Raw genomic sequence first — 113,281 nt, 5'->3', positions numbered from 1 at the left:
GCCACCCGCAAACGCAGACAGGCGGGGCCGCCCCCGTTGCGCATGCTCTGCTTGACGTCCTTGACCACCACGTCGCTGATCGGGTTGTAGCCTGCCAGCAGCAGATCCTGTATCACCCGCCAGACACGCTCGTGCTCCTGACACTCGCCCGGTACCACCAACGTCATGCTGCCATCGGGATTGGTCAGCAGCTGCGAGTTGAAGAGATAGGTCGAAACGACATCTTCGAGCGGAATCGCCTCGACCGGCACCCGTACCGGAATCAGCGGCGTCGCCATTTTTCGGCGCAGCTCGTCGAGCGTCGCCTGCTCGTCCAGAAACGCCATCTCGTGATAGAGCAGCACCGGACCGTTGCCCACCGCGATCACGTCGTTGTGGAAGACGCCGGCATCGATGGCGTCAGGGTGCTGCTGAGCGAAGACGGTCTGTGACTCACTCAGGCCGTGCTGACGCGCCACCGCCTGACTCGCTTCCCGCGTCTGACGCGCCGGATAGCGCCGAGGCGCGCGCTCGCCGCCGAAGGCCTGGCGACCGTACACGTAAAGATGCACGCCGCTATCACCGTGCTCGGCCGCAAGCCGGGTATGGTTGGCCGCGCCCTCGTCGGAGAAGGCCGGCGTCGCCGGCAACACCGGATGATGCGCAAAGTGGCGTTCATCACGGAAGATCGCCTGCAGCACGCGGCCGGTGGTGTCGGGTTCCAGGTAGCGATGGAAGCTCGATTGCAGATTGGCCGGCGTGATATGCACGCGACCGTCCGGTGCATCGACGCTCGGTGTCACCGTGGCGGCATTCGCGGTCCACATGCTCGAGGCCGAGCAGACGGCGCGCAGGATCTGCGGCGCCTCTGTGGCGGCCTTCGTCAGTACCTCGCCGTTGCTGCCGCTGAAGCCGAGTGCGCGCAGCGCGCCGAGATCCGGGCGCTGCTGCGGCGGCAATACCCCTTGCGCATAGCCGGCATCCATCAGCGACTTCATCTTGGCCAGACCCTGCAACGCGGCCTCGCGCGGGTTGGATGCCAGCCCGCCGTGGCGCATCGACGCCACGTTGCCATGCGCTAGCCCGGCGTAGTTGTGCGTCGGGCCAACCAGCCCGTCGAAATTGACCTCGAGCACATCGTCTGACACATCGTTGCTCGTGACGTCGCCACTCATAAGTTCACCCCCGGCGGCAGCTCGGCCGGCATCGCCAGCGTATCGGCCTCCATCGACGCGACCGGATAGGCGCAGTTGTCGGCGGCGGTCTGATAGACAGTAGGCGCTGGCAGCGCCCACGCTGCCGTCATATGCGAACTCATAACGTCACCCCCGGTGGCAGCTCGGCCGGCATCGCCAGCGTATCGGCCTCCATTGACGCGACCGGATAGGCGCAGTAATCAGCAGCGTAGTAGGCGCTCGGACGGTGGTTGCCGCTGTCGCCGATGCCACCAAAGGGCGCATCGCCCGAGGCCCCGGTAGTCTGGCGGTTCCAGTTGACGATGCCGGCGCGGATGCGCAGCAGGAAATCGTCCCAGTCGGACTGATCGCCGCCGATCAGCCCGGCGGACAGGCCATAGCGGGTGTCGTTGGCCAGCGCGATGGCATCATCCCAGTTCGCATAGCGGTACACCTTGAGCAGCGGCCCGAAGTGTTCCTCGTCTGGAATCTCGCAGCCGGTGACATCGATCAGTCCCGGCGAGAGGAGGCTGGTGCCGGGTTCCAGCGAGCGCATTCTCACCAGCACGCGACCGCCACGCGTTTCCAGATCGCGCTGCGCCTCGAGCAGCCCTTCCGCGGCCTGCGGGCTGACGAGCCCCGCGTAGAACGGCGCCGGCTCAGCGAACGGTTCGGCCACGTGCAGTCTATCCATGGCCGTCGCCAGCTGTTGGAGCAGGCGGTCGCCGGATTCGCCCTCGGGGACGATCAAGCGACGCGCACAAGTACAGCGCTGCCCGCCGGAGAGAAAGGCCGACTGCAGAATGGTCAGCACGGCCGCATCGGCATCGCGCACGTCCTTCACCACCAACGGGTTGTTGCCGCCCAGTTCCAGCGCGAGGATCTTGTCCAGCTGGCCGCCGAACTGGCGATGCAGCAGACCGCCGACCCGCGCGCTGCCGGTGAAGAGCAGGCCATCGATATCGGCATCGCTGGAGAGCGCCTGTCCGACCGCCGCCGCCCCCTGAACGAGATTGATCACGCCATCGGGCAGGCCCGCCTGACGCCAACACTGCAGTGTCAGGTCTGCCGTCATCGGTGTCTGCTCGCTGGGCTTGAAGACCACGCAGTTGCCAGCCAACAGTGCCGGCACCATGTGTCCGTTAGGCAGATGACCGGGGAAATTGTACGGTCCGAACACGGCCAGCACGCCGTGAGGGCGATGGCGCAGCACTGCCCGCGTACCGCTGGCGTCACGCGCGCGCTCGCCGGTGCGCTCATGATAGGCGGTCAGGGAAATCGCGACCTTGCCGATCATCGCCCCCACTTCGGTGCGTGCCTCCCAGATCGGCTTGCCCGTCTCGCGCGCGATGCTCTCGGCCAGCGGCTCGCGATTGGCTTCCAACTCATCGCGAAAGCGCTCCACCAGCGCCTGGCGCTCGGCGAAGGGCCGTTTCGCCCAGCCAGGAAAAGCCCGCCGTGCCGCCGCGACCGCTTCGCCGACCTGCTCGGCGGAAGCCGCTCGCGCCTGCCACAGTCGTTGGCCGGTGACCGGATCTAGCTTGTCGAACGTCTCGGCGGCGCCGTCGAGCCAGTGGCCGTCGATCAGCAGTTGTTGCGTGGCGTGCATGCGTCTCTCCTGTTGTCTTCCGCGCCGAGCCGGTTCAGGTCTCGAGCACGCGTAGCGTATCGCCGCTGACAACCTCGAGACGTTCGGCCTCGAGCGGTGTCAGCGCGATCACATCGGCCTCATCGGGGCCACGGCCAATCCAGCTGCAGCGAAAATCGGCCATACCGGTGGTCGCTGCCAGCCAGCCGTGCCGTTCGGCGTGCGCCAGGTCGGCCTCGCCGATTTCGACCCTGACACAGCGCGAATGACGAATCGCGCGCACGTCGTCGATATAGGCCTCTACCGTCGGCCCACCATCGAAGATGTCGATGTAACCTTCCCAGCGCAGGCCCTCTTTCTTGAGCATCTCCAGCGCCGGCCGGGTGTGTTCATGGACCTGACCGATGCAGGCGCGCGCGGCTTCGGGCAGAAACGGCGTGTAGATCGGATACTTGGGCATCAACTCGCCAATGAAGCTTTTCTGACCGAGACCGGTGAGCTGATCGGCCTGACGAAACTCCATGGGGAAGAAATGGCTACCGAGACTCTCCCAGAACGGGCTGACGCCGTCTTTCGTGAACGAACCGCGCATCTCCGCCAGCACCTTGGCCGGGAAATTCTCACGGAACTCGGCCATGAACAGCCAGCGCGCCTTGGAGAGCAGCGTGCCGTTGCGGTCGCGACGATAGGCGGGCCGCAGAAACAGCGAAGCCACCTCGGCATCACCGGTATGGTCGGAGCTCAGGAATAACGTATCGACGGTGCGGTGCAGATCGAGCTGCACCGACGAGTGGGCAAGCTTGCCGACGCGATAGTGATAGAACGGCGCCTCGCGCCCGACTTCCGCCTCGATGGCGCAGCAGCCGGCCAGCTCGCCGCTCTCCTCGTCCTCGAGCACGAAGAAATAGAGCCGTTCTTCCGGCGGCAGTCGCCCTTCGAACGCCGCCACGGCCTTGTCGATCTTGCTGACCAGGAAGTCACGGTTGTCCGGGAGTGAGGTGAAGCCGACGCCGGTCTCGCGCGCCAGCGCCTGAAGCTCCTCGATATCGCCATGGGCGATAGGTCTCAAGCGCATTACAGGTCTCCCTCATCCAGCGCATCTTCGACGTCCGGCAGCGCCAGCGGTGCGACGAGCACCGCGCGCCCCTCCTCGACGCCGAGCAGCTCGGCCTGCGCTTCTGACAGCAGCAGCTGCCCCGTGGGTGTCAGCGCGTAGCGCGCGAGCGTACAGCGATAGTCCGCCAGCTGCTGGTTGGCGACCAGTGCCGGCTCGGCATCGGGCAGCGAGGCGTGCGGCCGGATGCGCACCGGATGCCAGCCGCAGCCGAACAGCGTGCGCAGACTGGCGCGCTCGCCGCGCAGCACCGGCCCCGCATCGAAGATATCGACGTGGCGCGAGCGTACGAAGCCCTCGGCAAGCATCTCCTGCAGCGGCGCCTCATGCGCGGGGTGCTCACGGCCGATGGCCGCCCGCGCCTGGGGTGTCAGCAGCGGCAGGTAAAGCGGAAACTGTGGCATCACCTCGGCGATGAAGCTCTTCGAGCGCACGCTGGCCACCTGGTTGATCTCCTGGTAGCTCTGGCGGAAGAAGTGACGTCCGACACTGGACCAGAACGGCGATTCGCCGCTGTCGTCCAGGTAGCCCGGAAAGGCGACACCGAGGATCTCGGCGAAGCGTTCCGGATACTGGGCAATGAACATCAGGCGCGCGCGGCGCAGCAGCCTCGCCGCGCTGGTGCCACGATAGCGGGCATCCAGCGACAGCGCGCAGAGCAGCGTGATTTCCGACATCTCATGAGAGAGCGACAACGTCTGCACCTCGTGACGCAGATCGAGCTGCTGCGAGGCGTGGATCAGCGTCTCCTGCCGATAGGTGTAGTAGACGTCCTGCGCGCCCGCCTGGGCGCGGATGCTCGCCGTGCCGACGACCTCGCCCAGGCTGCGGTCTTCCAGTACGAAGGTGTAGATCTCGTCGCCGGGAAAATCGACGTTGTGCGACAGCGCGCGCGTCGAGCGGGCGATACGCTCCTCGAGGCGATCGCGATGCGCGGGCAGGTTGGTCAGCCTGGGGGCGGCACTGCCGGCAAGCCGCTCGATGGCCACGAGATCGGCCACGGTGGCGGGGCGCACCAGCAGCTGCCCCGCCTCCGGCATCTCTCGCGCGGTCATTTCGCGCGCCGTCTCCGCGAGCCTGGCAGCACCGGTCCCTCTCATGACTGACCGACGAGCTGCTCGACGGCGAGCTCGAGGCGCGCCATGCCTTCCTGAATATCCGCCTCGGGGACCACCAGCGACGGCGCCATGCGCAGCACGTTGGGGCCAGCGACCAGGATCATCAGGCCCTGTTCCAGCGCCAGCGGCAGCAGCTCGCGCGCCTTGCCTTCGAACGCCTCGCTCATCTCGGCACCGATCAGCAGCCCCATGCCACGGATCTCCTTGAACAGGCCGTACTTGCGGTTGATCACCTCGAGATGTTCGCGGAACAGCTCGTGGCGGCGCGCCACGCCGTCGAGCACTTCCGGCGTATCGATGGTGGTCAGCGCGGCATGGCCCACGGCACAGGCGAGCGGGTTGCCGCCGTATGTGGAGCCGTGCGTGCCGACTGCCAGCGACGGGGCCACGCGATCGGTCGTCAGCATGCCACCGATGGGAAAGCCGCCGCCCAGCGCCTTGGCGGTGGTCAGGATGTCGGGCGTCACGCCGTAGTGCATATAGGTGTAGAGCTTGCCGCTGCGGCCGACGCCGGACTGCACTTCGTCGAAGACCAACAGGGCCAGGTGCTGATCGCAGAGTTCGCGCAGTCCCTCGATGAAATCCTGGGTCGCCGGCGTCACGCCGCCCTCGCCCTGAATCGGCTCGACCACCACGGCACAGGTGTCGTCGTCGATCAGTTCACGCACGCTGTCGAGATTGTTGAATTCCGCGTGCACGATGCCGCCGGGCACCGGTCCGAAGCCTTCCGAGTACTTGGGCTGACCGCCAACGCTGACGGTAAACAGCGTGCGCCCGTGGAACGCCTGCTTGAACGAGATGATCTTGTGCTTCTTCTCGCCGAAGTGGTCGTAGGCCCAGCGTCGCGCCAGCTTGAACGCCGCTTCGTTCGCCTCGCCGCCGGAGGAGCAAAAGTAGGCCTTGTCGGCGAAGGTCCGCTCGACCAGTTCGCGGGCCAGCTTCAGCGCTGGCTCGTTGGTAAAGACGTTGGAGAGGTGCCAGACCTGGTTGGCTTGCGCGGTCAGCGCCTTGACCAGTGCCGGATGGCAGTGGCCCAGCGCATTGACCGCGATCCCGCCGGCGAAATCGATGTACTCGCGCCCCTCCTGATCCCACAGTCGGCTACCTTCGCCGCGCACCGGAATCGCCTGCTGCGGCGAGTAGTTGGGGGTCATGTAGTGGTCGAAATCGTCACGTGTGGGGCTTGCGGCCATGGTTCTCTCCCGAATGGGTCAGGCATCTGATGAATCGAGTATAGGGAGGCGTTAACGCCTCGGCTTTCAGCGATGGGACGGCGAATTGCGAAAAGCGTCCCGCCCGACCATCGCCAGGGGGTTGTTGTCGCGGATCGCTGCCCCGATGTGAAAGTGTACCCCTGCGACTTTCGTCGAGGCCATGAAACATCCTCTGTCATCCGCACCCAGGAGCGAGAATCATGAAGATCGATCTGTCAGGCAAGACGGCCATTGTCACCGGTTCCACCGCTGGCATCGGGCTCGCCATCGCCAAGGGACTGGCCAACGCGGGCGCCGCGGTGACCGTGACCGGACGCACCCAGCCGCGCGTCGACGACGCGATCGCCGCCCTGCGGCAGGACGCCCCCGAGGCGACGATCGATGGAGTCGCCGCTGACCTTGGCACCGCCGAGGGCTGCCAAAGCCTGATCGCGGCAAAACCCGACTGCGACATCCTGATCAACAACGTCGGCATCTTCGGGCCGAAGGACTTCTTTGAGATCCCGGACGAGGAGTGGCAACAGTTCTTCGATGTCAACGTGATGAGCGCCGTGCGGCTCTCTCGCCACTACGCCCAGGGTATGAAAGCGCGTGACTGGGGGCGGATTCAGTTCCTGTCGAGCGAGTCGGCGCTCAACATCCCCTCGGAAATGGTTCACTACGGCATGACCAAGAGCGCGGTGCAGTCAATCTCGCGAGGCCTGGCCAAGGTGCTCGCCGGCACCCGCGTGACCGTCAACGCCGTGCTGCCGGGGCCGACCAAATCTGAAGGTGTGGGCAACATGATTGCCGGTATCGCCCGCGAACAAGGCATCAGCGAAGCCGAGGCGGAGGCCAACTTCGTCAAGGAGAATCGCCCCTCTTCGATCATTCAGCGCGTGGCCGAAGTCGACGAGGTGGCCAACCTGAGCGTCTATCTCGCCTCCGAACAGGCCAGCGCCACGACCGGTGCAGCGATGCGGGTCGAGGGCGGCATCGTCGATACGATGGCTTGATCTGCCAGGGGCGCTGGAAGTCTAAAGCGGTAAGTTAGAAGGAAAAGCCAAACCGAACCCCATTGAATTTTGGGGATCTCGGTTTGGCTTTTTGTATTTCGATCGTCGTCTACGCCACTCTGAAACGATGGCGAGCGCAGCCCGTTTTCAGCCTTCGTAACGCTTGAAGATCACGCTCGCGTTGACCCCGCCGAAGCCAAAGCCGTTGCAGATCGCATGTTCGATCGCCATCGGGCGGGACTCGCCGTGAACCACGTCGAGGTCGGCCGCCAACGGGTCGGGATCGAGGTAGTTGCGCGTCAACGGCGCCACTTGGTCGCGCAGCGCCAGCAGCGTAAAGATCGCTTCGACGCCGCCGGCGGCCCCGAGCAGGTGGCCGGTGGTCGCCTTGGTCGCGCTGATCGCCGGCGAACGGCTGCCGAACAGCTGATGCATCGCCGCCAGCTCGCCGCGGTCGCCGACCGGCGTCGAGGTCGCGTGAGCGTTCAGATGCTGGATCTCGCTCGCCTCGAGCCCGGCCTGGCGCAGAGCCAGTCGCATCGCCCGCGCCGCGCCGTCGCCGTCTTCCGGCCCGGCGGTCACGTGATATGCATCCGACGTGGTGCCGTAGCCAACCAGCTCGGCGATCGGTGTCGCGCCCCGCGCCTGAGCGTGCTCGAGCGTCTCAATCACCAGCAGGCCGGCGCCCTCGCCCATGACGAAGCCATCTCGCGCCTGATCGAACGGCCGCGACGCCTGCTCCGGCGTGTCGTTGAAGTGGCTGGAGAGTGCCTTGGCGGCCGCAAATCCGCCCAGGCTGACGCGATCGATGCAGGCCTCGCTGCCACCGCACAGGGCGATATCGGCTTCACCGCTGTGGATCAACCGCGCGGCATCGCCGATCGCCTGCAACCCCGCGGCACAGGCCGTGACCGGTGCCCCCAGGGGCCCCTTGAATCCGTGGCGTATCGAGACGTGGCCGCAGGCCAGGTTGGCGAGGAACGACGGAATGGTGAACGGCGACAGGCGTCGCGGCCCACGACTGTCGACCGTACGCACGGCGTCGGCGATCGCCGGAAATCCGCCGATCCCCGAGCCGATCAGCGTCGCGGTGCGCTCTTTCTCGGCGTCGCTGGTCGGGTACCAGTTGGCCTGAGCCAACGCCTCTTCCGCCGCGGCGACCGCCAACTGGATGAAGCGGTCCATCTTGCGCCGCTCCTTCGGGTCCATGGTGGCATCGGGATCGAAGCCGGCCGTGGTGTCCTCGTCGATACCCGGTACCGGGCCGCCGACGCCGGCGGCCAGACCCTCGACGGTTTCCGGTGGCAGCCGGCGCAGTCCGGAAGCCCCTGACAGCAGACGCTGCCAGACCGCATCGACGCCACACCCCAGCGGCGAGAGAATACCCATTCCGGTTACCACGATACGTCGCATGACGTTGTCCTTATCGGTGATTGATCTAGCAGTCTTCGCCCTCGCGGTCACCGCTGGCGACCTCGCAAGAGGCCTCCTCGGCGGTGTCGACCGTCGGGCTATCGGGTGAGGTCGACGCGAGCGTCCGCGCCGCGCGCAAGCGCTCGGCGCGGGCATGAATGGCCGGCGTCGCGTCAGGGCCCGGTTCGAGTTCGATCCGTTCCAGCGCCAGCGGGGCCTGCCGGCCACGGTCAAAGAGTACCGGCGCGATGGGCTGACGGGAGTCACGATCCACCAGACGCAGGCCGCAGGCCGCGATCGGCAGATGATCCTCGCCCCATTGGTAGAGCGTGATGAGCACCGGACCGAGATCCCGCCCCTTCTCGGTCAAGCGATATTCGAAGCGCGGTGGACGCGCCTGATAGCGCTGTCGCTGCAGCAGGCCATTGGCCGTCATGCGCTCGAGCCGGCGCGTCAACATGCTGGAGGCGATACCGAGATCGCGCTGAAACTGATCGAAACGGGTAGCGCCCTGCAGCGCCTCCCGCAGGATCAGCAGCGTCCAGCTGTCACCGACGCAGGCCAGCGCGCGGCTGATCGGGCAAAGGGCAGTCTCGTCCGGGGTCACTTTCATAATGAGAGCGACTGTAGACGATCTGGATACGGAAAAGAAGCGTCAAGCGGACCTAATCGTTGGTCGTGCAGTCGTTGGTCGCGCCATCGGCGAAATCGAAGATCATGCCCACCCGCGCCAGGCGCTGCCCCTGGCGTTCGACCCAGGTCTCGGACACCGTCTGCCAGCCCCGCGCCCGCAGCCCGGGCGCCAGCACCAGACTGGCATCGATCGACACACGCCGGTGGCCGGCTTCTCCCAACGCCGCGAGCGCCAGCGTCAAGAGTCGCGACCCGACCCCCTGGCGCATGACCGATGGCCAGACATAGAGCGTTTCGATATCGCCGCGTGCCGCATCTCGCTCACAGAAGCCGACACAGTGTCCGTCGCACTCGGCGACCAAGGTGGGATAGAGCGCCTGACGCGCCATCCAAGCCTCTGCCGTACGCGGCAACGCGGCGGCCCAGGCCTCGCGCTCCGCGAGCGTGTACTGGCCGGCCGCCCCGTCCATGACGGCATGATGGAACACCTCCGCCTGGTCGGCAGCATCTTTCGGCAGCGCTTCACGAAACCGGGTGCGTTCTAGCATGGCAGTCTCTCTGTCGGGCAGTCGCGCCATCCAAGCATACCCGGGCGCGCGTGGAAACTCGGGATACCTCTAGCCTGGCCCGCCTGAAACGCGTCGCATCAGGCGGCCGCGCCGTCGACCAGACGCTCGAAACGCGGAAAGCGCGAGGCGATGTCGCTGGCCGTCTCAAGCGGCGGCGATACCACGCCACGGCTCAGACTCAGGGTCACGAAGTCCGGCTGCGGGCCCATGTCGAACCAGTGCGGCATCTTTGCCGGCACCGAAATCAGATCGCCGCGCTCGCAGCCGATCACATAGACCCGCCCGCCGAGATGCAGATAGAAGATCGCCTGACCGTGCAGAAACAGATGCCAGACGTCGTCGGCACCGCGCGACTCGCTGAACAGAAGCTCTCGCCGCAGCTCTCCATCCGGAAAGACAGGACTCATGCCCCGCAACTCGACCCGCTGACAGCCGCTAAGACGACTGACCTCGTCGATCAGTCCGGCATGGCGATCGAGCACCTGATCGGCCGCGGCACTCGGCAGCAGCGGCGCCAGATCATAACGCTGGAAATGGATCCCTTCCGCGGCCAGTTCCAGTCCGATTCGCTCGGGATCACGCGTCGTGAGCAACGGCTGCTCGCCGTCGGCCTCGTGATAGACATTCAAGAAACTCATGGCCAACCTCTCCCTGGTCATCGCGGCGCCGATGCTCGGCATCGCCTGTCGAACCCTTTGACATCGGCGTGAGCCGCTACCCGTCCCTTGGTATGCTGCCGACGTCGAGGCAGCGGCATGCGCCGCCGCCGATTCTTGCAGTATGGCACCAATACGGAATTTCTCCTGCCGATGAACGCTCCTCACGACGCCCCGCTCGACAGCGCCGGTGAATTCTCGCTGACACCGATCGGGCGCCTGGCCAGCGACTACCCGGACAAGTTCGGCATCCCGCGCCAGCCAGGGCTGGCACCGAGCGCTCGCGCGATTCTCTATCTCGAGGGTGCATGCGACGACCCGCACAGTGTCGAGGGCCTCGAGGCCTTTAGTCACCTCTGGCTGCATTTCATCTTCGACCGCAGCCCGACACGCTGGTCGGCTCGGGTCAGGCCGCCACGGCTCGGCGGCAATCGCCGCGTCGGTGTCTTCGCCAGCCGCAGCACCCATCGCCCCAATCGTCTCGGGCTGTCGCTGGTCGAGCTGTGCGAGATCGAATGCACCACCACGCCGACACCTTCGCGAATGCCGGTCGTCGGCTCGGCGTTGGCCGACCGCAAGAGCCGGGTCAAGCTGCATCTGCGCGGTCATGACCTGACCGACGCCACGCCAATTGTCGATATTCGGCCGTATCTGCCGTGGGTCGAGGCACAGCCACAGGCCCGCGCCGGCTTCGCTCCCGAGCCACCCGTTCAGCGTTCGGTGGTCTTCACGCCAGCGGCACGGGCCGCTCTCGCCGCGCATCCCGATGGCCAATCCCTCTCGCGGCTGATCGAGGAAGTGCTGGCACAGGACCCCCGGCCAGCCTATCGCGGCGAGACCGAAGACGAGCGTGGCTACGGCGTCTTCCTGCGCGACGTGAACGTGCGTTTCCGCGCGTCGTCGGTGTCGGGGAATGGCGTGATTCGGGTCGAGGCGATCGAACCGCGTTAGCGCGGTGGCCCAAGGAGACTGGTCAAGGGAGACGCCGCCGGCTAGGCTGGCGCCCCTGCCGCCGAATCGTGTCGCGGCCTCTGCTGTCCTTCAGGAGTTTTGATCGATGCTGAAACGCTTGCTCTCCGCCTGCCTGCTGACCGTACCGCTGGTCGCGGCACCCGCGCTCGCCTGCGCCGACGACGACGCGCCGCATGTACGTCTCGAAACCAGCGAGGGCAATATCGAACTCGCCCTCGACGCCGAGGCCGCGCCGCAGACGGTGGAAAACTTCCTGCGCTACGTCGAGGAAGATTTCTACGCGGGCACGGTGTTTCACCGCGTGATTCCCGACTTCATGATTCAGGGCGGCGGCATGGATGCCGAGCTGTCGCCCCGCGACACCCATGCGCCGATCGCGCTCGAAAAGAGCGGACTCGAGAACCGCCGCGGCACCGTCGCCATGGCGCGCACTGCGAATCCGGATTCCGCGACCAGCCAGTTCTTCATCAACCTGGTCGACAACGACGCGCTGAACTACCGCGACCTCTACAACCCCGGCTATACGGTCTTTGGTCACGTCGTATCGGGCATGGACGTTGTCGAGACAATCGCCGCGACGCCTACCGGCCGACAGGGGCCGCACGCCGATGTGCCGCGCGAGCCGATCACGATTCTGGCGGTCGAACGTCTCGACTAAGCACCCGGAACGCAAGCGCCCCGGAACGCAAACGCCCCGACCGCTTCGCGGCCGGGGCGTGGAACCTGCGCTGCCTTGGCAGCGACGGCAAGGGGCTCAGTCGAATGACATGCCGATACGCCGCCCCACTTCCTCGTAGGCCTCGATAACACCACCGAGGCCCTGACGGAAACGATCCTTGTCCATTTTCTCGCGCGTCTTGGCATCCCACAGGCGGCAACCGTCGGGCGAGAACTCGTCGCCGAGCACGATTTCACCGTCGAAGACGCCGAACTCGAGCTTGTAGTCGACCAGCAGCATGCCGCCGTCGAGGAAGAGCTGCTTGAGCACCTCGTTGACGCGGAAGGTCAGCGACTTCATGGTCGCGAGCTGCTCGGGCGTCGCCCAGCCGAAGGTCTCGGCGAGCGACTCGTTGATCATCGGATCGCCCTTCTCATCGTTCTTGAGGAACAGCTCGAAGGTCGGCGGCGTGAGCGTGATGCCCTCTTCGACGCCGAGGCGACGAACCAGACCGCCGGCCGCCAGATTGCGCACCACGCACTCGACCGGGATCATCTCCAGTTTCTTGACTACGCACTCCTCGTCGGAGAGCAGCTGCTCGAAGTGCGTGGGAATACCCGCCGCCCGCAGCTTGTCCATGATGAAGGCGTTGAACCGATTGTTGACCATGCCCTTGCGTTCCAGTGCCTCCTTCTTCTTGCCATCGAAGGCGCTGGTATCGTCACGAAAATGCAGCACCAGCCGCTGCGGGTCGTCGCTCAGATAGACCGACTTGGCCTTGCCGGCATAGAGAAGATCGCGTTTTTGCATGGAGCTGTCTCCGCGTCGCGGCCCCAAGGGGGGCGGCTGATTCTTGAAAAATGAGTCGTGAAAGTGAAGCGTGAACAAACCGTATCGAGAGGTGGCGAGCGCCGCGCGCTTCTCGGCAGGCCACGCGCGTGCGCCGTCTTACGCCACGCACTGCCAGCCGGTTCCCCGGTCCTGCGCCGACACCATCAGCCGCGATTCATCGCCGTCGAGCAGAGGCACCAGTGCCTCCATCACCCGCTCGGGGTGATTATTTTGCTCCGACAGGTGCGAGCACACAATCCGCTGTAGCCGGTCGAGCCCCAGCGAGCGCAGCAATTCGGCCGCCTGGGCGTTGGCGAGATGTCCCCAGCGCCCGGCCACGCGCCGCTTGAGGTGCGGGGGATAAGGCCCCTCGGCCAGCATCCGGGGATCGTGGTTGCACTCCAGAAAAAGCGCATCGCAGCCCCGAAAGGTGTCGACCACGTGGGCCGTGGGATGCCCCAGGTCGGTCAGTACTCCCAGGCGATGTCCCTGCGCCGCGAAACAGAACTGGATCGGCTCGCGGGCATCGTGAGGCACGGTGATCGGGTCGATCTCCAGCCCGCCGATGGCGAAGCGCGCCTGCGGTACCAGCAGCTCGTGACGCGGCAGCACACCAAGCTTGCCCGACAGCCAGCTCCCCGCGCTCAGATAGACGGGAAGGTGGTGACGCCGCGCCAGCGCACCGACGCCGGTGACGTGATCGCTGTGCTCGTGGGTCACCAGAATCGCCGTCAGCTGGCGCGGGTGGACGCCCAGCTGCGCCAGGCGCCGTTCCGCCTCGCGCATGCCGAATCCGCAATCCACCAGCAGCAGCGTCTCGCCGTCGCTGACCAGGGTCGCGTTGCCCTTGCTGCCGCTGCCCAGCGAAGCGAAATGCAAGCCGGGCCGGGACGGCAGCGTCATCAGCGCAGCGTGGAGGCGATCGTGTCGAGCAGCTCGCGCGCGGCCGGCTGGGCCACCGGCTGCCCGTCGGGATCGGCGACCGTCACCACGGTCGCCGCGCCGGTCGAGGCAAGCTGCAGACGATAGGACTGCTGCGTCGGGGCGTCATCGCCGAACCAGTCGAACCAGCCGCCGTCCTCTTCATCCGCGGGGCGATAGTCGACATAGAACTGTCCGGCACTGCGGTTCTGATCGGTCAGCGTCAGACGGTCGTCATCGATACCGCTCTGCAGTTGGTACAGCAGCTCGTTCCAGGCACGCTCGGCGTCGAGGGCCAGGTCCAGTTCCCAGCCACCATCGCGGTTGCGCAGTCGCACGCGCTCGCTCTGGTCGAGCGGTTGCGCTGCCAGGGATACACCGCTGTCGGCGCTGCCACTGGCCTCGAGATACGCGCGCACGGCACTCAGACACTGGCCTTCGGCGCCGATATCGCAGCGCACTTCACTGGTGCCCGAACGCAGCCCCTGACGCAGGCTGAGACGACCCTGAGCGGTGTCGATACGCCCATCGGCCGCATTGATCGCGGTCGGGCTGACGCCATGTTCGGCGGTGAAACCCTGCAGTCGCGGCCAGACGCTGGCCGGGGCGGCATTGACGACCAGCCACTGTTCGCTGTCGGCGCGACGCATCTCGACATAGGGACGCTCGTCGCCCTGGCTGGCGCCCAGCGCCTGCGGCCGTGGCGCATCCTCGACCGCATCGCTGGCGGCGAAATCGCTGTTGGCCTGCGGTACCGGCATTGAATCCTGGTAGCGAATCCGGTTGCGAGAATCCGGCAGTTCCAGCGGCGCTGCCATCTCGGCGTTGCGATACTCGTCGTTGCGATCGTAGTAATAGCCGTCCTGAAACAGGCCGCAGCCGGAGAGCACCAGCGACGAGCACAACATCAGGGGCATCCATTTGAGGATGGGCTTCATGCATCCACCTTTGTCTGGGGCAATGGGGCTTGGGGCCATAGGACTGTGCCGAAAATAACCTTAAATAACCTTGTTCAGCGGAACAGGCTCACGCCAGCGCGATACCGGCCAGCTGCAGCGCTTCGCTGACATTGCCGTGATAGCGCTCGGAAAGCCAGGTCAGCGGCAGGCGAATGCCGTTGTCGGCGTAACCCATGCGGTTGAGCGCCCATTTGACGGGAATCGGATTGGACTCGATCCCCAGCGCGCCGTGCAGCGGGGCCAGCCGTGTGTTGATCTGATGTGCCTTCTCGCGCTCGCCGCTGGTTGCCGCGACACACAGCTCGTGCATCTGCTTGGGGGCCACGTTGGCGGTAACGGAGATATCGCCGTGGCCACCCATCAGCATGAACTCGCAGGCCGTGGGGTCGTCGCCGGAGTAGAGCGCGAAATCGCTGCCCTTGAGGCGCTGGATCAGCTCTTCGGCGCGTTCGAGGTTGCCGGTGGCATCCTTCAGCCCCACGATGCGTTCGAGCTCGGCGAGGCGGAAGACGGTCTCGTTGTAGATGTCGGAACAGGTGCGTCCCGGCACATTGTAGAGAATGATCGGCAACTCACTGGCTTCGGCAACCGCCTTGAAGTGCTGGTAGAGCCCTTCCTGGGTCGGCTTGTTGTAGTAGGGCGCGACCGACAGGCAGCAGTCGGCACCGACCTCGCTGGCATAACGCGCCAGCTCCACCGCTTCGGCCGTGTTGTTGGCGCCGGTACCGGCGATCACCGGAATCCGGCCGCCGACTTCCTCGACCACGGTGCGGATGACATCGAAGTGCTCCGCGAACGACATGGTCGTCGGCTCTCCCGTCGTCCCGGCGGCGACGATCGCATCGGTACCGTGATCGAGGTGGAAGTTCACCAGACGCCGCAGCGCCTCCCAGTCGATCTCGCCTCCGGCTTTCATCGGCGTCGCCAAGGCGACGATGCTGCCTGTGATCATCTTGCAGTTTTCTCCCTGTAACCGGATGGGCACGCGGCCCGCGGTGGATTCGTCGGTACGCCGCGATGGCGGACTCGTCGATCCCCGCCAACGGCTGAAGTCCGGAGCCGTACCCGGATGCCCCGCTTGCGAGGCCGTTCCAAGCCGGCACGATTTTGCAGACACCAGATGGTACTCAGGCAGCCTCCACCTGTACAGTCGCGGGCGCTCGCGACCTCCCACGCCGCGGCGTTTCCCTGTAGGCTCTGGCAACCGGGCATCGACCGCCGCGATCGACTATCGTTCGAGCAGCGCGGCACGGACCGTGCCATCCATTCAGAGTCACCGGGAGAGCGCCATGAGCGTCAGCGTCGGACAACCCATCGACGATTTCACCGCCGAAGCCACGGGCGATACGCCCTTTCGCCTGAGCGACCAGCGCGGCAAGCAGGTCGTCATCTACTTCTACCCCAAGGACAGCACGCCCGGCTGCACCACCGAGGGCGGCGACTTCCGCGACAACATCGAAGCCTTCGCGGCCGCCAACACGGTGATCGTCGGCGTCTCGCGCGACGGCATCAAGTCCCACGAGAACTTCAAGGCCAAGCAGGGCTTCCCCTTCGAGCTGATCTCCGACCGGGACGAGGCGGTATGCCAGCAGTTCGACGTAATCAAGCTGAAGAAGATGTACGGCAAGGAGCATCTCGGCGTCGAGCGCAGCACCTTCCTGATCGACAGCGAGGGCCGGCTTGCCCGCGAATGGCGCGGCGTCAAGGTGCCGGGCCATGTCGACGACGTCCTGGCAGCCGCACGCGAACTCAACGGCTGAGCGAGATCGCTCGGCGGCGCCTCGCTACCGAGCCGCCGTCCCGCGGGACAGGACAGGCAAACGTCAATTTCGTTCAAGACGCATGACCGAACAGGGTGGAGAATCCGGCATACCCTAACGCAGAGATCAGCCACCCATGCATCACGTCATCCGCGCCCAGTCGGGGGCCGACGCTCATATCATTGAGGTCCTGTCGGATCGCCATTTCCCCCGCCATTCGCACGATGAATACGGGGTCGGCGTGATGCTCGATGGCGGACATGTCTCGTGGAGCGGGCGCGGGCAGGTCGAAGCCGGACCGCGTCACGTGATCACCGTCAACCCCAACGAACTCCACGATGGCATTCCTGTCGACGGCCGACCGCGCCGCTGGCGGATGCTGTTCGTCTCACCTCGCTTGCTCGCGAGCGCTACCTCGGCCGACCTTGCATCGCGGGAATTTCACCACCCGGCGATGCGCGATCCCGCCATGGCACGCCGGCTCCTTCAATGCATGGCGGATATCCCCGATAGCGATCCCGGCGACATCCTGACCATCGTCGGCGACCTGTTCGGCACGCTACTCGACAAGCCGCTCTCGACACCCAAGGCCAACGCCCCTTCGCTTGGCGTTCAACACATGCTGGAGCGAATTCATGACGATCCGCTCAAAGCGCCCTCTCTGTCGATGCTCGCGAGCATCGCGGGACTCCCCGCCTATACGGCATTTCGCCGGTTTCGACGCGAAATGGGCATCACTCCTCACGCCTACCTGAAGCAATACCGTGTGCGGCTGGCATGCGCCGCCATCGGTCGCGGCGCCGCCCTGACGGAAGCCGCGGCGATCTCCGGTTTCGCCGACCAGAGCCATATGACGCGCGCGTTCGTGCGCCAGCTTGGCATCACGCCGGGGCAGTGGCGCGGCTGACCGAACGCTCTGCAGAGGAACCCATGCCGTCATGACCAGCGAATTTCTGTTGACCGCCCTGATCGTCGTGCTCCTGCCAGGCGCCGGCGTCCTCTACACACTGGCCGCCGGACTTGGCGGCGGTGCCCGCGCCGCGATATTGGCCGCACTGGGATGTACGCTGGGCATCGCGCCTCAATTGCTGCTGGCGACGCTAGGCTTGAACGCCTTGCTCCATACGAGCGACGGGCTATTCCAGGCATTGCGTATCGCGGGGACGCTCTATCTGCTGTTCATGGCATGGCAGGTCGCACGGGCGCGGGGGGTGTTGAACCTAGATCAGCGCTCGCCTCGGCGCAGTCTGGCACTGATCGGTACGGGGATCTGGCTGAACCTGCTCAATCCCAAGCTAGGCCTGTTCTTCCTCGCCTTTCTGCCGCAGTTCGTGCCCGTCGATCAGGCCGAAACACGCACTGCATTCTTCCTTCTCGGGATGATCTTCGTGGCCATGACACTGACGATATTCATTGGCTACGGCCTCATGGCGGCCTGGGTGCGCGATCATGTCATCGGCAGACCGCGGGTGATGGCCCTGATTCGCGCGAGCTTCGCCATCACCTTCGTACTGCTCGCGTTGCGGCTAGGGTTCGACAGTCTCGCAGGGCCGGCCTTGGCCATGCGATAGGCCCCGCTCCGCGGCCCCAGGCCATCGCCGCCCCCTACAGGAACCGACGTCGAGATGCGCCGTCACGGCGAAGCCTGTTCGGCCTGGCTCGACACCCCTCGCGGCCAAGCCTGGACCAGTGCCTTGATCAGCGTGGCCAGCGGAATCGCGAAGAACACGCCCCAAAAGCCCCACAACCCGCCAAAAAACAACACTGCCAGGATGATCGATACCGGATGCAGATTGACCGCTTCCGAAAACAGAATCGGCACCAGCACGTTGCCGTCGAGCGCCTGCAGGATGGCGTAGGCCACCAGCACGTAGAGAAACTGCTCGCCCATGCCGAAATGGAAACCGGCCACCGCCGCCACCGGCAGCGTCGCCACCGCGGCGCCGATATAAGGCACCAGCACCGAAAGGCCAACCATCAGCCCCAGCAGCGCGGCGTAGGGCAGGCCAAAGGCCCAGAAGGTGATGAATGCCACGCTGCCGACGATGCTGATCTCGATTGTCTTGCCGCGTACGTAATTGGCGATCTGGTCGTCCATCTCCTGCCAGATGCGTGTCATCAGGCGACGGTTGCGCGGCAGCAGCGACAGCAGGAAGTCGACCAGCCGTTCGCGATCCTTGAGCATGAAGAAGACCAGAATCGGCACCAGCACCAGATAGATGATGACCGCCATGAGGTTGCCCAGCGAGGCCAGCGAAAAGGTCAAGGCGCGCTGGCCCAGCTGCGACGCCTGCCGGCCGGCGGTGGCAATCCAGTCCTGCACCTGATCGGGGGTCACTACCGTGGGGTACTGCGCCTGCAGATCGTCGAGCCAGGCCTGGCTGCTGGCGAACATGCTCGGCGCTTCCTGCACCAGTTCGACCAGCTGATTCCACACAAGCGGCATCACGATCAGCGCCAGCGCCAGCAGGGCACCGACGAACAGCAGAAAGACCAGCCCCACCGCCAGCAGTCGCGGCAACCCCCGACGCTCTAGCCAGGCGACCACGCCCTGCAGCAGAAAGGCCACGACCAGGGCGGTGAAAAAGGGGGCCAGCGCCTCGCCCAACCAGATCACGATGGCAAAGCCACCGACCAGCAGCGCCAGCAGCACAATCGCTTCTTCGTCGGAGAGGTAACGCTCGAACCAGCTACGCAGAATGCCTTTCAAACTCATACCGATATGTCTCCACCCGCCTTGCGCAACCAGTAACGATAGGTCCCCGCATTGTCTTCACGGTCGACCAGTCGATGACGACTCTGCGTGGCAAAACTCTCGAAATCGCGCCACGACCCGGCATCCGTGGCGATCACCTCCAGCAGCTGCCCCGCGTCCATGGCGGCCAGCGCCTGCTTGGCCTTGAGCAGGGGTAGTGGACAGGACAGGCCAGTGGCGTCCAGTCTCCGGTCGGGCTGATGCGACATAACGTATCCCGGATCGAGTGGAGTCGTTCGTCCCGTCGCGACGCAGTTGCATCGCGGGGCATTTCTAGGCAACGTCTGCGACAGGTTGCGGTCGAAGGGCATGATAGCGCAGAACCGCGCCCGACCCAGTCGCTTTCGTCGGTCGTTCTCACGCCGCCATCGCGGCCCCGGGTCGGCATCATCGCACAGGGCGGTTTTTGTCAGACATCCAGGAACGTCAGCATGACGAACAACACGTTGGGATCGCAAACGCGTCGCCTGCTCGCCGTCTCGCTGCTCGCCGCCGGCCTTGGCGGGGGCATGCCGACGGTCCAGGCGCAGACCTCGTCCACCCAAGGCTATCAGCTGCCGGACCTGGGCAGCACCAGCTCCGCCGTCACCAGCGGCGACGAGTACCGTCTCGGCCGCGCCTGGCTACGCCAGTTCCGCGCCCGTACCGATCAGTGGCAGGACCCGATCGCCCAGACCTATATCCGCTCCATGCTGGCTCGCCTGGTGCCTTACAGCGGTGTCCACGAACACCTGATCGTGACGCTGGTCGACAGCCGCCTGCTCAACGCCTTCGCCGTGCCGGGCGGCGTGGTCGGCGTCAATGCCGGCCTGTTCGCCTCCGCGCCGGTGGAGGACGAGTTCGCCTCGGTGCTCGCCCACGAGCTCGGTCACCTTGCCCAACGTCATTACGCCCGACGCATGGAGCGGGTCGAGGAGACGCAGCTGCCAACCATGGCTGCGATGCTGGCTGGCATGATCATTGCCGCCGGAGGTGGTGGCGATGCCGGTTTCGCCGCCATGATGGGCTCCCAGGCAGCCTTCATGCAGGACCAGCTGGCCTACTCGCGACGCTTCGAGCAGGAAGCCGACCGCGTCGGCCTCGAGGCGATGGCCAAGGCCGGCTACGACCCGCAGGCAATGCCGGAGATGTTCCGCGCGCTGCAGAAGATGGCCGCGCTGCAGGGCGGCAACCCGCCGGAATTTCTGCTCACGCACCCGGTGACCCAGTCGCGCATCAGTGACACCCAGGCGCGCGCCGATCAGCTGACCTCACCGCCCGCACCGGCCGACGATCCGGCCTACGCGATGATCCGCGCCCGCGCCCTGCTGATGCTCAACCCGAACACGCCGGAACAGGCGATGCCCCAGCTGCGGCAGAACGATCCGCCGCCGGCCGCCCTGCGCTATCTGGAAGCGCTGATGGCGGCCGATACCCGGCCGGATACGGCGCTGGCGAGCCTCGATCAGCTGGCGAGCGAGTATCCCGATCTCTCGATGATTCCGACCACCGCGGCTCAGGTCGCTTACGATGCCGGCCGGCGTGAGGTCGCGCTGACGCGAGCCCGACGGGTATTGAGGCTGTCGCCGAACTATTTTCCCGCTCAGTGGATCGAGGCCGAGGCGCTGCTGCAGACCGCACCCGCTCAGGCCTTCGACGTGCTGCGCGACATGAGTTCCCAGTATCCGGAGGACCCCAACGTCTTCGGCCTGCTGGCCGAAGCCGCGGGCCGCAGCGGTCACGAGGACTGGGGACAGCTGGCCCGCGCCGAGCAGCTGCAGCTGGAAGGACGCATCGACACCGCCATCCGCCGGCTCGACGCGGCCAAGGAAGCCGCCGAAACCAGCGGCGACTACGCCATGGCCAGCCGTATCGAGCAGCGTCGCCAGGACTTTCTCGGCTATCGCGAGACGATGCGCAACTTCTAATACTCGCGTCAGCCGCGTCGAGGCGCGTGACGGGACTCAGACGGCGTCGCCGACCTGCGCCGCGACGGCGTCAAAAAAGTGCATCGGCTCGATCACCATGCGGAATTTCGGCTTCGGCGCGGCGGCGTGCTGCACGATCACGATCTGCCGCGCCGGATTGATGTAGACATACTGACCGTGAATCCCTCTCGCCGCGTAGGCGCCCTCGCGGCGTGACGCCGCAGTCCAGCCGGTCCACCACATGTAGCCGTACTCGAGCGTCTCGCCGCCGGCCAGCCGCGTCGGACGCGTCGCCTCGGCTATCCAGCCGTCGGGCAGCGTCGGCTGTCCCTGAACCAGGCCACCGTCCAGCATGAACTGCCCGAACCGGGCGTAGTCGCGCAGCGTCGCGCCGATGCCACTGCCGCCGATCTCGATACCGTCGGGCGACTCGAGCCACCAGGTGGCATCGTGCTCCATGCCATAGGGCCGCCACAGCTTGTCGGAGAGGTAGTCGCTCAGCGGACGGCCCACGGCCCGGCGCACCACTTCCGCGAGGATCTGGGTCTCACCGGTGCTGTAATTGTGCTCCACGCCGGGCATCGCCACGCGCGGCAACGCAGCCATCACCGCCATGGTGCCGCCCGCCCGCTGAGCGCGCTGCGCCTGCAACAGCGCCCGCCGGTCGGAGTTCGGATCGGTGTAGGTTTCATCCCAGCCGATGCCGGATGCCATCATCAGCAGGTCGCGCAGCGAGACTGCCGCGTAGGCGCTCTCGCCCAGCGCCGGCACATAGTCGCCCACTCGCGCCGCGAGACCTTCCGCGATCAGGCCGTCATGAATAGCCATGCCGGCGAGCGTCGAGGTCACGGACTTGGCCAGCGACATCGACATCCAGCGCGTGTCCGGCGCATTGCCGCGCTGGTAGGTCTCATGCAGTACTCGCCCGCGATGCAGTACCAGCAGGCCAGTCACGCTGTTCAGCGCCAGATAGTCGTAGAGATCGTAGACATGATCCGCGAGGGGAACGGTGACATCGCCGAGATCCACCGGCGCCGCCGGCAACGGCCGCGCGCACTCGCCGGCCGCGATGGTCCGGGAGGGAAACAGCCGATCGATATTGCGATAGGTGCTGACCGCGAGATCCGGCGTCAGGCGGCCGGAATAGGCATCGTCGACCTCGCCGATGGGCTCATGTGCATGGCGATAGGGACCCTCGCGACAGGGGCGCGAGGAAGCAGGGCCGGGCATGGACGCTCTCCTGAGGAAATCGTCAATCATTACCACAGACCCAGGGCGACATGCAGCGAACCGACGAAAAATCGCGGCGCGAGCGAGAGAACGGAAGCGAGCGAGAGAACGGAAACAGAATGCGAAATGGTGGGTCGTGTAGGATTCGAACCTACGACCAATTGGTTAAAAGCCAACTGCTCTACCAACTGAGCTAACGACCCGAAGGACGATCGGCCAAGAGAAGGCCAGATCGATGCCACACAGGGCAAGGGAGCAATCGATGGTGGGTCGTGTAGGATTCGAACCTACGACCAATTGGTTAAAAGCCAACTGCTCTACCAACTGAGCTAACGACCCATACGCTTGAAATCGTTGCCACGCTTGCGACAACACCTCACACATCGACCCGTCGGAAAGTGGTGGGTCGTGTAGGATTCGAACCTACGACCAATTGGTTAAAAGCCAACTGCTCTACCAACTGAGCTAACGACCCCTTCCGACTGGGCGCACATACTAATGGTAAGCCTCGGAGCAGGCAAGCGTTTTTTGATCGCCAGCGCCCCAAGGCCGAACCCGTGGACGACTCAGGAATCCTCGCGACTTGACCGACGCGGCTTTTTCATGGCCGTGACCGGCCGCCGCTTGTTCTTGTCGCGGCTCCAGCGGTTCTTCTCGTCCGGCGTCAGCTCCGGCACCTTGCGCGGTTCCAGCCCGGCCATGGTGGAAAGCTCGTCGATCTCCTCCTGGGTCATCTCCGTCCATTCGCCGGCCTTGGCCCGCTTGTCGAGGAAGATATTGCCATAGCGCACGCGCTTCAGGCGGCTGACCGTCAGCCCCTGGGATTCCCACAGCCGGCGCACCTCGCGGTTACGGCCTTCCATGATCACCACGTGGAACCAGGTGTTGATGCCCTCGCCGCCGAACTCCTGCACATCGGTGAAGCGCGCCGGGCCATCGTCCAGCATCACGCCCTCGACCATGTTGAGGATGTGCTGACGCTGCACATTGCCCATCACGCGGACCGCGTATTCGCGCTCGATCTGATGCGAGGGATGCATCAGGCGGTTGGCCAGTTCGCCGTCGGTGGTGAAGAGCAGCAGACCGCTGGTATTGATGTCGAGACGACCGATGGCGATCCAGCGTTCGCCCTTGAGCCGCGGCAGGCGTTCGAACACGGTGCGCCGCCCCTCAGGGTCCTTTCGGGTGCACAGCTCGCCTTCCGGCTTGTTGTACATGATGACCCGGCGCGGCACTTCGTCGTTGGCGCGCAGATTGATCGGGCGATCGTCGAGCAGTACGCGGTCGCGCTGGCCGACCCGGTCGCCCAGCGTTGCGACCTGGCCATTGACCTTGATCCGACCGGCGCTGATCGCCGTTTCCATTTCACGTCGCGAGCCGTAACCCGCGCGTGCCAGAACCTTCTGCAGTTTTTCGGTGTTGGTGTCTGTCATGACTCTTTCGATGCCTCATCGGCTGCGGGAAGCGTGGCGGCGTTGTCGTCGCCCTCCTGCCGCGCTTCCGGGGTGTCCGCGTACGTCGGCACGTCACTCGGGGCGGCATCCTCTGCCGCCTCGGCGTCGCGCTGACGAGCGCGTTCAGCCAGTCGCGCCTCGAGCTCGGCAAAACTCAGCGACTGGCCGGGGGACGCCGTCTCGGCGTGCTCGTCATCGTCGTTGTCCGACGTTGCCGATGGTGTATCCGGCGCTGGCGTATCGGGTGTCGACGGGTCTGGCATCTTGCCGTCGGCCGCCGTGTCGCCAGCGCCCTCATCCGCGAACGGCGTATGCATGGCCGTCTCGAATGTGTCGAAGTGCTTGAGCTCATGCATCGGCGGCAGGGCGTCGAGCGTCTTCAGCCCCAGATCATCGAGAAACGTCCGGGTCGTGGCATAGACCGCCGGGCGTCCCGGTACATCGCGATGGCCGACGACACGGATCCAGCCGCGTTCGACCAGCGTGCGCATGATCGAACTCGAGACCGCTACGCCGCGCACCTCCTCGATGTCGCCGCGCGTCACCGGCTGGCGGTAGGCGATCAGCGCCAGCGTTTCCAGCAGCGCACGCGAGTAGCGCTGCGGCCGCTCGTCCCAGAGGCGCGACACCCACGGCGAGAACCGTTGCCGGATGCGTACCTGATAGCCGGAGGCCGACGTCTGGAGCTCGAGCGCACCGCTCGCCGTCAACCGCTCCGACAGCCTAGCCAGCGATTCCCGCAGCGCCGCCCGCGATGGCGGCTTGCCGTCATGAAGCCCGCTGGTGTCGAACAGCGATGCCAGGCGTTCCAGCGACAGCGGTTCGCCGGCTGCCAGCAGCACCGCCTCGAGAATCTGCTCGAGCGGTGGCGTGACGTAGGGGTCGGTCAGACGGTTCATGATGTCGTCTCGTCCTGATCGGCCGATGGATAACGTGGCGCCCCATCGTCGAGGCTGGACTCGAAGGCGGACTCGCCGTCGCGCAGGTCATCCGTCTCGTCGTCGTCATCATCACCTGTCGCCAGGCGAGCGCGGACGTGAATCGGCGAGAGCGGCGCATTCTGCACGATTTCGATCATCGACTCACGCGCTAATTCCAGAATCGCCATGAAGGTGACGATCACGCCCGCACGCCCCTCCTCCGGCGCGAACAGCGCCTCGAACGGCGTATAGTGCTCGGCATGCAGGCGCATCATGATCGCTTGCATGCGGTCCCGGGTCGAGAGCACCTCGCGACTGATGCGGTGGGACTGACGCAGATCGGCGCGCTTGAGCATCTGGCTCAGTGCCCCCAGCAGATCCGGCAGCGCCACGTCCGGCGGCACCACGCGCGGCTCCAGCGCGGGCAGCGCTGCCCGCGCTGGATGCCAGTCGCGCCCCATGCGCGGCAGCTCGTCGAGCTCCTCTGCAGCGATCTTGAGCTGCTCATACTCCTGCAGCCGGCGAATCAGCTCGGCGCGCGGATCGGCTTCGTCATCCTCGTCGTCGCCCTTGGGCGGGCGCGGCAGCAGCGTGCGCGACTTGATCTCGGCCAGCATCGCGGCCATCACCAGATACTCGCCGGCCAGATCGATCTCCATCGCCTGCATCAGCTCGACGTACTCGACGTACTGATGGGTGATCGCTGCCACGTTCACGGCCAGAATGTCGAGATTCTGACGCCGGATCAGATAGAGCAGCAGGTCGAGGGGCCCCTCGAAGGTCTCGAGAAAGACCTTGAGCGCTTCCGGCGGGATATAGAGATCTTCGGGAAGCTGCGTCAGCGGTTCGCCGTTGACCCGAGCGACGAATGCCAGCGGCAGCTGTTCGGGCGTGCTCGACTCGGCCCCGTCCGCTTCGGACCGGCGCTCGGCGTCGTGTTCGGAATCGCTGACGTTCACGTCGCCTCCCTGCTGTCCGCTGAGTGGAGTCGTCGAGGCGGGATCGCCGACGACGACAGTTTCGGCAGTTTATCAGGGCTTTCAGCGACCGACCTCTGTCCACGGGCCGGCGGCCGACGCGCCGCCCCTAGCGAGGGGCCGCCGCAAAGCGGCGATAGCGAAAGTCGTCGTCGCGACCGGCGTCGCGAATCGCCAGCACCTGTACCTCGTCATGATAGGGCGAGAGTTCACACACCGGGTCCATCTGCGTGGCGTCACCGGTCAACGCCAGCGCCTGGCAGCGACAGCCGCCCCAGTCGATCTCGCGCCGGTCGCAGCTCTGACAGCTATCCGGCATCCAGTCGGTGCCGCGATAGGCGTTGAACGCCGGATTGTCGCGCCATATCTCGTTCAGGCCGTGGTCGCGCACGTTCCAGAACTCGAGCCCGGGGATCGTCTCGGCGGCGTGGCACGGCAATACCTTGCCGGCGGGCGTGACGTTGAGCGACTGACGCCCCCAACCATTCATGCACGGCTTGGGCAAGCGCGCATAGTAGTCCGGCACCACGGCGTCGATCACCAGCTTGCCTTTGAGCCGCTCGCGGGCGGCTTCGACCAGTTCGAGCGCTTCCATCACCTGCTCGCGCGGCGGCATCAGCGCGGCCCGATTCTCGAGCGCCCAGCCATAGTACTGGGCGTGGGCGATCTCGAGACGCCGGGCACCGAGTTCGACGGCCAGCTCGACCAGATCGGGAATCTGATGCAGGTTGTGGCGATGAATCACGCTGTTGAGCGTCAGCGGCAGCCCGACGTCGGTCACGTTTCGCGCGAAGGCCAGCTTCTTGTCGAAGGCGCCGGGCAGGTTGGCGATGCGGTCGTTGACCTCGGCCGTCGCCCCCTGCACCGACAGCTGGACATGATCGAGCCCCGCGTCCGCCAGCGCGTCGAGCCGCGCGCGGCTGATATTGACGCCAGCGGTGATCAGGTTGGAATAGAGACCGGACTCGACGCAGCTTGCGATCAGCGCCTCTAGGTCCGGCCGTGCCGCCGGCTCGCCTCCCGAGAGATGCACCTGCAGCACGCCCATGTCCGCCGCCTGCCGGAACACGCGCCGCCAGGTGTCGGTATCGAGCTCTTCGCGCTTGCGCGTCAGCTCGATCGGGTTGGAGCAGTAGGGGCACTGCAGCGGGCAGCGATGGGTCAGCTCCGCCAGCATGCCGATCGGCGGCTGCGGCACCGGCTTCGCAGTGGACGAGACAGTGTCACGCCTGTATTCAGCCATGGCTTCGGTCATACCACTTCCAGCACGTTCTTGGTCATCAGATCGAGGAGCATCGCACGCACATCGGTCAGGATACGTTCGCGCGGCGCGTCGAACGCCGCCGCCAGATCATCGACGATATCGGCGATGGTCCGCTCGCCATCGACACGCGTCAGCACTTCGCGCGCGATGGGGTCGAGCTGGAACACCCGCTCCGGCGCCAACAGCACCCAGCCGCCACGGGCTTTGTCCTCGCGCAGGCGTACGCCCCGCGGGATGCGCACGGTGTCGGTCGGCTGAAGCTCGGGGGACGTTGTCATGAGGTCGGCCCCGCCTCACCATTCCAGGCTCCCGGCGGCACCTGCCCTGGCGCAACGTAGGCGTGCGAAAGCGCATCGAGCATTGCCCACAAGACGCTGCACTTGAAACGCAGCGCGTCGATGACCGCCTGCTGCTGGTCGGCGCGCTGCGCGTGACGCTTGACGTAGTCGAGTGCCATTTCGGCATCCCGCGGCGCCTGGGTCAGGCGTGGCTCGAAGTAGGCCAGCGTCTCGCGGGAGACGAAGTCGTAGTGCTCGAGCATGCCGCGCACGCGCTGGCCGATCACCATCGGCGAGAACAGCTCGGTGAGCGACGAAGCAATCGCCTCGAGCAGCGTGCGGTCGCGGACGAAGTGAGTATAGGCCTCCACCGCGAAGCGGGTCGCCGGCAGAATGGCGCGGGCCGATGTCACCAGCTCGCGCTCGAGCCCAAGGCTGTCGGTAAGGATTAGCCAGCGGGCGATGCCACCCTCGCCCGGCGCGTTGCCGTCGTGATCGACGAGCCGCGAACGCCAGATCCGACGCAGCTCGGGATCGTCCAGTCGGGCGATCAGGGAAGCGTCCTTGATCGGGATCATCGCCTGATAGTAGTAGCGGTTGAGCGCCCAGGCCTGGACCTGACGCTTGTCCAGCTCGCCGTGCTGCAGCATCAGCTGAAACGGATGGCGATGGTGATAGCGAGTCTCGCCGACTTCGCGCAGGCGCGCTTCCAGTGCCTCCATCGACAGCGGCTCGACGAGATCCGGGTAATTCTCGACATTCAGGTTCGACACATGAGCTCCATGCCGTCGAAGGCGATCTCCCAACCCGACCGCTCGACCTCGCCGCGCTGCGACGAGCCCGCGATGAGTACCGGATTGGTGTTGTTGATATGCACGAACACGCGTCGTGCGACGTCGATATCCGCCAGTGCGGCCAGGCTGCCGTCGTCACCGGACATCGACATGTGCCCCATGCGCGCGCCGGTCTTGACGCCGACCCCGGCCTCGATCATTTCGTCATCACGCCACAGCGTGCCATCGAACAGCAGCAGATCGGCGCCATCGAGACGTTCGGCCAGGCCTGGCGTCACCGCCGCGCAGCCGGGGATGTAATAGGCGCGCTGGCTGCCGTGGATGAACTCGACGCCAACGGTGCTCTCACCCTCGATGCCGAGCTCGACGTTCTCGCCTTCAAGGTAGAGCGCAGTCTTGCCCGGGACGGCGAACAGCCGTGCTTCGAGCCCCTCGAGCAGCGTGAAGGCGGTCTCGAGGGCGATCGACTCGCGTGTCACATACGCCGGGTTGAGCACCTCGAAGATCGGGTTCTGCTGCAGGACATCCTGGATCATCGGCGTCGCCAACAAGCGAAACGGAGAGCTCTCGCGGAGATTGAGCAAACCGCCGACATGATCGACGTCGGCATTGGTCAGCAGCACGCTGGCAATTGGCGTATGCCGATGGCCCTCGCGCGGATGCAGTGCCGGCGTCTGTTGAAGCTGCTTGAGGATATCGGGCGCGCAGTTGATCAGCGCCCACTGCTCGCCGTCGATGCTGACAGCGATGGAGGATTGCGTGCGCGGCGTGACGCGAGGGTCGCCGGCCCATGCCAGCCGGCAGACCTCACAGCGGCAGTTCCACTGAGGCGAGCCGCCACCGGCGGCTGCCCCGAGCACGTGCATCTGCAACGCAGTCCCGCGTGCCACGGTCTCACGACTCAAAATTCAGCGGGCATGTAGTCGTTGATTTCCATGCCGACACAGATTTCCTTCACTTCCGGGGTCGTCCAGCTCATGGTGAGCTCCTTGGCTGCAGAATGAAAAAAGGTGCCCACGATCGGGGCACCTTCCTATTCTAGCCAATCGGCGCCAACGACCCCAGTCGTTTTGTTAGCCGGGAAATGACTTTCACGGTTCGGCTTCCTGCGCGACACAGTGGCTCCCCCTGCGGAGGACACGACGGTGCCGATCCGCGCCACGATGATGCAGGCCTCAAGCGACGGTGACGGCGTCGCCCGGGCCGGCAAACTTAGGGTTTCTGCCGTAGCCATTGTCTGGCTGGCTGTCCTGGACCAGGAAAACCAGCAGAACGATCGCCCCCACGACGGGCACCAGCGAGATCCACATCCACCATCCGGAGCGTCCCGTGTCGTGGAGACGCCGTACCGTCACCGCGAGACTTGGAAGAATCACGGCCAGGTTGTAGATCAGGTTGAACACGCCGAAGCCGCCGGCCGAATCGAAGAGCATGGCGTCCAACCAGCCTGTCGCCAGCGAGAAGATCATCGAGAACAGGACGAAGAACCAGTACTCCCGCCGCCGCGCCCGCCCCTGGAAGACACAGTAGAGCTGAAAGCATTTCTTGAAGTAGCCGAAGGCGGATGTCACCTCGACATTGGCGGCAGCGTTCTCGCCCAGCATCGAGCCACAATGCTTGCATTTGATGGCGCCGTCCTGAATCTCTTCGCGGCAATAAGGGCAATCCATGGTCATTCCCATTTCAGTCAAATCAGTATGCCGATAGCGATGATCAGCGCGAAGGCGGAGATCGCGCATCCGGCAATGGCGGTTCTACGCCCCTTCTTTTGGATCAATGCCCCGGCCAGGCCGGTCGCCAGCCCCAGCTGCGGAATCACCAGCATGCCGAGCCGCTGGTCCGGCGAGAGCGGGAGCCCGGCCAGGGCCCAGGCACAGAATAGCGACAGCAAGCCAAGAAAGATGGCTGGTACTGGCAGCCACCAGGTTTCAGGACTGGGCGCTCGACGGCGACCCTGCGCGTCCGGTCGACCCAGCGTGGTACTGCAGTGCTTGCACCGCGTGGCCTCTGCCTTGATGGCTTCTCTGCAGTAGGGACAGGGTACGGATTCCACCATATCTCCTTGCCTGGAAGGGGTCTCGTGGAGCGCCGGGGATACTAGCAACCCTCGCCACCGCCGTCCGTGGCGCATCACGTCAGTTGACGTAGGACAATGCCACCGTGAGACGTAGGAAATCTCACTCACGCTCGCCGGCCTCTGCCCGGCATCGACGCCGTCACGCGATCTACCCGGCCGCCTCGGCCTTGCGATAGCGCCCAACGTAGTCGAACAGTTTCTCGTCGACCCGCCAGTGGCGGCCGGTCTTGCGGGCAATGGCGAAATCCGGTGCACGCAGGCGATGCGCTTCGCGCGCGACCTCTTCGGCCGAGACGGGCCGCCAGCCGCTGCCTGGCGCACGCAGATGTTCACGCAGGAAGACGCGCTCGAAGACGTGCTGCTGTGCCGGCGTCTCCAGGCCGAACCACTCTTCCAGCGTCTCGCCATCCTCGTCGTGATAAACCACCTTGAGGCGTGGCAGGCCGCGGCCATTGGTGGTCGCCTGAAGCTGCATGCCGCTGACGCGAAGCACCTTGGCATGCCTGAGTTTCAAGGCGTCGCGCAGCTTGTCGTCGGGGTCGACCAACCGCTCGCCACAGTCGCCGCAGGCCCGCGCCGCGATGTCGTTTTCGCCGCCACACTGCTCGCAAACCTTGAAGCGGAAGCGAAACGTGCACTGACGTCGACTCTCTAAGGCGCCCGATGCTGCGCCGATATCGATCTCCTCGTCCGGGCTTGACCTTCCGTTTTGCGCGCGGTCCTGGGCGCGCATAGAGAGCGCGCGGTCCTGGGCGCGTGTGGAGAGCACGAGCCCCTGACAGCGCCGCCCGTGATGTTCGATCACGAACTCGCCGTCACGCTTGCCCCAGAAGGTATTGGCGAAGCCGCATTCGGGGCACTCGACTTGGACCGGCTCGCTATCGCTGTCCGGCCGGGCCTGGGCGATCTCCGGCGCAAAGAGGTCCCAGGGGTTGCCGGCGTAGTCGAGCACCAGACAGTCGTGCTTGCCGGGCGAGAGCCGCAGGCCGCGCCCGACGATCTGCTGATAGAGGCCGACCGACTCGGTCGGCCGAAGGATCGCGATGACATCGACGTGGGGCGCATCGAAACCGGTCGTGAGCACCGCGACGTTGACCAGATACTTGAAGCGGCGCGCCTTGAAGGCCTCGATAAGACGCTCGCGCTCCTGGCCCGGCGTTGCACCGGTGACCAGCGCGCCGTCGTCCGCCGGCAGCAGGCCGAGCACCTCTTCGGCATGGGCGACCGTCGCCGCGAAGAGCATCACACCCTCGCGGTCGCGAGAACGCTCGATCACGTCGGCGACGATCTGCGGCGTGGCGCGATTGCCCTGCACCACAGCATTCATGTCGCGCTCGGCGAACTGGCCGTTGCGCTGCGCCACGAGACGCGAAAAGTCATAGAAGGCCATGGCGGCGTCGATGCGCTTCGGCTCGGCCAGATAGCCCTGGCGCACCATGACCCGCAGCGGCTGCTCGAACACGCAGTCGCGGAAAAAGGCGTCTTGCGAACCGCGAACCATGCCGTGGTAGTGGCGATGGTAGAGAAAGCCTTCGCCCAACCGGTAGGGCGTCGCCGTCAACCCCAGCACCTTGAGATTGGGCCTCGCCTGCTGCAGCCGGGCGATCACAATTTCATAGGTCGACGCCGCGCGCGTGCCCGCCGCTCCCTGTTTCGACGCCCCCTGTTTCGACGCCCCCTGTGTCGACGCCGCCTGTGACGACATAGAAAGCGTCTCTCGGGAGAGCGACACCCGGTGGCACTCGTCGATCACCAGCAGGGTGAAGTCGCCGGAGGCAAAAGCATCGAGTCCGTTGACCACCGACTGCACCGAGCCGAACACCACCTGCCGCGTACTCTCCTTGCGCCCCAGGCCTGCGCTGAAGATATCCGCCTCGAGCCCATAGGCCAGATATTTGGCGTGATTCTGTTCGACCAGCTCGCGCACGTGGGCCAGCACCAGCACCCGCCCACGCGCGCGCCGCGCCAGCTCCGCGATCACCAGCGACTTGCCGCTACCAGTCGGCAGCACCACCACCGCCGGCTCGTCACTACCGCGAAAATGGGTAATGACGTTGTCGACGGCCTGGGTCTGATAGGGACGAAGTTGCGGGGCGACGGAAGACATGCGCGCATGGTAATCGGCGCTCCCGAGATCAGCCATCGCCGATTGCCGTACAATGCCGAAAACCCCGATCCATGACGCGGTTGCGTCTCACGGATTACAGCAAGGAGCGCCCCTCATGCAGACCGACACCCCGCTGGAACTCTATATCGAACAGCTGCGTGCGCAGGATATCGATATCGAGGCGATGGACGAGCAGGCTGCGCGCCTTCGCCAGGACGAGTTGGAGTTCGTGCTGGTAGTGGCCGCCGACGAGCCGGCTTTCTTCCAACTGATGCTGCCGGGCGTCTGGCAGGCCGCGGCGGCGACCGACCGTAGCCTGTTGCTGGAAACGGCGAACGACGTGATGAACACGATCAAGGCTGCCAAACTGGTAGTGCACAACGAAGCCGTGCACGTGAGCGTCGAGCAGTTCGTCGAGGGACCGGACCAGGGCGTGGCGCTGATCCCCGGTCTGATGGAACTGTTGAAGAGCGCCGTGGCCGAATTTCAGGAACGCCTAGGCATGGGCGAAGCCCCGCGCGTTCATTGACGTTGCCCGCTTCGGCCGCACGGGTCGCCCAAAGCTCGGCTCTCGTTGGTGACAGGCATCATCGATAATCAACCGATACGCATCGACAAGGAGGTTCCGATGACCGATTCCACGCAGTTCGTGGTGATCGCCGAGTTTCAGATCAAACCGGGGCAGGTGCCCGCCTTTCTGGCGCTAGCGCATAATGACGCCAGCGAATCGCTGGCCAACGAGGCCGGCTGTCTCGGCTTCGACGTGTTGACGCCCGAGGGCAGCGAGGATCTGGTCGTGCTACACGAGGTCTATCGCGACCGTGACGCCTTCGAGCACCACAAGACGATGCCACACTACGCACCGTTCAAGGAGAGCAGCGCCCCGCTGGTCGCCGCGGAGCCGACTATCCGCTTCTTCTACACGGCGACACGCCCGAGCTGATACCCGTCGACAGCCGCCCTGCGGCTCGACCTTCGTCTAACGGCATCCACTGGCTCGCCGACCGCCCATCCGGCTAGACTCGGCGCTTCCTTCCGCCGCCGGATGCCGTTGCATGCCCGATTCCACCCCCCGCATCACCTTCGGGCCTGCCCCGATCACGATCGAATCCGTCGTTGCCCTGGCCGAGCGACGCGCCGGCTCACGGCTCGATGACGACGCCGACTGGCGCCAGCGCATCGACCGGGGCGCGACCGCGGTCGAGCGGCTACTCGACCAGGAGGGGCGGATCTACGGCATCACCACCGGCTACGGCGACTCCTGCGTCACCGCCGTGCCGCTGGCGCAGGTCGAGGCGCTGCCGCGTCAGCTCTATACCTTTCACGGCTGTGGGCTGGGTCGATTTCTCGACGCCGAGGACGCCCGCGCCGTTCTCGCCGCGCGCCTGCAGTCGCTCTGCCAGGGCGACTCCGGTGTCCGCCTGGCGCTACTGGAGCGGCTGCAGGCCTGTCTGGCGGTAGACCTGCTGCCGCGCATTCCGGAAGAGGGCTCGGTCGGCGCCAGCGGCGACCTCACCCCGCTCTCCTACGTCGCCGCCATGCTCTGCGGAGAGCGCGACGTGATCTGGCGCGGCGCGGTTCGCCCCGCCGCCGAGGCACTGGCCGAGCTGGGCTGGACGCCGCTGACGCTGCGCCCCAAGGAGCCGCTGGCGCTGATGAACGGTACGGCGGTGATGACCGCCCTCGCCTGTCGCGCCTTTGTCCGTGCCGACTATCTGCTCAGGCTCGCCACGCGCATCACCGCGCTCAACGTCAGCGCCCTGCGCGGCAACCCGGCCCACTTCGACGCCCGCCTATTTGCCGCCAAGCCGCATCCCGGTCAGATGCAGGTTGCCGCCTGGCTGCGCACCGACCTCGCAACGGCGGCAGCGAGCCAGCAGCGCCTGCAGGATCGTTATTCGCTGCGCTGCGCGCCCCACGTCCTCGGCGTGCTGGCCGACAGCCTGGGCTGGCTGCGCAGCTTCATCGAGACCGAACTCAATAGCGCCAACGACAATCCACTGATCGACCCGGACAGCGGCGAGGTGATGCACGGCGGCCACTTCTACGGCGGGCATATCGCCTTCGCCATGGACAGCCTCAAGACGCTGGTCGCCAACGTCGCCGACCTGCTCGACCGCCAGCTCGCGCTGCTCGTCGATACTCGCTACAACCACGGCCTGCCTGCCAACCTCTCGGGGGCACCCGCAGAGCGCTCGATGATCAATCATGGGTTCAAGGCAGTACAGATCGGTGCCTCGGCATGGAGCGCCGAGGCGCTCAAGGGCACCCTGCCGGCCAGCGTTTTCTCGCGCTCCACCGAGTGCCACAACCAAGACAAGGTGAGCATGGGCACCATCGCCGCGCGCGACGCCATCCGTGTGCTCGAACTGACCGAGCAGGTGGCCGCGGCGACGCTGCTGGCCGCGCTGCAGGGCGTCCACCTGCGCGGCGATCCGCTCTCTGCCCCGCTCGCGGCGATGGTCGCCACACTGCGCGAGGAGTTCGCACCGGTGATCGAGGACCGCGCGCTGGATGGTGAGCTCAGGCTCTGCCTGGAGCGAATGCGGACACGGTCATGGGATCTGTATCCCGACTGACGCCAAATCGATAGCGGCGCAGGACATTCCGCGGGCACGCCCCCCGTCGCATGTCGCAATAGCGGCATCCCGCGTCGACCCCGGAACGTTCACCGTCGACACGCCCCCTATCATGGCGACAAACACCAACAATCCACCGGTAACCATTCACCGGGGATCATCCATCGGGAGTCGCCATGATCTATACGATCGCCATCCTGATCAGCCTCGTCGGCTACTTCATCATCGGCAACCTGGCCGGTCGTCGCGTCAAGCATCTCGACGACTACCTGGTGGCCGGGCGCAACGCCCCCACCTTGCTGATTCTGGGCACACTGGTCGCCAGCTATCTCAGCACCAGCGCCTTCCTGGGCGAGACCGGTTTCGCCTACGACGGCTACCCCTTCGTGATGCTGATCTTCGCCGCGATCAGCACCGCCGGCTGCCTGCTCGGCGCTCTGGTATTCGGCCGCTATCTGCGCCGCAGCGAAGCGCTGACGGTCCCCGAATTTTTCGGCAAACGATTTGCCTCGCGTCGGGTGCAGATCGTTGCCGGACTGACCACGGTGGTCGGTCTCGGCGCCTACCTGCTGGGCGTCATGCAGGGGGCCGGCATCATGTTCGAGGAATTGACCGGCCTGCCCTACTGGGTCGGGCTGGTGCTGGTGTGGCTGACCTACACCGGCTTCATCCTCTACTCCGGCTCCCAGGGCGTGGTCCTGACCGACACCATCATGTTCCTCATCTTTTCGGTGGCGGCGATCGGCGGCTCGCTGTACATCATCGGCGATCTGGGCGGCTGGTCGAGCGTTATCGAGGGCTTGCTGGCGCAGTCCGACAAGCCGGATATCGCGCTATGGCATGGTGTGGTCCAGGGGGAAGGCGCGACCTTCAGCTCGCCCGGGGAAGCCCTGACCTGGGGGCTGACGCTGGGTCTGGTCTGGGCCGCGGTGCTGGCAGCCAGCCCGTGGCAATCGAGCCGCTACCTGATGGCGCGCAACGAGCACGTGGTGATGCGTTCGGCCATGCTCACGGCCGTCGCACTGGCCGTGTTCTATGCCCTGATGATGATGACCGGAGCTGCCATCAACCTCTATGATCCGACCCTCGACGGCGAGCGTTCGATGGTGTGGGCCGCGCTCAACGTGCTGCCCGCCTGGCTGGGCATCCTGATTCTCACCGGTGTATTCGCCGCCGGCCTCTCCTCCTGCTCGACATTCCTGTCGATCATCGGCTTCAGCCTGGCCAACGATATCCTGCCCGCCGCGCGCAGCGAGGCCGCCGCCATGAGAGCGAGCCGTATTGGCGTCCTTGGCGCCGGACTGGTGACACTGCTGCTGGCCCTGTTCCAGCCACCCGCCGTGATGGCGGTGGTCTGGTTTGCCGCCACGCTGTTTGCCTCCTCCTGGGGGCCGGTCGCGCTGATGAGCATCTGGAGCCGGCGCATCACCGCCGCCGGTGCCGGCTGGGGTCTGGGCGTCGGCTTCGTCGGCAACCTGATCCTGTCGCTGATGGTGCAGGCCGAATGGGTGACGCTGCCGGTCTATCTCCACCCGGTGGCCATCAGCACCGTCGCGGCTCTGGCAGCAATCATACTGGCCTCGAGCCTGACCCGCGTCAGCCAGGCGGAACAGGACTATCGCGAGTTTCTGCATCGACGGCCGCTGCAGGACGATCGCGCCTGGGCCGCCGTGACGCGTCGGGTAGCCGGCTTCACCATGCTCGCCGGCATCGCCGTGGGCGCCTTTCTGTGGCTGCAGTACGCCGATCCATTAGCCGCCATGGCCACGCGTTACGGCGTAGCGTCCAGCGCGGTCACCGGCGCCTACCTGCTCGCCGCCGGCTGTGGTGCGATGCTGTTCCTCGCTGGCGCCGTGGGCTATCGCCTGGTTGCCACTCGCACCGGCAATGCTGCGACCGCCACCGCAACATCCTGCCCCCCGGTACGCGGCAGGCAGCGCAAGCCGGCGCCTGTCGCGTGCCCCCGATCGTCTTGCCGCCGGCATCCGCCTGCGGCAAGCTGCGCGTTTGCCGGCCACCGGATCCCGCATGCCCAGCGTCGATATCTTTCTCGATCTCACCCCCGCCCAGTGTCGGCGCTATTACCATGGCGAGGCCGACGCTATCGATACGCACGCCGTCGACGGCCGCCGCGTGCGGCTTCCGGCTCGCGCCCTGCACCGCATCGTTCAGCGCGACGGCGTTCACGGCCGCTACCGCCTGCACTTCGATGATCGCGGGAGCTTCCTGTCGATCGAACGTTTGGGCACCTGACCGACCCGCGAATCACGAGATCGCCGGCATGGCGACGCTCGGCGTTGCCTCGACTCGGTCACGCTGCCTCGCACGCCGCCGCCACGGCGGCCAACGACGGCACCATCAAAAAAAACCGGCCTGCCCGTTCGTCGATAACCGAAGGGCAGGCCGGCTTGCGGTGCGACAGCTGACGCGCGAGCGCGTCGCGAATCAGTCGACCCAGACGCGCGCGTTACGGAACAGACGCATCCAGGCGCCGTCTTGCGTCCACTCGGGCGGACGCCAGGAATTGGTCACCGCGCGGGCGACACGTTCCGGGTGCGGCATCATGATCGTCACCCGACCGTCCGGCGTGGTCAGCCCGGTCACGCCGGCCGGCGAGCCGTTGGGGTTGGCCGGATAGCGTGTGGTGACCTGGCCGTCGTTATCGATGTAGCGCATCGCAATCTGGCCGCTGTTCTGCATGCCACGAAGATGGCCGCTGTCCTCGAACAACGCCCGGCCTTCGCCGTGGGCCACGGCCACCGGCAGGGTCGAGCCGGCCATGCCGGCGAGCAGGATCGAGGGGCTCTCCTCAACCTGGACCATCGAGACGCGCGCCTCGAACTGTTCAGATTCGTTGCGCACGAAGCGCGGCCAGCGCTCGGCGCCGGGAATCAGCTCCTTCAACTGCGAGAACATCTGGCAGCCGTTGCAGACGCCGAGACCGAACGTGTCCTCGCGAGCAAAGAAGGCGGCGAACTGATCGCGGGCACGACCGTTGTAGAGCGCCGATTTGGCCCAGCCGCCGCCAGCGCCGAGCACGTCGCCGTAGGAGAAGCCGCCACAGCCGATCAGCCCTTTCATGTCATCCAGCGCGATACGCCCTTCGATGATGTCGCTCATGTGAACGTCGACCGCCTCGAAGCCAGCCCGGTCGAAGGCCGCGGCCATCTCCACATGGCCATTGACGCCCTGCTCGCGCAGGATCGCCACGCGCGGGCGCACGCCACTGTTGATGAACGGTGCCGCGATGTCCTCGTCGACGTCGAAGGTCGGCGTGGCGGAGAGCCCCGGATCGCGCAGATTGAGCAGACCGTCGAACTCGCTCTTGGCGGAAGCCGGATTGTCGCGCAGCGCCTGGAGGCGATAACTGGTTTCCGACCAGGCGCGCTGGGTCATGGCGCGTGTGGTTTCCAGCAACGGCTCCTCGAACAGGGTCACGCGAACCTGATCGTCGTAGCGCGGGCGAGCGATCACACCGCAGGTCTCGATGCCGGCCGCGGCGAACTGCGCCAGCACGAACTCGGTCTCCTCGCGGTTGACCTGGATCACCGCGCCCAGCTCTTCGGCGAACAGCGCCTCGACCGCCCCCACGGCATCGTCGATCAGCCAGTCGAGCTTGATCTCGAGGCCGCCGCGACCGGCGAAGGCCATCTCCAGCAGCGTCACGATCAGGCCGCCATCGCTGCGATCGTGGTAGGCCAGCAGTTTGCCGTCGGCATTGAGCCCCTGGATCACGCGGAAGAAGGCCAAGAGATCCTCGGCATCATCGACGTCCGGGCACTCGTTGCCCACCTGACCGTAGACCTGGGCCAGGGCGGAGCCGCCCAGGCGGTTCTGGCCACGGCCGAGGTCGATCAGGATCAGATCGCTCTCGTCCTGGTCGAGTCTCAGCTGCGGCGTCAGCGTCTTCATCGCGTCGGTCACCGGCGCGAAACCGGTGATATCCAGCGTCAACGGCGCTGTCACGCTCTTCTCCTCGAGCGTCTCACCCTCGCCGGCCTGCCAGGCGGTGCGCATGGACATGGAGTCCTTGCCCACCGGCACCGCAATGCCGAGCGCCGGGCAAAGCTCCATGCCGACGGCGTGCACGGCATCGAAGAGCGCCTGGTTCTCGCCGACGTGGTCGGCGGCGCTCATCCAGTTGGCGGAGAGCTTGATATCGGAGAGCGCGGCGATCGGTGCTGCGGCCAGGTTAGTAATGGTCTCGGCCACCGCCAGGCGCGCACTCGCTGCCGGGTCGATCAGCGCCACCGGTGGACGCTCGCCCATGGCCATCGCCTCGCCGGCGTGGGTATCGAAGCTTGCCGTGGTGACCGCGCAGTCGGCCACCGGCACCTGCCACGGCCCCACCATCTGGTCGCGGGCGACCTGGCCGGTGATCGAACGATCGCCGATGGTGATCAGGAAGCTCTTGGAGGCCACGGTCGGCAGCTTCAGCACCCGATCCAGCGCTTCACGCAGGTCGAGGTTGTCGAGCCCGAGCCCGGGCAAGCTGAGCGTCTGGCGCTCGAAGCTGCGCTGCATCTTGGGCGGCTTGCCGAACAGCACGCTCATCGGCAGATCGACCGGGTCGGCCTCGAAATGGCCATCGCGTACCGCAAGGTGATGCGCTTCGGTCGCCTCGCCGACCACCGCGTAGGGGCAGCGTTCACGCTGGCAGAGCGCATCGAAGGCGTCGAGCTGTGCCGGCGCCACCGCCAGCACATAGCGCTCCTGCGCTTCGTTGCACCAGATCTCGAGCGGGCTCATGCCAGGCTCGGTGCTAGGTACGGCGCGCAGGTCGAAGAGGCCGCCGCGGCCGCCGTCCTTGACCAGTTCCGGCAGCGCATTGGAGAGACCGCCGGCGCCGACATCGTGGATAAAGGCGATCGGATTGGCTTCGCCCAGCGCCCAGCAGCGATCGATCACTTCTTGGGCGCGGCGCTCGATTTCCGGGTTGTCGCGTTGCACCGATGCGAAGTCGAGATCTTCGCTCGAGGCCCCGGAGGCCATCGACGAGGCCGCGCCGCCGCCGAGACCGATCAGCATCGCCGGCCCGCCCATCACGATCAGCTTGGCCCCGACGGGGATCTCGCCCTTGAGCACGTGGCCGTCACGCACGTTGCCGTAGCCGCCGGCCAGCATCACTGGCTTGTGGTAGCCGCGACGCTCGATACCGCCGGCGCCCACCGCGTCGAGTTCGAACGTCCGGAAGAAGCCGTTGAGATTGGGCCGGCCGAACTCGTTGTTGAAGGCGGCACCGCCGATCGGCCCCTCGAGCATGATGTCGAGCGCCGACTGGATGCGCTCGGGTTTGCCGTAGTCGAAGGCTTCCCACGGCTGGACGAATTCGGGAATACGCAGGTTGGAGACGGTGAAACCGGTCAGGCCAGCCTTGGGCTTGCCACCGCGGCCAGTGGCGCCTTCGTCGCGGATCTCGCCACCGGCACCGGTCGCCGCGCCCGGGTGCGGAGCGATGGCGGTCGGGTGATTGTGCGTCTCCACCTTCATCAGGATGTGGATCGGCTCGTCGGTCGCGCCGTAGACCTGCGTCTCCGGGGCGGGGAAGAAACGCCCGGCTCGCGAGCCTTCGATGATCGCGGCATTGTCGCTGTAGGCGGAGAGCACCTTGTCGCTCGACTGCTCGAAGGTGTTCTTGATCATCTTGAACAGCGAGTGCTCGAAAGCCTCGCCGTCGATCACCCAGTCGGCGTTGAAGATCTTGTGACGGCAGTGCTCGGAATTGGCCTGAGCGAACATCATCAGTTCGACGTCGGTCGGGTTTCGCCCAAGATCCTGGAACGCGGCGACCAGGTAGTCGATCTCATCCTCGGCCAGCGCCAGCCCCAGCTCGCCATTGGCCGCCGCCAGCGCCGGGCGGCCGCCTCCGAGAATATCCACTGTCGCTAGCGGCGTCGGCGCGTGATGCGAAAAGAGCTTGGCGGCATCGCTCGCGTCGTAGAGCACGCTCTCGGTCATGCGGTCGTGAAGCAACGCGACCAGGGCGGCATAGGCATCGGCATCGGGGACGCGCTTGAAGGTCACGCGATAAGCAATACCGCGTTCGATGCGCTCGACCTGCGTCAGCCCACAGTTGCGCACGATATCGGTCGCCTTGGAGGACCACGGCGAGAGAGTGCCGATACGCGGCACGACCAGAAAGCGGTGGCTGGTGTCGGCAAGATCGCCACCCACCTGTCCGCGAGACTCGCCGCCCTGCGCGTCGTGGCCGCCGCGGTTTTCATGACCATTGCCGTGACCATAGTCGAGCAACCGCTCGAGCCGCTGGCGAGCCTCGTCATCCAGCGCGCCTTGGTGATCGACAAAATGGACATAGTGCGCGCTCAGCGACTCGACTTCGGGGACGCTTTCGCGAAGCGTGGCGAGCAGTTTGGCGTGGCGGAATGCAGATAGCGCGGGTGCGCCTTGCAATTCGAGCATGGCGGTGACAGCCTCCAGAACGGTCGAGGATCGCGGGCCAGGCCGGTGGCGGTTCCCACCGGTCGGTCGTGGCAGCGATGCCGGGATCAGGGCGACATGATACTGGAAAGCGCCAGGGCTCGCTAAGCCAATGCCGTCATCACCTATCCGGACATCGCGCCCCCGTCGCACGAAGATGACATCGCCCCTCAGGGTCGCTATGGTGTGGCGTCACGCTTCCACCGATCGCACTGCATGCCCTATCTCCTGACGCGCTTGCGCGTCGCGTTGGCCTTGCTGCTGGCACTGGCGACGCTGCTCTGCCCGGCTCAGCTATCGATTCGTTTCGGCGACGGTCTCGACTCGATCCGCAAACGCGACTTCTTGCAGGTTGCGACACGCCACGGTCCGGTCACCTTCTACGAAGGCAGCCATGGACCGACCGGATTCGAATACGAGCTGCTGCGCCGTTTCGCCCATTCGCTCGGTGTCAGCCTGGCGATCGACAGCAGCAGCCGTATCGATCACGTCCTGGACGACGTGCGTGACGGCCGCGCCGACATGGGCGCCGGCGCCCTGACGCTCGACCTCGCCCGTCCCGGTATCCGCTACAGCCGTCCGATCCTGTCGTTGCAGCCGCTGGTGGTCTATCGGCGCGGCCTGCCGCCGGTGCGCACCCTGAATGATCTGATCGGGTTGCGCATCGGCGCGATCGCCAACTCCGGCAATGCCGAGGCGTTGCGGACCCAGCAGCAGAACCTGCCGGCACTGGGCTGGCGCGAGGCCGAGGACCTGACAGTGGCCGACCTGATGGAAATGGTCGAACGTGAAGACCTCGACGTGGCCGTGATCTACACCCATCAGTTCAAGCTCAACCGTCTCTTCTTTCCCGACGTGGAACGCGGCTTCGCCCTCGGCAAGCCCCGCAGCCTCGCCTGGGCCTTTCCCGCCGACACGCCGGTCGACCTGCTGCAAGCGGCCAATGCCTTCATCGACGCCCAACGCGAAAGCGGCGAACTCGACGACCTGATCGCGCGCTACTTCGGTCACGACGACTACCTGGAGTACGTCGGTGCACGGCTGTTCATTCATCACGTCAGCAACCGGTTGCCGCGTTTCGTGCCCTATTTCAAGGAGGCCGCGCGCGAGACCGGCTTCGACTGGCGCCTGCTCGCCGCGCTTGGCTATCAGGAGTCGCACTGGGAGCCCGACGCGACCTCCCCCACCGGCGTGCGCGGCCTGATGATGCTGACCCGCCCAACCGCCAGCGAAGTCGGCATCGACAACCGTCTCGATCCGCGCCAAAGCGTCGACGGCGGCGCACGCTACCTGCTGCACGTCAAGCAGCGTCTGAACGAGGCCATTCCCGAACCCGACCGCACCTGGATGGCGCTGGCAGCCTACAATGTCGGCCTCGGCCACCTTTACGACGCCCAGAAGATCGCGCGACTCCGTGGTGGTGACCCCATGAGCTGGGCCGATGTCCGTGAAGCCCTGCCACTGCTGCAGAAACGCGAGTGGCACTCTCGGGTACGACACGGTTACGCGCGCGGCGGCGAACCGGTAATCTACGTGCGCAACATCCGTCGATATTATGAAATACTCAAATACGTCAACCGCAGTCAGCAGCAGTTCAATCAGTTGAGCGAGCGCGCCCTCGACAGCGAAGAGATCAGCCCTTTCGAGGTGATTTCCCCGCTGCTGTAGCGCCATGAGCTGGCGTGAGTTGTCACCGCGGACAAGGGAACAATAACGCCTATGCCTGTCGTGGTGTCTCGTCTGGCGCTCTACCTGGCGCTGCCGGTCGTGCTGCTGACAAGCTGGCCCGGCGACGAGCCCGATCAACGCTGGATCCTGGCACCGTTGATCGCCCTGCTCTGGCTCGGCCAACTGGCCGACTATCGCCGCTGGCGCCAAACCAGCCGCTGGCTGCTGATCCCCACCGGACTGCTGACGCTCGCCCTGATCGTCACCTACCTGCTCGCCGAAAGCTGGCTGAACACTCCCCTGTGGCAAAGCTGGCTACAGCACCTGCCGGGGCGTGGAACACTGTTCGAGCTGCGCCCGCCGATCCTGTCACTGTGCGTCATCTTCGGTTTGACGCTCAATCTCCTGCTGCTCTCCCGAATCGGCCTCGGGTCACCGATCTTGCTGCTGCTGGTCGCCTTGGGTGGCACCCTGCTGGGCTACCAGTCGATCACTCCGCCGCCCACCTACGCCTCCGGGTTGGTCGGTATTCCGGCGATGCTCTGGCTGGCGCTCGGGCTCTCGTGGCTGGTGCAGTTCGTCCAGCTCTTGCCCACACTGAAGCGCTACTGGCAACGCATTCTGCCACCGCTGGCGGTCGGCGGGCTGATTGCGCTTCTGGCCATGCTGAGCTGGCAGCAGCAGCGCCAGACCGACAACCAGCGCCTCTATCGCCTCATCGCCGGCGATGGGAACAACATCGCCACGCTGCTGGCCTCGGAAACGGCCGCCCATCTCAAGGCCATGCGTCGCTTCACCAGCTTCTGGAACATGCTGGAGCGCGTCCCCTCGCGTGCCGAATGGGACCAGCAGGCCAAGCGCTATCACGACGATTTCGGCTATTTCCGCAATATCGCCTTCATCGACCCGAAGGGCACGGTGATTCGCGTCTACCCCCTGCGCGACAACCGGGCCGTGCTCGGCATCAACCTCTATCAGACGAGCACGGGCATCAAGGCAGCGCTGGACCGTTCGCTGGTGTATGGCATCGAGGGCCAGACCGGTCTGATCGACTTTCTCCAAGGCGGGCGCGGCGTAATCAGCTATCTACCGGTACGCGACGTCAGCGACGGCAAGCTGCGCGGCGCCGTCGGCATGGTGGTCAGCGTCGACAACCTGCTCAACTCGCTGCTCTCGCAGACGCACAGCCAGGATCGCGCCGTGATGCTGAGCGGCAGCGATCAGATCTTCTTCCACTACGGCCCGCTCGGCGATCTTGCCGACTGGCGCTATCACCAGACGGTATCGCTCGGGGTCGACGAAGCGACGCTCAGCGTCCAGCCATCGCTGCATTGGCTGGTGCGGGAACGTGCGCGATTACCGGAGGTCACGTTGGCCTTCGGCCTGCTGCTGGCCTACCTGCTGCACATGGTGCTCTATATTTACCGCCGCCTGGCGCACCAGCACCGGCTCGCCAATGCCGCGAACGACTCGCTGCGCGAGGAGATGAGCGCGCGCGCGCGGCTACAGCAGGAGATCGAGTGGATGGCACGTCACGACGAGCTGACGTCGCTGCCCAATCGTCGCGAACTGCTGCAGTGGATGGATCGGCAGCAGAGGGCCTTGCCGCTGGCCCTGTTGATCTGCGACATCGACCACTTCAAGAGTGTGAATGATCACTTCGGCCACCTGGAGGGAGATCGCTACCTGAAGGCGCTGGCCGCCCGCTGCCGGGTGCCGGTAGAAGCTGCCGGCGGGCTCTTTGCGCGCTACGGCGGCGAGGAGTTCGTCGCCTGCCTGCCCAACGCCGACCGCGCTCGCGCCGAGGCGCTGGCCGAGGCGTTGCGCACGGCCGTCCTGGGGACCGGTCTGAAGCTGCCGGACGGCAAGCCGATGACCTTGAGTATCGGCGTCTGCGTGACAGACGCCCTGCATCGCGACCAGATGTTCCAGGCCGCCGACGAATCGCTCTACCGCGCCAAACAGAGCGGGCGCGACCGAGTGGTCTTCGCCGACGCCGCCGAAGTCTGAGCCTTCAGGCGCCGTCCCGCTCGCGCCGCGCGCGGAAAAACTGCTGCAGCAGGCGACCGGCCGGGGCGGCAAGCACGCCACCGGTCACCGCCACGCGATGGTTGAACCACGGCTGCGCAAAGAGATTGGCACGGGATTCCGCCATGCCGCCCTTGGGCTCTGCAGCGGCGTAGACCAGGCGGTCGACACGCGCATGAATCATTGCGCCGGTGCACATCAGACACGGCTCGAGCGTCACGAACAGCGTACAGCCCTCGAGTCGATAGTTACCGCAGGCCTGCGCCGCGTCGCGCAGCGCCTCGACCTCCGCATGCGCGGTCGGGTCATGCCCGGCGATGGGGCGATTGAAGCCCCGCCCGATCACCTCACCGGCAGCGTCGACGACGACGGCGCCGATTGGCACCTCGTCTTCGGCCAAGGCGCGCCTCGCTTCATCCAGCGCCCGGTGCATGTAGAATTCATCGCTGCGTTGCATTCGCGTCCCGTTTTCGTGACTGATGTTGCCTGACAGACGACCACGTGCGGTAGTCGGATCCCACGCACGATAGACTGCCGCCTGCCACCGATGCGCCATCAAGGATACGACAATGACACAGCCACTGGATGATCTGATCGCCCTGCTGGGACTGGAGGCCCTGGAAGAGAACCTGTTTCGCGGTCAGAGCCAGGATCTCGGCCTGCCGCAGCTGTTCGGCGGCCAAGCCCTGGGACAAGCCGCCTCGGCGGCTACGCAGACCGTGCCAGCGGATCGCTTTCTACATTCGCTCCACGGCTACTTTCTGCGTCGTGGCGATGCCAACCTGCCGGTGGTCTACTCGGTCGACCGGGTGCGCGACGGCGGCAGTTTCACCACCCGCCGCGTCACCGCCATTCAGAGAGGGCAGCCGATCTTCTTCTGCAGTGCCTCCTTCCAAGGGCACGAGCACGGTCTCCAGCATCAGCCCGAGGCCCCGACCGTCGCCTCGCCGGAAACGCTGCTCAACGAAGGCCAAGCCAAGCGCCACCGCTTTCGCGGCCACCCGGTGGAGTTCATCATCGTCGACGAGCATCATGGCCAGCCACCGTCTCGTCGCATCTGGTTCCGCATGGGGGGCGGTTCGATGCCGGCGGACCCGGCGCTGCACCGCTACCTGCTAGCCTACAGCTCCGACTTCAACCTGCTGCTGACCAGCCTGCTCGCCCACGATGTCGAGTTCGGCGATCCGCGCCTGCGCATCGCCAGTCTCGACCACGCGCTCTGGATCCACCGGCACCCGAAGCTCGACGAATGGCTGCTCTACGAGATGGAAAGCCCATGGGCCGGTGGTGCACGCGGTTTTGCGCAGGGCCGCTTCTACGACCAGGCAGGCCACCTGATCGCCTCGACCGCGCAGGAGGGCATGGTCAGAGTGATGGACGACCGCCGCGACTGATCGCATCTCGCCGGCACTCCCGCTCCACCGCGCCGCCGTCCCACCAACAAAAAGAGCGTGGCCCGAGGGCCACGCTCCAGATCAGGAACCCATCGCGCCGGGCGGTCAGCCGGCGTTCTTGAGCGATGCCATGTCGATGACGAAGCGATACTTCACGTCGCCCTTCTGCATGCGATCCCAGGCTTCGTTGATCTGATCGATATTGATCATCTCGACGTCGCAGGTGATCCCGTGCTCGGCGCAGAAGTCGAGGACTTCCTGTGTTTCCGGCATACCGCCAATCAGCGAACCGGCGAGGACACGACGACGGAAGATCAGGTTGGCACCGGAGATGGCCGGATCGATCGGCTCGAGCAGACCGACCAGGATGTGCGTACCGTCCGGCTTCAGCGCCGCCAGATAGGGATTCAGGTCATGCTGAACCGGGACCGTGTCGAGCATGAAGTCGTAGGTTTCGGCGATCGCCTGCATCTCGTCTTCATTGGTGGAGATGACGACGTGATCGGCGCCCTGTTTCTTCGCTTCGGCCTTTTTCGACTCGGAGCGCGTGAAGAGCGTGACTTCGGCACCCAGCGCCTTGGCCAGTTTCACGCCCATGTGGCCGAGACCGCCCATCCCGATTACGCCGACCTTGTCGCCCGGCTTGACACCGTAGTGCTTGAGCGGCGAGTAAGTGGTGATACCGGCGCAGAGAATCGGCGCGGCCGATTTGATGTCGAGCTTGTCGGGAATGCTCACGACAAAGCGTTCGCTGACCACGATGGAATCGGAGTAGCCACCTTGCGTCAGCTTGCCGTCTTCGCCATCGGGACTGCCGTAGGTCATCACGAAACCTTCGGCGCAGTAGTTCTCGAGGCCATCGTTGCAGGCCTGGCAGTGGCGGCAGGAGTCGACCATGCAACCGACGCCGACCAGATCGCCAGCCTGGTAACGGGTGACCTGATCGCCCACTGACGTGACGCGACCGACGATCTCGTGACCCGGCACGACCGGATAGGCCGCCATGCCCCAGTCGTCACGGGCAAAGTGTAGATCACTGTGGCAGACGCCAGAGTAGAGAATCTCGATAGCGACGTCGTCCGGACGCGGTGCGCGACGCTCGAAATTCCACAACTCCAACGGTGATGTGGCGGAGTGCGCGGCGTAGCCTTTGGCGGGAGTCGCTTGTGTATCGGCCATGAAAACCCTCCTGGATGGGGTCGGTGACTTGAGTGGCGACAAGTGTTGTCGAATCGCGCCGGCCCCGCCATGCCCGTTTCTGTACAACGACTGCCAAATCCTGTGCAATTAGGTAGTATTGTTACTGTATAACGCAAAATTTCATGCACAATACCCTGATTCGCTCTTTTAGCACCACTGACGTCAGGTAACGCCATGCTCGATATACCCTCACCGCAACCCTGGGATCGTGCACCGCAGCCGCCGGCGGGCGCCCACGAGTCTCGCGGCACTTCCGCTCGACTCGCCGCGACGCTGGCCCCACTGATCCGGCAGGATGGCTTTCAGGACACCGCGATCGATGGCGTACGCCTGATCGCCTCTCACTGCGGCCATCCGCGGACACCGCTGATCTACGAGCCGGGGCTGTTCATCATCGCCCAGGGTGACAAGGTCGGGTATCTGGGTGACCGAACCATTCACTATGGTCCGGGCAACTATCTGGTCCAGGCGATGCCGCTGCCGTTCGAGTGCGAAACGATCGCCAGCCGCGAGACGCCGCTGCTGGGCATTACCCTCGGCTTCGACCCGGTGATGTTGAACGAGATGGTGCAGCAGATGCCCGGCGGCAGCGCCGCGCCCGCCGAGCCCATGGCTGCCGTCGCGCTCGACGACACCATGGCCGACAGCGTCCAGCGACTGGTCGACTGCCTCCACGATGAGACCGCCAGTCGCCTGCTCGGCCCGGGTCGCATGCGCGAAGTGCTCTACTTCGCGCTGCGCGGCCCCCAGGGCGACTCGCTGCGTCACCTCGTGCAGCGCCAGGGGCAGTATGCGCGCATCGCCGAGTCGCTGGACTATGTTCATCGCCACTACGCCACCCCGATCAGCGTGGAGTCGCTCGCGGGTCGCGCCAACATGAGCGCCTCGCATTTCCACCACCACTTCAAGCGCACGACCAAGCTCTCGCCGATGCAGTATCTGAAGCGGTTGAGGCTATTGCGGGCCCGGGCACTGCTCGGCCAGCAGGGCTTCAATGTGGCCCGCGCCGCGGCGGAAGTCGGCTACCGCAGTACCTCGCAGTTCAGCCGCGAGTACAAGCGCTACTTTGGCGTCAGCCCCTCGCGGGACTGACGCTGTCAGACGAGCCCGCCAAGACCCCGGACCAGGTAGTAGACGCCCACCACCGTGACGATCCAGCGCGTCCAGGTGCGGAAACCTCCGTCGCTCAACCGGGCCAGAATGCGATTGCCGCTGCGCGTGCCGAGAAACGCCAGCGGGATGCCGAGCAGCACCCAGCCCCATTCGGCGGACCCCAGCGCCAGTGCCGCCCGCCAGTAGAAAACGATCTTCAGCGCATGCGAGACGACCTGGATGATCGCCTTGGACGCCACCACGGTGCGACGGTCGAGGCCGCTGCGGAGGAAACCGATGTCGATGGTCGGGCCGGAGACGCCAACGGCGATGGTTAGCCCGCCGGAGACGATGCCGCAGACGACCGCGTGGGCCGGCCGGGCGACGTTGAAGTGAAACCAGCGCTGGGGAATCCAGACCAGAATCGGCATCAGGCCGAGCACGATCAATACGACGGTCTCGCTGGGATGGTAGCGCACCATCGCCAGCGCCAATGCCGCCAACCCGACGCCGACGGCAATACCGCCGACGATGCGCCAGTCGATGTAGTCGCGCGACAGCCAGGCGCGGGACGCGTTGGCGGAGAGCTGGATGACGCCGTGCACGGCGATAGCGGCGGCGGCCGGCAGCCAGGCCAGCAGGAAACCCAGCAGAATCAGCCCGCCCGCCATGCCGAAGATACCTGACAGCAGCGACGTCACGAAGACAACGGCGAGAAACAGCAGCGACACGGGCAGGACCATGGGCGCCAGGCTCCAGCGTTCAGACGTTGACGTTCATATTGGAGGCGGTCGAATCGGCAACGCGCGGCAGACTACGCGGCTCGACCGGTCCGATTCACGTTTCGGCCGGCGCGATTCACGTCTCGACCGGGTGATTCGGCGTGGCCAGCACGCGCTGGTAGAACGCCAGATCGAGCCAGCGGCCGAACTTGAACCCGGCTTCGCGCACCGTACCGGCATGGGTAAACCCCAGCTTCTCATGCAGCGCAATGCTGGCGGCATTATCGGCATCGATGCCGCCAACCAGGGTGTGGTAGTGCTGCTGCTCGGCGCGTTCGATCAGTCCCTGCATCAGCGCGCGTGCAACCCCGCGCTGGCGGAAATCGCCGTCGACGTAGACCGAGTGTTCGACGCTATAACGGAAGGCCGCATGAGGGCGGAAAGGCCCATAGCTGGCAAACCCCATCAGCCGGCCGGTGGCGTCGTCGCACAGCCCCAGGACCGGATAGCCACCGGCACGCTTGGCGTCGAACCAGCCCTCCACGAATGCCAGCGTGCGCGGCTGATACTCGTAGAGTGCGGTGGTATGAAGAATGGCGTCGTTGAAGATCGCCAGCACGGCATCGCCGTGCGCATCGAATCGGCATTCGATGGGAGTCACGAGAACGCTCCTGAAAAAAGGGGGTGGTGCCAGATCCCGAGGGTGCGATCGGCCTGACAGATCGCCCGCCGTCGACGGCGGACGCGACACTAGTAGAGCGCATTGGCCACCAGTTCGGCCAGCGGCTGGCGGTTGGCATCCTCGAGCCGCAGCCGCTGCCCTTGCTGCGAGACGCTTTGCGTCTGTTCGAGCGCCTCGAGCCAGGCGCGCTCCTGGCGCATCGCGTCATCGGGGCAAGCCATACGCGTCGCGGCGAGGGACGAAAAGCTCACACGCGCCCCCTCGCGGCGGTAGCGACCGGCAAACCGGTTGCAGCCGGTCGAACCGTGCACCCGGCCATCCGCCGCCAGTACCAGATGCGCCTCCCGGCGCTGATCCAGGACCGTCACCGGCTCGCCGTCGAGCGACGTCAGCTTCCAGTAGGTGCCGACCAGCGGTTCGCTCGGTGCGGGCGCCGGGACCTCGGCGGCCATCCCGGCACATCCCGCCAGCAGCGACATCAACACGACAGACAATCCCCAGCGATACAGCGACATGACGGACTCCTGGTTGGCCAACGAAGACTTGAGACCGGACGGGCCAGCACCCGTCACCGCCGACTGGCCACCCGTGGCGATCGGCCGGCAGCCTAGACTCGGGATATCGGATCAGTGATTTTCGATCATCGCGGTGAGATCGTCGGCCACCATCGGCAACGTTTCGCGCCACGACAGATACGGCGTCGCCCCGGTGCCGTTGACGAGCACCGCGAAACTGCCCCAGCGCCCGCTCTCGGTGCGGAAATAGCCCGCTACCGCCCGCACCGTGACCGGCTCATTGAGCGTGCCGGTCTTGAGCATCACGTGGTCCTGAAAGGTCTGGCTACCGCGACGAATGAAGCGCATCGGCCCGTTGGTCGGCACCTGCATGCCCGCCACGAAGGTCGGAAACAGCGAGGCGCGATCATACATCGCCCCCAGCAACGCGTTGACGCTCTGCGCCGAAGTGCGGTTTTCCGGCGTCAGGCCGCTGCCGCTACGCAGCGTGACCGGATCGCTGCCGGGCAACTGGTTGGCGAACTGCTCGAGCATCTGACCGGCCGCCGGCAGCCCCTGCTGTGACCCGGTGGTCAGATCCAGCGCCAGCGTATCCGCCATGAAGTTGTTGGAGTAGTTGAGGGTGCGCAGCAGCAACTCCTGCAGCGGCTTGCCCTCGACCGCGGCCAGCGGCGTGGCACTCACCGGCGGTGGCTGCTGGCTTACCGCGTACCCGTTCTCGAGTGCGATGCCGGACTGACGCAGCAGCGACAGCAGCGTCTGGCCAGTCTGATCGGCGGGGTCGGAACTCGACTTGTAAACCGCCCGCGGAAGCGCCTCATCGGGAATCTGTCCGCTGACACGCAGCGTATCGCCATGGGCATCGGTGATGCGTCGGGCGGAGAGCTGGACGGCGCCACCCGCGGCGACGGTGGTCACATCGTTTTCGATTCGAATGGTTGGCGCCACGGTATCGCAACTGGTGATTCGCGCCGGCTGACCGACGATCCCGGGCGTCACCGTGGCACACCAGCTGCCGTAATTGACCGCCGCCGAAGAGAGTAGCGCGCCGTAAGCGTTGGTGCCTTCGCTACGCGTATGGCAGCGGTCGGTGGTCACGCAGTCGACCGGCCCGAAGCGCCACTGGCTGATCACCAGTTGGCCGTCGACGCGAGAGACGCCGCGCTCGCGCAGTTTCTGGATCAGCCGCCAGAGCTCTTCGGACGTCAGGGCCGGATCGCCGCCTCCCTCGAGTACCAGATCCCCGTGCAGAACGCCGTCACCGTCCACCTCGCCGGTCGAGACGAACCGCGTGGTAAACCGATGCTGCGGACCCCAGCGATCCAGCGCCGCTGCCGCGGTATAGAGCTTGGTTACCGAGGCTGGCGACAACGGCTGGACGGGATTGAGCGCGCCGACGACCTCACCGCTGTCGAGCATGCGCGCCTGCGCGCCGATCACAAAGCCTTTGTCAGCCAGTCGCGCCACGTGATCGAAGCCGGCAGCCTGGGCAAGCGAGCCGGTCAGCGACAGCGCCAACGAGAGAGGTAGAAGGAAACAGGAAATCGGGAACCGCCGGGACACCCTTCGCCGCATGGGGAACGCTCTCGCTAAGTGGAGTGAGACACGAAAGTATCGAGCGTACCAATGAAATCCCGTGCGTTGCGATGCCTAGTGCGAGGAAATTCGGGAAAAAAGCTGAATGGTCATAACGCCAACCACGATCAACCCCATACCGAGGAGCGCCGGCAGATCGGGCTTCTCGCCATAGAACAGAATCCCGATCAGCGTCACCAGCAAGATGCCGGCCCCGGCCCAGATCGCGTAGGTAATGCCGACCGGCAACGTCTTGAGCACCACCGCCAGCGCGTAGAACGAGAAACCATAACCGAGCACCACGATGACACTCGGCCACAGCCGCGAGAAACCGGCAGACGCCTTGAGCGAGCTAGTCGCCAGGACTTCGGCGGCAATTGCCATGGCCAGCAGCAGATAACTCATGCCGTTCCCCCCGGTTGTGGAGACGGCAATTCAACCCGATAGCGCCACAGCGCCTGACCGCTCAGGTGATACTTGCGCTCGAACGGCGTCAGAAACGCCCCGTCCGGGTCATGCCGCGAGAGCGTCCCGTCGAGACCGGTCAGCAACCGCACTCCCTGTGCGAACTCCTGCGCGTAGATCGCCCAGTTGGTGCGCAACTCCAGCGTACCGCCGAGCCCCACCAGAGCGGGGAAAACCGGATGGCCATGCCAGCGCTTCTTCAATTGCGTCTTCTTCGGATAGGGGTTGGGATAGAGCAGGAAATGTCGGGCGGGTTGCCAGCCGGCGGCTCCCGCGAGACGCCAGAAGTCGACCAGGTCCGCGCGTACCAGCAGGGCGTTATCCGGCAGCTCGCCATGATCTCGCGACAGCCGGTCCTCACTGCGATCGACCCCGATCACCGCGTGCGTCGGGAAGCGCTCGGCCAGCTGCCGGGTCGAGAGGCCGACGCCGCAGCCCGCGTCCAGTACCAGCGGTTGTTGTCGTTGGGCAAGCCAGGTGTCGGCCTCGGCGAAGGCGGCCTGGGTATGCGCCGCCGGCGGACGCTGCCAGGCACTATCGCGCGCGCGCTGCACGCGGCGGGCGAGATCGTCGTGCGGTCCCTCCTGGGTCGTAGTGATGGCGCGGGAAACTGAGTGCATGGCAGTCACGAGGCAGAAGTAAGGGAAGGTGGTAAAATGAAAAGCGCATTCTAGCAGCGGACACTTCAGGATTCCCGCCAACGCTACGGCGTCGACCAGCCGCCAGGTCAACGCCGCTTGGCATGACGGCACGCGCGCGCAGGTGTATCATCCCTGCCCACATTCAGCCAATCCTGGCAATGCGGCCTTCGATGGCATGCGCAGTCTACGTCGTCCGCCGAACCAGCGCCGGCGGCGATGCGCCATCGGTGGGAGATGCCCTTTCATCGCAGTCGCGTCATCCCCATGTCATCCAGCTCCCATTGCCTCCATATTCACGAGGGACGTGGCTTGTCACATTTACCGGTGATCGTCGGCATGGGCGGTGTCAACGCCGCGGGAAGAACCTCCGGCCATCATGCCTACCGCCGTACGATTCTCGATGTGCTGTCGCAGCCGGCGCAGACACAGACCCTGCTCGCCCTGGCCAGCCTGATGCAGCTGGCGACCCGGGATGAAAGCGGTGCCTGGCGCGATGCCGACGGCGAAGCGCTGAGCGAGGCCGAAATCGTCTCGCGCTACCGCACGCAGATCCTGCGCCATACGCTGGTACGGCGGATCGAAAACGGAGATTTCCAGGCGGACGGCATCCCGGGCAACCGCCCCATGAGCCTGACGCTCGGCGAGCCGCTGCGCTTCACCACCTCGCGTCGCCAGCTGCCGCAGCCGCTGCCGGCGGGCTGGCAAGTGCGCGATATCGACCGCCACACCGTCGAGGTCGATGTCCCGGCGGGGGAGCTGGATGCGCTGATACCGGAGCGTCGCCAGGCGCAGGTCCGCGCTGCCGGCCAGCTGCCGAATGGCTTTGCCCCGGATACGTTCTACCGCAGCGTGCATCATCCGCGCGGGCTGTCGATGGCGATCTTCGGCGTCAGCGACTGTCTCGGCCAGAGCGGCCTGGACTGGGCCGCCCTGCGCGACCACCTCGATCCGGATGCGATCGCGGTCTACGCCGGCAATTCCATCGGTCAGCTCGACGATGCCGGCTGGGGCGGCATGCTGCGAAGCTACGTCACGGGCAGCCGCACCACCTCCAAACAGATGCCGCTGGGCTACGGCCAGATGCCCGCGGACTTCCTCAATGCCTACGTGCTCGGCAGCGTCGGCGCCACCGGCGCGATCCAGGGCGCCTGTGCCACCTTCCTCTACAACCTGCGGCTGGGTATCGAGGACATCCGCCAGGGCCGTCGCCGGGTCGTCATGGTCGGCACCAGCGATGCCCCGGTCACGCCGGAGATCATCGAAGGCTTCCGGGCCATGAGCGCCCTCGCGGACGACCACAGCCTGATGGCCCTGGACGCGCTCGAGCGCCTGACGGACGAAGACTATCAGCGCGCCTGCCGCCCGTTCGCACGCAACTGCGGCTTCACCATCGCCGAAGCCTCGCAGTTCGTGATGCTGATGGATGACAGCCTGGCTCTGGAGACCGGCGCGCAGATTCTCGGCGCGGTGCCGGAAGTGAACGTCAACGCCGACGGCTGGAAGCGCTCGATCTCCGCCCCCGGCATCGGCAACTATCTGACGCTTGGCAAGTCGGTCTCGCTGGCCCGTGCCATCCTTGGCGAAGAGAGCGTCCGCCACCGCAGCTACCTGCACGCCCACGGCACCAGCACGCCCAAGAACCGCACCACCGAATCGCACATCTTCGATCAGGTGGCTCGCGCCAACGGCATCGAGAACTGGCCAGTGGCTGCGATCAAGGCCTTTATCGGCCACTCCCAAGGCAGCGCCGCCGGCGACCAGCTGACCAGCGCGCTGGGGACCTTTGCCCACGGCTGGGTCCCGGGGATCCCGACACTGGATGCGGTCGCCGACGATGTCCACGCCGAACGGCTGCACTTCTTCCGCGAGCCGCTCGCCTTCGACGCCGACTGCACCTTCGTCAACGCCAAGGGCTTCGGCGGCAACAACGCCACCGGTCTGGTACTGTCGCCCGCCGTTACCGAACGCCTGCTGGTTCAGCGTCACGGCCAGCGTGCGGTGGACGACTGGCGTCATCGTCGCGAGCAGACCCAGGCCAACGCCGAGGCTTACGAAAGCCGCGCCACGGCAGGCCAGTTCGATGTGATCTATCGTTTCGGCGAAGGGGTGCTCGAAGGCCCCGAGCTGGAAGTCGGAGCGGACGAGATCCGCATCCCCGGCTACGCCAAGCCGGTGTCACTGAAGGCTGACAATCCTTTCGGTACACTGGAGTGACGCCAGCGCCGGGCCCTTCCCGATCCTCGGGAGCGGCCCGGACGCGGGCGCCCGATAAGAGGTTTGTGGCATGAATACCGTGGTCTATCCCGGCACGTTCGATCCGATCACCAACGGTCACCGCGACCTGATCCAGCGCGCGGCGCGCATCTTCGACCGCGTGGTGATCGCAGTGGCAGAAAGCCCGCGCAAGCAGCCGACGCTGTCGCTGCCGGTGCGCGAGGCGCTGGCGCGCGAGGTCGTGGCCGATTGGCCCAACGTCGAGGTGATCGGCTTCGACGGCCTGCTGACCGAGCTGCTGGATCGTCTCGACGCCCGCATCATCCTGCGCGGGCTGCGCGCGGTTTCCGACTTCGAGTACGAGATGCAGCTCGCCAACATGAATCGCGCCCAGGCGCCCGACGTCGAGACGCTGTTTCTGACGCCGGAGATCGAGAACTCCTATATTTCCTCGACCCTCGTGCGCGAGATCGCTCGGCTGGGCGGGGACGTTTCACAACACGTAGCGCCGTGCGTGATCGAGGCCTTGCGCCAGCGATTCGCCAGCGACGGCACGGGAGGACACTGATATGGCCCTGATGATCACCGATGAATGCATCAACTGCGATGTCTGCGAGCCGGAATGTCCGAACGACGCCATCTCGCCGGGCGAGGAGATCTATGTCATCGATCCCGCCCGCTGCACCGAATGCGTCGGTCACTTCGACGAGCCGCAGTGCCAGCAGGTCTGTCCGGTAGACTGCATCCCGCTCGACCCGGAACGCGAGGAGAGCAAGGCGCAGCTGATGGAGAAGTACCGAATCATCACCGCTGCCTGACCGAGTCGCGGCCATGGCGCCGTTCCGTCCGACAGGCTGCCGGCGAGACACCGGAAGGGACGAGATTGAGGAGTGAGCTTGAAGGATGAAATGCCGGGAAAGGATCGCTCCCCGACGAACCAAGCGAGCCTTCTCAAGCGGTATCGCTTCAACGCCTGGTCGATCCTGATCGTGGGGGTCAGCGTCGGCTTCATCGTCATCGTCACCACGCTGCTGGGCAAGCCGATACCGCCTGCGGCGCTACTGGCCACCATGGGGGCGCTCGCGCTGTTCGTGGTCGTTCAGGTGCTGCGTAACGCCCGTCTTATCAAGCGCCTCAAGCACGAGCGCGACCGCTAGTACGTGACATCATCCCGTATCGACGCCATCTCGTATCGACTCCATCGCCGCCCCGATCTCCCGCCCGGGGCGGCGATGGCGTTGTCATGATGGCCAATCCTGCCGACGGCCGACCGCCAGGCGCGTTGCCGGCAGCCCCTAGACCTTAGATCTAGCCCTTGCACCTGGGCCTTACATACCTAGCCCTCGGCACGTAGAAACCTTGCCTAGAAGCTGTAGGTGGCAAAGAGCTCGAACAGCTGCGCGGTATCGTCGTTGCCGCCGAAGCGCGCCTCGGCGCCACGCTGCGGATCGGCAACCGCGTAGATCGCCGACAACGACAGCCTTTGGGTCATCGACCAGTCGGCGTAGACATTCAACTCGTTGGCAAAGTCGCTGTCGCTGGCACCGGCCGCCTCGGTGTCGTGGTACCGGAAACGATAGGCGATGACGCCGGTTTCCAGGTCATCTCGCGGTGCCACCGAGGCGCGCAGCATGTCGACGTCGAGATTGGCGTTGAACAGCATGTACTCGCCGACGATCTCGCCCATGAACCAGTTACCCCAGCCGCCGGCGAAGTCGTAGAAGAGCGTGTCGTAATCCTCGCCGAACTCGGCATGCCGGTAGGCGACCTGCGGTGTCCACGGCACGTCGGAGAAGTCGTAGGTCACCTGCACGTACCAGCCGTTGTCGTCGACGCCTTCATCGCGGTTTTTCTCGTGAACCAGCTGCCCGCCGAGCGAGAGATCCGGCACCGCGGCGAACGGCTGGCCCTTGGCGCGGAGGTTGTAGACGTCCATGCCGTCGCGGCCGTCGATATCGCTATCGTCGACGCGCACGTAGGCGCCACCGACCTTGGCCCGCTCGCCCCAGGTGTAGTCGACGTTGGCCCCGTTGGCGCGGGTCTCCTGATCCGGCCCGCCGCTGACGTACTGGTCAGCCTCGAGATGGAACAGGTCGCCATGCCAGCCATGGCTGTCGAGTGACGCGACAACACTGTTCTTGAAGCCCTCGCTCGGCCCGATGTAATAACCCGCGTACTTGCCGGTATCCGTAAAGCCGTCGCCGATCAGAAAGCCGTCGCCGAAGGTGAACTTCTGGCGCCCGGCGGAGAGCGTCAAGGCATCCTCGCCCAGAGTGTCAGCCCAGAGCCCGCCGCTACGCCAGCCCAGATAGGCCCGGTCCAGGCGGGCCTCTTCGGGATGACCGGGCGTGGCGCCGGAGGCATCGCCGTAAGCGCTGCCCCGTGTCATCGAGTAGATACCCTGAATACCGGTAAACCAGGTGCCCCCACCCGCGACATCCCACTCCACGGTCGCGGAGGGTACAGCCGAGGCCTCCCACCAGTCCGGTCCGGTGCCAGTCGGCGCACCGCCGTCGATGCTCGAGTCCGAGCCGAAGTTGACGTGATCGGTCGCGGCGCCGAAGCCGTAGAGCGTCAGACCGCCATTGAGTCTCAGGTGGCCGTCGTCGCTTTCATAGAGTGCGTGCGGCGTGCTCGGCGTGACGATGCCGGCCTGTTGATAATCGATATCGGTCACGGCGGTGATGGCGAAGGCGGGCGAGGCGAACAGCCCGGCCGCGAGCGCCGCCAGATGGCAGCGGCGCGGGGCCCGGAGGGCGCGCGGATCGTTCATGGTTCTGTCCCTTGAGGTTGACGCTCGCCCTTTCCCGGGCAAGCGCTGCATTCCGCTGCCGTGCGGAACGCGATTGTTATGGCCTTGATGGCAGCCTTACTTACTGTAGGAAAAGCCCAAGGCAAGCGCCAAGTTCAACGGTGGAGGATCGCGTCGCCGGACGCTTGCGCGTATTCTGCGGCTTCGTGTCATCGCCATCAGCAAGGAACGCCGTGGCCACGCCAGAGCCCTCCCGCTACACCACCCGCCATGTCTGGACACTGGCCTGGCCGATCATCCTGTCGAATATCACCGTGCCGCTGCTGGGCCTGGTCGATACGGCGGTGGTCGGCCACCTGCCGGATTCGCGCTATCTCGCCGCGGTCACGCTCGGTGCCACGCTGTTCAGCTTTCTCTACTGGGGCTTCGGCTTTCTGCGCATGGGTACGACGGGGCTGACCTCCCAAGCGGTCGGACGCCACGACGACAGCGATGTACGTCTGCTGCTCGCCCAGTCGCTGATGATGGCCGTCACCATCGGTCTGCTGCTGATTCTCTTCTCGCAACCCTTGATCGCGCTCGGCCTGCGCCTGCTCGACGGCAGCGAGGCGGCGATGTCGCTGGCCGCGAGCTATGCGCATATCCGTATCTTCTCGGCCCCGGCGGTGCTCGCCAACTACGCCATTCTGGGCTGGTTCATCGGCCAGCAGAAAACGCGTATCACCTTCGCCATTCTGCTGCTGACCAATGCGGTCAACATTCTGCTCGACCTGCTCTTCGTGGTCGGCTTCGGGCTCGCCAGCGACGGCGTGGCCTGGGCGTCGTTGCTGGCGGACTACAGCGCGCTCGCCTTCGGCCTGTGGCGGGTGGCGGTGCACTGCCGCGGTCTCGGCGGCGAGCTGTCGCGGCGCGCCCTGCGGGCCTGGGCCAACTATTCGGCGCTGATCCGGGTCAACCGCCACCTCTTCGTGCGCACGCTGGGCTTGCTGTTCGCCCAGGCCTTCTTCACTGCCCAAGGCGCGGATTTCGGCGATACCGTACTCGCCGCCAACGCCGTGCTGCTGCAGTTCATCATGCTCACCTCGTATGCGCTGGACGGCTTCGCCAACGCTGCCGAAGCGTTGACCGGCCGAGCCGTCGGCCAACGCGCCTGGGACGACTTCGCGGCAGCCGTGCGCGCAGCGGGCCGACTCTCGCTGCTGGTGGCGGGCGCCGCCATGCTGCTCTTCGCAGGTGCCGGCGAACACCTGATCGCCCTGCTGACCAACCTCCCGGAAGTCCGCGCCACCGCCGCCGACTATCTGCCCTGGATGATTGCCATGCCGGCGCTGGCGGTCTGGAGCTACCTGCTCGACGGCGTCTTTATCGGTGCCACCGAAAGCCGGGCGATGCGCGACACCGTCTGGCTGGCAATCGCCGTCTATCTGCCGGTCTGGTGGTTGACGCAGGACTTTGGCAATCACGGGCTCTGGTTCGCCTTCCTCTGCTTCACGCTGGTCCGCTCGGCCTCGCTCGGCGTCTGCTATCTGCGCTACCGGCGCACGCGCTGGTCCGCTGACAACGCTTGACCGCTCCGATACGCGATACGCAACACTCGACCAAGGTTGACTCATCGCGACACCAGGCATGCGCTAGGCTCGCGCTAACGCCGCGTCGTCGCGAGGGGACGCGGCGGCGTACGTTTTCTCCCCGCCTCTCTCGCGACAGGAGCCGAACCGATGCTGCAGCGTCTTTCCCGCCCGGCGGTCAAGCTGGTCGAGCGCTATCTGCCCGATCCCTATATCTTCGTGCTGCTGCTGACGCTGATTGCAGCCCTCGCCGCCATGGGGCTCGAGCAGCAGTCGCCGCTGGCGGTCATGCGCTACTGGGGAGACGGCTTCTGGGGGCTCTTGTCATTCTCGATGCAGATGCTGCTGGTGCTGGTCACCGGCTTCATGCTGGCCAACTCGCCGCCGATCCGTCGCCTGCTGGATCGCCTCGCCGCGTTGGCGCGAACCCCGGCCCGGGCCATCATGCTGGTGACGCTGGTGTCGCTCGCCGCCAGCTGGATCAACTGGGGCTTCGGCCTGGTAATCGGCGCCCTCTTCGCCAAGGCGCTGGCCCGACAGGTACGGGTCGACTATCGTCTGCTGATCGCCAGTGCCTATTCCGGCTTCGTGGTCTGGCACGGCGGGCTGGCGGGGTCGATTCCCCTGACCATTGCCACCCCGGGGCACTTCAGTGAAGCCCAGATCGGAATCGTGCCCACCTCACAGACCGTCTTCGCCGGCTACAACCTGATCATTGTCGCGGCGCTGTTCGTGATCATGCCATTGATCAATCGCTGGATGCTGCCGCCGGAATCCGAAAGTGTCTTCGTCGGCCGCGAACAGCTGGCCGAGACCCAAACCGAGGCAAGCAACCGCCACGACCGGCCTGCCGACCGGCTCGAGAACAGCACCTTGCTGTCATGGCTGGTCGGGGTGCCGGGGCTGCTCTACCTGCTTCACTATTTCGCCTTCGCCGGCGGCGGTCTCAACCTCAACAGCGTCAATTTCCTGTTCCTGATGCTCGCCATCGTGCTGCACCGCACGCCGCGCAGCCTGCTGGCGAGCCTCAACGAAGCGATTCGCGGCGGAGCCGGCATCGTCATCCAGTTCCCCTTCTATGCCGGCATCATGGGCATCATGATCCAGTCCGGCCTGGCCCAGTCGCTTTCGGAGATGTTCGTCGCGATCGCCAGTGCCGACAGCCTGCCGTTCTGGTCCTTTATCAGTGCCGGCGTGGTCAACCTGTTCGTACCCTCCGGCGGCGGCCAGTGGGCAGTACAGGCACCGGTGATGCTGCCGGCGGCGGAAGCACTCGGCGCGGATCTCTCGCGAGTCGCGATGGGCGTGGCCTGGGGCGACGCCTGGACCAATCTGCTGCAGCCCTTCTGGGCGCTGCCGGTGCTCGCCATCGCCGGGCTCAATGCCAAGGACATCATGGGGTTCTGCCTGATTCAGCTGGTCGTCACCGGGGTGGTGATTGGCGTGGGCCTGAGCGTGCTGTAGGGCGTCAAGCGGGCGTTGGCTATCGCTGCGATACATGGGCAGTCGCGGGCAAACGTGTTACATCTGTTGCCGACCGGCGGCTCGACCGCCGCGTCGATCGACAATTGGTAGTGGCAATCGATAATGGCAATCGACAATGGCAACCGATGACGACGATCGGTAACGCTAGCCGATAGCGACAACCCTCCGCTCCTGACGACGCGCCCCGAGGAAAACCGTGACGCCCGATGACCTTCCCCGGCAGCATGAGCTGTCGATGACCGTACTCATGACCCCCGACATGGCCAACTTCAGTGGCAAGGTGCACGGGGGGGCCATCCTGAAGAAGCTCGACGAGGTCGCCTACGCCTGCGCCAGTCGCTATGCCGGCAGCTACGTGGTGACCCTCTCGGTCGACCGCGTGCTGTTCAAGCAGCCGATTCACGTCGGCGAACTGGTCACCTTCCTGGCCATGATCAACCATGTCGGCCGCTCCTCGATGGAAGTTGGCATCAAGGTGCTGGCCGAGTCCATCCAGGACCGCGTGATTCGCCACACCAACAGCTGCTACCTGACCATGGTCGCCGTCGACGGTAACGGCAAGCCGGTCTCAGTGCCCTCGCTGGAATTGAAGACCCCGCTGCAGAAGCTACGCTTCGAGAAGGCCGCGCTGCGCAAGAAGATTCGCAAGCAGGAGGCCGAGGAGGAGCGCAACGCCTCGGCTGAGCATCTCAAGGCCTACCCGGCCGCCTCCCACGACTGACGCGATCTCGCCTCGCCCACGAACAAGGACGTTCGATGTCCAAGATACAGGCACGCCAACGCCCCATCGGTTATCTCAGTGAACGGCTGCTGGTGGTATGGGATCTGGCGATCATCGCGCTGGTCGCGATCAACCTCGCGCTACTGCTGTTCGATAGCCTCTATCTGGTCGGCCCGCTGAACGACGCTTTCGAAGCCGTTCTGCCGCGGGCCCACGCCGCCTACCAGACGCATATCCGCGAGCACTTCGTCGAAATCGATCTCGGCTTCGTCGCGATCTTCCTGCTCGACGTGCTGCTCGGCTGGGCCATCGCGATCGCGCAGCGCCGCTACACGCGGTGGTTCTTCTATCCATTCGTGCACTGGTACGACGTGCTCGGCTGCATTCCGCTCGCCGGCTTCCGTCTGCTGCGCGTCCTGCGCGTGATCTCGCTGATGGTCCGCCTGCAGCGCCTCGGCGTGATCGATATCACGCGCTGGCCGCTCTATCGCTTCTATCGCACCTACTACGGCGTGGTGATGGAGGAGATTTCCGACCGCGTGGCGCTCAACCTGCTCAGTGACCTGCAGAGCGAGATCCGCGACAGCGAACAGTTCACCCAGCGGGTCTCGCAGGAGGTGATCCAGCCGCGCAAGCAGGCCCTGGTCGAAGAGATCGCCGGGCGCCTGGAACGAACGGTGGACAAGAGCTACGCCGAGAACCACCACGAGATCCATCGCTACGTCTCGGCGCTGGTCTCGCGCACGGTCGAGGAGAACGCCGAGCTGAAGCGCCTGCGGCGCCTGCCGATGGGCGATGCGCTGGCGGAGAGCCTCGAACGCAGCCTCACCGATGTCGCCAGCCGCGTGGTCCACGAAGCGATCGACGGTCTGCGTTCGCCGAGCTTCCACACGCTGCTGTCGGAGCTGGTCGGCAGCGGCATCGATGCCTGGCTGCACGTCGACGCCAAGACCGATCGCGTGACCCAGCAGGTGATGATCGACGTAATCGAGCTGCTCAAGGAGCAGGTCGCGGTGCAGCGCTGGAAGAGCGAGCTGAGCCCGGACCGGGACGCGGCATCCTCGCCGGGCGCCTCACTGGATACCTTGCGGGAAGCGCGGCACACCGAGACAGCCAGCGCGGCGACACGCGCTAGCGCACCCGGGCGCCAGTAAGCCGGGGCTTCCCGCTCGCATCGCCGAGAAGCTGCGAGCGGGAACGACACGACCGCTACGACCGGCCGATCATGCGTCGCAGGGTGTCATCGCGACGCGCAAAGTGATGATGCAGCGCCATGGCGACATGGCCGACGATCAGCGCCGTCAGCACCCAGGCGATGGTGCCGTGAAACTGGCCGATGGCGGTCGCCCAGGCCACATCGGCGCCAGCCAGAACCACCTGACCGAAGGCGTGAATGCCGTAGCCCATGCCCCAGGTCATCAGCACGCCGGAGAGCGGCATCAGGATCAACAGCAGGTACATCACGACATGGCCGCCGACCGCCAGCCGCTGCAACCGCCCGTCGTGCACCGGGCGGCGCTGAAGCTGAGAGAGGGCCCACAGCGTGCGCAGCGCCATCAACGCCAGCAGGCTGACACCGATACTGGTGTGCCAGGTGATGATCGCCTGGCTGAAGGCGTTGCCGTCCCACAGCATGTTGGCGTATACGCTGGTCAACTGCAGCACGATCAGCAGCGCTACCAGCCAGTGAAATCCCCGCGTGACACTGCCATAGCGCCGAGACGAATCCTTGAGCATGCCTGTCACCTTCTTTCCGGTTCGCCGTTTTGCCAAAGAACGACTTTGCCAAAGAATGACTTTGTCAGAGTGCCGCTCTGCCAGAGACCACTTTGCCAGAACGCCGCTGCCGACCGATGATGTGCCCGCGTCGTCCGCCGGTCTGCGGGTAACGGCAGGCGACACACTAAGCCAACGTCACGCCATCAGCCGACGACGCGCAACAGCGTGTACGGTGCCTCGCACGCCTCTCGCTCGTCGCGTTCGTCGATCCAGCCCAGCGACATATCGCGATCGTTGTCGTAGGCCACGAACAGACGTTCCGCGTCCAGCACGGCCAACCCTTCGGCCTTGTGTTCGAACTCCAGTACCTCGCCGTGCGCATTCTCGACGATCGACGGCGCGGCGCCGCTGGCAAGATCCGCGAGCGACATCGACCAGAGATAGCCACCGATCTGTTCGCCATGCTCGTCCTCGACCTCGAAACTGGCCATTAGGTAGAGCCGATCGTTGAACGGGTCGTACTCGAGACTCGAGAGACCGCAGACGTGGCGCACCCCGGCATAGTCGCCCGGTTCGAAACGGTAGCGCTCCTCGAGCTTGTCGACGAAGGTGAGATTGCCCGACTCGGTCACGCGGTAATGGGCGCCGACAACGCGGCAGACATAGTCGAAATTATCGTGATCCTGGCCCTGCTCGCGCACGCCGAACAGCAACAGTCCATCGCTGATACCGGCCCGGTCCGGCTGCGCCGGCACCGCCGCGAGCCCCTCGATCTTGTAGTAGGGGCAGCCGATCGCCTCGTCGAGCTTGCGCCGCAGTTCCAGCGACCCCTCGACGCCATCGCGCGGGTCCGGATCGACTACCTGCACGCGTTCCGGTTCGCCAACCGGCCAGATCAGCAGATGGTTGTAGGCATTGAGGTCGTGGCTGACGTCGTCGATCCGGTCGAAGCCGGTGGTGGCAAGCACATGACGGTTGTCGGCGGTCAGCGCGAAATCCTCGTATTTCACGGCCCGCTTGATCGCGTCGGCAGTGAGATAACGCAGGCTGTCGGGATCCGGCAGCCCGTCGACGAGATCGACGGCAAACGCCGCGGAACGCGTCTCGCCGGGAATCGGCTTGTCGCTGGCCAGAATCAGCCGCTGGCCGTCGTAGACCACCGCCGAGACCTCGACATTGACCGGCGTGCCGTCGGCATGGGTCAGGCCGGCGGGGAAACAGACGAGCGTGCCGGCATCGATCACTTCGGTACGTAGCATGGCGTGCCACTCCTTGTCAGGCCGTTGGACGCGCACGGCGCCCGAGACGACGAAAGCCGGCACGGCCGGCTCTCGTGAAAGGCCCCGCCAGTCGATTAACCGCAGGACAGGTCAGTGATGGTACGCTCGTCGTCGAGACGAATATTCAGGCGTTCCGCTTGGTAGTCCATGGTGTACGCCTTGCCCGGCTCCATCACGCGAAGCGTCGCCGCGCGAGAGCGATGGGCGATCGTCTGCTGCAGCGTGTCGGTCAAGGTTTCGCCCTCCAGACTGCCGACCGCCTGCGCCCCGCAGGGGTCCTCGGGCACCGACTGCACATCGGGCGGTTTCGGCGCATCGTCGGGCTTCGGCGCCGTACTGCAGCCCGCCAGCATCAGACCGGCCACGAGCCATGCCGCTCCGTGAATCTTCATTCCACTCTCCTTGTTCGATGATCTGTCGGTGTCTGCAAGACTAGCAGTTTGCACGCGTCTCGACACCGGCTGGCCGCCCGGCCGACCGGCCGCTAGACTCAGGGCAGGCACGCGTCTCTTCGAGGCCTGAATCCGCCGCTTCGGGGGCGTCAATCCGACTGTCTCGGAGGTCGGGAGCTGCCCATCGCCGAAGCCCGGGACAGGGCCGGCCACCGCACGCAGCGTGCCCACGCGCGTGAATCATCAACAGGAACCGTCGCCAAGGAACGCTCGCATGCGCCACTCTCTCATCGCTTCGCTTGCCGCCGTCACGCTCACCCTGGGTGCCGCCGGCCAGGCTGGTGCCCAGAGCCACGAGGACCCGATCCGCGTCGCCTCCAAGATCGACACCGAAGGTTCGCTGCTCGGCAACATGATCGTCGACGTCCTAGAGAATGCCGGCCTCGACGTCGATAGTCGGCTGCAGCTCGGACCGACCAATATCGTGCGTCAGGCCCTGCTCTCCGGCGACATCGACCTCTATCCGGAATATACCGGCAATGGCGCGTTCTTCACCGATACCGCCGACGATCCGGCGTGGAAGGATGCCGACGAGGGCTACGCCAGCATTCGCGACGCCGACCAGGCCAATGGCCTTGTCTGGCTGACGCCGGCGCCGGCCAACAACACCTGGGCGATCGCTCTGCGTCAGGACGTGGCGGAAGACAACGACCTCGCCAGCATGGCCGATTTCGGCGAGTGGGTGAGCGACGGCGGCGAGGTCAAGCTGGCCGCCTCGGCGGAGTTCGTGGAGAGCGACGCGGCACTGCCGAGCTTTCAGCGCGCCTATGACTTCACGCTGAACGAAGACCAGCTGCTGGTCCTCTCGGGCGGCAACACCGCCGCGACCATTCGCGCGGCGGCGGAAGGCACCAGCGGCACCAACGCAGCGATGGTCTACGGCACCGATGGCGCGATTGCCGCGGCCGGGCTGCAGGTCATGGATGACCCGCAGGGCGTGCAGATGGTCTACGCACCGGCACCGGTCGTGCGTCAGGCCACGCTCGACGCCCACCCGGAGATCGCGGATCTGCTTGCGCCCGTATTCGAATCACTCGATCGGGAGACGCTGCAGACGCTGAACGGTCGCATTCAGGTCGATGGTCTGCCTGCGGATCAGGTCGCTCACGACTATCTGGTCGAGCAGGGGCTGCTCGACTGAGTCGTCCATGCATGAAACCGCCGTCGCTACCGATCGCCCCGGCGTGATCGGCAACCGCGTCCTGCTGACGCTGACGCTCGCCGCGCTCGCCAGCCTGGCGCTATTGCCCTTCGCCGCCATGGCCCCCAACCGTCTGGTCTCAGGCCAGTCGGTCATGGTCTGGCAGGCGCTCGTCGGGTGGCAGCTCGCCGCCTTGCTGCTGCTGCTCGCCATGCTGCTGGTGGCGGCCCTCTCTCGTCCTTTCGGGCCGCGGGCCGCCAGCAGCCTGGCACTGTGCGTCCCGCCGGTCCTGCTGGCGCTCGATCTCTTCGCGCTCGGCGACTATGCCCATCGTGCTCTGGCCGACGCCTCGCCTGCCGCGCGCGTCTCTCAAGGGGCCACCTTCTGGGTGCTGCTACTGGTCGCGGCACTGATCGCGATCGATGCCTGGCAGCGTCTGCGCCTTGGCGCCGCCGCACGAGCCGGCTATCTCGGCGTCGGGCTGGCGATCATCGTCGCCTGTTTCGCCAGCGATCTGCTGTCGCCGCTGTCGATCATGCGCGAGTTCGCCAATCAGCACGGCAACTTCATCGACCAGCTGATCCGCCATTTGCAGCTGGTGTTCGGCGCACTGCTGCCGGCACTGCTGATCGGCCTGCCGCTGGGGCTCCTGGTACACCGCCAGACGCGGGCGCGCAATGTCCTGTTCAGCGTGCTCAACGTGTTCCAGACACTGCCCTCGATCGCCGTATTCGGTCTGCTGATCGCGCCGCTCGCGGCGCTGGGCAACGCCGTGCCCTGGCTGGGAGCACTGGGCGTAGGCGGTATCGGCGTAGCGCCGGCGATCATCGCGCTGGTGATCTACTCGCTGCTGCCGATCGTGCGCAACACCTATACCGGGCTAGCCGGCGTCCCACCTGCCACGCGTGAAGCGGCACGTGGCATGGGCATGACTGCGCGGCAGATCCTGTGGCGCGTGGAGCTGCCATTGGCGCTACCGGTCATTCTTTCCGGCCTGCGTATCGTGACGGTGCAGGCGATCGGGCTAGTGGTGGTGGCCGCCCTGATCGGGGCGGGCGGCTTCGGTGCCTTCATTTTTCAGGGGCTCGGCCAGTACGCCATCGACCTGGTACTGCTGGGCGCGATCCCGACCATCGTGCTCGCCGTGATCGCCGACTTCCTGCTGCAACTGCTGGTGAGTCTTAGCCAACCCCCGGGCGCCCGATGACCAGGAGCCTTTGATGATTGAACTTCAGGGACTGACCAAGACCTACGCCGGCAAGCGCGTTGTCGACGAGATTTCGTTGACGCTCGACAGCGGAGAATTCGGCGTCCTGATTGGCCCCTCCGGCTGCGGCAAGTCGACCACGCTGAAGATGATCAATCGACTCATTCCGCTCAGCGGCGGCCGCATTCTGCTCAACGGCGAGGATATCGCCACCCTGCCCGTCGAACAGCTGCGCCGCCGGATCGGCTACGCCATCCAGTCCACCGGTCTCTTCCCCCACTGGCGCGTGGCACAAAACATCGCCACGGTGCCGCAGCTGCTCAAGTGGCCCAAATCGCGCATCGACGACCGCGTCGACGAACTGATGACGCTGTTCCATCTCGAGCCTGCCGAGTTCCGCGACAAGTACCCGCATCAGCTCTCCGGCGGCCAGGCGCAGCGCGTCGGCGTCGCCCGTGCACTGGCTGCCGATCCGGAAGTGCTGTTGATGGACGAACCCTTCGGCGCGGTCGACCCGCTCACCCGGGAGGTGCTGCAGGCGGAGATGCGACGCGTCCATCGGCAGACCGGCAAGACGATCGTCTTCGTCACGCACGACATGGATGAGGCCCTCAAGCTCGCCACCCGCATCGCGCTGCTCGATCGCGGGCGACTGGTGCAGTACGACCGCCCCATCGAACTGATGGTCGAGCCTGCCAACGATTTCGTGCGCGAATTCATCGGCGAGGCCGATCTCGGCCTCAAGCTGCTCTCGCGGCGCTGGGTGCATCAGTATCAGCGCCCGCCGCAGCTCGGCGCCGAAGGCGCGGGCGACGACGCGCTCTCCGCCACCAGCCACCGCTGGCAGTGCGACGCCGACGGTCGCCCGCTCGCGCTGGCCGGCGCCCGGCTAGACGACGCGCAACGCGTGACCGAGGTCACGCCCGCCTGGACGGCCACCGCGGACATGAGCATGAAGGAAGCGCTATCGCGCATGGTCTGGTATCGCGTCACAGTGCTGCCGGTGGTCGACGCTGATGGCCGGCTGGTGGCCGAAATCGGCATGGCCGGCATCATGGGGCTCGCCGCCCCTCCGGCCACGGGAGACAACGCGTGACGCCTGCCACCTCGAACCGGCAAGGCTGGCGACAACGCGCCAGCGGCCGTGTCGTGCTCCCCTTCATGACCTTGCTGCTGATCGCCCTGACGCTCGGCATGGCACAGCTCGAACCGCTTTTCCGGGCACTGTTTCCGGATCTCGGCAACCCGCTCTACGCCCGCGACAGCTTTCTCAACCTGATGCTGGCGCATATCGGCCTGGTCCTGGTGTCGTCGCTGATCTCGGTGACGGTCGGCATCATTGCGGGGCTGTTCGTCACGCGCCCGGCGGGGCGCGAGTTCGAACCGATGGTCTCCTCGCTGGCAGCCATTGGCCAGACCTTTCCACCCGCGGCGGTACTCGCCATCGCCGTGCCGCTGGCCGGCTTCGGCTTCGCGCCGACGATCATCGCCCTGTCGCTCTACGGTCTGCTGCCGGTAGTGCAGAACACCATCGCTGGGCTTGGCACCGTGCCCCAGGCCACACTCGAGGCGGCGCGCGGCAACGGCATGAGCCGCTGGCAGATCCTGCGCCGAGTGGAGCTGCCGCTGGCCATGCGCGTGATCATCGCCGGCATCCGCGTCTCGGTGATCATCAACATCGGCACCGCCACGATCGGTTCCACCGTCGGCGCCAAGAGCCTCGGCACGCCGCTGATCGCCGGGCTGGTCGGCAACAATCTGGCCTACGTGACCCAGGGCGCCCTGCTGGTGGGCTTACTGGCGATCGTCACCGATCTGACGTTCGAACGCCTGGAGCGACGTTTCAGCTTCGGCGGCTAGCGCCGACCTTTAGCGACGACCGAAGCCACGGACGTACCGAGTTCGCGGTAAAGCGGTAACGGGAAAACGGCAACGGGAAAGCGGTGGAGAGGTGTCGGAATAGCGTTGGAGAGGTGATGGAACAGCGGTGACGCGGTGACGCGAGAGAGGCGCGCGGCTAGGCCGGAACGACCAGCGTCAGGCGCAGTGCCGGGCTGGCGCCGCCGGCGGGCACGGCGGCAACGAAACCGGCCGCTTCGAGATCCGCCGCGGCGCGACGAACCAGCGCGTGCTCGATGCCGAGCTTTCGCGACAGCAATGACGTCGTGACGCCGCGCGCGTCACGGCCCTCCCCGAACTGACGCACCGCCAGCAGCACCAGGGCCGCCAGCGGTTCAAGATCGGGATGCGAGGCCTGCAGCGCCGCGAGCTGGCGCTGCAGGTCTTCGCTCTCGGTGTCGTCCCGATCAGGCAAGCCGGGTGCTCGCCTCGAGCTTGACCGCGATCGACTTGGAGGCCGGGGTGTGGCTGAAGTCGCCCTTGTGATCGAGCGGAATCAGCGGGTTGGTTTCCGGATAGTAGGCCGCGGCACAGCCGGTCGGGGTGTCGTAGGGCACGATCTTGAAGCCGTTGACGCGGCGCGTGACGCCATCTTCCGACTCGCCGACCAGATCGACCCACTGACCCGCCTCGAAGCCGAGACGCGCGATGTCGTCACGGTTCAGAAAGATCACCTGACGCCCGTTCTCGATGCCGCGATAGCGATCGTTGTAGCCGTACACCGTGGTGTTGTACTGGTCGTGCGAACGCATCGTCTGCAGCGTCAGCCACCCGTCGCGCGAACTCAAGCGCTGGTGCATCACCTCCTCCGGCAGCTCAGCGTCGGAGAACTCCGCCTTGCCGCTCGCGGTCGGGAAGCGCAGCTCGTAGGCCGGGTTGACCAGCCAGAAGCCACGCGGCTGACGCACGCGCTCGTTGAAGTCGCGGAAACCGGGAATGACGTCGGCGATATGGTCGCGGATGACGTCATAGTCCTCACGCAGCGCCGCCCAGTCGACCTCGTTCCCGACCTGCGAATCGTCGGCAAACAACCGCTCGGCGATACCGGTGAGGATCGAGATCTCCGAACGCAGCGACTTGTCCGCCGGCTTGTTGATACCAGCGGAGCCGTGAACCATGCTCATCGAATCCTCGACCGTAATCAGCTGCGACTTGCCGGCAGCATTGCGATCGATCTCGGCACGCCCGATGCACGGCAGGATCAGCGCCTGATCGCCGGTCACCAGGTGGCTGCGGTTGAGCTTGGTGCTGATGAACGCGGTGAGGCGGCAGTTGGCCATCGCCTTCTCGGTCACGCCACTGTCGGAAATGGCACGGGTGAAGTTCCCGGCCAGCCCGATGAATACCTTGCCCGGCTGGTCGCGCATCGCCTCGACCGCGGCGACGGAGTCGACCCCGTGTTCGCGCGGCATGGCGCGGCCGTACTTGGCCTCGAGCGAATCCAGCAGCGCCTTGGAGGGCTTCTCGTAGATGCCCATGGTGCGGTCGCCCTGGACATTCGAGTGGCCGCGCACCGGCGAGGTGCCGGCGCCCGGCTTGCCCAGGTTGCCGCGCATCATCAGCAGGTTGACGATCTCGCGTACGGTCGGCACCGAGTGCTTGTGCTGGGTGATGCCCATGGCCCAGCAGGCGATGGTCGCCTTGGAGCGCGCGTACAGCTCGGCGGCCTGCTCCATCTCGTCGCGGCTCAAGCCGGATTGCGCTTCCAGCGTTGCCCAGTCGGTCGCTTCGACGCGCGCGCGGTAGGCGTCCATGTGCACCGTGTGCTTGGCCATGAACGCATAGTCGAGCACGTCTTCGCCGGCCGCGTCGCGGGCGAACAGCGCCTTTGCCATGCCCCGCACCACCGCCATGTCGCCGCCCAGCTTGGGGCGGAAGTAGTGGCTGCTGATGCGATGGCTACCGTTGTGCATCATCTCGAGCGCTTTCTGCGGATCGGCGAACTTCTCGAGACCGCGCTCCTTCAGGGTATTGAAGGTAACGATGGTCGCGCCGCGCTCGGCCGCTTCACGCAGCACGCCGAGCATGCGCGGATGGTTGGTGCCGGGGTTCTGGCCAAAGACGAAGATCGCCTCCGCCTTCTCGAAATCCTCCAGCCGCGCGCTGCCCTTGCCGATACCCAGTGCCGCATTGAGCGCCACACCGCTCGCCTCGTGACACATGTTGGAGCAGTCCGGCAGGTTGTTGGTGCCGAAGAAGCGCGCCAGCAGCTGAAAGACGTAGGCGGATTCGTTACCGGCCTTGCCGGAGGTGTAGAAGATGCCGTCATCCGGCGACGGCAGTGCCTTGAGCTCGGCTGCGATCAGGTCCAGCGCCGCATCCCAGCCGATCGGCTCGTAGTGATCGGTCTCGGCGTTATAGCGCATCGGCTCGACCAGCCGGCCCTGGTCCTCGAGACGATAATCGTCCCAGGTCTTGAGCTCGCTGACGCTGTGCTTGGCGAAGAAGTCGCGCGTCACGCGCTTCGCCGTCAGCTCCCAGGTCACGGCCTTGACGCCGTTCTCGCAGAATTCGAACGACGAGCCGTGCTCCGGATCGCCCCAGGCACAGCCGGGGCAGTCGAAACCGTCGGGCTGGTTGAGCTTGAACAGCGAACGCGCATTGATGCCGGCCGCCTTGCTGTGCAGCAGATGCTTACCGACCGACTTCAGCGCGCCCCAGCCACCGGCGGGATTATGATATTCGTAAACCTTAGGATCCTGTTCGGAGACCGGCCACGCGTTGGTCTGGCCCGATTCCTGCGTTGACTGAGACATGCTGACTCCCGAATACGTCAAAGACGATGACCGTCGTCACTCGCGATCCGCGAGGTGCCGATCATCGTCGTCTATTACCTAGTGTCTGGAAAGATGGCGCGGCTTGACCGGCCGATCAAGCCGTCTCGGCCTGCCGAACCCGGCTCGCCGCCACGCTGGCCTCACCCTGCGACGCCTGAGCCTGCGCGACAGCGGCCGCCGCTGTCGCCGGACGATAGGCGAGATGGTACGCCAGACCGACGAAGAGTGCGCCACCCACGGCGTTGCCGAGGAAGACGGCGACGAAATTGGGCAAGTACTCGGCCCAGGTCACGCCGCCGGCGAAGATCGCGGCCGGGACCACGAACATGTTGGCGACCACGTGCTGAAAACCGATCGCCACGAACGCCATGACCGGGAACCAGATGCCGAAGATCTTGCCGGCCACGTCCTTGCTCGCGAAGCCGAGCCAGACCGCCAGGCAGACCAGCCAGTTGCAGCCGATCGCCGACACGAAGGCGTGACCGAAGTCGGCGGCCACCTTGTGCTGAGCGATCGTGACGGTCGTGGCCAGGAAGTTGCCCTCGGTGAGGCCGAGGTAGTGACCGAAGAAGTAGGCCACGGCAACACTGCCGACGAAGTTGGAGATCGTCACCAGCACCCAGTTCTTGATCAGGGCGGCGACGCCGATCTGACGCGAAAACAGCGCCATCGGCAGCGTCATCATGTTGCCGGTCAACAGCTCGCCGCCGGCGATCAGCGTCAAGACCAGACCGATCGGAAAGACGGATGCGCCGATGAAGGTGCGAAGCCCGCCCCACTCTGCCGGCATGGTGCCGGTCACGCGGATGTCGAGAAGAAAGCCGGTGGCGATGAAGGCGCCAGCGAGAAAGCCCAGGACAAGGAGCGGTACGAGGGGCGTCTGGGTTTTCTTGTAGCCGGCGGAAACGACCTGAAGGGCCGTTTCCTGAGGAGAATTGAAGGACATGGCACGTCTCTGCTGTGGCGGATCAAAACACGCGTTCGCGATGGAAGCGCGAGAACTGGCTCGCGATATGTAACCGTGTGTCACAGTGACGCAGGATATCATGCCAAAAATCGATTCGCATGCTTATTGCAAGCGCTAAACCAAAATCCTGCCATGGCAACGCTCGGCTTCTGCCTGCTCGAGCGCAGCATCGCCTTGGCAATACACGACCAATCGCCCCCGGCAGATCGAATCCACGCTAGCAGTCGCCACGACTCAACAGCTCCAGCCGCTTGCCACGATGGCAGTTGATCAACGTCAGATTGCAGTGGCGTGCCACGTCCACGGCCAACGTCGAGGGATAGGAGAGTGTCGCCAGCACGGGGATACGCGCCCGTACGCTCTTCTGTACCAGCTCGAGGCTGCAGCGGCTCGAGGTCATCACGATATCGGGCATGCCGGCGCCGCCCAGGCTGTCGCCGATCACCTTGTCGAGGGCATTATGGCGGCCGATATCCTGCCCGAGCGAACGCAGCGAACCGTCCGCCGCCAGCCCCAGTGCCAGGTGCATGCCGGTAGCACTGCGTGCGCGCAGCGTCTCCAACCCCGCGGTGATCGCCGCGGCTGTCGGCAAGGATGACGTCGGTAACCGAGTGAGGCCGAACAGTAGCTGGGACTCCTCCTGCACGCCGCAGGCACCGCAACCGCTGGTCGACAGCGTCGCCCGGGACTGGCTCTCGGCACGTCGGGCGATACGCGGCGCGACCGCCAGTCGAACCCGGAAACCATGGCGGCTCGGCGCGATCTCGATCTGCTCGACATCATCGGCGCGATCGATCACGCCTTCACTGAAGGCGAACCCCAGCGCCAGCGATTCCAGCTGATCCGGCGTGGCCAGAAGCGTGGCGTAAGCGGTGTCGTTGAAGACGATGGAGATAGGCGACTCGCGCGGGCCGGGCATGGCATCCAGCGCGAGCGTGCTCGCCTCCTCGAGTTCCAGCAACGGGCCATCGGCCGTGGCTGGCGATGGCGATACGGACGGCGAACGGGAAGATGATGCAGACATGTTGGACTCCCTATCCCGCCGTCGCGTGTGGGCCTTCCCGGGCGGGTCCCGGGGCGCTCGGCGGGCGTATCACGATAGCACGCTCGCGCAGGTCTCAGGCAGCTGGCTGCGGCTGGAAGGAGCTGGAGTCACACGAGGGGGCAGGGACGGCACGCGGCACGATACGTTGTTGAAGAAACGATATGTTGGTAGGCAAAACGACACGTTGATAGGCGAAACGATACGTTGGTAAGCGAAACCGTACGCAGGGTGGGATAAAGCTAAAACCGCGTCAGCGCGCGTCAGGCATCGCGCGCCCGGCCCACGAGCGGGGCCGGGCGTCGAGGTATCAGCTAGCGGCGTCCTGCACCGCTTCACCGCCTTCCTCGATATCCTGACCGGCACCGCCGACGGTATTGCAACCTGCCAGGGCACCTGCGCCGAAGAGCGCGAGCAGCGTCAAAGCAATCAAACGTTTCATATTATCGTCCTCCTTAACGTTTATGACTCCAGCCGCAGCCGGAGAAGCCGCGCTGTCGGCGACCTGAATTCACCATAGCAGAGTGGTGCAAGATTGCCCGCGAATCGCTCAACTGGCCGCGTTCTGTATCTTCTCGCCGCCGCGCTCGATGTCCTCGCCCAACCCGTGCATGGTGTTGCACGCACTCAACGTCACCAGCAGGCCGATCAGGGCCAGCCACCGCCATCCTGCTTTCATCGGGAAATCTCCGTAGGGATGCCGCCCGGTACGCTATCTCCGGCGGCTCAGCGCGTATCCTAACACCGGCGGCGCTCGCGCCAGTCGGTTCGCGCGAGCTTGACCACATTTTTCCGTTATTCGGCCGGCGGCCGAAGCGCCACTATCGACCGCCCGCAGGCGGCGACGTAGAGTGGCGGCTCGCCCTTCCCGACCGGAGTCACCATGTCGACCTTCACGCTCGATTCCCGCCTGCAGCAGGACAGCATCCCCGTCGCCGATCTTCACCTGTGCCAGCTCCGGCTGAGTCGCGACGCCCGCTACCCCTGGGCCATCCTGATTCCGCGTCGCCCGCAGATCAGCGAGATCTACGACCTGCCCGCCGACGAGCAGACCCTGCTGTGGCAGGAAGCGACCCAGCTCGGCGAAGCGATGATGCGCCACTTCGGCGGTGACAAGCTCAACATCGCCACGCTCGGCAATCTCGTGCCGCAGTGCCACCTGCATGTGGTCGTGCGCTTTCGCACCGATGATGCCTGGCCCGGCCCGATCTGGGGTCACGGCAGCGCCGAGGCCTACGAGGAAGGCGCCAGCGAGGCCCGCTGCGAGACGCTACGCCGATTGGCGCAGGAAGCCGGGCTGACCGAATGACGACTGAAGCCGTGATGGCAGCAACCTAGTCGCGCCGAGCACCAAAAGGGCTCGGCGTCGGTGTCGCGGTCTGTATCGAAGGCGTCCCCAACAGCGGCGGTGCGCCACTCTCGCCACGCTGCCACCAGGCCAGCGTCAAGGAGAGTCCCAGCGTCAGGATGAGCGCACCTCCGGCCAGACCGAACCAGGCCTGCCAGGGCCGGCCAGCGGCGCGCGTGCCGAGGTGACGCTTGACCCACTCCCGCGCCAGCACGCTGAGCAGCGCCAACGCGGAGACGGTCAGGGCCGTGCCCAGCGACATCGCCATGACCGCCACCACGCCCTTGAAAAACTGATCCAGCAGTGCCGCCGCACCCAGCAGCAGAACGCCCCCGCTGCACGGGCGAATACCGATCGAGAAGACGGTCAACAACGCCGTGCGCCAGTCGCCCGCCGTCTGCGGGTCGATATGGTGGTCGTGACCGCAGCCACAACCCGCCGCCGGCGGTGACGAAGGCTCCGGGCGCACGCCAAACCCGGCGGCCCGCCCGGCGTGGGCCGCGACCATCGCGGACCCAGGCGTTACCTGCCCCACGCTCGAGGAAGCCGCGGCTCGACGCGACGGATGGCGATAAGCGCGGAAGAGCCGCAGCAGCGAGCGGCCGCAGAGCCAGGCACCGACCAGCGAGACCACCATGAAGCTGGCCAGTTCGGCGTGCTGTACGCTGCCCATCGCTTCTCGCGTCAACCAGCCGAAACCGAAGACCAGCACGGCGACCAGCAGGATCGCCGTCACGCCCTGCAGCAGCGACGCCAGCAGCGAAAGCCCCAGTGCCCGGCGCCAGGCGCCACCCTGCGAGGCCAGATAAGTGCTCAGCACCACCTTGCCATGACCGGGGCCCGCGGCATGAAACACGCCGTAGCCGAAGCTGACGCCCAGCAGGACGCTCCACGTCGTCACGCCCGGCGCCCGGTTGATCGCGCCGACGGCGTCGACCAGCGCGTGATAGAGGCGCCCTTGCCAGAGCACCACCTGCATGCCGATCTGCTGCCACTCGCGCGCAACCAGCCAGATCAGACCGGCCAGTACCACGCCGCCGACCAATGACCAGCCGATCCGCGAACGGATCAGCCCGGACACGTGATCGCCCCCGTCTCGGCGAAGAAGCGCCCCAGGTTCGGCTCGCCCTGCTCGGTGCGATCGAGCATCGCGGCTTCCATCACCTTGGCAGGGTCCGGATCGGCCTTGGCGATATGCGTCGTGCAGCCCGCCGGCGCATCGTCGAGCGTCAGCGCTTCCGGCAACGGCTGCGAGCCATCCTCATTGGCCTCGTGCACCATCTCGATATAGTAGGTCGAGTCGAAGATTCGGTAGTGCAGGGTGTGCCCGGCCATCGGCTGCGGCTCGGCCAGCGGCAACACGAAGCTGAAGATCAGGCGATCGTCGCGGTACTCGGTGTTGGTATCGTCGACCGCGGCCTGCGCCACCGGCTCACCGTCACGCGTGATATGAGTTAGGTTGTCCTGCGTGGCCAGGTTGTTGCGGATCTCCAGGCCGAGCGCATCGAGCCGCTCCGCCATCGAGCTATCGCCCGCCACCCGCGACATGTCCTCCATCACCACCTGACTGTAGAACGGGTCCATGCGCCAGCGCTGGCGCAGTGCCGTCAGGTTGCCCTGCGCATCGAACAGCCCCTCGACGCTGATATCCACCCAGCCGTGGGGATGTGCCTCGGCGTTCGAGGTCGTCACCAGCAGCCCGCCCAGTCCCAGCGCAGCGCCGGCAATCAATGAAGCGAATCTCAAGGCACTGCCCCCAGCCGTTGCTGCACGTCGATGAATAAGGGATCGAGCTCGACCGCGCCCAACGGCTGACCGCCGCGTCGCCCGCTCAGGGTCAGATAGGTATCGCCGTTGCGCAGCACCAGGCCGGGCGGCACGGTGTCACCACTGCTGACTTCGGCATGAATCTCGTAGCCGGAACGGGAGGCCTGGACGGCATCGATCTGCGCCAGGTCGCTGTCGGCGTGGCGAATGACGAAGCCGCGCTCGGCGAGCATGGCCAGTGTCGCTCGCAGCGTCGCGTCCGGCGCCGACGTCAGCGAGATGCTGCGCGGCTGGTCCTCGGGCACCACGGCGCAGCCGGCGAACAGCGCCATGGTCAACACGAGCAGGCCGGCACCGAGACGCTGCCCGGCGAGCAGGCTTCTCGGGATGCCAATTGACTTGGCCCTCCACTGGTTCATGGCGTTTCCCCGGTCGTCGCTGGCGTGGCACGGTTCAGCCGCTGGGCGATGTCATCGCGCAACGACTCGCAGAAGGTCGGCTGGTTGTAGGCGCGCGCATCGATCAGATAACCGTCGTAGTCGACCACCACGGAGTCGCGGTCCACCAGCGTGGTCGTGTCCGGCGTGACCACCGAGACGCGCTCGATCTGCACCGGATCGGTGTTGTAACCGCCACCGAAGCCCTGAATCATGCCGATCGAATAGCCGTGGCGCCCGCCCAGGCCGAAGCCGCCCCAGAACCCGGTGCGCCCGTACGGGCTGTTGACGGCCCCAAGGCCCGGCTGGCGGGTGCGGCGTTCTGCGCTGACCAGACCCAGACTGGCATCGGTATCGAGGATCTCGTAGCCGCGGCTCTCGAGCGCATCGCGGGTGGCGCGCAGCCGCGCGAGCGACTCGCCCTCCGCGTTCCAGCGGCAGGCCGCCGGCAGCGTATCCGCACCAGCCGGGGCCGTGGGTTCCGGCATCGTTTGGCAACCGCCAAGCAGGCCCATACCGATACCCAGCCCCATCAGCAGGGGCGTACGGGGCACGAGCCGACCTCGAGAGTCGTTCATGGCGTCATCCTCGCGAGCGATTACGAACAGTGTTCAGGATGCCATCGACCCTGCGACCGGTCCATGAACTTTCCCTTCACTCCGCCCCAGTCGTCGTGCCCGCTTCACCGCCGTCATCGACAAGCGGTATGCTCGAGCCCTACCCGCGACGACACCGCGATCCGCGCGATCACCCAGCCGAGGATGCCATGAACATCGTCATTGCCCCCGACAGCTTCAAGGATGCCCTTTCCGCCCGCGACGCGGCGGCCGCCATTGCCGACGGCCTGCGCCGCGAGCTGCCGGAGGCGGCGCTGCACCCGTGCCCGATGGGCGACGGCGGCGAAGGCACGCTGGATGCGCTGATCGCGGCCACCGGCGCCGAGCGCCGTGAAGCCCGCGTGCAGGACGCCCTGGGCCGGCCGATCACCGCCGCCTGGGGCTGGCTCGCTGACTCGCGCACCGCCTTCATCGAACTCGCCGAGGCCAGCGGACTGCAGCAGATCGCGCGCGACGAACGCACGGCCCTGCACAGCACCACCCACGGCGTCGGCGAACTGATCATCGCCGCGCTCGACGCCGGCGCGGAGACGCTCCTGCTGACACTCGGCGGCAGCGCGACCAACGATGCCGGTGCCGGCATGCTGAGCGCCCTCGGCGCGCGGCTGCTGGACGCCGAGGGCCAGCCGTTGCCGCCGGGCGGCAGCGCCCTGGCCGATCTCGCCACGCTCGATCTATCGGCGCTCGATCGCCGCCTTGCTTCGCTGACGGTCCAGACCGCCGTCGACGTCGACAACCCGCTACTCGGCGCCAAGGGCGCCAGCGCCATCTTTGGCCCGCAGAAAGGCGCCTCGCCCGCCGAGGTCGCGCAGCTGGATCACGCCCTGGCCCACTTCGCGGATCATGTCGCGCGCCAGCTGGGCGAGGATTTCCGCGACCTCGCCGGTGCCGGCGCCGCCGGCGGCATGGGCTTCGCCGCGCGCGCCTTCCTCGGCGCCTCGCTGCGCCCCGGCATTGAACTGGTGATGGATCAGGTCGGCTTCGACAGGCTGCTGGCCGATGCCGACTGGGTCATTACCGGGGAGGGCCAGCTCGATGGCCAGAGTCTCGCCGGCAAGACGCCGATCGGCATCGCTCGCCGGGCCGCGCGGCACGGCGTGCCCACGGTCGTGCTGGCCGGCCGCCTCGGCGACGACTGGCAGGCCGCCTTCGACCACGATGTCACCGCCGCCTTCGCCCTCGCCGACGGCCCGCTCTCGCTGGACGACGCCCTGGCGCGCTGCGGCGAGCTGCTGGCCGACCGGGCCCGCACGCTGGCCCGTCTCTGGCAGATCGGCAGCGCCTGACGGACGCCCATGGCAGGTTGGTCGCACCTGACCAGGCGCCACCCGGATGGGCGACCTGTCCACGCGAGACGCATCATGGGTGCGTCAGCCTGCCTCGTCACGCCCCCTTGTGTTACTCGCTGCCGGCCCCGATATTCCTGTCAGGCGCGATGCTCATCTCTCGGGCGAAACCCGACGCGAAACCCGGAAGGGGCACCGCGATCCGTCGAACGGCAACGATCCTTCGGCGGCAGCCATCAGTAATAGACAGATACTATCTGTGCCATACCGACGCTTCGGTGGGCACTATCGATGCGCCAAGCTAGACTAACGTCCAGCTACTTCAAGGAGAGATCGCATGTCTGACACCAACGCCATTGGTCTGCACGCCTCCAGCGCCGCACAGCTCGCGGAGAAACTGAACGCCCTGCTGGCTAACTACCAGATCTTCTACATGAACGCCCGCGGCTATCACTGGAACGTGAAAGGCGAGCAGTTCTTCGAGCTTCACGCCAAGTTCGAGGAGATCTATACCGACCTGCTGACCAAGGTCGACGAAGTCGCCGAACGCATCCTGACGCTCGGCTACCAGCCGCTGCACGCCTACAGCGACTACGTCACGGTTTCCGAGATTCAGGAAGACAAGCAAGTTGCCGATGGCAAACAGTGCGTTCAGGGGCTGGTGAAAGGCTTTCAGGTGCTGATCGAACTGCAGCGCGACATCCTCTCTCAGGCCAGCGATGCCGACGACGAAGGCACCGCCTCGCTCGCCAGCGACTATATCCGCGAGCAGGAAAAGACTGTCTGGATGCTCAACGCCTACCTGGGCTGAGCTGGGGCGGCGAAAACCGACCTCGACGACCTCGATAATGCCGCCCCAAGGGGCGGCATTGTCCGTTCTGGTGGCTTATTCAGCTATATCAATCCTAAGTATAACTTGAAGCCCTTGGGTTAATGTAATATCTTGTAACGGCGTCGCATCGGAAATGGGATGATGTACTGATACCGTACTAGGGACCGAGCGACTCCTTCATCACACCAGAGACTTTCTTATGTCGCTCGTTTCCGATTCGTCCGGTGTTCGCACCGAGGCGCCTGCGGTCGATGTACCGCTGAATGCCCTGTGGAATGCCATCAACCGCTCCCAGGCCGTAATCGAGTTCGATCTCGAAGGCCACGTGCTGACGGCCAACGACCACTTCCTGTGTGCCGTGGGCTACGAGCTCAAGGAGATTCAGGGCCAACACCACGCCCTCTTTTGCCCGCCAGCGGTGGCGGACAGTGCCGACTACCGCGACTTCTGGCAGCGCCTGCGGCGTGGCGAATTCCTGTCCGGCGAATTCCACCGCCGCGACAAGTCAGGGCGTGACCTCTGGCTGCAGGCCACCTACAACCCGGTGCTCGACGACAACGGCCAGCCGTACAAGGTCATCAAGTTCGCGCTCGATATCACCGCCGAAAAACAGCGCACCGCCGAGTTCGAAAGCCAGATCAACGCCATCGACCGCGCCCAGGCCGTGATCGAATTCGACCTCAAGGGCAATATCCTGGCGGCCAATCGCAACTTCCTGGACACCATGGGCTATCAGGCTGACGACGTGATCGGGCATCACCATCGCCTGTTCTGCGAGCCCGACTACATCACCACCCGAGACTATCGCGATTTCTGGCTGGCGCTGGCGCGAGGCGAGTTCTTTACCGGCCGCTTCGTGCGGGTGGGCAACCACGGCCGCCGCGTCTGGATACAGGCGACCTACAACCCCATCCTCGATCTCGAAGGCAAGCCCTACAAGGTGGTCAAGTTCGCCACCGATATCACCGAGCAGGTCGAGCTGGAACAGGCGATCGAAGCGCGCGCCGAAGCCATGAGCGTCTCCCTGGCCGAGCTGAATGCCTCGATCGCCGCGGTCGCCGAGCACACCGACATCACCCGCCGGCTGGCGCAGGATACCCAGCGCGAGGCGGAACGCGGCACCCAGGCACTGGACGACTCGGGCGAGGCAATGCGGGCGATTCAGAAGTCGTCTGAAGATATCGACGAGATCGTGCAGGTCATCGGCGAGATCGCGTCGCAGACCAACCTGCTCGCCTTCAACGCCGCGATCGAAGCGGCGCGCGCAGGCGAACACGGGCTCGGCTTTTCGGTGGTCGCCGACGAGGTGCGCAAGCTGGCCGAGAAGTCCGCCGATGCCACCCGCCAGATCAATCGCCTGCTGGGTGAATCGATCAAGCGGATCGAAAGCGGCAATCGCATCTCGCAGCGCGCGGTGGACGCCTTTGGCCGTATCGTCGAGGGTGTCGCGCAGACCACGCACTCGATCCAGGAAATTGCCGATACCGCCGCCGGTCAGTTGGCCACGGCAAACCACGTCGACTCGCTGATCCGGGAACTGGCGCACGTCACGCACCACGATAGCGACAACGGTCTGCCCACCCCATGAACCGACTGACGCTGGGCGTACTGCGTGTCGGCGATACCGAACTGGCGCTCGAGGCCGATGCCCTGCGCGAAGTGATCCGCACCGACACGCCGTTGGCGCCGCTGCCGTTGGCGCCGGCGTGGTCGCTGGGTTCTCTGCTGGTGCGTGGCCAGCCGCTGCCGGCGATCGATCTCGGCCGGCTACTCGCGCTACCCGCCTCGGTCGCCGCCGACGCCGATCCCGACACCGTGGGCAATCTGATGGCGATCCTCCAGCATCGCGGGCGGCGCATCGCCATGCGCGTCTCGGCGGTGACCGATGTGCTGAGCGTGACCCCGGCACAGCTGCACGATCTGGACAGCGGCCATCATCGGCATGCGCTGATCCCCCAGACGGTGACTCACGAGTCACTTGACCGGCCTGCCTACCGGCTGGATCTGGAAGCCCTTTTCGCCCTCGACGGCATGGCCGCCGTTCACGACGTGCCGAGTGCGCCACCGGAAGCGCCGCGCGCGGCGACCGAGACGACCGAGACAACCGAGACAACCGAGACAACCGAGACAACCAAGACAACCGAGCCGCCGGCAGACACCAGCTGGCTGCACATCGAATGCGAGCGGCTTCCGCTGGCCGTGGCGACAGAAGCCGTGCAGGAAGTCGCCCGCTGCGGCGCGCTCACCCCACCGTCGCTGACCGTGCCGGGCTATCTGGGTGAAGTCTCGCTGCACGCCGCGACATTGCCGCTGTTCGATCCGCGCGTATTGATCGGCCTGCCCGCACGCCGGGAGCCGCCGTCGCATCTGGTCGTCATCACCGGCGATCGCGGGCGCGTCGCGCTCGCCGTCGACCGTGTGATCGCGCTTGGCGCATCGGCCGACGGGCAGCGCCAGCCGCTGGCCCCCGGCGCCCCCTACTCCGAGCTCGTCGTCGGCACGCTAGGCACTCGCGGCAACGGTGCCGAGACACTGATCCTCGCCGCCGACCGGCTGCTGGACCTGGCCGACGTCGACGCGCTCGCCCGTCTGCACCAGGCGTTGAACGCGCAGCCGGCGGCCCGTCGCCAGCGCGAGCGGCAGCGTTTCGCCTTCGTGCACTTCGACTGCGGCACCCCCTACACCGCGCGGCTCGAGACGCTGGCGGGCGTGGAGGCCGCGCCTCGGGAACGCGCACCGACCGCCGATGAAACCTTTCTGGGCACCTGGCGCTGGCACGGGCAGAGCGTGTCGCTGGTCGATCTGGGGCGGCTGCTGGGGCATGCCCCCGCCGGCGACGACGCCCAGCTGCTAATCGCCGACAGTGGCCAGGGGCTGGTCGGGTTTCTCGTCGCGGCCGCACGCGGGATCGAGTACATCGAGGCGCCGGTGGAGAGCCACGTCACCCGCTGGCGAGGCGATGCCAAGCCGGGCGTCGGCGCCGTCGAAGCTGCCAAGCAGCTCGTCGCCATCGGCGAGGGTGACGAACGACGGCTGCTGTCGCTGATCTGTTTACGCACGCTGGCGCGGCATCTTCAGGCAGCGGCGGCTGACCGGACACGCCCCGGTCTCACCGCCGCCGAGCGGGCAACGGCCGGCCGACAGCGCCAGGCTCTCACGTCACCCGCATCATCCGCATCAACTGCATCAACCGCATCGGCCGCCTACCTCGGCGGCTGATCGGGCTTGCTCTCGGCGCCCGCCTCCGCGTTCGTCGTGTCCGTCTCGTCTGCCTCGTCATCCGGATCGACATCACGAGTCAGGTGCGCCGGCAGCTCGCGCTTCATGCGCACGCCAAGCTTGTTAAGCGCCAGCGCCTGGCTGACCAGACTGCCCTGCCCGGTGGAGAGCCGGCCCATCGCCTGGTCAAAGCTGCCCTGGGCACGACCGAGATGCCGCCCGACATCTTCCAGGCTCGTGACAAAGCCCTGGAACTTGTCGAGCAGCTTGCCGGCCCGCTCGGCGATATGGCGCGCGTTCTCGTTCTGGCGCTCGAGATTCCACAGGCTCGACACCGTACGCAGGCTCGCCAGCAGCGTGGTCGGCGTGACCACCACGATGTCGCGGGAAAAGGCGTCCTGAAACAGCGTCTCGTCGTGCTGGAAGGCGACCGCGAAGGCCGGCTCCACGGGCATGAACAGGAACACGAAATCCGGCGAGTGCAGCCCCGGCAGGCGCGGGTAATCCTTCCCGGACAGCGAATCGATATGCGCACGCACCGCCTGGACGTGGGCGCGCAGCGCCTGTTCACGCTCGGCATCGTCCTCCGCGTTGACGTAGCGCACATAGGCGTTGAGCGAGACCTTGGCGTCGACGATCAGATGCTTGTCGTCGGGCAGGTATATCACCGCGTCCGGCCGCTGGCGGCCATTGTCGCCTTCGATGGAGACCTCGCGGCGATACTCGATGTCACGGCGCAGACCGGAGCGTTCGAGCACCGACTCCAGCATCACCTCGCCCCAGTTACCCTGCATCTTCTTGTCGCCCTTGAGCGCGCGGGTCAGGTTGGCGGCCTCTTCGGTGATCTGGCGGTTGAGACTCGCCAGCTGGTCGATCTGCACCTTGAGCGTGGTGCGTTCGCGCAGCTCCTGGCCGTGGATCTCCTCGAGCCGCTGGCGAAAGCCGGAGACCTGCTCGCGAAACGGCTTCAGCAGCGCCTCGAGGCTGTCGCGGCTCTGGGCGCTGTAAGCGCGCTGGCGCTCGTCGAAGATGCGCCCGGCGAGCGACTCGAATTCGTGGCCCATGCGCGTCTTGGCCTGCTCGAGCAGTTCGAGCTGCTCGGCGTGCTGCTGGCTCTGCTGCTCGTGGCGCGTCTCCAGCCGGCCATACTGCTCGCGCAGCGTCGCCAGGCGCTCGTTGAGCGCTCCGAGCTGCTCGTCCCGCGCGCCCAGCTGCCGATTGAGCTCACTATGGCGTTCGCGCAGATCGTCCTGCTGGGCATCGCTCTGGGCCAGCTCGTGCTCGAGTCTCCGCACCTGCGCGTCACTCTCTTCAAGACGCTGCTCGAGACGCTGTGCCAGCGCCGCCTGCTCGCGCCGCGCCCGCCGCCAGCCCGCGACGGCAAACAGCAGCCCGGCCACGGCCACGATTCCCAGGGCGAGCAGCCCCGCATTCATCTGCGACGCCCACTGGCTCGCTTCGCCTTCCATCGCGTTCTCCCCCTTCGCCGCGCGCCGATCTCTGGAGCGCTACCTTCCATCCGTTGCCGCCGCGACGCAAGCCCGGCGCCGGCCGCGCCATCGGAAGCGACCTTCCAGCGGACTCATTAATGGGATTCAGGGTCTCGACCTTGAACTCACCCAAAAGTATCCCAAACTGAAGGGGTAAGGGCGCACGGCGGACCGGGATGGCCCGTCGGCCCTTTGTTCAATACTCGTCACATCAAGACCAGGAGGTCACGATGGCTCAGCAACTCAACGGTAAACGTGTCGCCATTCTCGCCGCCGACGGCTTCGAGGAGTCCGAACTCGCCTCGCCGCGCGCCGCGCTACAGGGTCAGGGTGCCGAAACCCACGTCATCACGCCGGACGGCAAGGGCATTCGCGCCTGGGCGGAAACCGACTGGGGCGAGACCTACGAAGCGGACAAGAGCCTCGACGAGGTGAAGAGTGAGGACTACCACGCGCTGGTGCTCCCGGGCGGCCTGTTCAACCCGGATACCCTGCGTCTCGACGAGAAGGCCCTCACCTTCGTGCGTCATTTCTTCGAAGCGGGCAAGCCGGTGGCTGCGATCTGCCACGCGCCGTGGATTCTGATCAACGCTGGCGTGGTCGAAGGCCGCAAGATGACCTCCGTCGCCTCCGTGGCACAGGATCTGAAGAACGCCGGAGCGACCTGGTTCGACGAATCCGTCGTCGTCGACAGCGGTCTTGTCACCAGCCGCACGCCGAAGGATCTCGACGACTTCAACCGCAAGCTGCTGGAAGAGGTCGCCGAAGGCCGCCACAGCCATCAGCACGCCTGATCGCGCGGCAACTCGTGTCTTGAGCGCCCACCCTCGCGGTGGGCGTTCGCGTTTCCGGGCGATCCTCCCACGCATTCGGGCCGGCGCTTTGCAGAAACGCCGCCGGGTTCCATACTGAACCGGCGTACCCGACATGGATGTTCCCGCCTCGTGCCTCAGTATTCCGACACCACCGCCGATGACTCCGCCTCCGGCTCCCGCTCGCTACCACGCCTGTTCGTCGCCAAGCTGATCCATTTCATCAAGAAGCTGGTACGCCTGTTCATCCGCCCGATGCGCGGCGACAAGGGCCAGGGTGGCGTTATCGTCCACCCCTATCGCGGTTACGGTTCGCACTCGGAAGCGTTCATCATGGGGCGCGTGTTTCGCCAGCCCAAACGCCTGGGGCTGTGGAAACGCGGCGTGATGCGCGACCTGGCCGACGTCGCGCGCCGGCTGGTGCGCCACGGCGTCGCCGATGCCCGCGTCGATATCCGCATGGGCGCGACCCACGCGACCGTCACCACCGACCGTGACGGCTACTTCCACGCCCATATCGAGATCACCCACACCCTGCCGGCGGAAGCGATCTGGCACTCGGTCAAGCTTGAGGTGCTCTCCGAGGATGACGCCATCCTCACCGAAACCGAGATCTACATTCCGCCCGCCAATACCGACCTGATCGTGATCAGCGACATCGACGACACCGTGATGTACACCGGCGTCGCCAACAAGCTGAAGATGCTCTATCGCCTGTTCATGGAAAAAGCCCACCGACGCACCGCCTTCCCCGGCGTCGCGGCTTTCTACCGGGCGCTCTACGGCGGTGTCGAAGGCAATCGCAAGCGGCCCATGCTCTACGTCTCCCGCGGGCCCTGGAGCATCTACGAAGTACTGGAGATGTTCTTCAACATGAACCGTATCCCGGTCGGGCCGATCCTGTTCCTGCGCGAATGGGGGCTGACCCTCAAGCGCCCCTGGCCGCGCAAGGCGGAAGATCACAAGTCGGACGTGATCGAGAACATGCTGGCGCTCTACGACGAACTGCCGTTCATTCTGATCGGCGACAGCGGCCAGCGCGACCCGGAGGTCTACACCGAGATCGTCAAGGCGCACCCGGAACGGGTCCGCGCGATCTATATCCGCAAGGTGGACAACGATCCCTCACGCGACGCCGCCATCGAAGCGCTCGCCCAGGAGGTCAGGCAGGCCGGCTGCGAACTGGTGCTGGCCCGCGACAGCGCCAGCATGGCGGAACACGCGCTGGCGAACGGCTATATCTCGGAAGCGGGATGTCAGGCGGTGCGCGAGGATACGCATCGCCAACAGCAGGAATGAACCGCCGTGGCGGCGCGCGAACACGCTGTCAGGATGACCTTGGCGAGAGCCACCCGCTGCCGGGGCGCTCTGGCCGATAGACCGGGCTCGATGCGGCGTAACGCCAGCGGCAACAGGAGCCGGCGACTCGCCGCGCCGCCGGCACCCATGGATCCCCCGGCTACACCTTGACCGAATACTGGAGATCGCGTGCCTCGTCGCCGGTCATGCCTCGGAAGCCCCAGCAATGGGGCGGCTGCTCCTTGATCGTTATTTCGACATCCACGGGTGATAGGCCAACGACGGACTCGATTGTCTGGAAGAGCGCCTTGATCAGCGCTTTCTGCGTCTCGGGCGTTCGCCCCTGCATCATGTTGATGTCAATGACGGTGTAGGCTGGTGTTCTACCCCCCGGATAATAAAAATCCTCGGCTTCCATCGGGATAAAACGATGAGCCCGCTTGTCTTCCGGCATACCGAGTACGGACTGCATACAACCGTGGATCACCTCGGAGAGCTGAGCCTTGATGGGATTCAGGTGTTCCTTGATGCCATAGATAACGATCACGATGCCTCCTGCAATAGATCACGCTTCCCCAACCGTTGTCGCCTTGCCGCGACCGGTGCCGCAAGCGCCCAGTTAATCGACTGACAAGCGATCATAACGCACCGGTTTTCGCCTCGCTGTATCGTTTCCTGAGCGCTGACGGCAGGCCTCGCGAGAGAAGGTACACCCGGCCCGGGGCCGCGCCCGGCAGCAGCGGGCGTGATTCGTTGTGAAGGCTTTGGTTATCCGCTGGGGTGTTGATGGCTTTGGCAGGTCGGGAACGACGCCCAGTGCTTGAACATTGTGGGTAATGAGGGTGCAGGAATAAAGGCCGTTAACGCCCAATTAAGGTGTGAAGCACGCGACCACATAACTCAACTGGACCAGTGTAAACACTAAACTCAACCCGAACTAAAAATGCCGAGCGTGCTGAATCACTCTTAAATTTTTTGTTAGGTATCTCCCGTCGTGTTGCGCCAGAGCTCCTTAGCCACACTAGTCATAGCTTCAATAATTTCAAAGATAGACACCTGTGTGACTTCAAGATGGACTCTAGCAAATTTATGCGAATTCAAACTGAGGCTTTTGGCAACAATTCTAAGCTGCTTACTATGAAGCTCCTCGTCTAAGTGCCCTGCATTGTGAGCAATGATATTCCTGATATCTCTTGCTTCGACGACTCTACCCCAAGAGACAGCACCTGTAGGAACTTCAATTCCAGCGACTTTACGCAGGTAGTTTTTTTCTCTCTCAACACCTAAACCAGGATAGTCTTTTAAAACACAATTCAGATCTTTTTCAAAGTTAAAACCGTGGCACAGCTGGTTAAGATAGTCTTCAAAAAGCGATACCAATATGAGCAAAAACGATTGTTTCTGGTATTGGGGAAACACTTCTTGAGAATGCGCACCTAAATCATTGCGATACTTATATCTATCCCAACAAACGGGCTCGTTAACTTCTATTCCAGATTCGCTATACTTATTTAATTCTTCAGACCAATGATGTTCTGATAGCTCAACAAAACCCGAAAATTTTCTAAGTCAGACAAAAAATACAACGATACTTGATCGGATTTCTGCATTTTACCTCCGAATGCCTAACGTCTTGCGTAACCGGCTGGCTTTGAAGCGCCAGCGGAAAAGCCTGTCCGCGTTAACGCTTTTGTTATACCTTTGAGAGCGCTGACTCGAGCAGTACCTTCTTTTTCTTTCGGTCTATTTCTGGGTCTTCTTTCTGCAGATACTCGACAGCAGATAGGTCATCACCACGCTTTCTGTTCTGACGCGGCTCTAGCGCCTCAATCAATATTGCTTCTAAAGCCGGGACAATTTTGTTGGCGATGTAGCTTTCCGGAAGCATCCCAAGCCGGCCTTTCTCAGATACAGGCAACAAACCGAACCAAGAAAATCGATCCCATCGGGTCGAAAGACGGTCGGCGGTATGCTCGTATAAACGCTTCCCAAGTGGCCTATCCGTTGATCGGCCCACATAGATTATCTCTCGTCCGTCATACAGCAAGTAAATCCCTACTTGGCCATAGAAATCCACTGGTTCTGTGCCGATTTGCTGCATCCCGAGTAGCTTTGGACTTGAATTCCAGTCAACGAAGTCACGACGCCAGAACATTCCGAAGGAGCTAATAATATCGTATTGATCTTCAGAGTCTTGCTCCACTAGTGGTGTGGCGCTTGTAGCCTGTTTAGCTTTAGCCGAACCTTTCCCCTTATTCCGCAGAATATACTCACCCCGACCAACCTTTTGAAAAGGCGATTTCTCGCCGTCCTTCGCTATGGACGTGGTAAGATTCGCACTCACCGTGGCCGGAGGCGTGGCACCGACATTAACGCGAAGCCCGCGACTCACAATTTCGTCTGCAATATCTTTGTAGTGCATCGCGCCTTCGGCGTCCTGCAACACTTTTTCAATAGCTTTACGCCAAGTAAGTTCGGTTGGCACAGTTTCTCCTCAGGTATAAAAGGCATTAGATAACAGGCTCTTTTTACCACTTGAATGAGCGCACGTGCTGATGAATTCTTATCTAGCCCACCAAATCGCTTCTAACCTATTAATTTCAAATGAAACCAAGAATAAGTCGCCATGTTATGCAGAATTCGCAACCTTGCACGTTCCACTGAACCAGATATTGACGTATAAAAATACAGCCATATTGGGTTGCTTATGAATGCTCACAATCAGCCACCAAAGCTAATGGATCGTGTGAAAGCCATCATGCGCGTGAAACGCTAAAGTCCCCGCACGGTCAAGACTGACTGCGACTGGAACCGCTATTTCATTCGCTTTCATGGCTTGCGCCAACCGGCCAGTATGGATGTCCCCGAGGTAAACTTTCCTAGAATCTCTTGCGATACAACGCCAGGTGGCGGCAGCCACGCGGAATCAGCCGCTGAATACGTTGTTTTACTTATCGCCCTGTTCTCAGGTGGCTTTAACGGCATATCCCCGCGTTCCTGCATGCCAAACAACTATATCAATTACCGGCAGCGTTAAATCACGCTACCGCCCCTACCTGAACAGGCGACGATCATGGGTCGCCCGCCATGCAATAGTCTTGGGATGGTGCTTGGGCATCAGTCTTTTAAATGGGCGTTACAACACCGTAACCATCGGTTACACGGAGCGCAATGCCCAAGTCGACCTTAGCCGAGTGCTGGGCGATATTCGTCGACGCAGGAGAGCCAGACGTCGCGTTGGGAAAAGGTAAGAAGAACGCGCTGGCCGGCGACCCGATGAGTAGGACGCTTTGCCGTGGGAGATAAGGATTGAGAGGAAGGAGGTATTTCTGATGGCGAGTGATTCTTTCGAATGGCGCTCTATCGGGAACGCGCAATATCGAGAGAACCACTTGCCCGCTTCTTTTCAGGTTCGCATCAAGCCGCTTTGCCGGAGGCGATGTCGGCAACCAGCGCCTTGAGCACTTTCCAGAACTCCTCGACGGAGGCAAGTTCGGTGCGCTCGGTCGGCGAGTGGGCGCCGCGAATAACCGGGCCGAAGGAGATCATCTCGAGCTGCGGGTACTTGCCGCCGATAATGCCGCACTCGAGCCCGGCGTGGATGACCTTGACCGCCGGGTCGCTGCCCAGCTGCTCCTGATGGAGGCGACGGAAACGCGTCAGCAGCGTGCTGTCGGCGCTCGGCGTCCAGCCGGGATAGGCATTCTCGACCCGGGTCTGCGCGCCGATCAGGCCGAATAGCGCGGTGAAGCGGTCCGCCAGGTTGCGCGTGGCGCTGTCGCGCAGCGAGCGCACCAACGCACAGAGATGGAAGCGGCCGTTCTCGAGCGTCACCACGCCCAGGTTGTTGGAGGTCTCGACCACGCCGGGCACTTCGACACTCATGCGCTCGACGCCGTAGGGCGCGGCGTGCAGCGCGGAAACCAGCAGCGCGGTCGCGGTGTCGGTCAGAACCTCGGCGTCCTCGCAGGAGACGGCCGCCGGCGCCAGGCTCAGCGTCACCTCCTCATCGACACCGGCCAGCTCCGCCTGGTAGCACGCCTGCAGCTCGGTCAGCGTCTGTTCGAGCGCCGGCAGGTGATGCTCGTCGACCGCGATGGTGGCGAACGCTTCTCGCGGCAGCGCGTTGCGCAGCGTCCCGCCGTGGTAGTCCACCAGCCGGATCTCGTACTCGCCGAGCGCGCGCAGGGCGCGTACCAGCAGCTGGTTGGCGTTGCCGCGCTCCTTGTGAATATCCGCGCCGGAGTGGCCGCCGACCAGCCCGGTCAGGGCGATGCGGCGCATTACTTCCTCGTCGTCGCAGCCGCGCATCGGCAGGTCGGCATCGACTACCACATCGGCACCGCCGGCACAGCCGATATAGACCTCGCCGCGATCCTCGGAGTCCAGGTTGAGCAGATAGCGCCCGTCGAGCCAGCCCTCGTCGAGCGACAGCGCGCCCTGCAGTGAGGTCTCTTCTTCCAGCGTGAACAGCGCTTCCAGCGGGCCGTGGGCGATATCCTCGGCTTCCAGAATCGCCAGCGCCGCGGCGACGCCGAGACCGTTGTCGGCGCCCAGCGTGGTGCCGCGCGCGTGCAGCCAGCCATCCTCGACGTAAGTGTCGAGCGGATCGTTGAGGAAGTCGTGCGGATGATCGCTGTTGGCCTGGGTGACCATGTCGAGATGCCCCTGCAGGATCACGCCGGGCACGTCGTCGCAACCCGGGCTCGCGGCCTTGCGGATACGCAGATTGCCGTAGCTGTCGCGATCGTGCGCCAGCCCCTGCTCGTCGGCCCAGCGCGCCAGCGTCTCGATCAATTGTGCTTCATGGCCAGAGGATCGCGGCGTGTTGCAGAGGGTGCGGAAGTGCCGCCACAAGGGTTCGGGAGAGAGTTCCAGCAGATGGTCGTTCATGATCGTTTCCAGCCTCGCCGCGCGTCACCGGCAGCGACCGGCGACGGGCTCTCGAATGACGTTAAGAGGGTTTTGGCGTCGCCGTCCGGCGACGGCGAGTGTAGCAAAGTGCCATCACCTTACGCGTCTGGCTGCGGCTTGACCATATCCTCGCCGGCGGCATCGAGCCACGCCAGCAGCGTCGCGGCCAGGCGTCGCGCCTGCGCCTGCCGCTCGCGTTTGCCGCCGGCCGACAGCCGCGAGTCGTCATGCTGGTAAAGCGCCGCGACCAGCGCCTCGAGGTTATACGGGGCCTCCAGCATTGGCGGCTCGCCGCCGTTAGCGACGGCCGTGTCGTCACGCAGCGCGTCCGGCAGTGCCGTGAGCGGCTGCGCCCGCCACCAGGCGAGCCAGGCCGTGCGTAGCCATGGGCGCACCAGCGCCAGCTCGCCGCCCCCGCTGGCAAACCAGGCCAGCCGCTCGCGCAGCGTCGCGTCGCGAACGGGCTGCTCGCCCTCGTGCAGCCAGCAGGCCGCGACCCACGGTTCGATATCCTGCAGTTCGCCGCCCAGCAAGTCCGGCAGCAGACGGGCGAAGTCGGCGTTCATACCGTGCATTGCCGCCGTGGCCGCCGGCGTCAGCCCACGCCCCATCATCAACGCCGGTTCGCCGCTGGCGGCGTCGCGCGTCAGGCCGACGCGCAGCGACTGAAAGCCCTGATGCCGCCAGAAGCGCATCAACGTCGGCTCGGCGCCGAAACTGACGCCCAGCCGCTCGATACCGGCGGCGAGAGCCGCCGTCGCGGCCTGCTCGACCAGCGCCGCGCCGATGCCGCGTCGGCGCCATGCCGGGTGCACCGCGATGCGCATGATGCGCCACCAGCGCGCGACCGTGGCGTCCCGATAGCCGCCGTGCGTGGCCAGCGACTGCGCCAGCAGATGTCCGCGCGGGCGTCGCTGCCCGTGGTAGACGGCGTCCGCCAGGGCGTCATCGAAGTCGCCTTCACGTTGAATGGCACACAGCGCTACCGGCACCGTGCCCTGGCACGCCGCCAGCAGGCGCACGTCGGGGCCGTCGAGCAGCTGTCGAAGATCGCTCGGCGCGGTGCGGTAGTGAGCCTGAACCAGCAGGCCGAAAGCGGCCTCGAGCAGGCGGTCGTCGGCGGCCAGCGCGTCGCGGTCGAGCCAGGTGTAGACCAGGGCATCGTGTTCGTCGCCCGGCGCCGGCCCGGTCGCCGGCGTGACCGGTTCGGCATCGAGACACAGCAGGTCGCGGGTCAGTCGCTCCAGCGGATCATCGGCGGCGAAGCGCACCGGGTCGCTCAACGTCAGGCGGCGCCAGTCCGGCGTCAGGCGGTCGAGCCATTCGCGCAGGCGCACCTCGAAGCCGCGCCCGGTGCCCTCGTAGCCGTGCACGGTGGTGGCAAACGCGAGCCGGGGAAAGGCGCGCAGCCAGGTGACCAGCCGCGCGGCGGGAATCGCCGCCGCCTCGTCGACGAATAGCGTCGGCGGCGAGCGCGGATCGATATCGGCCTCCCGCAGCCGCGCCATCACCTGCTCCGGCGCCAGCCACTCGACGCGGCACCGGCGCCCATCGTCTCGCCCATGCCCTGGGCCATCGTCTCGGCCATTGACTGGATCATTGTCTGGGGCATTGTCTCGGTCATTGCCAAAGATGACCTCGAAACCGTCGCGCGTACGTCGACCCTGCGGCAGCAACGCCTCTAAACGCGCAAACAGCGGCGCTACCGCCGCCTCGCTGGGGGCGCTCACCCATAGTCGCGTTTCGCCCTGCCGCAGCCGGCGTGCCGCGGCGATCCCCAGCGCGGCGCTCTTGCCTCGGCCACGATCGGCAACCAGCACCAGCGGGCGACGCCGCCTCAGCCGACAGAGTCGCGCCACGGCCTCGGCCTGATCGGGCGTCACGCAGTCGGGTGTTTCGAGCGAAGGCGGCGCGGGGTCGGGCGCGGCGAGAGACGACGGCGCGGAATCGGGCGCGGCGAGAGACGACAGCGCGGGGTTGGGCGCGGCGAGAGACGACAGCGCGGGGTTGGGCGCGGTGAACGAAGACGACTCTAGCAGCGGCGTCTCCGGCAGCGCCGAGGCCGCCGGCCAGCGCGCGAGCGCGGCCGTTCGATTCAGGCAGCGGGAGGCGCGCGCGAGATAGCGCGCCGAGAGCGTGTCGAGCGCATGCGGCCAGTGCGCCAGCCGGCGATAGTCGGCATCGGGAAGGCAGCCCCTGTCGGCGGAATCGCCCCAGTCGGCCGGGGTCAGCAGCACCAGCCAACCGCCGGCGGTGACCGTACCGCTGATCGCGCCGAAGGCGTCCGGATCGAAGCCGCTATCGGCGCTGGCGGCATCGAAAACCACCAGATCGTGCTCGCTGCCCAGCCGGCTGCGCGCCCGCGACATCGCCAGCCGCGCCACGTCGTCGGGCAATGCTGCGGGTGCCGGGCCGAGCCACAGCGGCGAGCGCCACGGCCCCGCCGCGAGCACCGCCGTCGCCCGCTCAAGCGCGAGTTCAGGGTCGGCCGCGATCCACAGCACGCCGCGCCAGCGCCGCTGGCGCAGTCTCTCGCCGAGGGTCGACAGCCAGCTCGCCAGAGCGGTCATGGGCTCAGCCGAAAGCGCCGCTGAGATCCGGCTTTAGGGTCGGACAGAAACGCGCCGCCACGACCGCCAGGGCCACGCCACCCAGCGTCTCCACCACCGGCTGCCAGGTGAACATGACGCCGGAGGAGAGGTAGAGATAGAGAAAGAACACGACCATGACGCCGCCGCCGAGCAGGCGCCCGGCGCGCACGCCGATCAGGTAGACGCTGACCAGCACGCCGAAGAACGGCACCAGCACGCTCGCCAGACTGATGACGAAGGCGCGGCCGCTATCGACGCCCGGCAGGATCAGCCGCGCGATCAGTTCCCACGCCACCAGATAGATCACTACCGGCGCGGCAAAGGCGCCGATCAGGCGCAGCACGGTACGAACGGGTTCGTCGGCGCCCGGCTTGGGCGATTGCGGGTTGTTCAGCGACATCCGGGGATTCCTGCACATCGATTGGCCAAAGATGGCGCTATTGAATCATTGCCTACCGGTCGATGCACGGCTCGATAGCCGTCTCGCCGCGGGTTGCCCCGCCGGCGAACGTCGGTACGCGGGGCGCGGTCAGTGCTCGATCTTGCGGAGCAGGAACACCAGCGGCACGCTGAGCAGGTAGATCGCACCGAGCCAGAGGAAGATATCGTTGAACGCCAGCACCTGGGTCTGAACGCCGATCCGCTGGCCGAGCATCGCCACGGCGCTGTGCCAGGGGTCGGCCACATGGCCGGTCAGCATCGACTGATACTGCGCGATCTCCTGCTGTACCACCACGCGGCCCTGATCGATGGCGCTGATCAGCTGGTTCCAGTGATAGTCCGCGCGCCAGTCGCGCACGGTATCGAGCATCGCCAGGCCGACGGCGCCGCCCAGGTTGCGCATCACGCTGAACAGCCCGGCGGCGTTGCCCAGCTCGTGCGGCGGCAGCGTGCCCATGGCGATGCGCGAGGCGGGGATGATGCACAGGATCATGCCGACCCCGCGCACGATCTGCGGCCAGAAGAACTGCCAGAAGCCGGACTCGCTGGTCAGATTGCTGTTCATGGCGGTGCCGATGCCGATCAACAGCAGGCCGAAGAAGAGCAGCACGCGCAGGTCGACCGAGTTGGTCAGACGCCCCACCACCGGCGCGGTAAAGAACATCGCCACGCCGGTGACGAACATCACCTCGCCGATCTGCAGGCTCGAATAGCCGCGCACCCCGCCGAGAAACAGCGGCATCAGGTAGACCAGACCGTACATGGCGATGCCGACGACGAACACCAGCCCGGTGCCGACGGAGAAGTTGAGGTTGCGGAAAGCGTGCAGGTCGACGATCGGATGCTCGCAGCGCAGCACGCGCCAGAAGAAACCGACGCAGGAGACCACGCAGAGCACGCTCATCCACAGGATCAGCTCGCTGGCGAACCAGTCGTCGCCCGGCCCCTCCTCGAGCACGAACTCGAGACTGCCGAGAAACAGCGCGATCAGGATCAACCCCTGGAAATCGAGCCGCCGCGCGACGCTGGCATCGCCCTCGTCGACATCGAGAAAACGCCAGGCCGCCAGCGTGACCAGCACGCCGGGCACCACGTTGGCGAGAAACAGCCAGTGCCAGCTGAACAGCTCCGTGACATAGCCGCCCACGGTCGGCCCGATCGAGGGCGCCAGGGTCACCACCATGCCGATCACGCCCTGGACCGCGCCCATCGCCCGGCGCGGGAACAGGGTGAAGCTGATCGCCTGGGTGATCGGGATCATCGCCCCGCCCATGAAGCCCTGGATCGCGCGCAGGACGATCAACTGCTCGATGCTCGAGGCGAGCGCGCAACCGAGGCTGGCGATGGTGAAGCCCGCACAGGAGATGACGAAGGCGACCCGAGTCGAGAGCCAGCGCATCAGCACGCCGGAGAGCGGGATCATGATGATCTCGGCGACCAGGTAGGAGGTCTGGATCCACGAGATCTCGTCGCTCGAGGCGGAGACGCCGGCCTGGATCTCGTTCAGCGAGCTGGCGACGATCTGGATATCCAGAATCGCCATGAACATGCCGAACACCGCGGCAATGAAGCCGAAACGATAGTGCCAGGAGGGCATCTCCTGGGGCCCGGCGACGGCGGGCGCGGCCACCTCACTCATGGCGACTACTCACCGTCGGGCGCGGCCGGGGCCTCGGCGCTGGGCTCGTCGTCGAGCACGGGGCCGGGATCGAAGTAGATCGCCTGGCCGTCGACCTCGCGGGTATCCACCGACGGCACCACCGAGAGCCCCGACTGCAGCCGCCACAACTGATCCTGCGGGCCGGTCACGCGGATCTTCACCGGCACGCGCTGCACGATCTTGTTGAAGTTGCCGGTGGCATTGTCCTGCGGCAGCAGGCTGAACTGGGTGCCGGTGGCGGGCGCCACGCTGTCCACCTTGCCGGTGTAGTGAATATCGGGGTAGGCATCGACCTCGAGCGACACCGGCTGACCGACGCGCATGCGTTCGATCTGCGTTTCCTTGTAGTTGGCCACGACATAGGCGCTGGAGACCGGGACCAACTGCATCAGCGTCAGCGACGGCTGCGCCAGATCGCCCGCCTCGACGCTCAGATTGCCGATCACGCCGTCGCGACGCGCGACGATCCGGGTCTTCGCCAGCTGGCTGCGGGCGTAGTCGATATCCGCCTCGGCCGCCTCGCGATTGGCCTCGGCGCTCTCGATCGCGGCCTCGTCCGCCGCCAGCCGTCGCCGCGCCGATTCGACACTGGCCTGACGCGCCGCAAGCGTCGCCTCGGCGACCCGCAGCGAGGCCTGGTCGTCCTCGAGCTGCTGGCGTGAGGCGTAGTCCCGCGCGGCCAGCGACTGCGAGCGTTCGAGGTGCTGGCGCGCCTGGGCGACATCCGACTGCGCCGAGCTCACCTGTGCCTGCGCTTCGTCGATGCTGGCGCGATCCAGCGATACCTGACGCTGGGCCTGAGTCACATTGGCGGCACTCACCGCCAGCTGCGCCTGCGACTGCGCCAGCTGGCTGCGCGTGTCGCGGTCATCCAGCTGGACCAGCAGTTCGCCCTGCTGGACGCGCTGGTTGTCGTCCACCGCCACGGCGGTGACGCGCGCGCTGATCTCGGCGCGCACGGCAACGCTGTCGGTGCGCACGTAGGCATTATCGGTCTCGATGAAGTAGCGCCCCGTTTGCCACCAGTGCCAGGCAAAGATCAGCGCGGCCACCAGAATCACCAGCACCACGAGGGCCGAATAGAGCGTCTTCTTGATTTTCATGGCGTCACAGGAGCGTCGTTCGTGAGGGGCGTGGCCGCTGCCACGGATACCGGTCGCCGGCGCGACATCGATCAGGCATGGACGAAAGGGCCAATGTGTAGTGTATGCTACACTATCTTTGTCGAAACGCCACCGAGCCCCGGGGCGAAAACGTTTCCGAACGTCTCGATTCGTAGCCCGACGTCGCTTCCCGCGTCACGTCCTTCGGAGACACCGCCCGCCGAGAGAGCCCATGCCCCCCGACACGCCAGCCAGCCCCACCACCGCACGCGGTCGCCAGCGCCGCGACGCCCTGCTCGAGACCGCGCAGCGGCTATTTCTCGAGCGCGGCTACGGCCAGGTCAGCGTCAACGATATTGTCGCCGAAGCCGGCGGTTCGCTGTCGACGCTCTATCGCCACTTCGGCAGCAAGGAAGGCTTGTTCCAGGCGATGATCGAGCGCCGCTCGCACCATATCTACGATGCGCTCACTGCCGAGGGTATCGACGATCTGCCGCTCGCCTCGGCGCTGCAGCGGCTCGGGGTCGATCTGCTGCTCAAGGTCATGGACGAGGAAACGCTGGGGCTCTACCGGGAAGTGGTGGCCGAAAGCCCACGCCAACCCCAGCTCGCCCGCCCCTTTTTCGACGGCGGCCCGGGCCGCGTGCGTGGCGCGCTGGCGGACTACTTCGCCCGGCGCATCGCTCTCGGCCGGCAAGCCGAATGCGACACCACCGAGCTGGCCGGCATCTATCTCGGCATGCTGCTCGGCGAGTGGCACCTGATCCAGTTGCTCCAGCTGGCCCCCTCGCCCACGCGCGAGACGGTCGAGGCACGCGTGGCGCGTTGCGTGTCGCTGTTCCTGCACGGCATCGACGGCCCCGCCGACGCCTGAACTCTCGCCATAAAAAAAACCGCCACCCCGGAAAGCCGGGGCGGCGGTTCTGTGATCGCGGCGGTCGCCGGTCAGCCGGCGGCCGATGACCGGCTGATCGGCGACCGCCAGGCCTGCGGCTGCAGATTCACTGCCCCGCGAGCAGCGCCTCGATGGTGATCGGCAGGTCGCGATGGCGCTTGCCGGTGGCGTGATAGAGCGCGTTGGAGATCGCCGGGGCGATCCCGGTCAGGCCGATCTCGCCGACGCCGCGAGCGCCGAACTCGTTGAACTTGAAGTCCGGATAGTCGAGCATCTCGACATCGATCTCCGGCGCGTCGGCGTGGACCGGCACGATGTAGTCGGCCACGTTGCCATTGACCAGCCGGGCGTCGCGCGGGTCGTAATCGAGCTTCTCGAACAGCCCCATGCCGATCCCCATGACGATGCCGCCCTCGACCTGGTTACGCGCCGTGGGCGGATTGATCGCCCGGCCGATATCCATGGTCGAAACGACGCGCGCCACGCGCACGCGGGAAATGCCCGGATCATAGCGAACCTCGACAAAGTGCGCGCCGAACGAGCGGAAGCTGTACTGGTTCTGCTCGTCGCCGGGCGCCGCGCTGCCCTGACCATTGACGCTCGCCAGCCGGCTCGTCTCGAGCACGTCGGCAAAGCTCACCGTGCGCTGGCCGTCGTTGAAGGCGCCATCGGCGACCGACAGGGAATCCGCCTCGCCACCCTCGAAGGCGCCACCGCTGCCGGTCGCGACTTCCTTGAGCGCCGCCAGGGCATCGCGCGCGGCAGCGGCAACCGCCGGTAGCGTCGTCGCCGTGGCCATCGAGCCGCCGGAAAGCGGCCCTGCCGGCAGGCTGGTCTCACCCAGCTTGACCTCGATCTGCGCGAGCGGCACGCCGGTAAGCTCGGCCACCGTTTGCGCCACGATCGTGTAGGTACCGGTGCCGATATCCTGCGTGCCGCAGGCGACGAACAGCGTGCCATCGGCGCGCAGCTCGACCCGGGCTTCGCATGGCTGACGCCCGGCGAACCAGGTGCAGGTCGCCATGCCGTAGCCGATGATCTCGTCGCCATCGCGCATCGCGCCGATGCCCGGATCGCGCTGGTCCCAGCCGAACCGCTTGGCGGCGCGCTTCATGCACTCGTCGAGATGCTTGCTCGACCAGGGCAGCCCGCTGGCGGGGTCCTGCTCGGCGTAGTTCTTGAGCCGCAGCTCGACCGGGTCCATGCCGAGTTCGACGGCCAGTTCGTCCATCGCCGTTTCCAGCGCGAAGATGCCGGAGACTTCGCCGGGTGCGCGCATCGGACAGGGCGTGCCGTGGTTGACCGGCAGGATACGCTGGCTGGTCGACAGGTTATCGCAGGCATAGAAGCTGGGCGTCGCGCTGCCGCAGGCATCGATGTACTGATCGACCAGCGAGGTCTCGGTCATGCTGTCGTGGATCACCGAGCTGAGCCGCCCTTCGCGATCGGCGCCTAGCCGGATGCGCTGACGCGACGCCGGCCGGTTGCCGCCGCCGGTCATGTCCTGCTGGCGCGGCAGTACCACCTTCACCGGGCGGCCAAGCTCGCGTGCGGCACCGGCGGTCGCCACCGCATGCGGCCACATGAACAGCTTGTTGCCAAAGCCGGAACCGATGTAGTGGGAGATGACCTCGAGATTCTCCTGCGCCAGATCGAAGATCCGTGCCATGGCGTTGCGCTGGTAGAAGACGCCTTGGGTGGACTCGTGTACCACCAGACGCGCGCCGTTCTCCCGCCACTCCGCCAGCGTCGCGTGCATTTCCATCTGCAGATGGCTTTCGGCGGCGATGTGATAGGTCGCATCGACCTGCACCTCAGCGCCGGAAAACGCCGACTCCGGGTCGCCACGAGAGCTGCCGGCGCTGTCGATCAGAGTCCCCTCGGCATCGCTGTCGAGCAGACTGGGCACGGCGCCCTCGGCGTGGCGATAGCGCGCGCCTACGCGGTAGGCCGCGGCGCGCGCCTGCTCGAAGGTCTCCGCCACGACCAGCGCAATGTACTGGCCGTGGTAGTAGATGCGCTCGTCCTCGAACGGCAGGCGCACCTCGCTGACCTGGTCGCCGTGGCCCATGCTGTTGGGCGAACGGTGCAGCTTCGGGAAGTTGCGGTGATGGAATATCTCCACCACGCCGGGCATCGCCAGCGCCTCGTCGAGGTCGAGCGATTCGAGTTCGCCGTGAGCGATGGTCGCCGGCACCGGATAACCGTAGAGCATGTTCTCCGCGTGCAGCTCGCCGGTATAGCCGGCTTTACCGGTCAGCTTGTACTCGCCGTCCACGCGCGGGGTGCGCTGGCCGATGACGCGCGGATTGGCGAAGGCCGATTGGGTCATGTCATTCATGCCTGCTCCTCCTGAGTCGTACCGGCGAGACGCGCGGCTTCCCGCAGCGCGCGCACGATTGCCTGGCGTGCCAGCGGTATCTTGAAGGCGTTGTGCTCCCGCGGTTCGGCGTCGGCGAGCGCGATCTCGGCGGCCCGCTCGAAGCTCTCGAGGGTGGCCGGCTGCCCGGCCAGCGCCGCTTCCGCTTCGGCGCAACGCCACGGTTTGGTCGCGACGCCGCCGAGGGCGAGGCGTGCCGTGCCGATGCTGTCGCCATCCAGCGCAACCTGCGCGGCGCAGGAGGCGAGCGCGAATTCATAGGAGGCGCGATCGCGCAGCTTGAGATAGTGCGAACCGGCGGGTGCCAGCGGCGCATCGAGCGTGATCGCGGTGATCAGTTCGCCGTCGGCGAGATCGTGTTCGATATGCGGGGTGTCGCCCGGTAGACGGTGGAATTCGCCGAACGGCACTTCGCGCTCGCCGTCCGGCCCTTCCAGCGTCAGCGTGGCGCCTAGCGCCGCCATCGCCACGCACATATCCGACGGATGCACGGCGATGCACGCTTCACTGCCGCCGAGCACCGCATGCATGCGGTTGAGGCCATCGCGGGCATCGCAGCCGCTGCCGGGATGACGCTTGTTGCATGCGGCGGACGGATCGCGGAAATAGGGGCAGCGCGTTCGCTGCATCACGTTGCCGGCGGTAGTCGCCATGTTGCGCAACTGGGTGGAAGCACCGGCCAGCAGCGCCTCGGAGAGCAGCGGATAGTGCTGCTTGACCGCCGGGTGGTGGGCCAGATCGGTATTGGTCACCAGTGCGCCGACCTTGAGCCGGCCATCGTCGAGCCACTCGACCTGCTTCAGCGGCAGGGCGTTGATATCCACCAGCTCGCTCGGCTGCATCACATCCAGCTTGACCAAGTCGAGCAGCGTCGTGCCGCCAGCAACGAAAGCGGCCGTCGGCGTCGTGGCATGGGCCGCGCGTTCGACGCTGTCGGCGCGGGAATAGGCGAAGGTTCTCATGCGGCGCCCTCCTGTCGGCCTGCCGTGCCGCGCTCGGCCGTGGCGTCGTAGGCCAGACGCGCCTGCTGAATCGCCTCGAGAATGTTCTTGTAGGCGCCGCAGCGGCAGATGTTGCCGCTCATCGCCTCCTTGACCGAGGCGTCGTCGCGCCCGATACGTCCGTCGGCGAGCAGCGCCGAAGCGGACATCATCTGGCCCGAGGTGCAGTAGCCGCACTGGTAGGCATCGCACTCGAGAAAGCTCTGCTGTACCGGGTGCAGTTCGCCGTCGTGGGCCAGTCCTTCGACGGTGGTGACGTGCTGGCCCTCGCACATCACGGCGAGACGCAGACACGAGTTCATCGCCTGGCCATCGACGTGAACGGTGCACGCGCCGCACTGGCCATGGTCGCAGCCTTTCTTGGTGCCACCGAGGTGCAGTTGCTCGCGCAGTACGTCGAGCAGTACGGCGTTGGGCGCAACCTCGAGCGTCATGGCTTCGCCATTGAGCGTGAAATTGAGTGTCTGTTGCGATTCACGGGAATGCTGGGAATGCGCGGAATCATCCATCATGCCGGCTCCTCATCGGGTCGAAAGCCACGGCGGCTGGCGCGTCACTGCGCTCGACCGCGGCTCGGGTTATTGCAGGGAGATCGCGACCGGTCTATGCCGATTCGGAACTAACGGGTACGGCGGGCTGAAGAACTCGCCCGAAACGGATCTCTCCGAAGCTCTCTTCGAAACGGTTTCCAAAGTCGGGCGGTGTCAGGCCGCCCGGTCATCTCGGTTGATAAGCATAGACACGTCACGGCCAACTCGCCCGGAACGAGCGCGGAAATTTTTTGCAGCTGCCTCCCGACTTAACTTTCGTTAATCTCGGCGCCCCGACACCTGTTCTTCTCTTCGACGAGTGGCCTACTGCCTTCATGAACACCCTGATTCTGGTCCTGATGCTTCTGGTGGTTGCCTCCGCCACCGGGGTCATCTCACGCTTCCTGCCCTCACTGCCGACGCCCCTGGTACAGATCATTCTCGGCGCCCTGCTGGCATGGCCGGCCTCCGGCCTGCACGTCGAGCTGGAACCAGAGATCTTCCTGCTGCTGTTCATCGCGCCACTTTTGTTTGCCGATGCGCGGCGCTTCCCCCAGCGCGAATTCATGATCCTGCGCGGGCCGATACTCGCCCTGGCGCTCGGTCTGGTGCTGTTCACCGTGGTCGGTGTCGGCTACTTCATTCATCTGCTGTTCCCGGCACTGTCTCTCGCGATCTGTTTCGCGCTGGCCGCGATTCTCTCGCCCACGGATGCGGTCGCGGTGTCGTCGATCTCCGGGCGACTGCCGGTCCCGCCGCGACTGATGCGTGTCCTCGAGGGCGAATCGCTGATGAACGACGCCTCCGGGCTGGTGGCGTTCAAGTTCGCGGTCGCGGCGGCGATCACCGGCACCTTCTCGCTGGTGGACGCAACGCTCAGCTTCTTCGTCATTGCGGTCGGCGGTCTGGTCGTCGGCGCCCTGCTCGCACTCGGCTTCAATGTCCTGCGCACGCGGCTGATCGAGCGCCATCTCGGCGAAGCGACGACAGTGCAGGTCATTCTGCTGGTGCTGTTGCTGCCCTTCGCGGCCTTCCTGCTGGCCGAGCACCTCGGCATGTCCGGCATCCTCTCCGCCGTCGCCGCGGGCATGGTCATGAACCGAGCCGACATCAAACGCGTCGGCCAGTTGAACACGCGCATGCAGACCCAGAGCGTCTGGGAGATGCTCGAGTTCGTTCTCAACGCGCTGGTCTTTCTGCTACTCGGCTTTCAGCTACCGGCGATCATCTCCGGCGCGCTGGACCACTCGCTGCATGACGTCGGCGACTTCGAGTTTCTGCGTCTGCTCGGTTACGTCGCGGTCATCTCGATTGCCCTGCTGGTCTCGCGCTTCGTCTGGATCTGGCTCGCCAGCGCCGTAGGCCGCGCCCTGACACAGCTGAGCGGCCTGATCCAGGGTCGCCCGCGATTGCCGCCGCCGAACGGCAACGGCCGCATTCCCCTGCGCCTGATGCTGGCCGCCACGCTGGCGGGCATTCGCGGCACCATCACGCTGGCCGCCGCGCTATCGCTGCCGCAGCTGATGGCGGATGGCACCCCGTTGCCAGCCCGCGAACTGCTGATCTTCCTCGCCACCGGCGTGATCCTGTTCACGCTGATCGTCGGCAGCGTCGGGCTGCCGCTGGTATTGCGCAATCTGAAGATCCCCGAGGACACGCGCGAGTTCGAGGAGGAGCGGCGCGCGCGAATCGCCGGGGCCGAAGCCGCGATCTATCGCATCGAGCGCTTCCATCACGACCGTACCGGCCAGTTCGTTGACACCCAGACCCACGACGAGACGATCATGGCGTTCAACGATATCAGCGGTCAGCTGATGGCCTACTATCGCGAGCGGCTGACGCTACACTCCGCGGATACGCCCACCCCGCAGTTAGAGATGACGCGCCAGCTCGAGCGCGAGGCACGGCTGGAAGCGCTGCGCGCCGAACGCCGCGCTTTCTATAGGCTTCGCGAGCGCGACCGTATCAACGACAATGTGCTGCGCAAGCTGGTGCGGGAAGTCGACCTCGCCGAGGCGGCGCTGACCAGTGACCACGGGCCCAATGTGCATTGACCGTCATTAATCGACCGTCATTGATCGACCTTCATCGCTCGACCGGTATCGCTCGACCTTTTCCCAACAGGAGAACGCCATGAGATTCACACGCCGCTGGCTCACTGTCGCCGGCATTGCCATGGGGTGTCTGACCAGCATCGCCAACGCCCAGACGACGGAGCCATCCGGAGCCTCTGAGGTACCGGGCCTGATCGTCGCGCCGAGCGATGCCAGCGTGCACGATACCGCCACCCGCTTCGCAGATCAGGCAAGAACTCGCGGCATGACCGTTTTCGCTCGGGTCGATCACCGTCAGGCCGCGATGTCGCGCAGCATGGCGCTGCTGCCCAACGAAGTCGTCATCTTCGGCGATCCCAAGAGCGGTACGCCGCTGATGCAGTGTGCGCCGACAGCCGGCATCGATCTGCCGATGAAGGCGCTGGTGTGGCAGGACAACGCCGGACAGACCTGGCTTGGCTACAACGACCCGGCCTGGATCGCCGAACGCCACGGTGCCGGCGATTGCGACAGTGTCGAGGCGCTGCAGCGCGCGGTGCAGGAACTGGTCGACGCCACGCTGACCGAGGAGTGATGCGTGAAGGATGAGGCGTGAGAGGTGCGAGCCCCGCGCTCGTACCCTGTTTCCCGCCTCGCGCCATGACGAGGCGCATCGTGTGCGCGTCGTCGTCATGGCACGCGACAATGCCAGCGGAACCTGATGCCTAGCGCCTGATACAGCGAAAGCCGATATGCGAAGTCGCCTCGTCGATCGGCTGGGGATGCCGGGCGGCGGGGCGATAGCGCTGGCAGTATTCCGGCGCGCAGAGATGCGAGCCGCCCTTCAGGACCTTGAGACTGGCTGTCGGGTCATCGGCCTGTTGGCTACTGCTGCAGCAGGACCGGGTCGGCGCCTCGAGGCGATGATACGGGTCTTTCGTCCACTCCCAGACATTGCCGATCATGTCATGCAGCCCGTAAGGGTTGGGCGGATAGCTGCCCACCGGCGCGGTGCGCTCCAGCCCGGCGGGCGCGTCGTTGCGCCACGGGAAGGCCCCTTCGAACGTCTTGGCCAACCGCTTGCCGTCCGGATGCAGCTCGTCGCCCCAGGCGTACTCCTTGCCGACCAGCCCACCACGGCCGGCGAACTCCCACTCGGCTTCCGTCGGCAGGTCCTTGCCGACCCACTCGGCGTAGGCCATGGCATCGTTGAAACTCACCTGGGTTACCGGGTGCTTGGCGATCCCCTTGAGCGACTTGCCCTTGCCCAGCGGATGACGCCAGCTCGCGCCCGGTACGAACTGCCACCACCGGAAGTGGCTGTCGAGCGGTACCGGGCCCGCCGTCGGCGTGAATACTGCGGCCCCAGGCAGCAGCAGCGTCGGATCGGCGCCGGGAAAGCGCGCGGGATCGACCGCTTTCTCGGCGTCGGTGACGTAGCCGGTGGCGTCGACGAAACGTCGAAAGTCAGCGTAGGTCACGGGAAACACGTCGATCTCGAACGCCCCCACCGTCACCTCGCGACAGGGCCCCTCGTCGGCATAGAACGCCTCTGACCCCATGCGAAAGGTGCCGCCCGCCAGGGCGATCATCGGGCTCGTTTGCGACTTGCTGCGTGACTTGGCCATCAAGACGACTCCTGTTTCGAGAACCCTACGAGAACCCTAAATCGACACATCCGCTCTCCCCCGGCTCAGGGCGACGCCTGCCCCTTGAGCTGGCGTTCGAGGCGCCCGAGCTGCGGATCGTCCGGCGCGACACGGCGAAGAGCCTCCATCACCGCCAGCGCCTCGCTCACATGACCTTGCGTGGCGTTGAGATAGACGGCGGCATAGAGCAGATCCGGCGACTCCGGCGTCAGCCGCAAGCCCCGGTACAGAGCATCTAGCGCGGCTGCCTGCCGCCCCAGACGGTCGAGCAGTAGCGCCTGATTGTAGAAAGTACGCGCGTGCTCCGGGCGCCATTCGGCATCGCGCGCCAGCCAATCCAGTGCCGTTTCGTACTCGCCCTGCTCCGCCAGACTCAGGGCAAGCAGGTAGGCCAGATGTCCACGGTCCCGGCGTGGGGTATCGGCATTGGCAAGCCCCTCGCGCAACAGCGCCTGCGACCGTTCGGTCTCGCCCTGGCGGCTGTAGAGCATGGCCAGGTTGACCCGCGCCGGCAGATAATCCGGATCCAGATCCAGCGCCTCGTGATAGCCGTCGATGGCCGCTTGGGTCCGCCCCGCCTGCAGCGCCGCGTTCGCTCGCTCGACGTGGCGCGCGACACGGCGCTCGTTCGCGGCACCGGCCGAGCCTGCCTCCGAATTCGTCGCGGGTGCTGAGGCCAGGCCTGCGGGGACGACATCGCCTGCCGGCGACGCATCGGCCGGACTACCGACGCACGGCGCCAGCAGCAATATCAGCATGATGGCAACGCGACACTGGAAACCGGCAGCGAATGGCGATAGTTGCATCATGATGCCCTCGGATTGAGTGGCGGCAGGCAGGGCCCGAGCCTTGCCTGGCGCAGGTCAGCCGCTCGAGGCAGTGCCCGCTGCAGCGCTGCCCAAGTGTCAGGCGCCGAGGCCGATGGCATGGCTGATTGCCCGGTCACGCCATAGCGCTGCTGCCCCAGCATGGCCAGCAGCCGCTCGATCTCCTGGCGGTGTACCGTCTCCAGACCGGGAACCCGCGCCTGCAACGCCTGCCAGGCGTTCAAACTATCGGCAAGTTGCCGCGCTCTGACTGCGCGTTCGAACTGCACAAGCGCGGCACGCCCATCCTGTTCGCGCCGCTCGCGGCGATGCTGTCGCCAGCGTTGCCACGCCGGTCGCCCCCAGCGCCGAAAGAGCACGCCCCCCATCACGATCAGGACGACGCCGATCAGCACGACCGCCAGCGCCGCCGGCCCCTGTGTCGCCGCGCGTGCGCGCAGGGAGGCTGCCGCACCGGCACCACCGGTCACGTCCAGCGAGAGTGCCGGCAGGCTCGCTGCGTCGATACGCTGGCGCGCCAAGTCATACCATGCCAGATGAATGGCCGGCAGCGTGACTGGCCCGCCCTGCTGTGCAATATAGGTCAGACGCTCGGTACGGGTGCCGCCGTTCGCGGTTTCCGTCAAAGTCGGCGACGCCGCGTGCACCGCCATCGTCGGCAGCGGTGTCGCGTCTATCAGGGAAGGCAGCAGCAGTGGGCTGCCACCCTCCAGCGTCACCACGAGCTCGCGCTGCAGACTGTCGCCGACCGTCAGCAAGACCGGTTCCTCCGGACGCTCGAGCACGGACGTCTCTGCGGCCGCTTCGCCGGCGTCCTCCGCCCGTGTCACGGTGATCCGCTGCTCGAGCGTCAGTGCGGTACCGGCCACATAGGGCGAGAGCCCGGCTGCCGCCTCCGGCACCGTGACAACCAGCGTCTGCGCGGCCAGCGGCGCCGTGCGCGTTACCGTGTCACCGGCCTCGGGATCCTGATAGGTAATCTCCAACATCCCCGGCCCAAGCCTGAATTCGCCGGCGGCCAGCGGCGTCACGGCATAGCGGCGCGACACGCCGGACCAGGTGCGACCCTCGACGGTCTGACTGATCGGCATCGTCGCCCGTGAAGGCAGCTCGATGCACAGATTCGGGTGATCGAAGCTCGGGAACGCCACGGGCTGCGGCATGAAGGTCGGTACCAGCACGGTGATACGTAGCTGCGCGCGCTCGCCCGGGGCGACGCGTTCCGGCGTCAACGTCGCGGAGACAAGAGGATCGCTGGCCGGAGCAGAGGTCGAGGTCGATATAACCGATGCCGGCTGTGCCGCTAGCGGCAGGCTGGCGAGCGCGCTCAGGCAGAGCAGCAGGCCCGCAAACCCTCTCCACCATCTTGCTAGAGGCATCTGTTCGTGCCGGCGGCGCATCATGGCACACCCCCCGAGATCGGACCCGACGCCGGCTCCGCGGCCTGATCAGCAGAACCGCCCGAGCGCGACATCGCGGCTTCCAGCGCAAAGCGCTGGCGCAGGTAGTCGCCGGTCTCCGAGTCGATGGCGCTGATCCACTGCTCGGGGGTCAGCAGCTTGTCGCCCTCATCCCCGCTCAGGGTCGTCTCCACGCCGCGCTGAGACTCGTTGTCGAAGACGATATCATCCGCGCCTTCGCCACGATCCTCACCGGTATCGGATTGCTCCCGGGTCTCCTCGACATAATCCCGTATCTCGCGGGCCAGAGCGAGATTGCGTTCGCCCTCGGGATAGTCGGGATCTCGCGCCAGCGCGGTTTCGAAGGCGGCCACGGCATCGCGATACTGGCGGCTGCGGATCAGCGCCAGCCCCTGGGTAAAGGCGGCATCGGCCGTCTCCAGCGCGGCGAGTGCCGTGACCGCTTCGGCATACTGGCCATCGCGATAGAGCGCGTAGCCGCGCCAGGCCGGGTCCTCGAAGTGCATGCTGGCCCGGTCGTACCGGTTGCGTTCCACCCACCAGCGCCCCTGCTGATCCGGCGTCAGAAACGCATCCATCAACCGTGTTGTCAGTGGCGACGCGCTCTCCGCCTCGGCGGCGCGCGTCGACACGCTCGATTGGGCGCGGGCCACGTCGATACCGAGCGAGCCCGGTCCGAGTGCACCGGTCCATAACCCCGCGCCCAGCGTGAGCGCGACGGCACCGAGCTGCCAGCCACGCCGAAACCCGAGCAGCGCGAGCAGCGCCGCGGGCCAAGCGAGCCAGACGCCGCGGTCCTCCCACGCCAGTCGATCATCGTCGATCAGTGCCTGGCGGTAGGCGGATGCCAGCAGGCGTTCGAGCGTCTGAATATCGCTGTCGTCGGCACTGACGCTGACCTGTCGCGCCCCTAGTCCCTCGATCTCTGGCAACGGCGCTTCGCCCGGCAGCAGCGAGAGGAAGGCCAGCGTGTTCGCGTCATCGCGGGCCGTAAAAGCCGAGAGATTGGCGCCGCTTACCCCGTCGCTCAAGAACAGGATCGTGCCGGGCACGGGTTGATCGGCCAGCAGCGTCTCGGCTAGCGCCAGCGCCTGGCCCGCGACATCGCCCTCAACCGGCATCACTGCCGGAGAAAGTCCCTCCAGGTAGGGCTTGATCAGCGCAGGGTCACCGGTCAGCGGCACCACCAGATGGGCCGAGCCCGAATAGGCGATCAGTGCCGTTTCCGCGCCGCTGCGCGTGGCCAGCAGGGACTCGATCTTGAGCACGGCGCGCTCGAGCCGGCTCGGCGGTACATCATTCGCGAGCGTCGATGGCGTCACCTCCAACGCGATCACCAGCGGGGCCGTCTGACTGACCATCGGATTCGGCATTCGGCTCCAGGCTGGACCAGCCAGGCCGACGACCAGACAGAGCGCCAGTGCAGCCAGCGTGTCGACCGGCATCAACCGCCCTCGCTTCCCCTGACCGACCATCAGCGCCCGGGCGAGATGCGGCGCAACATGACGGGCGCGTGTCTCGCGGGCGGCCGTGTGAAAGCGCCCAATCCACCAGAGCGCAGCGATTAGCGGCAGCAGCAGCAGCCAGAGCGGTCGTAGCCAGTGAAAGGCGGCTAGCAGGTCGGCGACGCTCATGACAGCGCCCCCCTGACCAGCGCCACGCTGCGCCAGAGCCAGCCGAGCAGCAGTAGACCGAGCGCCAGCGCCATCGGCCACACCGCCAGCGGCTGGCGCTGGCGGTAGCTGTGATCGGCGATCTGACGCGGCGCGAGCACGTCGATGCGGTCGTAGACCGCCTGCAGCGCCTGCTGGTCCGTGGCCAGGAAACTCTCGCTACCGGTGGTCTCGGCGATGGCCTCGAGCGTGGCGGTCTCGACACGGTTCTCGCCGCTGCCCTGGGGATCGCCGATCGCGATGGTGATGATCTGCACGTCACGCTCGGCGGCGATCGTCGCCGCGTTGATCGGGCTCATGCGGCTGCCGGTATCGGCGCCGTCGCTCAACAGGATCAGCAAGCGCTGCGAGACGTCGCTGGCCTCGAACTGGCGAATCGCCAGGCCGATGGCATCCCCGAGCGCCGTGTGGGGGCCGGCCATACCGACTCGGGTCTGCGCCAGTAGCGACTGCAGCGTTGCCAGATCGAGGGTCAGCGGCGACTGCACGAAGGCCTGCGTGCCGAAGACGATCAGCGCCATGCGCTCGCCCTCGCGGCCGTCGAGAAAATCCGCAATGACCTGCTTGACGCCGGCGAGCCGCTGCAGCGTCTCGTCGCCCGTCGCCGCGAAATCCCTTTCGTCCATCGACCCCGAGATATCCACGGCCAGGATCAGATCCCGTGCCGCGGTCTGCCAGTGGATGGGAGCGCTCACCCGCTCCGGGCGGGCCAGCGCCAGCACCAGCAGCGCCCAGCACAGCACCAGTACGGCCGTCATGACGCGTGAGCGGGTGAGTACCCGAGCGCCTTCTCCCGGCGTCACCCCCGCGGCCTGCATGTAGCGGTGGAAGAACGGCAGACGCAGGGCGGCCGTACGCCGTCGATACGCGGGGATCAGCCAGTGCACTAGCAGCGGCAATGGCAGCAGCGCCAGCGCCCAGGGCGCGGCCAGTTCAATCATGCGCCCCCCGCTTGACATCGTGACCGCGGATCCAGCGCTCGACCCGCTCGGTGAGTTCGTCGAGAGCGGATTGGTCGCCGAGAGAGGACTGGTCGTCGAGAGAGCATTGATCGTCAAGAGTGGCTATCGGGCGATAGGGCTGGTCCGAGAGCCATGCCATGGCACGCTCATCGAAACAGCGCCGCCCGGGAGGCATAGTGCGGTTGAGAAAATGGCCCCAGGCCTCGCCGCGCAGCGAGGCCACCTGCGTCCGGGGAAACGCCGCCAGCGCCGTGCGGCGCAGGATCTCCGCCAGCGCCACGACCCCTTCGCCGCTGGCCAGTCGGCGATTCAACGCGGTCAGCGCCTCGCGGCGGTAGCGATTGGCCCGCCAGCGCCGATAGCGATGCCATCCCCACCCGGCCAGCCATAGCAGCACGATGCTGCCTGCCACCCACCAGCCCCAGGTCTGCGGCCACCAGGCAACGGGCAGCGGCTCCGGTGGCGGCGACAGCCGATCGATCAGCTGAGACAACATCAGCGGCGGCGAGTCATTCGCCGATTGGCTGACGACGGACGCCGACTGATTCACGATGGCGCCCTCCTCGGCGCGGATCGATGATCCGTGCGTCGATGCACGCCGAGCAGCCGGCGCAGCTGCACCGCGCTCTCCTCGCCGGCGGAAAGCGGCACCAGCGAAAGCCCGAAGCGCCGCTGCCACGCATCCAGCGTCTCGCGGCGTTCGCGGGAGACCCGTTCGAGCGCCTCGCGAATCCGTGCGCTGCGCGTATCCAGCAGCGCCTGCCACCGGCCGTCGGAAACGGTCTGGCGCAGGTCATCCGGCAGCTGTTCCGCCAGCACGTCGGTGACCGGGGCCAGCACGACATCGTTATGGCGACACAGCGCGCCGAGCAGCCTCTCGCTGCGCGGGCCTATCACGTCGAAGTCGCTCAATACCACGACCAGATGATCGCGACTCGCCAGTCGCGACACGGCTTCGAACACGGCATCCAGCGAGGTCGGCTCGACGGGTTCGGCATCGGCGTGGAGCGCCAGATTGGCCTCGGCCAGCGCCTGCAGAAAGCGCATCGCACCGGCACGCGAACTCGCCGGACGGCACTCCACGAGTTCGCGATCCCCCACCACGATGCCGCCGACCCGGTCATGCTGGCCAAGCACGGCAAAGGCGAGCATCGCGGCAACTTCAGCCGCGGTGACGGATTTCATCGCATGGCGACTGCCGAAGAACATCGACTGGCGCTGGTCGACGACGATCAGCGCCGGCCGGTCACGCTCCTCGGTAAAGACGCGCACGTGCGGTTCACCGGTACGCGCCGTCACGCGCCAGTCGATGTTGCGCACGTCATCCGACGGCAGATAACCGCGCAGTTCGAGAAAGTCGAGCCCGCGACCGCGCAGGCGCGAGCCATGACGACCGTTGAGGACGCTGCGCGCCGGCTGTCGCGGCAGCAGGCTCAGGGTCCGCCCGACGCGCTCCAGACCGCGCAGATGGGCCAGGTCGACATGAACGCGCGTATCCCGGCCCTCGGTCGGCACGGCATCACGTCTTCGGCGAGAAGCCAAACGCAGCATCG

General features: G+C 65.7%; 107 protein-coding genes, 3 tRNA genes and 1 pseudogene (1 of these 111 running past the window's edge). 38 read left to right on the top strand and 73 right to left on the bottom strand.

Annotated elements, in window-relative coordinates; all coding sequences use genetic code 11:
• The 6 genes in view from astB to MC381_RS10425 are tightly spaced (at most 41 nt apart) and all read right to left on the bottom strand, a layout consistent with a single transcriptional unit that may run on beyond the window.
• Window positions 1-1,154, bottom strand: the 5' portion of a protein-coding gene (gene astB, locus MC381_RS10450; RefSeq protein WP_251977692.1) for an N-succinylarginine dihydrolase. It extends 214 nt beyond the left edge of the window; 1,154 of the gene's 1,368 nt are visible here — the first part of the coding sequence; it begins with the start codon at window positions 1,152-1,154; the stop codon falls past the left edge of the window.
• Entirely contained in the window at window positions 1,151-1,297 is a 147-nt protein-coding gene (locus MC381_RS10445) for a hypothetical protein (RefSeq protein WP_251977691.1), read from the bottom strand. The genes astB and MC381_RS10445 overlap by 4 nt, the downstream gene beginning before the upstream one ends.
• The gene (gene astD / locus MC381_RS10440; protein ID WP_251977690.1) at window positions 1,294-2,763 is read right to left on the bottom strand and encodes a succinylglutamate-semialdehyde dehydrogenase; all 1,470 of its coding nucleotides are present in this window, start codon (window positions 2,761-2,763) and stop codon (window positions 1,294-1,296) included. Before astD ends, MC381_RS10445 begins: the two co-directional genes overlap by 4 nt.
• 34 nt (window positions 2,764-2,797) lie before the next feature.
• Window positions 2,798-3,817, bottom strand: coding sequence for an arginine N-succinyltransferase (gene astA, locus MC381_RS10435; RefSeq protein ID WP_251977689.1), 1,020 nt, complete (start codon window positions 3,815-3,817; stop codon window positions 2,798-2,800).
• Entirely contained in the window at window positions 3,817-4,911 is a 1,095-nt protein-coding gene (astA, locus tag MC381_RS10430) for an arginine N-succinyltransferase (RefSeq protein WP_251977688.1), read from the bottom strand. The genes astA (MC381_RS10435) and astA (MC381_RS10430) overlap by 1 nt, the downstream gene beginning before the upstream one ends.
• Window positions 4,912-4,952: 41 nt before the next feature.
• Window positions 4,953-6,167: an aspartate aminotransferase family protein gene (locus MC381_RS10425; RefSeq protein WP_251977687.1), complete on the bottom strand. Its 1,215-nt coding sequence runs from the start codon at window positions 6,165-6,167 to the stop codon at window positions 4,953-4,955.
• Window positions 6,168-6,388: 221 nt separating this feature from the next.
• On the opposite strand from MC381_RS10425, the gene MC381_RS10420 reads away from it, so the two are divergent.
• Window positions 6,389-7,183 (top strand): SDR family NAD(P)-dependent oxidoreductase, encoded by a 795-nt coding sequence (locus tag MC381_RS10420; protein WP_251977686.1) that lies wholly within the window; start codon window positions 6,389-6,391, stop codon window positions 7,181-7,183.
• A gap of 147 nt (window positions 7,184-7,330) precedes the next feature.
• Here the strand turns inward: MC381_RS10420 and fabF are convergent, their stop codons facing one another.
• From fabF to MC381_RS10400, 4 genes are all read right to left on the bottom strand, one after another.
• Entirely contained in the window at window positions 7,331-8,596 is a 1,266-nt protein-coding gene (fabF, locus tag MC381_RS10415) for a beta-ketoacyl-ACP synthase II (RefSeq protein WP_251977685.1), read from the bottom strand.
• A 25-nt stretch (window positions 8,597-8,621) separates the two neighbouring features.
• Entirely contained in the window at window positions 8,622-9,209 is a 588-nt protein-coding gene (locus tag MC381_RS10410; RefSeq protein WP_251977684.1) for a winged helix-turn-helix transcriptional regulator, read from the bottom strand.
• A gap of 52 nt (window positions 9,210-9,261) precedes the next feature.
• On the bottom strand, window positions 9,262-9,777 hold the full coding sequence (locus tag MC381_RS10405) for a GNAT family N-acetyltransferase (RefSeq protein ID WP_251977683.1): 516 nt from the start codon (window positions 9,775-9,777) through the stop codon (window positions 9,262-9,264).
• A 98-nt stretch (window positions 9,778-9,875) separates the two neighbouring features.
• Window positions 9,876-10,436, bottom strand: a complete 561-nt coding sequence (locus tag MC381_RS10400) for a cupin (protein ID WP_251977682.1) — start codon at window positions 10,434-10,436, stop codon at window positions 9,876-9,878.
• Window positions 10,437-10,607: 171 nt separating this feature from the next.
• Between MC381_RS10400 and tsaA the strand changes: the two genes are divergently transcribed.
• Window positions 10,608-11,405 carry a tRNA (N6-threonylcarbamoyladenosine(37)-N6)-methyltransferase TrmO gene (tsaA, locus tag MC381_RS10395; protein WP_251978002.1) on the top strand — a complete coding sequence of 266 codons (798 nt, stop codon included), beginning with the start codon at window positions 10,608-10,610 and terminating at the stop codon, window positions 11,403-11,405.
• A 106-nt stretch (window positions 11,406-11,511) separates the two neighbouring features.
• Window positions 11,512-12,084 carry a peptidylprolyl isomerase gene (locus MC381_RS10390; protein WP_251977681.1) on the top strand — a complete coding sequence of 191 codons (573 nt, stop codon included), beginning with the start codon at window positions 11,512-11,514 and terminating at the stop codon, window positions 12,082-12,084.
• A gap of 96 nt (window positions 12,085-12,180) precedes the next feature.
• On the opposite strand, the gene purC is transcribed toward MC381_RS10390, so the two are convergent.
• From purC to dapA, 4 genes are all read right to left on the bottom strand, one after another.
• Window positions 12,181-12,894 (bottom strand): phosphoribosylaminoimidazolesuccinocarboxamide synthase, encoded by a 714-nt coding sequence (gene purC, locus MC381_RS10385; RefSeq protein ID WP_251977680.1) that lies wholly within the window; start codon window positions 12,892-12,894, stop codon window positions 12,181-12,183.
• Between the two features lie 138 nt (window positions 12,895-13,032).
• On the bottom strand, window positions 13,033-13,818 hold the full coding sequence (locus MC381_RS10380) for an MBL fold metallo-hydrolase (protein ID WP_251977679.1): 786 nt from the start codon (window positions 13,816-13,818) through the stop codon (window positions 13,033-13,035).
• A complete protein-coding gene (gene bamC / locus MC381_RS10375; RefSeq protein WP_251977678.1) occupies window positions 13,818-14,774 on the bottom strand; it encodes an NlpB/DapX family lipoprotein in 957 nt (318 codons plus the stop codon). Before bamC ends, MC381_RS10380 begins: the two co-directional genes overlap by 1 nt.
• 88 nt (window positions 14,775-14,862) lie before the next feature.
• The gene (gene dapA / locus MC381_RS10370) at window positions 14,863-15,747 is read right to left on the bottom strand and encodes a 4-hydroxy-tetrahydrodipicolinate synthase (protein WP_251977677.1); all 885 of its coding nucleotides are present in this window, start codon (window positions 15,745-15,747) and stop codon (window positions 14,863-14,865) included.
• A 337-nt stretch (window positions 15,748-16,084) separates the two neighbouring features.
• On the opposite strand from dapA, the gene MC381_RS10365 reads away from it, so the two are divergent.
• The 3 genes from MC381_RS10365 to MC381_RS10355 all read left to right on the top strand — a co-directional run bounded on the left by MC381_RS10365 (window position 16,085) and on the right by MC381_RS10355 (window position 18,126).
• Window positions 16,085-16,555 (top strand): peroxiredoxin, encoded by a 471-nt coding sequence (locus MC381_RS10365; protein ID WP_251977676.1) that lies wholly within the window; start codon window positions 16,085-16,087, stop codon window positions 16,553-16,555.
• A gap of 136 nt (window positions 16,556-16,691) precedes the next feature.
• Window positions 16,692-17,462 (top strand): AraC family transcriptional regulator, encoded by a 771-nt coding sequence (locus MC381_RS10360; RefSeq protein ID WP_251977675.1) that lies wholly within the window; start codon window positions 16,692-16,694, stop codon window positions 17,460-17,462.
• Between the two features lie 31 nt (window positions 17,463-17,493).
• Window positions 17,494-18,126, top strand: coding sequence for a LysE family translocator (locus MC381_RS10355; protein WP_251977674.1), 633 nt, complete (start codon window positions 17,494-17,496; stop codon window positions 18,124-18,126).
• A gap of 62 nt (window positions 18,127-18,188) precedes the next feature.
• Here MC381_RS10355 and MC381_RS10350 read toward each other — a convergent pair whose 3' ends face one another.
• Both MC381_RS10350 and MC381_RS10345 read right to left on the bottom strand, forming a co-directional pair.
• The gene (locus tag MC381_RS10350; protein WP_251977673.1) at window positions 18,189-19,271 is read right to left on the bottom strand and encodes an AI-2E family transporter; all 1,083 of its coding nucleotides are present in this window, start codon (window positions 19,269-19,271) and stop codon (window positions 18,189-18,191) included.
• Window positions 19,268-19,519, bottom strand: a complete 252-nt coding sequence (locus MC381_RS10345; RefSeq protein WP_251977672.1) for a sulfurtransferase TusA family protein — start codon at window positions 19,517-19,519, stop codon at window positions 19,268-19,270. The genes MC381_RS10350 and MC381_RS10345 overlap by 4 nt, the downstream gene beginning before the upstream one ends.
• A 222-nt stretch (window positions 19,520-19,741) precedes the next feature.
• Between MC381_RS10345 and MC381_RS10340 the strand changes: the two genes are divergently transcribed.
• The gene (locus tag MC381_RS10340) at window positions 19,742-21,217 is read left to right on the top strand and encodes a M48 family metalloprotease (RefSeq protein WP_251977671.1); all 1,476 of its coding nucleotides are present in this window, start codon (window positions 19,742-19,744) and stop codon (window positions 21,215-21,217) included.
• A gap of 36 nt (window positions 21,218-21,253) precedes the next feature.
• On the opposite strand, the gene MC381_RS10335 is transcribed toward MC381_RS10340, so the two are convergent.
• The 15 genes from MC381_RS10335 to MC381_RS10270 form a co-directional block, all read right to left on the bottom strand.
• The gene (locus MC381_RS10335) at window positions 21,254-22,447 is read right to left on the bottom strand and encodes a serine hydrolase domain-containing protein (protein ID WP_251977670.1); all 1,194 of its coding nucleotides are present in this window, start codon (window positions 22,445-22,447) and stop codon (window positions 21,254-21,256) included.
• A gap of 127 nt (window positions 22,448-22,574) precedes the next feature.
• Window positions 22,575-22,650, bottom strand: a tRNA-Lys gene (locus MC381_RS10330).
• A 60-nt stretch (window positions 22,651-22,710) separates the two neighbouring features.
• Window positions 22,711-22,786, bottom strand: a tRNA-Lys gene (locus MC381_RS10325).
• Between the two features lie 60 nt (window positions 22,787-22,846).
• A tRNA-Lys gene (locus MC381_RS10320) sits at window positions 22,847-22,922 on the bottom strand.
• 91 nt (window positions 22,923-23,013) lie between these two features.
• Window positions 23,014-23,880, bottom strand: a complete 867-nt coding sequence (rluB, locus tag MC381_RS10315; protein ID WP_251977669.1) for a 23S rRNA pseudouridine(2605) synthase RluB — start codon at window positions 23,878-23,880, stop codon at window positions 23,014-23,016.
• Window positions 23,877-24,800, bottom strand: coding sequence for an SMC-Scp complex subunit ScpB (gene scpB, locus MC381_RS10310; RefSeq protein ID WP_251977668.1), 924 nt, complete (start codon window positions 24,798-24,800; stop codon window positions 23,877-23,879). Before scpB ends, rluB begins: the two co-directional genes overlap by 4 nt.
• Window positions 24,797-25,702 (bottom strand): segregation and condensation protein A, encoded by a 906-nt coding sequence (locus MC381_RS10305; protein WP_251978001.1) that lies wholly within the window; start codon window positions 25,700-25,702, stop codon window positions 24,797-24,799. Before MC381_RS10305 ends, scpB begins: the two co-directional genes overlap by 4 nt.
• Window positions 25,703-25,907: 205 nt before the next feature.
• The gene (gene pqqE / locus MC381_RS10300) at window positions 25,908-27,041 is read right to left on the bottom strand and encodes a pyrroloquinoline quinone biosynthesis protein PqqE (RefSeq protein WP_251977667.1); all 1,134 of its coding nucleotides are present in this window, start codon (window positions 27,039-27,041) and stop codon (window positions 25,908-25,910) included.
• Between the two features lie 8 nt (window positions 27,042-27,049).
• A complete protein-coding gene (gene pqqD, locus MC381_RS10295; protein WP_251977666.1) occupies window positions 27,050-27,340 on the bottom strand; it encodes a pyrroloquinoline quinone biosynthesis peptide chaperone PqqD in 291 nt (96 codons plus the stop codon).
• A complete protein-coding gene (gene pqqC / locus MC381_RS10290; protein WP_251977665.1) occupies window positions 27,337-28,113 on the bottom strand; it encodes a pyrroloquinoline-quinone synthase PqqC in 777 nt (258 codons plus the stop codon). Before pqqC ends, pqqD begins: the two co-directional genes overlap by 4 nt.
• A complete protein-coding gene (gene pqqB, locus MC381_RS10285; RefSeq protein WP_251977664.1) occupies window positions 28,101-29,024 on the bottom strand; it encodes a pyrroloquinoline quinone biosynthesis protein PqqB in 924 nt (307 codons plus the stop codon). The genes pqqC and pqqB overlap by 13 nt, the downstream gene beginning before the upstream one ends.
• An 11-nt stretch (window positions 29,025-29,035) precedes the next feature.
• Window positions 29,036-29,113, bottom strand: a complete 78-nt coding sequence (pqqA, locus tag MC381_RS18395) for a pyrroloquinoline quinone precursor peptide PqqA (RefSeq protein WP_075569317.1) — start codon at window positions 29,111-29,113, stop codon at window positions 29,036-29,038.
• A 196-nt stretch (window positions 29,114-29,309) separates the two neighbouring features.
• Window positions 29,310-29,804: a zinc-ribbon domain-containing protein gene (locus MC381_RS10280; protein WP_251977663.1), complete on the bottom strand. Its 495-nt coding sequence runs from the start codon at window positions 29,802-29,804 to the stop codon at window positions 29,310-29,312.
• A gap of 17 nt (window positions 29,805-29,821) precedes the next feature.
• On the bottom strand, window positions 29,822-30,187 hold the full coding sequence (locus MC381_RS10275) for a hypothetical protein (protein WP_251977662.1): 366 nt from the start codon (window positions 30,185-30,187) through the stop codon (window positions 29,822-29,824).
• 172 nt (window positions 30,188-30,359) lie between these two features.
• A complete protein-coding gene (locus MC381_RS10270; protein WP_251977661.1) occupies window positions 30,360-32,318 on the bottom strand; it encodes a DEAD/DEAH box helicase in 1,959 nt (652 codons plus the stop codon).
• Between the two features lie 115 nt (window positions 32,319-32,433).
• Here MC381_RS10270 and MC381_RS10265 point away from each other — a divergent pair, with 115 nt between their 5' ends.
• The 5 genes and pseudogenes from MC381_RS10265 (at window position 32,434) to MC381_RS18350 (ending at window position 37,150) form a co-directional block, all read left to right on the top strand.
• Entirely contained in the window at window positions 32,434-32,847 is a 414-nt protein-coding gene (locus tag MC381_RS10265) for a hypothetical protein (RefSeq protein ID WP_251977660.1), read from the top strand.
• Between the two features lie 99 nt (window positions 32,848-32,946).
• On the top strand, window positions 32,947-33,261 hold the full coding sequence (locus MC381_RS10260) for a putative quinol monooxygenase (protein WP_251977659.1): 315 nt from the start codon (window positions 32,947-32,949) through the stop codon (window positions 33,259-33,261).
• Window positions 33,262-33,373: 112 nt separating this feature from the next.
• Window positions 33,374-34,897 carry an HAL/PAL/TAL family ammonia-lyase gene (locus tag MC381_RS10255; protein WP_251977658.1) on the top strand — a complete coding sequence of 508 codons (1,524 nt, stop codon included), beginning with the start codon at window positions 33,374-33,376 and terminating at the stop codon, window positions 34,895-34,897.
• 176 nt (window positions 34,898-35,073) lie between these two features.
• Window positions 35,074-36,348 (top strand): annotated as a pseudogene (locus MC381_RS10250) (sodium:solute symporter family protein); the annotation flags it as partial.
• Between the two features lie 436 nt (window positions 36,349-36,784).
• The gene (locus MC381_RS18350) at window positions 36,785-37,150 is read left to right on the top strand and encodes a DUF2835 family protein (RefSeq protein ID WP_319022843.1); all 366 of its coding nucleotides are present in this window, start codon (window positions 36,785-36,787) and stop codon (window positions 37,148-37,150) included.
• Between the two features lie 192 nt (window positions 37,151-37,342).
• On the opposite strand, the gene purL is transcribed toward MC381_RS18350, so the two are convergent.
• Window positions 37,343-41,317: a phosphoribosylformylglycinamidine synthase gene (gene purL, locus MC381_RS10240; protein WP_251977656.1), complete on the bottom strand. Its 3,975-nt coding sequence runs from the start codon at window positions 41,315-41,317 to the stop codon at window positions 37,343-37,345.
• 234 nt (window positions 41,318-41,551) lie between these two features.
• Between purL and mltF the strand changes: the two genes are divergently transcribed.
• Both mltF and MC381_RS10230 read left to right on the top strand, forming a co-directional pair.
• Window positions 41,552-43,003, top strand: coding sequence for a membrane-bound lytic murein transglycosylase MltF (gene mltF / locus MC381_RS10235; protein WP_251977655.1), 1,452 nt, complete (start codon window positions 41,552-41,554; stop codon window positions 43,001-43,003).
• A 51-nt stretch (window positions 43,004-43,054) separates the two neighbouring features.
• Entirely contained in the window at window positions 43,055-45,013 is a 1,959-nt protein-coding gene (locus MC381_RS10230) for a sensor domain-containing diguanylate cyclase (RefSeq protein ID WP_251977654.1), read from the top strand.
• Between the two features lie 4 nt (window positions 45,014-45,017).
• On the opposite strand, the gene tadA is transcribed toward MC381_RS10230, so the two are convergent.
• Entirely contained in the window at window positions 45,018-45,488 is a 471-nt protein-coding gene (gene tadA / locus MC381_RS10225) for a tRNA adenosine(34) deaminase TadA (RefSeq protein WP_251977653.1), read from the bottom strand.
• 112 nt (window positions 45,489-45,600) lie between these two features.
• Between tadA and MC381_RS10220 the strand changes: the two genes are divergently transcribed.
• The gene (locus MC381_RS10220) at window positions 45,601-46,425 is read left to right on the top strand and encodes an acyl-CoA thioesterase (protein WP_251977652.1); all 825 of its coding nucleotides are present in this window, start codon (window positions 45,601-45,603) and stop codon (window positions 46,423-46,425) included.
• 105 nt (window positions 46,426-46,530) lie between these two features.
• Here the strand turns inward: MC381_RS10220 and MC381_RS10215 are convergent, their stop codons facing one another.
• The gene (locus tag MC381_RS10215; RefSeq protein ID WP_251977651.1) at window positions 46,531-47,604 is read right to left on the bottom strand and encodes an NAD(P)-dependent alcohol dehydrogenase; all 1,074 of its coding nucleotides are present in this window, start codon (window positions 47,602-47,604) and stop codon (window positions 46,531-46,533) included.
• A gap of 195 nt (window positions 47,605-47,799) precedes the next feature.
• On the opposite strand from MC381_RS10215, the gene MC381_RS10210 reads away from it, so the two are divergent.
• The gene (locus tag MC381_RS10210) at window positions 47,800-48,717 is read left to right on the top strand and encodes an AraC family transcriptional regulator (RefSeq protein WP_251977650.1); all 918 of its coding nucleotides are present in this window, start codon (window positions 47,800-47,802) and stop codon (window positions 48,715-48,717) included.
• A gap of 5 nt (window positions 48,718-48,722) precedes the next feature.
• Here MC381_RS10210 and MC381_RS10205 read toward each other — a convergent pair whose 3' ends face one another.
• The 6 genes from MC381_RS10205 to trmB all read right to left on the bottom strand — a co-directional run bounded on the left by MC381_RS10205 (window position 48,723) and on the right by trmB (window position 53,296).
• Complete coding sequence (locus MC381_RS10205; protein WP_251977649.1) at window positions 48,723-49,460, bottom strand: TSUP family transporter; 738 nt, start codon at window positions 49,458-49,460, stop codon at window positions 48,723-48,725.
• A gap of 115 nt (window positions 49,461-49,575) precedes the next feature.
• Window positions 49,576-50,100 carry a GNAT family N-acetyltransferase gene (locus MC381_RS10200; RefSeq protein ID WP_251977648.1) on the bottom strand — a complete coding sequence of 175 codons (525 nt, stop codon included), beginning with the start codon at window positions 50,098-50,100 and terminating at the stop codon, window positions 49,576-49,578.
• An 89-nt stretch (window positions 50,101-50,189) separates the two neighbouring features.
• Entirely contained in the window at window positions 50,190-50,636 is a 447-nt protein-coding gene (locus MC381_RS10195; protein ID WP_251977647.1) for an META domain-containing protein, read from the bottom strand.
• Window positions 50,637-50,747: 111 nt separating this feature from the next.
• Entirely contained in the window at window positions 50,748-52,211 is a 1,464-nt protein-coding gene (gene dacB / locus MC381_RS10190; protein ID WP_251977646.1) for a D-alanyl-D-alanine carboxypeptidase/D-alanyl-D-alanine endopeptidase, read from the bottom strand.
• Between the two features lie 75 nt (window positions 52,212-52,286).
• Window positions 52,287-52,616: a DMT family transporter gene (locus tag MC381_RS10185; RefSeq protein ID WP_251977645.1), complete on the bottom strand. Its 330-nt coding sequence runs from the start codon at window positions 52,614-52,616 to the stop codon at window positions 52,287-52,289.
• Complete coding sequence (trmB, locus tag MC381_RS10180; RefSeq protein ID WP_251977644.1) at window positions 52,613-53,296, bottom strand: tRNA (guanine(46)-N(7))-methyltransferase TrmB; 684 nt, start codon at window positions 53,294-53,296, stop codon at window positions 52,613-52,615. Before trmB ends, MC381_RS10185 begins: the two co-directional genes overlap by 4 nt.
• 357 nt (window positions 53,297-53,653) lie before the next feature.
• On the opposite strand from trmB, the gene MC381_RS10175 reads away from it, so the two are divergent.
• The 4 genes from MC381_RS10175 (at window position 53,654) to MC381_RS10160 (ending at window position 56,688) form a co-directional block, all read left to right on the top strand.
• Window positions 53,654-55,531 (top strand): beta-ketoacyl synthase, encoded by a 1,878-nt coding sequence (locus tag MC381_RS10175; RefSeq protein ID WP_251978000.1) that lies wholly within the window; start codon window positions 53,654-53,656, stop codon window positions 55,529-55,531.
• A gap of 70 nt (window positions 55,532-55,601) precedes the next feature.
• Window positions 55,602-56,099: a pantetheine-phosphate adenylyltransferase gene (gene coaD / locus MC381_RS10170; RefSeq protein ID WP_251977643.1), complete on the top strand. Its 498-nt coding sequence runs from the start codon at window positions 55,602-55,604 to the stop codon at window positions 56,097-56,099.
• A gap of 1 nt (window position 56,100) precedes the next feature.
• The gene (locus MC381_RS10165) at window positions 56,101-56,349 is read left to right on the top strand and encodes a YfhL family 4Fe-4S dicluster ferredoxin (RefSeq protein WP_251977642.1); all 249 of its coding nucleotides are present in this window, start codon (window positions 56,101-56,103) and stop codon (window positions 56,347-56,349) included.
• A gap of 78 nt (window positions 56,350-56,427) precedes the next feature.
• The gene (locus tag MC381_RS10160) at window positions 56,428-56,688 is read left to right on the top strand and encodes a hypothetical protein (RefSeq protein ID WP_251977641.1); all 261 of its coding nucleotides are present in this window, start codon (window positions 56,428-56,430) and stop codon (window positions 56,686-56,688) included.
• A 206-nt stretch (window positions 56,689-56,894) separates the two neighbouring features.
• On the opposite strand, the gene MC381_RS10155 is transcribed toward MC381_RS10160, so the two are convergent.
• Entirely contained in the window at window positions 56,895-58,304 is a 1,410-nt protein-coding gene (locus MC381_RS10155; protein WP_251977640.1) for an alginate export family protein, read from the bottom strand.
• Window positions 58,305-58,516: 212 nt separating this feature from the next.
• Here MC381_RS10155 and MC381_RS10150 point away from each other — a divergent pair, with 212 nt between their 5' ends.
• From MC381_RS10150 to MC381_RS10135, 4 genes are all read left to right on the top strand, one after another.
• Complete coding sequence (locus tag MC381_RS10150; protein WP_251977639.1) at window positions 58,517-59,851, top strand: MATE family efflux transporter; 1,335 nt, start codon at window positions 58,517-58,519, stop codon at window positions 59,849-59,851.
• 150 nt (window positions 59,852-60,001) lie between these two features.
• The gene (locus MC381_RS10145; protein ID WP_251977638.1) at window positions 60,002-61,315 is read left to right on the top strand and encodes a short-chain fatty acid transporter; all 1,314 of its coding nucleotides are present in this window, start codon (window positions 60,002-60,004) and stop codon (window positions 61,313-61,315) included.
• 256 nt (window positions 61,316-61,571) lie between these two features.
• Window positions 61,572-62,057: an acyl-CoA thioesterase gene (locus MC381_RS10140; RefSeq protein WP_251977637.1), complete on the top strand. Its 486-nt coding sequence runs from the start codon at window positions 61,572-61,574 to the stop codon at window positions 62,055-62,057.
• Between the two features lie 35 nt (window positions 62,058-62,092).
• Window positions 62,093-63,211 carry an ion transporter gene (locus MC381_RS10135; protein ID WP_251977636.1) on the top strand — a complete coding sequence of 373 codons (1,119 nt, stop codon included), beginning with the start codon at window positions 62,093-62,095 and terminating at the stop codon, window positions 63,209-63,211.
• A gap of 55 nt (window positions 63,212-63,266) precedes the next feature.
• Here MC381_RS10135 and MC381_RS10130 read toward each other — a convergent pair whose 3' ends face one another.
• The 3 genes from MC381_RS10130 to MC381_RS10120 all read right to left on the bottom strand — a co-directional run bounded on the left by MC381_RS10130 (window position 63,267) and on the right by MC381_RS10120 (window position 65,448).
• The gene (locus tag MC381_RS10130) at window positions 63,267-63,794 is read right to left on the bottom strand and encodes a cytochrome b (RefSeq protein ID WP_251977635.1); all 528 of its coding nucleotides are present in this window, start codon (window positions 63,792-63,794) and stop codon (window positions 63,267-63,269) included.
• Window positions 63,795-63,979: 185 nt separating this feature from the next.
• Window positions 63,980-65,035 (bottom strand): hypothetical protein, encoded by a 1,056-nt coding sequence (locus MC381_RS10125; RefSeq protein ID WP_251977634.1) that lies wholly within the window; start codon window positions 65,033-65,035, stop codon window positions 63,980-63,982.
• A gap of 95 nt (window positions 65,036-65,130) precedes the next feature.
• Complete coding sequence (locus MC381_RS10120; RefSeq protein WP_251977633.1) at window positions 65,131-65,448, bottom strand: I78 family peptidase inhibitor; 318 nt, start codon at window positions 65,446-65,448, stop codon at window positions 65,131-65,133.
• A 274-nt stretch (window positions 65,449-65,722) separates the two neighbouring features.
• Between MC381_RS10120 and osmF the strand changes: the two genes are divergently transcribed.
• Genes osmF through MC381_RS10100 form a run of 4 tightly spaced genes read left to right on the top strand, consistent with a single transcriptional unit; the run spans window position 65,723 to window position 69,716 of the window.
• The gene (osmF, locus tag MC381_RS10115) at window positions 65,723-66,649 is read left to right on the top strand and encodes a glycine betaine ABC transporter substrate-binding protein OsmF (protein WP_251977632.1); all 927 of its coding nucleotides are present in this window, start codon (window positions 65,723-65,725) and stop codon (window positions 66,647-66,649) included.
• A gap of 7 nt (window positions 66,650-66,656) precedes the next feature.
• On the top strand, window positions 66,657-67,856 hold the full coding sequence (locus tag MC381_RS10110) for an ABC transporter permease (protein ID WP_251977631.1): 1,200 nt from the start codon (window positions 66,657-66,659) through the stop codon (window positions 67,854-67,856).
• Between the two features lie 13 nt (window positions 67,857-67,869).
• The gene (locus MC381_RS10105) at window positions 67,870-68,952 is read left to right on the top strand and encodes an ABC transporter ATP-binding protein (protein WP_251977630.1); all 1,083 of its coding nucleotides are present in this window, start codon (window positions 67,870-67,872) and stop codon (window positions 68,950-68,952) included.
• Complete coding sequence (locus MC381_RS10100) at window positions 68,949-69,716, top strand: ABC transporter permease (RefSeq protein ID WP_335342014.1); 768 nt, start codon at window positions 68,949-68,951, stop codon at window positions 69,714-69,716. The genes MC381_RS10105 and MC381_RS10100 overlap by 4 nt, the downstream gene beginning before the upstream one ends.
• A gap of 157 nt (window positions 69,717-69,873) precedes the next feature.
• Here the strand turns inward: MC381_RS10100 and MC381_RS10095 are convergent, their stop codons facing one another.
• From MC381_RS10095 to MC381_RS10070, 6 genes are all read right to left on the bottom strand, one after another.
• Window positions 69,874-70,170: a MarR family transcriptional regulator gene (locus tag MC381_RS10095; RefSeq protein ID WP_251977629.1), complete on the bottom strand. Its 297-nt coding sequence runs from the start codon at window positions 70,168-70,170 to the stop codon at window positions 69,874-69,876.
• Window positions 70,163-72,511 carry an FdhF/YdeP family oxidoreductase gene (locus MC381_RS10090; protein ID WP_251977628.1) on the bottom strand — a complete coding sequence of 783 codons (2,349 nt, stop codon included), beginning with the start codon at window positions 72,509-72,511 and terminating at the stop codon, window positions 70,163-70,165. Before MC381_RS10090 ends, MC381_RS10095 begins: the two co-directional genes overlap by 8 nt.
• A gap of 115 nt (window positions 72,512-72,626) precedes the next feature.
• A complete protein-coding gene (locus MC381_RS10085) occupies window positions 72,627-73,478 on the bottom strand; it encodes a formate/nitrite transporter family protein (protein ID WP_251977627.1) in 852 nt (283 codons plus the stop codon).
• Window positions 73,479-73,716: 238 nt separating this feature from the next.
• Window positions 73,717-74,523, bottom strand: coding sequence for a formate dehydrogenase accessory sulfurtransferase FdhD (locus tag MC381_RS10080; protein WP_251977626.1), 807 nt, complete (start codon window positions 74,521-74,523; stop codon window positions 73,717-73,719).
• A 328-nt stretch (window positions 74,524-74,851) separates the two neighbouring features.
• Window positions 74,852-74,983, bottom strand: a complete 132-nt coding sequence (locus MC381_RS10075) for an entericidin A/B family lipoprotein (RefSeq protein WP_251977625.1) — start codon at window positions 74,981-74,983, stop codon at window positions 74,852-74,854.
• Between the two features lie 108 nt (window positions 74,984-75,091).
• A complete protein-coding gene (locus MC381_RS10070; protein WP_251977624.1) occupies window positions 75,092-75,220 on the bottom strand; it encodes an entericidin A/B family lipoprotein in 129 nt (42 codons plus the stop codon).
• A gap of 204 nt (window positions 75,221-75,424) precedes the next feature.
• On the opposite strand from MC381_RS10070, the gene MC381_RS10065 reads away from it, so the two are divergent.
• A complete protein-coding gene (locus tag MC381_RS10065) occupies window positions 75,425-75,850 on the top strand; it encodes an HIT domain-containing protein (protein ID WP_251977623.1) in 426 nt (141 codons plus the stop codon).
• 25 nt (window positions 75,851-75,875) lie between these two features.
• On the opposite strand, the gene MC381_RS10060 is transcribed toward MC381_RS10065, so the two are convergent.
• The 4 genes from MC381_RS10060 to MC381_RS10045 are packed head-to-tail and all read right to left on the bottom strand — an operon-like array spanning window position 75,876 to window position 78,671.
• A complete protein-coding gene (locus tag MC381_RS10060; protein ID WP_251977622.1) occupies window positions 75,876-76,970 on the bottom strand; it encodes a nickel/cobalt transporter in 1,095 nt (364 codons plus the stop codon).
• On the bottom strand, window positions 76,958-77,635 hold the full coding sequence (locus MC381_RS10055; RefSeq protein ID WP_251977621.1) for a DUF1007 family protein: 678 nt from the start codon (window positions 77,633-77,635) through the stop codon (window positions 76,958-76,960). Before MC381_RS10055 ends, MC381_RS10060 begins: the two co-directional genes overlap by 13 nt.
• The gene (locus tag MC381_RS10050; protein ID WP_251977620.1) at window positions 77,632-78,075 is read right to left on the bottom strand and encodes a hypothetical protein; all 444 of its coding nucleotides are present in this window, start codon (window positions 78,073-78,075) and stop codon (window positions 77,632-77,634) included. Before MC381_RS10050 ends, MC381_RS10055 begins: the two co-directional genes overlap by 4 nt.
• Window positions 78,072-78,671: a hypothetical protein gene (locus tag MC381_RS10045; RefSeq protein ID WP_251977619.1), complete on the bottom strand. Its 600-nt coding sequence runs from the start codon at window positions 78,669-78,671 to the stop codon at window positions 78,072-78,074. The genes MC381_RS10050 and MC381_RS10045 overlap by 4 nt, the downstream gene beginning before the upstream one ends.
• Window positions 78,672-78,859: 188 nt before the next feature.
• On the opposite strand from MC381_RS10045, the gene MC381_RS10040 reads away from it, so the two are divergent.
• The 4 genes from MC381_RS10040 to MC381_RS10025 all read left to right on the top strand — a co-directional run bounded on the left by MC381_RS10040 (window position 78,860) and on the right by MC381_RS10025 (window position 84,047).
• Window positions 78,860-79,996 carry a glycerate kinase gene (locus tag MC381_RS10040; RefSeq protein WP_251977618.1) on the top strand — a complete coding sequence of 379 codons (1,137 nt, stop codon included), beginning with the start codon at window positions 78,860-78,862 and terminating at the stop codon, window positions 79,994-79,996.
• Between the two features lie 337 nt (window positions 79,997-80,333).
• Window positions 80,334-80,807, top strand: coding sequence for a Dps family protein (locus MC381_RS10035; protein WP_251977617.1), 474 nt, complete (start codon window positions 80,334-80,336; stop codon window positions 80,805-80,807).
• A 220-nt stretch (window positions 80,808-81,027) separates the two neighbouring features.
• Window positions 81,028-82,416, top strand: coding sequence for a methyl-accepting chemotaxis protein (locus MC381_RS10030; protein ID WP_251977616.1), 1,389 nt, complete (start codon window positions 81,028-81,030; stop codon window positions 82,414-82,416).
• Window positions 82,413-84,047, top strand: coding sequence for a chemotaxis protein CheW (locus MC381_RS10025; RefSeq protein ID WP_251977615.1), 1,635 nt, complete (start codon window positions 82,413-82,415; stop codon window positions 84,045-84,047). The genes MC381_RS10030 and MC381_RS10025 overlap by 4 nt, the downstream gene beginning before the upstream one ends.
• Here MC381_RS10025 and MC381_RS10020 read toward each other — a convergent pair.
• Window positions 84,032-85,516 (bottom strand): DNA recombination protein RmuC, encoded by a 1,485-nt coding sequence (locus tag MC381_RS10020; protein ID WP_251977614.1) that lies wholly within the window; start codon window positions 85,514-85,516, stop codon window positions 84,032-84,034. The two genes, MC381_RS10025 and MC381_RS10020, sit on opposite strands and share 16 nt — an antisense overlap.
• Before the next feature lie 251 nt (window positions 85,517-85,767).
• Here MC381_RS10020 and MC381_RS10015 point away from each other — a divergent pair, with 251 nt between their 5' ends.
• Both MC381_RS10015 and MC381_RS10010 read left to right on the top strand, forming a co-directional pair.
• Complete coding sequence (locus MC381_RS10015) at window positions 85,768-86,331, top strand: type 1 glutamine amidotransferase domain-containing protein (protein ID WP_251977613.1); 564 nt, start codon at window positions 85,768-85,770, stop codon at window positions 86,329-86,331.
• A 150-nt stretch (window positions 86,332-86,481) separates the two neighbouring features.
• Window positions 86,482-87,648, top strand: a complete 1,167-nt coding sequence (locus MC381_RS10010) for an App1 family protein phosphatidate phosphatase (protein ID WP_374708169.1) — start codon at window positions 86,482-86,484, stop codon at window positions 87,646-87,648.
• A gap of 160 nt (window positions 87,649-87,808) precedes the next feature.
• On the opposite strand, the gene MC381_RS10005 is transcribed toward MC381_RS10010, so the two are convergent.
• The 8 genes from MC381_RS10005 to MC381_RS09970 all read right to left on the bottom strand — a co-directional run bounded on the left by MC381_RS10005 (window position 87,809) and on the right by MC381_RS09970 (window position 98,357).
• Entirely contained in the window at window positions 87,809-88,195 is a 387-nt protein-coding gene (locus MC381_RS10005) for a tautomerase family protein (RefSeq protein WP_251977612.1), read from the bottom strand.
• A gap of 431 nt (window positions 88,196-88,626) precedes the next feature.
• Window positions 88,627-89,067, bottom strand: coding sequence for a hypothetical protein (locus MC381_RS10000; protein WP_251977611.1), 441 nt, complete (start codon window positions 89,065-89,067; stop codon window positions 88,627-88,629).
• Between the two features lie 274 nt (window positions 89,068-89,341).
• Window positions 89,342-90,133, bottom strand: coding sequence for an HTH domain-containing protein (locus MC381_RS09995; protein WP_251977610.1), 792 nt, complete (start codon window positions 90,131-90,133; stop codon window positions 89,342-89,344).
• Window positions 90,134-91,065: 932 nt separating this feature from the next.
• Window positions 91,066-92,541, bottom strand: a complete 1,476-nt coding sequence (locus MC381_RS09990; RefSeq protein ID WP_251977609.1) for an aminoacyl-histidine dipeptidase — start codon at window positions 92,539-92,541, stop codon at window positions 91,066-91,068.
• Window positions 92,542-92,660: 119 nt separating this feature from the next.
• On the bottom strand, window positions 92,661-95,132 hold the full coding sequence (locus MC381_RS09985) for a tRNA(Met) cytidine acetyltransferase TmcA (protein WP_251977608.1): 2,472 nt from the start codon (window positions 95,130-95,132) through the stop codon (window positions 92,661-92,663).
• 4 nt (window positions 95,133-95,136) lie between these two features.
• On the bottom strand, window positions 95,137-95,553 hold the full coding sequence (locus MC381_RS09980) for a hypothetical protein (RefSeq protein ID WP_251977607.1): 417 nt from the start codon (window positions 95,551-95,553) through the stop codon (window positions 95,137-95,139).
• A gap of 129 nt (window positions 95,554-95,682) precedes the next feature.
• Entirely contained in the window at window positions 95,683-97,233 is a 1,551-nt protein-coding gene (locus tag MC381_RS09975) for a DHA2 family efflux MFS transporter permease subunit (RefSeq protein ID WP_251977606.1), read from the bottom strand.
• A 5-nt stretch (window positions 97,234-97,238) separates the two neighbouring features.
• The gene (locus MC381_RS09970; protein ID WP_251977605.1) at window positions 97,239-98,357 is read right to left on the bottom strand and encodes an HlyD family secretion protein; all 1,119 of its coding nucleotides are present in this window, start codon (window positions 98,355-98,357) and stop codon (window positions 97,239-97,241) included.
• Window positions 98,358-98,589: 232 nt separating this feature from the next.
• On the opposite strand from MC381_RS09970, the gene MC381_RS09965 reads away from it, so the two are divergent.
• Window positions 98,590-99,231: a TetR/AcrR family transcriptional regulator gene (locus tag MC381_RS09965; protein WP_251977604.1), complete on the top strand. Its 642-nt coding sequence runs from the start codon at window positions 98,590-98,592 to the stop codon at window positions 99,229-99,231.
• Between the two features lie 127 nt (window positions 99,232-99,358).
• Here MC381_RS09965 and MC381_RS09960 read toward each other — a convergent pair whose 3' ends face one another.
• The 3 genes from MC381_RS09960 to MC381_RS09950 are packed head-to-tail and all read right to left on the bottom strand — an operon-like array spanning window position 99,359 to window position 103,145.
• A complete protein-coding gene (locus tag MC381_RS09960; RefSeq protein WP_251977603.1) occupies window positions 99,359-101,593 on the bottom strand; it encodes a xanthine dehydrogenase family protein molybdopterin-binding subunit in 2,235 nt (744 codons plus the stop codon).
• Window positions 101,590-102,594, bottom strand: coding sequence for an FAD binding domain-containing protein (locus MC381_RS09955; protein WP_251977602.1), 1,005 nt, complete (start codon window positions 102,592-102,594; stop codon window positions 101,590-101,592). Before MC381_RS09955 ends, MC381_RS09960 begins: the two co-directional genes overlap by 4 nt.
• Window positions 102,591-103,145 carry a (2Fe-2S)-binding protein gene (locus MC381_RS09950; RefSeq protein ID WP_251977601.1) on the bottom strand — a complete coding sequence of 185 codons (555 nt, stop codon included), beginning with the start codon at window positions 103,143-103,145 and terminating at the stop codon, window positions 102,591-102,593. The genes MC381_RS09955 and MC381_RS09950 overlap by 4 nt, the downstream gene beginning before the upstream one ends.
• A gap of 353 nt (window positions 103,146-103,498) precedes the next feature.
• On the opposite strand from MC381_RS09950, the gene MC381_RS09945 reads away from it, so the two are divergent.
• Both MC381_RS09945 and MC381_RS09940 read left to right on the top strand, forming a co-directional pair.
• Entirely contained in the window at window positions 103,499-105,217 is a 1,719-nt protein-coding gene (locus MC381_RS09945) for a Na+/H+ antiporter (RefSeq protein ID WP_251977600.1), read from the top strand.
• A gap of 79 nt (window positions 105,218-105,296) precedes the next feature.
• Complete coding sequence (locus MC381_RS09940; protein ID WP_251977599.1) at window positions 105,297-105,791, top strand: DUF302 domain-containing protein; 495 nt, start codon at window positions 105,297-105,299, stop codon at window positions 105,789-105,791.
• Between the two features lie 130 nt (window positions 105,792-105,921).
• Here the strand turns inward: MC381_RS09940 and MC381_RS09935 are convergent, their stop codons facing one another.
• From MC381_RS09935 to MC381_RS09905, 7 genes are all read right to left on the bottom strand, one after another.
• Window positions 105,922-106,824 carry a formylglycine-generating enzyme family protein gene (locus MC381_RS09935; RefSeq protein WP_251977598.1) on the bottom strand — a complete coding sequence of 301 codons (903 nt, stop codon included), beginning with the start codon at window positions 106,822-106,824 and terminating at the stop codon, window positions 105,922-105,924.
• A gap of 65 nt (window positions 106,825-106,889) precedes the next feature.
• Entirely contained in the window at window positions 106,890-107,654 is a 765-nt protein-coding gene (locus MC381_RS09930; protein WP_251977597.1) for a tetratricopeptide repeat protein, read from the bottom strand.
• Window positions 107,651-109,051, bottom strand: a complete 1,401-nt coding sequence (locus MC381_RS09925; RefSeq protein ID WP_251977596.1) for a BatD family protein — start codon at window positions 109,049-109,051, stop codon at window positions 107,651-107,653. Before MC381_RS09925 ends, MC381_RS09930 begins: the two co-directional genes overlap by 4 nt.
• 20 nt (window positions 109,052-109,071) lie before the next feature.
• Window positions 109,072-110,727 (bottom strand): VWA domain-containing protein, encoded by a 1,656-nt coding sequence (locus MC381_RS09920; RefSeq protein WP_251977595.1) that lies wholly within the window; start codon window positions 110,725-110,727, stop codon window positions 109,072-109,074.
• Window positions 110,724-111,707 (bottom strand): VWA domain-containing protein, encoded by a 984-nt coding sequence (locus MC381_RS09915; protein WP_251977594.1) that lies wholly within the window; start codon window positions 111,705-111,707, stop codon window positions 110,724-110,726. Before MC381_RS09915 ends, MC381_RS09920 begins: the two co-directional genes overlap by 4 nt.
• Window positions 111,700-112,278 carry a DUF4381 domain-containing protein gene (locus tag MC381_RS09910; RefSeq protein WP_251977593.1) on the bottom strand — a complete coding sequence of 193 codons (579 nt, stop codon included), beginning with the start codon at window positions 112,276-112,278 and terminating at the stop codon, window positions 111,700-111,702. The genes MC381_RS09915 and MC381_RS09910 overlap by 8 nt, the downstream gene beginning before the upstream one ends.
• The gene (locus MC381_RS09905; protein ID WP_251977592.1) at window positions 112,275-113,279 is read right to left on the bottom strand and encodes a DUF58 domain-containing protein; all 1,005 of its coding nucleotides are present in this window, start codon (window positions 113,277-113,279) and stop codon (window positions 112,275-112,277) included. Before MC381_RS09905 ends, MC381_RS09910 begins: the two co-directional genes overlap by 4 nt.
• Window positions 113,280-113,281 lie beyond the last annotated feature (2 nt).

The sequence above is a fragment of the Salinicola avicenniae genome (assembly GCF_023736115.1).
GTDB classification, from domain to species: domain Bacteria; phylum Pseudomonadota; class Gammaproteobacteria; order Pseudomonadales; family Halomonadaceae; genus Salinicola; species Salinicola avicenniae.
The sequence above is the reverse complement of the archived record's forward strand: the minus strand, read 5'-3'. Positions and strand labels throughout refer to the sequence as shown.

Bases quoted from the DNA above. Each gene is read 5' to 3' on its own strand.
- MC381_RS10445 (WP_251977691.1), bottom strand. From the start codon at position 1,297: ATGAGTTCGCATATGACGGCAGCGTGGGCGCTGCCAGCGCCTACTGTC.
- astD (WP_251977690.1), bottom strand. From the start codon at position 2,763: ATGCACGCCACGCAACAACTGCTGATCGACGGCCACTGGCTCGACGGC.
- astA (WP_251977689.1), bottom strand. From the start codon at position 3,817: ATGCGCTTGAGACCTATCGCCCATGGCGATATCGAGGAGCTTCAGGCG.
- astA (WP_251977688.1), bottom strand. From the start codon at position 4,911: ATGACCGCGCGAGAGATGCCGGAGGCGGGGCAGCTGCTGGTGCGCCCC.
- MC381_RS10425 (WP_251977687.1), bottom strand. From the start codon at position 6,167: ATGGCCGCAAGCCCCACACGTGACGATTTCGACCACTACATGACCCCC.
- MC381_RS10420 (WP_251977686.1), top strand. From the start codon at position 6,389: ATGAAGATCGATCTGTCAGGCAAGACGGCCATTGTCACCGGTTCCACC.
- fabF (WP_251977685.1), bottom strand. From the start codon at position 8,596: ATGCGACGTATCGTGGTAACCGGAATGGGTATTCTCTCGCCGCTGGGG.
- MC381_RS10410 (WP_251977684.1), bottom strand. From the start codon at position 9,209: ATGAAAGTGACCCCGGACGAGACTGCCCTTTGCCCGATCAGCCGCGCG.
- MC381_RS10405 (WP_251977683.1), bottom strand. From the start codon at position 9,777: ATGCTAGAACGCACCCGGTTTCGTGAAGCGCTGCCGAAAGATGCTGCC.
- MC381_RS10400 (WP_251977682.1), bottom strand. From the start codon at position 10,436: ATGAGTTTCTTGAATGTCTATCACGAGGCCGACGGCGAGCAGCCGTTG.
- tsaA (WP_251978002.1), top strand. From the start codon at position 10,608: ATGAACGCTCCTCACGACGCCCCGCTCGACAGCGCCGGTGAATTCTCG.
- MC381_RS10390 (WP_251977681.1), top strand. From the start codon at position 11,512: ATGCTGAAACGCTTGCTCTCCGCCTGCCTGCTGACCGTACCGCTGGTC.
- purC (WP_251977680.1), bottom strand. From the start codon at position 12,894: ATGCAAAAACGCGATCTTCTCTATGCCGGCAAGGCCAAGTCGGTCTAT.
- MC381_RS10380 (WP_251977679.1), bottom strand. From the start codon at position 13,818: ATGACGCTGCCGTCCCGGCCCGGCTTGCATTTCGCTTCGCTGGGCAGC.
- bamC (WP_251977678.1), bottom strand. From the start codon at position 14,774: ATGAAGCCCATCCTCAAATGGATGCCCCTGATGTTGTGCTCGTCGCTG.
- dapA (WP_251977677.1), bottom strand. From the start codon at position 15,747: ATGATCACAGGCAGCATCGTCGCCTTGGCGACGCCGATGAAAGCCGGA.
- MC381_RS10365 (WP_251977676.1), top strand. From the start codon at position 16,085: ATGAGCGTCAGCGTCGGACAACCCATCGACGATTTCACCGCCGAAGCC.
- MC381_RS10360 (WP_251977675.1), top strand. From the start codon at position 16,692: ATGCATCACGTCATCCGCGCCCAGTCGGGGGCCGACGCTCATATCATT.
- MC381_RS10355 (WP_251977674.1), top strand. From the start codon at position 17,494: ATGACCAGCGAATTTCTGTTGACCGCCCTGATCGTCGTGCTCCTGCCA.
- MC381_RS10350 (WP_251977673.1), bottom strand. From the start codon at position 19,271: ATGAGTTTGAAAGGCATTCTGCGTAGCTGGTTCGAGCGTTACCTCTCC.
- MC381_RS10345 (WP_251977672.1), bottom strand. From the start codon at position 19,519: ATGTCGCATCAGCCCGACCGGAGACTGGACGCCACTGGCCTGTCCTGT.
- MC381_RS10340 (WP_251977671.1), top strand. From the start codon at position 19,742: ATGACGAACAACACGTTGGGATCGCAAACGCGTCGCCTGCTCGCCGTC.
- MC381_RS10335 (WP_251977670.1), bottom strand. From the start codon at position 22,447: ATGCCCGGCCCTGCTTCCTCGCGCCCCTGTCGCGAGGGTCCCTATCGC.
- rluB (WP_251977669.1), bottom strand. From the start codon at position 23,880: ATGACAGACACCAACACCGAAAAACTGCAGAAGGTTCTGGCACGCGCG.
- scpB (WP_251977668.1), bottom strand. From the start codon at position 24,800: ATGAACCGTCTGACCGACCCCTACGTCACGCCACCGCTCGAGCAGATT.
- pqqE (WP_251977667.1), bottom strand. From the start codon at position 27,041: ATGGCTGAATACAGGCGTGACACTGTCTCGTCCACTGCGAAGCCGGTG.
- pqqD (WP_251977666.1), bottom strand. From the start codon at position 27,340: ATGACAACGTCCCCCGAGCTTCAGCCGACCGACACCGTGCGCATCCCG.
- pqqA (WP_075569317.1), bottom strand. From the start codon at position 29,113: ATGAGCTGGACGACCCCGGAAGTGAAGGAAATCTGTGTCGGCATGGAA.
- MC381_RS10280 (WP_251977663.1), bottom strand. From the start codon at position 29,804: ATGGATTGCCCTTATTGCCGCGAAGAGATTCAGGACGGCGCCATCAAA.
- MC381_RS10270 (WP_251977661.1), bottom strand. From the start codon at position 32,318: ATGTCTTCCGTCGCCCCGCAACTTCGTCCCTATCAGACCCAGGCCGTC.
- MC381_RS10265 (WP_251977660.1), top strand. From the start codon at position 32,434: ATGCAGACCGACACCCCGCTGGAACTCTATATCGAACAGCTGCGTGCG.
- MC381_RS10260 (WP_251977659.1), top strand. From the start codon at position 32,947: ATGACCGATTCCACGCAGTTCGTGGTGATCGCCGAGTTTCAGATCAAA.
- MC381_RS10255 (WP_251977658.1), top strand. From the start codon at position 33,374: ATGCCCGATTCCACCCCCCGCATCACCTTCGGGCCTGCCCCGATCACG.
- MC381_RS18350 (WP_319022843.1), top strand. From the start codon at position 36,785: ATGCTGCGACCGCCACCGCAACATCCTGCCCCCCGGTACGCGGCAGGC.
- purL (WP_251977656.1), bottom strand. From the start codon at position 41,317: ATGCTCGAATTGCAAGGCGCACCCGCGCTATCTGCATTCCGCCACGCC.
- mltF (WP_251977655.1), top strand. From the start codon at position 41,552: ATGCCCTATCTCCTGACGCGCTTGCGCGTCGCGTTGGCCTTGCTGCTG.
- MC381_RS10230 (WP_251977654.1), top strand. From the start codon at position 43,055: ATGCCTGTCGTGGTGTCTCGTCTGGCGCTCTACCTGGCGCTGCCGGTC.
- tadA (WP_251977653.1), bottom strand. From the start codon at position 45,488: ATGCAACGCAGCGATGAATTCTACATGCACCGGGCGCTGGATGAAGCG.
- MC381_RS10220 (WP_251977652.1), top strand. From the start codon at position 45,601: ATGACACAGCCACTGGATGATCTGATCGCCCTGCTGGGACTGGAGGCC.
- MC381_RS10215 (WP_251977651.1), bottom strand. From the start codon at position 47,604: ATGGCCGATACACAAGCGACTCCCGCCAAAGGCTACGCCGCGCACTCC.
- MC381_RS10210 (WP_251977650.1), top strand. From the start codon at position 47,800: ATGCTCGATATACCCTCACCGCAACCCTGGGATCGTGCACCGCAGCCG.
- MC381_RS10205 (WP_251977649.1), bottom strand. From the start codon at position 49,460: ATGGTCCTGCCCGTGTCGCTGCTGTTTCTCGCCGTTGTCTTCGTGACG.
- MC381_RS10195 (WP_251977647.1), bottom strand. From the start codon at position 50,636: ATGTCGCTGTATCGCTGGGGATTGTCTGTCGTGTTGATGTCGCTGCTG.
- dacB (WP_251977646.1), bottom strand. From the start codon at position 52,211: ATGCGGCGAAGGGTGTCCCGGCGGTTCCCGATTTCCTGTTTCCTTCTA.
- MC381_RS10185 (WP_251977645.1), bottom strand. From the start codon at position 52,616: ATGAGTTATCTGCTGCTGGCCATGGCAATTGCCGCCGAAGTCCTGGCG.
- trmB (WP_251977644.1), bottom strand. From the start codon at position 53,296: ATGCACTCAGTTTCCCGCGCCATCACTACGACCCAGGAGGGACCGCAC.
- MC381_RS10175 (WP_251978000.1), top strand. From the start codon at position 53,654: ATGGGCGGTGTCAACGCCGCGGGAAGAACCTCCGGCCATCATGCCTAC.
- coaD (WP_251977643.1), top strand. From the start codon at position 55,602: ATGAATACCGTGGTCTATCCCGGCACGTTCGATCCGATCACCAACGGT.
- MC381_RS10165 (WP_251977642.1), top strand. From the start codon at position 56,101: ATGGCCCTGATGATCACCGATGAATGCATCAACTGCGATGTCTGCGAG.
- MC381_RS10155 (WP_251977640.1), bottom strand. From the start codon at position 58,304: ATGAACGATCCGCGCGCCCTCCGGGCCCCGCGCCGCTGCCATCTGGCG.
- MC381_RS10145 (WP_251977638.1), top strand. From the start codon at position 60,002: ATGCTGCAGCGTCTTTCCCGCCCGGCGGTCAAGCTGGTCGAGCGCTAT.
- MC381_RS10140 (WP_251977637.1), top strand. From the start codon at position 61,572: ATGACCGTACTCATGACCCCCGACATGGCCAACTTCAGTGGCAAGGTG.
- MC381_RS10135 (WP_251977636.1), top strand. From the start codon at position 62,093: ATGTCCAAGATACAGGCACGCCAACGCCCCATCGGTTATCTCAGTGAA.
- MC381_RS10130 (WP_251977635.1), bottom strand. From the start codon at position 63,794: ATGCTCAAGGATTCGTCTCGGCGCTATGGCAGTGTCACGCGGGGATTT.
- MC381_RS10125 (WP_251977634.1), bottom strand. From the start codon at position 65,035: ATGCTACGTACCGAAGTGATCGATGCCGGCACGCTCGTCTGTTTCCCC.
- MC381_RS10120 (WP_251977633.1), bottom strand. From the start codon at position 65,448: ATGAAGATTCACGGAGCGGCATGGCTCGTGGCCGGTCTGATGCTGGCG.
- osmF (WP_251977632.1), top strand. From the start codon at position 65,723: ATGCGCCACTCTCTCATCGCTTCGCTTGCCGCCGTCACGCTCACCCTG.
- MC381_RS10110 (WP_251977631.1), top strand. From the start codon at position 66,657: ATGCATGAAACCGCCGTCGCTACCGATCGCCCCGGCGTGATCGGCAAC.
- MC381_RS10105 (WP_251977630.1), top strand. From the start codon at position 67,870: ATGATTGAACTTCAGGGACTGACCAAGACCTACGCCGGCAAGCGCGTT.
- MC381_RS10090 (WP_251977628.1), bottom strand. From the start codon at position 72,511: ATGTCTCAGTCAACGCAGGAATCGGGCCAGACCAACGCGTGGCCGGTC.
- MC381_RS10085 (WP_251977627.1), bottom strand. From the start codon at position 73,478: ATGTCCTTCAATTCTCCTCAGGAAACGGCCCTTCAGGTCGTTTCCGCC.
- MC381_RS10080 (WP_251977626.1), bottom strand. From the start codon at position 74,523: ATGTCTGCATCATCTTCCCGTTCGCCGTCCGTATCGCCATCGCCAGCC.
- MC381_RS10075 (WP_251977625.1), bottom strand. From the start codon at position 74,983: ATGAAACGTTTGATTGCTTTGACGCTGCTCGCGCTCTTCGGCGCAGGT.
- MC381_RS10070 (WP_251977624.1), bottom strand. From the start codon at position 75,220: ATGAAAGCAGGATGGCGGTGGCTGGCCCTGATCGGCCTGCTGGTGACG.
- MC381_RS10065 (WP_251977623.1), top strand. From the start codon at position 75,425: ATGTCGACCTTCACGCTCGATTCCCGCCTGCAGCAGGACAGCATCCCC.
- MC381_RS10050 (WP_251977620.1), bottom strand. From the start codon at position 78,075: ATGAACCAGTGGAGGGCCAAGTCAATTGGCATCCCGAGAAGCCTGCTC.
- MC381_RS10045 (WP_251977619.1), bottom strand. From the start codon at position 78,671: ATGAACGACTCTCGAGGTCGGCTCGTGCCCCGTACGCCCCTGCTGATG.
- MC381_RS10040 (WP_251977618.1), top strand. From the start codon at position 78,860: ATGAACATCGTCATTGCCCCCGACAGCTTCAAGGATGCCCTTTCCGCC.
- MC381_RS10035 (WP_251977617.1), top strand. From the start codon at position 80,334: ATGTCTGACACCAACGCCATTGGTCTGCACGCCTCCAGCGCCGCACAG.
- MC381_RS10030 (WP_251977616.1), top strand. From the start codon at position 81,028: ATGTCGCTCGTTTCCGATTCGTCCGGTGTTCGCACCGAGGCGCCTGCG.
- MC381_RS10025 (WP_251977615.1), top strand. From the start codon at position 82,413: ATGAACCGACTGACGCTGGGCGTACTGCGTGTCGGCGATACCGAACTG.
- MC381_RS10020 (WP_251977614.1), bottom strand. From the start codon at position 85,516: ATGGAAGGCGAAGCGAGCCAGTGGGCGTCGCAGATGAATGCGGGGCTG.
- MC381_RS10015 (WP_251977613.1), top strand. From the start codon at position 85,768: ATGGCTCAGCAACTCAACGGTAAACGTGTCGCCATTCTCGCCGCCGAC.
- MC381_RS09990 (WP_251977609.1), bottom strand. From the start codon at position 92,541: ATGAACGACCATCTGCTGGAACTCTCTCCCGAACCCTTGTGGCGGCAC.
- MC381_RS09985 (WP_251977608.1), bottom strand. From the start codon at position 95,132: ATGACCGCTCTGGCGAGCTGGCTGTCGACCCTCGGCGAGAGACTGCGC.
- MC381_RS09980 (WP_251977607.1), bottom strand. From the start codon at position 95,553: ATGTCGCTGAACAACCCGCAATCGCCCAAGCCGGGCGCCGACGAACCC.
- MC381_RS09975 (WP_251977606.1), bottom strand. From the start codon at position 97,233: ATGAGTGAGGTGGCCGCGCCCGCCGTCGCCGGGCCCCAGGAGATGCCC.
- MC381_RS09970 (WP_251977605.1), bottom strand. From the start codon at position 98,357: ATGAAAATCAAGAAGACGCTCTATTCGGCCCTCGTGGTGCTGGTGATT.
- MC381_RS09965 (WP_251977604.1), top strand. From the start codon at position 98,590: ATGCCCCCCGACACGCCAGCCAGCCCCACCACCGCACGCGGTCGCCAG.
- MC381_RS09960 (WP_251977603.1), bottom strand. From the start codon at position 101,593: ATGAATGACATGACCCAATCGGCCTTCGCCAATCCGCGCGTCATCGGC.
- MC381_RS09955 (WP_251977602.1), bottom strand. From the start codon at position 102,594: ATGAGAACCTTCGCCTATTCCCGCGCCGACAGCGTCGAACGCGCGGCC.
- MC381_RS09950 (WP_251977601.1), bottom strand. From the start codon at position 103,145: ATGATGGATGATTCCGCGCATTCCCAGCATTCCCGTGAATCGCAACAG.
- MC381_RS09945 (WP_251977600.1), top strand. From the start codon at position 103,499: ATGAACACCCTGATTCTGGTCCTGATGCTTCTGGTGGTTGCCTCCGCC.
- MC381_RS09940 (WP_251977599.1), top strand. From the start codon at position 105,297: ATGAGATTCACACGCCGCTGGCTCACTGTCGCCGGCATTGCCATGGGG.
- MC381_RS09935 (WP_251977598.1), bottom strand. From the start codon at position 106,824: ATGGCCAAGTCACGCAGCAAGTCGCAAACGAGCCCGATGATCGCCCTG.
- MC381_RS09930 (WP_251977597.1), bottom strand. From the start codon at position 107,654: ATGATGCAACTATCGCCATTCGCTGCCGGTTTCCAGTGTCGCGTTGCC.
- MC381_RS09925 (WP_251977596.1), bottom strand. From the start codon at position 109,051: ATGCCTCTAGCAAGATGGTGGAGAGGGTTTGCGGGCCTGCTGCTCTGC.
- MC381_RS09920 (WP_251977595.1), bottom strand. From the start codon at position 110,727: ATGAGCGTCGCCGACCTGCTAGCCGCCTTTCACTGGCTACGACCGCTC.
- MC381_RS09915 (WP_251977594.1), bottom strand. From the start codon at position 111,707: ATGATTGAACTGGCCGCGCCCTGGGCGCTGGCGCTGCTGCCATTGCCG.
- MC381_RS09905 (WP_251977592.1), bottom strand. From the start codon at position 113,279: ATGCTGCGTTTGGCTTCTCGCCGAAGACGTGATGCCGTGCCGACCGAG.